Annotated in this window: 73 protein-coding genes, 1 tRNA gene, 2 pseudogenes and 1 riboswitch; of the genes and pseudogenes, 52 read left to right on the top strand and 24 right to left on the bottom strand. The window is 72.5% G+C overall.

All coding sequences use genetic code 11. The features are described from left to right. Nucleotides 1-444 precede the first annotated feature (444 nt). Nucleotides 445-972, bottom strand: a pseudogene (locus AB0B01_RS15670) (hypothetical protein); the annotation flags it as partial. Nucleotides 973-1,191: 219 nt separating this feature from the next. On the opposite strand from AB0B01_RS15670, the gene AB0B01_RS15675 reads away from it, so the two are divergent. Further along, entirely contained in the window at nt 1,192-2,463 is a 1,272-nt protein-coding gene (locus AB0B01_RS15675) for a sensor histidine kinase (protein ID WP_361718208.1), read from the top strand. Nucleotides 2,464-2,507: 44 nt separating this feature from the next. On the opposite strand, the gene AB0B01_RS15680 is transcribed toward AB0B01_RS15675, so the two are convergent. Then, nucleotides 2,508-3,020: an SUKH-3 domain-containing protein gene (locus tag AB0B01_RS15680; RefSeq protein ID WP_361718211.1), complete on the bottom strand. Its 513-nt coding sequence runs from the start codon at nt 3,018-3,020 to the stop codon at nt 2,508-2,510. An 11-nt stretch (nt 3,021-3,031) separates the two neighbouring features. Then, a complete protein-coding gene (locus AB0B01_RS15685) occupies nt 3,032-3,580 on the bottom strand; it encodes a YwqJ-related putative deaminase (protein ID WP_361718214.1) in 549 nt (182 codons plus the stop codon). 229 nt (nt 3,581-3,809) lie between these two features. On the opposite strand from AB0B01_RS15685, the gene AB0B01_RS15690 reads away from it, so the two are divergent. The 3 genes from AB0B01_RS15690 (at nt 3,810) to AB0B01_RS15700 (ending at nt 8,478) form a co-directional block, all read left to right on the top strand. Continuing rightward, complete coding sequence (locus tag AB0B01_RS15690; RefSeq protein ID WP_361718216.1) at nt 3,810-4,823, top strand: SMI1/KNR4 family protein; 1,014 nt, start codon at nt 3,810-3,812, stop codon at nt 4,821-4,823. A 7-nt stretch (nt 4,824-4,830) separates the two neighbouring features. Continuing rightward, on the top strand, nt 4,831-7,443 hold the full coding sequence (locus AB0B01_RS15695) for an SUKH-4 family immunity protein (RefSeq protein ID WP_361718218.1): 2,613 nt from the start codon (nt 4,831-4,833) through the stop codon (nt 7,441-7,443). Nucleotides 7,444-7,599: 156 nt separating this feature from the next. Then, entirely contained in the window at nt 7,600-8,478 is an 879-nt protein-coding gene (locus AB0B01_RS15700; RefSeq protein WP_361718221.1) for a cellulose-binding protein, read from the top strand. A gap of 52 nt (nt 8,479-8,530) precedes the next feature. On the opposite strand, the gene AB0B01_RS15705 is transcribed toward AB0B01_RS15700, so the two are convergent. From AB0B01_RS15705 to AB0B01_RS15715, 3 genes are read right to left on the bottom strand one after another with little or no spacing between them, the layout of a single operon-like run. Further along, a complete protein-coding gene (locus tag AB0B01_RS15705) occupies nt 8,531-9,412 on the bottom strand; it encodes a hypothetical protein (protein ID WP_361718224.1) in 882 nt (293 codons plus the stop codon). 38 nt (nt 9,413-9,450) lie between these two features. After that, nucleotides 9,451-10,080, bottom strand: a complete 630-nt coding sequence (locus tag AB0B01_RS15710; RefSeq protein WP_361718227.1) for a hypothetical protein — start codon at nt 10,078-10,080, stop codon at nt 9,451-9,453. A 41-nt stretch (nt 10,081-10,121) separates the two neighbouring features. Further along, a complete protein-coding gene (locus tag AB0B01_RS15715) occupies nt 10,122-11,798 on the bottom strand; it encodes an MFS transporter (protein WP_361718230.1) in 1,677 nt (558 codons plus the stop codon). 270 nt (nt 11,799-12,068) lie between these two features. On the opposite strand from AB0B01_RS15715, the gene AB0B01_RS15720 reads away from it, so the two are divergent. From AB0B01_RS15720 to mfd, 3 genes are all read left to right on the top strand, one after another. Next, on the top strand, nt 12,069-12,857 hold the full coding sequence (locus AB0B01_RS15720) for an ABC transporter ATP-binding protein (RefSeq protein ID WP_361718233.1): 789 nt from the start codon (nt 12,069-12,071) through the stop codon (nt 12,855-12,857). A gap of 56 nt (nt 12,858-12,913) precedes the next feature. Continuing rightward, the gene (locus AB0B01_RS15725; RefSeq protein ID WP_361718387.1) at nt 12,914-15,439 is read left to right on the top strand and encodes an FtsX-like permease family protein; all 2,526 of its coding nucleotides are present in this window, start codon (nt 12,914-12,916) and stop codon (nt 15,437-15,439) included. Between the two features lie 178 nt (nt 15,440-15,617). Beyond that, nucleotides 15,618-19,148 (top strand): transcription-repair coupling factor, encoded by a 3,531-nt coding sequence (gene mfd, locus AB0B01_RS15730; RefSeq protein ID WP_361718236.1) that lies wholly within the window; start codon nt 15,618-15,620, stop codon nt 19,146-19,148. A gap of 101 nt (nt 19,149-19,249) precedes the next feature. On the opposite strand, the gene AB0B01_RS15735 is transcribed toward mfd, so the two are convergent. After that, entirely contained in the window at nt 19,250-19,432 is a 183-nt protein-coding gene (locus tag AB0B01_RS15735) for an antitoxin (protein WP_361718239.1), read from the bottom strand. A 207-nt stretch (nt 19,433-19,639) separates the two neighbouring features. Between AB0B01_RS15735 and AB0B01_RS15740 the strand changes: the two genes are divergently transcribed. After that, entirely contained in the window at nt 19,640-20,254 is a 615-nt protein-coding gene (locus tag AB0B01_RS15740) for a hypothetical protein (RefSeq protein ID WP_361718242.1), read from the top strand. After that, nucleotides 20,251-21,762 (top strand): serine/threonine-protein kinase, encoded by a 1,512-nt coding sequence (locus tag AB0B01_RS15745; protein ID WP_361718245.1) that lies wholly within the window; start codon nt 20,251-20,253, stop codon nt 21,760-21,762. Before AB0B01_RS15740 ends, AB0B01_RS15745 begins: the two co-directional genes overlap by 4 nt. Before the next feature lie 79 nt (nt 21,763-21,841). Here AB0B01_RS15745 and AB0B01_RS15750 read toward each other — a convergent pair whose 3' ends face one another. Further along, nucleotides 21,842-22,900 (bottom strand): YfhO family protein, encoded by a 1,059-nt coding sequence (locus AB0B01_RS15750; RefSeq protein WP_361718248.1) that lies wholly within the window; start codon nt 22,898-22,900, stop codon nt 21,842-21,844. A 192-nt stretch (nt 22,901-23,092) separates the two neighbouring features. Here AB0B01_RS15750 and AB0B01_RS15755 point away from each other — a divergent pair, with 192 nt between their 5' ends. The 11 genes from AB0B01_RS15755 (at nt 23,093) to AB0B01_RS15805 (ending at nt 35,494) form a co-directional block, all read left to right on the top strand. Next, nucleotides 23,093-23,719, top strand: a complete 627-nt coding sequence (locus AB0B01_RS15755; RefSeq protein ID WP_361718251.1) for a SurA N-terminal domain-containing protein — start codon at nt 23,093-23,095, stop codon at nt 23,717-23,719. Nucleotides 23,720-23,747: 28 nt separating this feature from the next. Continuing rightward, the gene (locus AB0B01_RS15760; protein ID WP_361718254.1) at nt 23,748-24,734 is read left to right on the top strand and encodes a nucleoside triphosphate pyrophosphohydrolase; all 987 of its coding nucleotides are present in this window, start codon (nt 23,748-23,750) and stop codon (nt 24,732-24,734) included. Between the two features lie 30 nt (nt 24,735-24,764). Next, complete coding sequence (locus AB0B01_RS15765; RefSeq protein WP_361718257.1) at nt 24,765-26,057, top strand: cytochrome P450; 1,293 nt, start codon at nt 24,765-24,767, stop codon at nt 26,055-26,057. Nucleotides 26,058-26,159: 102 nt separating this feature from the next. Next, complete coding sequence (locus tag AB0B01_RS15770) at nt 26,160-27,185, top strand: transglycosylase family protein (protein WP_361718260.1); 1,026 nt, start codon at nt 26,160-26,162, stop codon at nt 27,183-27,185. A gap of 282 nt (nt 27,186-27,467) precedes the next feature. Next, nucleotides 27,468-27,636: riboswitch (cyclic di-AMP (ydaO/yuaA leader) on the top strand. A 2-nt stretch (nt 27,637-27,638) separates the two neighbouring features. Beyond that, nucleotides 27,639-28,334 carry a transglycosylase family protein gene (locus tag AB0B01_RS15775; RefSeq protein ID WP_361718262.1) on the top strand — a complete coding sequence of 232 codons (696 nt, stop codon included), beginning with the start codon at nt 27,639-27,641 and terminating at the stop codon, nt 28,332-28,334. Between the two features lie 255 nt (nt 28,335-28,589). Next, the gene (gene eno, locus AB0B01_RS15780) at nt 28,590-29,876 is read left to right on the top strand and encodes a phosphopyruvate hydratase (protein WP_361718265.1); all 1,287 of its coding nucleotides are present in this window, start codon (nt 28,590-28,592) and stop codon (nt 29,874-29,876) included. Nucleotides 29,877-29,966: 90 nt separating this feature from the next. Further along, nucleotides 29,967-30,455 (top strand): septum formation initiator family protein, encoded by a 489-nt coding sequence (locus AB0B01_RS15785; protein ID WP_361718268.1) that lies wholly within the window; start codon nt 29,967-29,969, stop codon nt 30,453-30,455. A gap of 104 nt (nt 30,456-30,559) precedes the next feature. Further along, nucleotides 30,560-31,135: a DUF501 domain-containing protein gene (locus AB0B01_RS15790; RefSeq protein WP_361718270.1), complete on the top strand. Its 576-nt coding sequence runs from the start codon at nt 30,560-30,562 to the stop codon at nt 31,133-31,135. Beyond that, nucleotides 31,132-32,085 (top strand): Ppx/GppA phosphatase family protein, encoded by a 954-nt coding sequence (locus AB0B01_RS15795; RefSeq protein WP_361718273.1) that lies wholly within the window; start codon nt 31,132-31,134, stop codon nt 32,083-32,085. Before AB0B01_RS15790 ends, AB0B01_RS15795 begins: the two co-directional genes overlap by 4 nt. Before the next feature lie 474 nt (nt 32,086-32,559). Beyond that, nucleotides 32,560-33,945, top strand: coding sequence for an NAD(P)/FAD-dependent oxidoreductase (locus AB0B01_RS15800; RefSeq protein ID WP_356851348.1), 1,386 nt, complete (start codon nt 32,560-32,562; stop codon nt 33,943-33,945). A 217-nt stretch (nt 33,946-34,162) separates the two neighbouring features. Then, nucleotides 34,163-35,494 (top strand): cyclopropane-fatty-acyl-phospholipid synthase family protein, encoded by a 1,332-nt coding sequence (locus AB0B01_RS15805; RefSeq protein ID WP_361718275.1) that lies wholly within the window; start codon nt 34,163-34,165, stop codon nt 35,492-35,494. A gap of 78 nt (nt 35,495-35,572) precedes the next feature. Here the strand turns inward: AB0B01_RS15805 and AB0B01_RS15810 are convergent, their stop codons facing one another. Continuing rightward, nucleotides 35,573-38,122, bottom strand: a complete 2,550-nt coding sequence (locus AB0B01_RS15810) for an FtsX-like permease family protein (RefSeq protein WP_361718277.1) — start codon at nt 38,120-38,122, stop codon at nt 35,573-35,575. Between the two features lie 69 nt (nt 38,123-38,191). Continuing rightward, a complete protein-coding gene (locus tag AB0B01_RS15815) occupies nt 38,192-38,956 on the bottom strand; it encodes an ABC transporter ATP-binding protein (protein ID WP_361718390.1) in 765 nt (254 codons plus the stop codon). 436 nt (nt 38,957-39,392) lie between these two features. Here AB0B01_RS15815 and AB0B01_RS15820 point away from each other — a divergent pair. Both AB0B01_RS15820 and AB0B01_RS15825 read left to right on the top strand, forming a co-directional pair. Continuing rightward, nucleotides 39,393-39,474, top strand: a tRNA-Leu gene (locus AB0B01_RS15820). 136 nt (nt 39,475-39,610) lie between these two features. Next, nucleotides 39,611-40,459, top strand: a complete 849-nt coding sequence (locus AB0B01_RS15825) for a Bax inhibitor-1/YccA family protein (RefSeq protein WP_361718280.1) — start codon at nt 39,611-39,613, stop codon at nt 40,457-40,459. Between the two features lie 136 nt (nt 40,460-40,595). Here the strand turns inward: AB0B01_RS15825 and AB0B01_RS15830 are convergent. Then, nucleotides 40,596-40,825: pseudogene (locus AB0B01_RS15830) on the bottom strand (DUF4287 domain-containing protein). A 116-nt stretch (nt 40,826-40,941) separates the two neighbouring features. On the opposite strand from AB0B01_RS15830, the gene AB0B01_RS15835 reads away from it, so the two are divergent. Beyond that, nucleotides 40,942-41,301 (top strand): hypothetical protein, encoded by a 360-nt coding sequence (locus AB0B01_RS15835; RefSeq protein ID WP_361718283.1) that lies wholly within the window; start codon nt 40,942-40,944, stop codon nt 41,299-41,301. Here the strand turns inward: AB0B01_RS15835 and AB0B01_RS15840 are convergent. The 3 genes from AB0B01_RS15840 to AB0B01_RS15850 form a co-directional block, all read right to left on the bottom strand. Next, a complete protein-coding gene (locus AB0B01_RS15840) occupies nt 41,285-42,106 on the bottom strand; it encodes a hypothetical protein (RefSeq protein WP_361718393.1) in 822 nt (273 codons plus the stop codon). The two genes, AB0B01_RS15835 and AB0B01_RS15840, sit on opposite strands and share 17 nt — an antisense overlap. Nucleotides 42,107-42,514: 408 nt before the next feature. After that, nucleotides 42,515-43,735, bottom strand: a complete 1,221-nt coding sequence (locus AB0B01_RS15845) for an acetyl-CoA C-acetyltransferase (RefSeq protein ID WP_361718286.1) — start codon at nt 43,733-43,735, stop codon at nt 42,515-42,517. A 157-nt stretch (nt 43,736-43,892) separates the two neighbouring features. Beyond that, a complete protein-coding gene (locus tag AB0B01_RS15850) occupies nt 43,893-44,924 on the bottom strand; it encodes an SGNH/GDSL hydrolase family protein (protein WP_361718289.1) in 1,032 nt (343 codons plus the stop codon). A 134-nt stretch (nt 44,925-45,058) separates the two neighbouring features. On the opposite strand from AB0B01_RS15850, the gene AB0B01_RS15855 reads away from it, so the two are divergent. Then, complete coding sequence (locus tag AB0B01_RS15855) at nt 45,059-46,444, top strand: cystathionine beta-synthase (protein ID WP_361718396.1); 1,386 nt, start codon at nt 45,059-45,061, stop codon at nt 46,442-46,444. A gap of 508 nt (nt 46,445-46,952) precedes the next feature. Continuing rightward, nucleotides 46,953-47,795 carry a MurR/RpiR family transcriptional regulator gene (locus AB0B01_RS15860; protein WP_361718292.1) on the top strand — a complete coding sequence of 281 codons (843 nt, stop codon included), beginning with the start codon at nt 46,953-46,955 and terminating at the stop codon, nt 47,793-47,795. A gap of 334 nt (nt 47,796-48,129) precedes the next feature. Here AB0B01_RS15860 and AB0B01_RS15865 read toward each other — a convergent pair whose 3' ends face one another. Next, nucleotides 48,130-49,473 carry a diaminopimelate decarboxylase gene (locus AB0B01_RS15865; protein WP_361718295.1) on the bottom strand — a complete coding sequence of 448 codons (1,344 nt, stop codon included), beginning with the start codon at nt 49,471-49,473 and terminating at the stop codon, nt 48,130-48,132. 104 nt (nt 49,474-49,577) lie between these two features. Between AB0B01_RS15865 and hutU the strand changes: the two genes are divergently transcribed. The 8 genes from hutU (at nt 49,578) to AB0B01_RS15905 (ending at nt 59,213) form a co-directional block, all read left to right on the top strand. After that, complete coding sequence (gene hutU, locus AB0B01_RS15870) at nt 49,578-51,242, top strand: urocanate hydratase (protein WP_361718298.1); 1,665 nt, start codon at nt 49,578-49,580, stop codon at nt 51,240-51,242. Between the two features lie 38 nt (nt 51,243-51,280). After that, nucleotides 51,281-52,471: an allantoate amidohydrolase gene (locus AB0B01_RS15875; protein ID WP_361718399.1), complete on the top strand. Its 1,191-nt coding sequence runs from the start codon at nt 51,281-51,283 to the stop codon at nt 52,469-52,471. Continuing rightward, the gene (locus tag AB0B01_RS15880) at nt 52,462-53,811 is read left to right on the top strand and encodes a formimidoylglutamate deiminase (protein WP_361718301.1); all 1,350 of its coding nucleotides are present in this window, start codon (nt 52,462-52,464) and stop codon (nt 53,809-53,811) included. The genes AB0B01_RS15875 and AB0B01_RS15880 overlap by 10 nt, the downstream gene beginning before the upstream one ends. A gap of 20 nt (nt 53,812-53,831) precedes the next feature. After that, nucleotides 53,832-55,010 (top strand): imidazolonepropionase, encoded by a 1,179-nt coding sequence (gene hutI / locus AB0B01_RS15885; RefSeq protein WP_361718303.1) that lies wholly within the window; start codon nt 53,832-53,834, stop codon nt 55,008-55,010. A gap of 126 nt (nt 55,011-55,136) precedes the next feature. Next, on the top strand, nt 55,137-55,820 hold the full coding sequence (locus AB0B01_RS15890; protein ID WP_361718306.1) for an LPXTG cell wall anchor domain-containing protein: 684 nt from the start codon (nt 55,137-55,139) through the stop codon (nt 55,818-55,820). Nucleotides 55,821-55,837: 17 nt separating this feature from the next. Beyond that, on the top strand, nt 55,838-56,815 hold the full coding sequence (locus AB0B01_RS15895) for a hypothetical protein (RefSeq protein WP_361718309.1): 978 nt from the start codon (nt 55,838-55,840) through the stop codon (nt 56,813-56,815). Next, on the top strand, nt 56,812-57,888 hold the full coding sequence (locus tag AB0B01_RS15900; RefSeq protein ID WP_361718312.1) for a hypothetical protein: 1,077 nt from the start codon (nt 56,812-56,814) through the stop codon (nt 57,886-57,888). Before AB0B01_RS15895 ends, AB0B01_RS15900 begins: the two co-directional genes overlap by 4 nt. Next, complete coding sequence (locus AB0B01_RS15905; RefSeq protein ID WP_361718315.1) at nt 57,885-59,213, top strand: hypothetical protein; 1,329 nt, start codon at nt 57,885-57,887, stop codon at nt 59,211-59,213. The genes AB0B01_RS15900 and AB0B01_RS15905 overlap by 4 nt, the downstream gene beginning before the upstream one ends. 91 nt (nt 59,214-59,304) lie before the next feature. Here the strand turns inward: AB0B01_RS15905 and AB0B01_RS15910 are convergent, their stop codons facing one another. Then, nucleotides 59,305-60,822, bottom strand: coding sequence for an oligopeptide:H+ symporter (locus AB0B01_RS15910; protein ID WP_361718318.1), 1,518 nt, complete (start codon nt 60,820-60,822; stop codon nt 59,305-59,307). A 493-nt stretch (nt 60,823-61,315) separates the two neighbouring features. On the opposite strand from AB0B01_RS15910, the gene AB0B01_RS15915 reads away from it, so the two are divergent. Both AB0B01_RS15915 and AB0B01_RS15920 read left to right on the top strand, forming a co-directional pair. Further along, nucleotides 61,316-61,993, top strand: coding sequence for a response regulator transcription factor (locus AB0B01_RS15915; protein WP_125816630.1), 678 nt, complete (start codon nt 61,316-61,318; stop codon nt 61,991-61,993). Nucleotides 61,994-62,042: 49 nt separating this feature from the next. Further along, entirely contained in the window at nt 62,043-63,308 is a 1,266-nt protein-coding gene (locus tag AB0B01_RS15920; protein WP_361718321.1) for an ATP-binding protein, read from the top strand. 12 nt (nt 63,309-63,320) lie between these two features. On the opposite strand, the gene AB0B01_RS15925 is transcribed toward AB0B01_RS15920, so the two are convergent. Next, nucleotides 63,321-63,848, bottom strand: coding sequence for a GtrA family protein (locus tag AB0B01_RS15925; RefSeq protein ID WP_361718324.1), 528 nt, complete (start codon nt 63,846-63,848; stop codon nt 63,321-63,323). Nucleotides 63,849-64,062: 214 nt separating this feature from the next. On the opposite strand from AB0B01_RS15925, the gene AB0B01_RS15930 reads away from it, so the two are divergent. From AB0B01_RS15930 to AB0B01_RS15945, 4 genes are all read left to right on the top strand, one after another. Continuing rightward, entirely contained in the window at nt 64,063-65,202 is a 1,140-nt protein-coding gene (locus tag AB0B01_RS15930; RefSeq protein WP_361718327.1) for a 5-(carboxyamino)imidazole ribonucleotide synthase, read from the top strand. Further along, nucleotides 65,199-65,735: a 5-(carboxyamino)imidazole ribonucleotide mutase gene (gene purE, locus AB0B01_RS15935; RefSeq protein ID WP_361718330.1), complete on the top strand. Its 537-nt coding sequence runs from the start codon at nt 65,199-65,201 to the stop codon at nt 65,733-65,735. Before AB0B01_RS15930 ends, purE begins: the two co-directional genes overlap by 4 nt. Before the next feature lie 53 nt (nt 65,736-65,788). Continuing rightward, the gene (locus tag AB0B01_RS15940) at nt 65,789-66,961 is read left to right on the top strand and encodes a dipeptidase (protein ID WP_361718402.1); all 1,173 of its coding nucleotides are present in this window, start codon (nt 65,789-65,791) and stop codon (nt 66,959-66,961) included. A 147-nt stretch (nt 66,962-67,108) separates the two neighbouring features. After that, the gene (locus tag AB0B01_RS15945) at nt 67,109-68,197 is read left to right on the top strand and encodes a membrane dipeptidase (RefSeq protein ID WP_361718333.1); all 1,089 of its coding nucleotides are present in this window, start codon (nt 67,109-67,111) and stop codon (nt 68,195-68,197) included. Nucleotides 68,198-68,262: 65 nt separating this feature from the next. Here the strand turns inward: AB0B01_RS15945 and AB0B01_RS15950 are convergent, their stop codons facing one another. Beyond that, nucleotides 68,263-69,606 carry a UDP-glucose/GDP-mannose dehydrogenase family protein gene (locus AB0B01_RS15950; protein WP_361718336.1) on the bottom strand — a complete coding sequence of 448 codons (1,344 nt, stop codon included), beginning with the start codon at nt 69,604-69,606 and terminating at the stop codon, nt 68,263-68,265. 194 nt (nt 69,607-69,800) lie between these two features. On the opposite strand from AB0B01_RS15950, the gene AB0B01_RS15955 reads away from it, so the two are divergent. Together AB0B01_RS15955 and AB0B01_RS15960 are read left to right on the top strand one after the other, a co-directional pair. Next, nucleotides 69,801-70,958: an acyl-CoA dehydrogenase family protein gene (locus tag AB0B01_RS15955; RefSeq protein ID WP_361718339.1), complete on the top strand. Its 1,158-nt coding sequence runs from the start codon at nt 69,801-69,803 to the stop codon at nt 70,956-70,958. A 112-nt stretch (nt 70,959-71,070) separates the two neighbouring features. Then, nucleotides 71,071-72,153 carry an NDP-sugar synthase gene (locus AB0B01_RS15960; protein ID WP_361718405.1) on the top strand — a complete coding sequence of 361 codons (1,083 nt, stop codon included), beginning with the start codon at nt 71,071-71,073 and terminating at the stop codon, nt 72,151-72,153. 59 nt (nt 72,154-72,212) lie between these two features. On the opposite strand, the gene AB0B01_RS15965 is transcribed toward AB0B01_RS15960, so the two are convergent. Beyond that, complete coding sequence (locus AB0B01_RS15965; protein ID WP_361718342.1) at nt 72,213-73,697, bottom strand: peptidoglycan recognition protein; 1,485 nt, start codon at nt 73,695-73,697, stop codon at nt 72,213-72,215. Here AB0B01_RS15965 and AB0B01_RS15970 point away from each other — a divergent pair. The 5 genes from AB0B01_RS15970 (at nt 73,696) to AB0B01_RS15990 (ending at nt 79,865) form a co-directional block, all read left to right on the top strand. Then, nucleotides 73,696-73,851, top strand: coding sequence for a hypothetical protein (locus tag AB0B01_RS15970; protein ID WP_361718345.1), 156 nt, complete (start codon nt 73,696-73,698; stop codon nt 73,849-73,851). The two genes, AB0B01_RS15965 and AB0B01_RS15970, sit on opposite strands and share 2 nt — an antisense overlap. After that, nucleotides 73,838-74,590, top strand: coding sequence for a TIGR03089 family protein (locus AB0B01_RS15975; RefSeq protein ID WP_361718348.1), 753 nt, complete (start codon nt 73,838-73,840; stop codon nt 74,588-74,590). Before AB0B01_RS15970 ends, AB0B01_RS15975 begins: the two co-directional genes overlap by 14 nt. Nucleotides 74,591-74,823: 233 nt before the next feature. Next, nucleotides 74,824-76,050: an LCP family protein gene (locus AB0B01_RS15980; RefSeq protein ID WP_361718351.1), complete on the top strand. Its 1,227-nt coding sequence runs from the start codon at nt 74,824-74,826 to the stop codon at nt 76,048-76,050. A 235-nt stretch (nt 76,051-76,285) separates the two neighbouring features. Beyond that, entirely contained in the window at nt 76,286-78,028 is a 1,743-nt protein-coding gene (locus tag AB0B01_RS15985; RefSeq protein WP_361718354.1) for an LCP family protein, read from the top strand. Nucleotides 78,029-78,179: 151 nt separating this feature from the next. Next, a complete protein-coding gene (locus AB0B01_RS15990) occupies nt 78,180-79,865 on the top strand; it encodes an LCP family protein (RefSeq protein ID WP_361718357.1) in 1,686 nt (561 codons plus the stop codon). 69 nt (nt 79,866-79,934) lie between these two features. Here the strand turns inward: AB0B01_RS15990 and AB0B01_RS15995 are convergent, their stop codons facing one another. Further along, complete coding sequence (locus AB0B01_RS15995) at nt 79,935-80,975, bottom strand: glycosyltransferase family 2 protein (RefSeq protein ID WP_361718360.1); 1,041 nt, start codon at nt 80,973-80,975, stop codon at nt 79,935-79,937. A gap of 174 nt (nt 80,976-81,149) precedes the next feature. Here AB0B01_RS15995 and AB0B01_RS16000 point away from each other — a divergent pair, with 174 nt between their 5' ends. After that, on the top strand, nt 81,150-82,661 hold the full coding sequence (locus tag AB0B01_RS16000) for an LCP family protein (RefSeq protein ID WP_361718363.1): 1,512 nt from the start codon (nt 81,150-81,152) through the stop codon (nt 82,659-82,661). Between the two features lie 6 nt (nt 82,662-82,667). Here AB0B01_RS16000 and AB0B01_RS16005 read toward each other — a convergent pair whose 3' ends face one another. Continuing rightward, the gene (locus AB0B01_RS16005) at nt 82,668-83,219 is read right to left on the bottom strand and encodes an acyl-CoA thioesterase (protein ID WP_356853454.1); all 552 of its coding nucleotides are present in this window, start codon (nt 83,217-83,219) and stop codon (nt 82,668-82,670) included. A gap of 132 nt (nt 83,220-83,351) precedes the next feature. Between AB0B01_RS16005 and AB0B01_RS16010 the strand changes: the two genes are divergently transcribed. After that, nucleotides 83,352-84,716 carry an LCP family protein gene (locus AB0B01_RS16010; RefSeq protein ID WP_361718366.1) on the top strand — a complete coding sequence of 455 codons (1,365 nt, stop codon included), beginning with the start codon at nt 83,352-83,354 and terminating at the stop codon, nt 84,714-84,716. 63 nt (nt 84,717-84,779) lie between these two features. Then, nucleotides 84,780-85,772: a DNA-3-methyladenine glycosylase 2 family protein gene (locus AB0B01_RS16015; RefSeq protein ID WP_361718369.1), complete on the top strand. Its 993-nt coding sequence runs from the start codon at nt 84,780-84,782 to the stop codon at nt 85,770-85,772. A gap of 229 nt (nt 85,773-86,001) precedes the next feature. Here AB0B01_RS16015 and AB0B01_RS16020 read toward each other — a convergent pair whose 3' ends face one another. The 3 genes from AB0B01_RS16020 to AB0B01_RS16030 form a co-directional block, all read right to left on the bottom strand. After that, entirely contained in the window at nt 86,002-87,306 is a 1,305-nt protein-coding gene (locus AB0B01_RS16020; RefSeq protein WP_361718372.1) for a coenzyme F420-0:L-glutamate ligase, read from the bottom strand. Then, nucleotides 87,303-88,262: a 2-phospho-L-lactate transferase gene (gene cofD, locus AB0B01_RS16025; RefSeq protein ID WP_361718375.1), complete on the bottom strand. Its 960-nt coding sequence runs from the start codon at nt 88,260-88,262 to the stop codon at nt 87,303-87,305. The genes AB0B01_RS16020 and cofD overlap by 4 nt, the downstream gene beginning before the upstream one ends. 112 nt (nt 88,263-88,374) lie before the next feature. Further along, nucleotides 88,375-88,869: a cysteine dioxygenase family protein gene (locus tag AB0B01_RS16030; RefSeq protein WP_361718378.1), complete on the bottom strand. Its 495-nt coding sequence runs from the start codon at nt 88,867-88,869 to the stop codon at nt 88,375-88,377. A 642-nt stretch (nt 88,870-89,511) separates the two neighbouring features. Here AB0B01_RS16030 and AB0B01_RS16035 point away from each other — a divergent pair. From AB0B01_RS16035 to AB0B01_RS16045, 3 genes are all read left to right on the top strand, one after another. Then, a complete protein-coding gene (locus AB0B01_RS16035; protein WP_003983763.1) occupies nt 89,512-89,775 on the top strand; it encodes a WhiB family transcriptional regulator in 264 nt (87 codons plus the stop codon). 249 nt (nt 89,776-90,024) lie between these two features. Next, nucleotides 90,025-93,642, top strand: coding sequence for a glycosyltransferase (locus AB0B01_RS16040; protein ID WP_361718381.1), 3,618 nt, complete (start codon nt 90,025-90,027; stop codon nt 93,640-93,642). Next, nucleotides 93,639-95,117, top strand: a complete 1,479-nt coding sequence (locus tag AB0B01_RS16045) for a DUF5719 family protein (protein ID WP_361718384.1) — start codon at nt 93,639-93,641, stop codon at nt 95,115-95,117. Before AB0B01_RS16040 ends, AB0B01_RS16045 begins: the two co-directional genes overlap by 4 nt. Nucleotides 95,118-95,245: the final 128 nt, after the last annotated feature.

Genomic DNA, 95,245 nt, shown 5'->3' on the forward strand with positions numbered 1-95,245 from the left:
GCCAGGTCGGAGCGTTTGACGGTCTCGCGGGAGGCCGCGCAGGGCAGTGGGGTGGAGTCGATCAGCCGCAGGTCGTCGTGCCAGGTGGGCACCTGCCGGGCCAGGGCCTCGATCACGTGGCTGATCAGCGGTCCGGCCGCGTTCAGGCGCTTGTTGTAGGCCGACTGCTGGGGCAGGTAGCGGAACAGGTGCCCCAGCCGGGCGTGGGCGAAGCGGATCCAGTGCCGGGCCGAGGGAAAGCCGAGGAGAACCTGGGCCGGCCAGGCACAGAAGTTCGGCGTCCGTCAGTTTCGGAGGTCGCCCGATCCGGCGACAAGGCGCCACGTGGTCGTCGATGAACACGTACAGTGCCGCCAGAAGGGCGTCCAGGTTTGTCTTCACACACTGACCAACGGGCGCCCTTCGCCATGGTCGCGACCAGCACAGACATCGGACTCATTCATCTAGCAGGTCCAACCAGGCCAGGAATACCTGGATCACGTCCGGATCGCTGTTGACGAAGGTCACGTACTCCCGGCGTTCGTACGTCTTGTCCTTGGTCCCCTCGGCCCAGTAAAGGGCAACCCCCGCCATGAACAGTTCCCGGTCCGACAGGGAGCCGATCTCGGCTGCGGCCTCCTGTTTGGTGCGCTGCCGCTCTTCGTCGCGTGCCTTGAGAGTCCGTTCCCAGCCGCGCTTGGCGATGGCGGAGGCCTCTTCGGGGGTGCGCTGTCGTTCCGGTTTCGGGAGGTCGCGGACCCAGAGGGAGATCGAGCTCTTCGAGCAGCCGAGCTCGACCTGGATCTGGTCGTAGGTCATGCCCTGGAGGCGGAGCTCGCGGGCCTTCGCGCGGAGGTCGTCCTTCGCGCGAAGGCGCTTCGTCCATTCAGGGGCCGGTTCGCCCTCCAGGAGGCGGTTGAGGATGTCGTTGTTGTGGACGTGCAGGCGGTCGCGGATCTGGCGGCGGCTGAGGCCCTCGCGGCGCAGGGTCACCGTCTGCTCGCGGAGGCTGTCGAAGGTCGCGGTTCCGGTGCGGAGGCCGCCGGTGCTCGTCGCAGGGGCGACCTCGGCTGTCGGTCATGGCCTCACTGTCGTCCGGAATGTGGGATTCAGGTCTCGCATGCCGGCTTATTCATTCGTACGTGCGATTACCGGGGGTTTGCCGGAATTCCGGTCGCCTCCGTGGTGGGGGCGCTGGCTACGCTGGACGGCATGACCTATACGGGGGATGAGCGGGGCGGGGCCGGGCGGGACGGGCCTTGGTGGTGGGAGCGGCGGCGGGGAGCCGTGCTCGATGTGGGGCTTGGCGGGGTGTCCGCCGTGGAGTGTGCCGTCGAGGGGGTCGGCTTCGCCCACGAGGCTTCGGTGCCCGTGGCCGTGGGGGTGCTGTTCGGGGTCGTGGTGGGGGCCGTGCTCGTGCTGCGGCGGCGCTGGCCGATCGCCGTGGTGTTGGTCGGGATCGCCGTGTCTCCGGCCGCGATGGGGTTCCTGCTGGGGGTGGTCGGGCTGTACACGCTCGCCGCCTGCGAGGTGCCCCGGCGGATCACCGCGACGCTGACCGCGATGTCGCTGGCGGCCACCTTCGTGGTGATGTACGTCAGGACCATCGGTGACGAGGGCGTGACGCGGACCGTCGTGATCTGGCTGTCCGTGTTCGTGGCGGTGGCGCTGACGGTGCCGCCGGTGCTGCTCGGCCTCTACATAGGGGCGCGGCGCCGGCTGATGGAGAGCTTGCAGGAGCGGGCGGTGTCGCTGGAGCGGGAGTTGTCGCTGCTCGCGGACCGGGCCGAGGAGCGGGCGGAGTGGGCGCGTACGGAGGAGCGCACGCGGATCGCGCGGGAGATGCACGACGTGGTGGCGCACCGGGTGTCGCTGATGGTGGTGCACGCGGCGGCGTTGCAGGCGGTGGCGTTGAAGGATCCGGAGAAGGCCGTGAGGAACGCCGCGCTGGTGGGGGACATGGGTCGGCAGGCGTTGACGGAGTTGCGCGAGATGTTGGGGGTGCTGCGGGCGGTGGAGTCGCCGAAGTCGGTTGCGGCGGTTGCGGCGGTGGCTCCGGTGGCTGCCCCGGCTGCTGCTGCGTTCGACGAGGGGCCCGGGCCCTCGCTGGCGGAGCTGGAGGCGCTGGTGGAGCAGTCGCGGGCGGCGGGGATGGTCGTGGAGCTGGAGGTGCGGGGTTCGGGGGCGTCGTATGCGGCGGAGGTGGAGCAGACGGCGTACCGGGTGGTGCAGGAGGCGTTGACCAACTGCCACAAGCACGCGCCGGGTGCGCGGGTCGCCGTACGGCTGGCGCACCGGGAGGGTGAGGTGGCGATGCAGGTGGAGAACGGGCCGTGTGACGGTCAGGCGGTGGTGCCGGCGCTGCCGAGCGGGGGGAACGGCCTGGTGGGGATGCGGGAGCGGGTCCTGAAGCTGGGCGGGGTGTTCGTGTCGGGGCCGACGGATGCGGGCGGGTTCCGGGTGTCGGCGGTGTTGCCGGTGTAGGCGCGGGGCCGGGGGCCGGGGGGTGGGACCCCGGCCGGTGGCGGTCAGTGCGCCGTGGTGAGGCGGGCCGGCTGGAGGCCGGTGAGGAGGAGGGTGAGGGCTTCGTCGACGCCTGCGCCGAGGTACCAGTCGCCGGTGTGGTCGATGCCGTAGACGCGGCCTTCGCGGTCGATGGCGAGGTGGGAGGCTCCGTCGGAGTCGGCGCCGAGGGGGCAGAGCTCGGTGGAGAGGGCCCGGCCGAGGTCGGCGAAGGTGCGGGCCAGGTGGAGGCCGGTGAGGGGGTCCAGGCGCACGGGGACCGGTGCTATCTGGCGGCCGGGGCCGGGGGCGGCAACGGTGAGGCCGCCGAATTCGGCCCAGGCCTCGACGGCGGCGGGGAAGACGGTGTGCCGGTGTCCGGCGGGGGTGGTGTGGTCCCGGAGGGCGTCGGCCCAGTATTCGGCCTGCTTGATGTCCCAGCGGCCGGGCTCCCAGCCGGCGGTGCGCAGGGCGGTGTCCACGGGGGTGGGGAAGCGGGTGGCCGAGGAGCGGTCGTAGGAGGCGGAGGAGGTGGTCATGGTGGTGTGGGTCAGGCCTTCTGTGAGGCGGGGGTGAGGTCGACGGCGCGTACGCCGAAGTGGGCGAGGAGGGCTTCGCAGGAGCGGCAGGGTGGTGCGTAGCTGCCGTGGAGGGGGTCTCCGTCCTCGCGGATGCGGCGGGCGGTGATCTTGGCGTGTTTGAGGGAGCGGCGGGCTTCGCTCGCGGTCAGGGGTTTGCGGGAGGCGCGCTTGCTGCGGGCGCCTTCGACGGCGGCGAGGTGGCGGGAGAGCAGGATCGCTTCGGGGCACCGGCCGGTGAAACGTTCGCGCTGGTTGCTGGTGAGGGTGTCGAGGAAGTCCTGGACGAGGTGGTGGAGTGCCGGTGGCTGGTCGGCTTTGCCGGCGGTGCCGGTGAGGGTTTCGCCGCGTACGGAGAGTGCGGCGGCGATGGTGGGGAGGATGCCGTCGCGGCGGAAGCGCAGGACGGGTACGGCGGCTCGGCCGTCGGTGCTGCTCCAGCGCAGGCGCGGGTCGCCGCCGTGGCTGCCGTTCTGGCCGTCGGTCTGTGCGTGTTCTGTGCGGGTCGCCGTGTTCTGCATGGTCGCTCTTCCCTCCCGTGGCGGCGGTGATGGCCGCTGTCGCGCACGCCCCCGTGCTGCGGGGACAGACTGTCAAATGTCCTCTGTCGTGTGGAAGCGGGGTCGAATATTCGTATCAATTCGGATGTTCCTGGCCCTTGTGGGGGTGGGTGGCGTACGGGCGCGGGGTGCTCTTGCCGGAACACATAGGCTGTGGTGAACCAGCCAGATCCAGCAGGGGGCTACCGCCATGACGACAGGTCGGCTCGGGCAGCAGGCCGCGCCACCCAACGCCGCGTATTCGGGGCAGGTCGTGCATTTCCCGGACCCGGTCCGGGCCGCTCGGCATCCCCAGGGCGTGCGGATGGACGGGAACGGACATCCGGACTTCTCTCCGTACGCGCGCGCGGCGGTGGAGATCGCCGAGCCGCCGGAGGGCTTCGGCGTGGACGAGCTGCGGCTGACGGACTTCGTGTCGGCGAATGCGGCGATGCGGGCCTCGGGGCATGCGCTGTGGGACACGGTCGGTGCGGTGGCGACGCCGCACGGCTGGACGTGGCACCACGTGGCGGGGACGCGGCGGATGGAGCTGGTCCCGGTCGAGGTGAAGGCGCTGCTGCGGCACCACGCGGGTCTGGCGACGGCGCCGGTGGACCACGAGAGGCGTGGGACGCGGGCGTTGCAGGAGGTGCGCCCGGTGCACCTGGGGCTGCCGAAGACGGTGGTGTCGGTGTCCGAGGAGCAGGTGCAGGGGGTCGAGGAGGATCTCGGCTACCGGCTGCCGGAGGCGTACCGCTCGTTCCTGAAGGCGGCGGGCGGTTGTGCGCCGGTGGGTGTGGGGCTGGACGTGGACCTGGGTGTGCTGGTGGACCAGCCGTTCTTCACGGTGCGTGAGGAGGCGGCGGTCAATGACCTGGTGTACGTCAACAAGTGTCTGCGCGACCACCTGACGAAGGACTACCTGTGCGTGGCCTTCGCGCAGGGCGGTCTGCTCGCGGTGAAGGTGAAGGGCGAGGGCATCGGGTCGGTGTGGTTCTCGCCGTACGACGACGCGCGTGACCGGGACGGCTGGTCGGTGCAGGAGCGCGTGGAGCGGTTGTTGCTGCCGTGCGGTGCCGATTTCGATGCCTTCCTCGAAAGGTTGGCGGGGAATCCGCCGGAGTTGGAGACGGTGGCCGGTCTGATGGTGGACGGCGGATTCGCACGCTCGGTTCCAGTGGCGGGGTCGGCGTCGGCTTCGGCTCAGGCTCCGGTGGAGGGGTGACGGCGTGATGGTGACGTTTGCGCAGGCGCAGGAGCGCGCCGAGGAGTGGATCAACGGGGCCGTGGCGCCGTATCAGCACCGGGAGGTGCGGGTGCGGGAGTTCGGCCTCGGGTTCGTGGTGTGGGCGGAGGACCGTGCGGCGGGTCCGGTGTCGGGTGGCGGCCGCCAGCGGCTGGTGATCGCGCGGGACAGCGGCGAGGTGACGCTGTGGCCGGGGTTGCCGGTGGGTGAGGTGATCCGCCGGTACGAGGAGGAGTACGGGGCTGCGGCTGCGCCGGCTGCGGAGCCGTCGGTGCCGACGCCGCGGATCGACTCGGAGCAGACGTCGTTCATGCTGAGTCCGCCGGAGTGGTTGCAGGAGGCGGCGGACCGGGCGGGGATTGCCCCGGCGGCTCCCGCTCCCGCTCCGGCTCCGGCTCCGCCGGTGGATGCGGCTGCGGCTTCGGTTCCGGCCGGGGACGCGGGTGCTCCTGTGGCGGCTGCGGCCGAGGGGGCTGCGGCTGCCGCTGCCGCTGCTCCTGCGCCTTCTCCTGGTCCCGCGGCTGCCGAGGGGGCTGCGGCCGCCGGGCCGGAGGCCGCGGATGCTCCGGCCGCGCCGGAGTCGATCGACGCCGTGCCGCTTCGGCGCGAGGTGCCGTACGAGCCGACCGCCAATGACGGGGTGCCGGTCGGGGCCACGCCGTGGGCGGGGACCGATGTGAACTCCGGCGCCGACGACGCCGCTTCCGTGCCGCTGCCCGCGACGGTGTTCGCGCCGCCGTTGTCCGGTTCGGACCTGGACGACGTGCCGGCGCCGCCCGCGGGGGCCTCGGAGGCGAAGACGACGCTGATGGCGGGGGGCAGCCGGCTCCCGAGGACGGCGGTGGCGCCCGCGCTGGACCTCGGCGCGGCGGATGCGAGTGCCCTTGCGGACGCTCCGACGAGCAAGGCCCGTGTCTCCCGGCCGGGCGAGCCGCCCGTGGCGCCGCCGGCGCCGCCCGCGGCCCAGCCGGCCGCTCCCGCCGGTCCGCCCGGGGGCGGGCTGGACCATGCGGCGACGATGTTGGCGGGTCCGGCCGTGGTGGGTCAGCCGCCCGCGCCTCCCGGCCCGCCCGCGCCTCCCGGCCCGCCCGCGCCTCCCGGCCCGCCCGCGCCTCCCGGCCCGCCCGGGGCTCCGGGTGCGCCCGGTGCTTCGCGTGGTGGTCAGACGCCTGCGCCTCCCGGTCCGCCGGGGGCTCCCGGTTCGCTGGGGCAGGGGCTGGACCATGCGGCGACGATGCTGGCGGGTCCGGCCGTGGTGGGTCAGCCGCCCGCGCCTCCGGGGCCGCCCGGTGCGCCCGGCGCTTCTCGTGGTGGTCAGACGCCTGCGCCTCCCGGCCCGCCGGGGGCTCCCGGTACGCCGGGGCAGGGGCTGGACCATGCCGCGACCATGCTGGCGGGTCCGGCCGTGGTGGGTCAGCCGCCCACGCCTCCCGGCCCGCCCGGGGCTCCGGGTGCGCCTGGTGCTCCCGGTGTTCCGGGTGCTCCCGGGCAGGGGCTGGACCATGCCGCGACGATGCTGGCCGGTCCGGCCGTCGTGGGCGGGCCGCCCGCGCCTCCCGGCCCGCCCGGCCAGCCGCAGCCGCAGCCGGGTCCGGCGCCGCAGGCTCCCGTACCCCCGGGTGTGCCCACCGTCGGCCCGGGCTACCAGGCCGTCCTGCGCTACCGCGCTCCCGACGGCTCCGAGCAGCAGCTCATCCGCCGCTCGGCGCCCGGTACCCCGCACCCCGAGTGGCAGATCCTGCACGAGCTGCGCGCGATGAACGTGCCGCCGCAGCAGGTGCTGGAGCTGCACACCGAGCTGGCCTCCTGCGAGCTGCCCGGGGGCTACTGCGCCCGGATGATCCGGGAGACGTGGCCGCAGGTCCGGATCACGAGCGTGGCCCCGTACGGGCAGGACCACGCGGGCCGTCAGGCCGGCATGCGCCATCTGCTGACGCACCAGGGCGAGTTGCACCAGGTGGCGGACGGTCCGGCGCGGCCCGCGCCGGTACGGGCACCGCTGCCGCAGGTGCCGTTGCAGCCGGCGATCCCGTTGGAGGCGATCGCGCAGGAGCTGGTGGGGGCGTTCGGTCCGCAGGGCGTGTTCCGCTTCGACCAGCGGGCCGTGTCGCGCCAGGGTGTGCCGGAGATCGTGGCGCAGACGCTGGTGTGGTCGGGTCTGCCGGTGGACTTCGGGCCGTTCTTCTGGGCGCAGGCGGTGCCGGGCCAGCCGGTGCCGACGCTGGCGGAGCTGGCGGCGCAGCGTCAGGTGCAGCCGGCTTCGGACGCGGGTTCGTACCTCGTGGTCGGAAGTGACTTCGGCAAGGCGCTGTGTGTGCAGTACGGGACGGCGCACATCGTCGCGGTGCCGGTGGAGGGCGGTCCGGGCGGGGCGCCGGTGCCTCCGCAGTTCGTGAATTCGAGCCTGCCGCAGTTCGCGCGGTCGCTGGCGATGCTGGGTCACATGTGGCGGCTCAGGCAGCATCTGACGCCGGAGCAGGCCGGGCGCTGGACCGTCGATTTCCAGGCGAATCTGGCGGGGCTCGACAGTGCGGCGCTGGCGTCGCCGGAGAGCTGGTGGTCGGTGCTGCTGGAGCAGATGTGGGACGGATTGCTCTGATCCGGTGACCCGGTCCGGCGATCGGGTGATCAGGTGATCGTTTGAATGGCCGGGTGGGGACCCCTCGTGCGGGGTCCCGGCCCGGCCATTCCGGCTTCTGGGAGCAAATGGCGCATCCTTGACAGGGATCCCCCCCGCGAGAGAGGCGCTTCCAGGATGAGTGCACCCTTCACGACCGTGCGCGGCCGCGGCTACCGGACGGACCAGGTCGAGCGGTATCTCGCGCGCCTGTCGGGGAGTCGGGACGAGGCGTGGGAGCGCGCGGCGCGGCTGACGGTGCTGGCGCGGCAGATGGAGGCGGAGGCGGAGCGGCTGCGGGAGGCGGTCGCGCAGCTGGCGCCGCACGGGCAGACGTACGACGAGCTGGGCGAGCGTGCGCGGCGGATCCTGCTGCTGGTGGAGGAGGAGGCGGACTGCGTGCGCGGGGACGCGCGGGCGGATGCGGCGGAGACGCGGAGCGCGGCCGAGGCGCATGCGGAGCGGGTGGCGGAGCTGGCGCGGCAGGACGCGGAGGCGGTGCGGGAGCAGACGGAGGTCCGGGCGCGGCAGGGGCTGGCGCGGGCGGAGCGGGAGGCGGAGGCCCTGCGGGCGGAGGCGCGGGAGGAAGCGGCCGCGTGGCGGGGGGAGGCGGCTGCGGGGCTGGCGGAGATGCGGCGGCGGGTGGAGGCGCTGCTGGCGGAGCGCGAGCAGGAGCAGGAGGCGCGGTGGGAGGCGTCGGAGCGGGAGCTGGCTGCGCGGGAGGCGGAGTTGCTGGCGCGGCATGCGGAGTGGGAGCGGTTGGCGCAGGGGAGGCTGGCGGAGGCGCGGCGGGGGTACGCGGAGGTGGAGGAGCTGGCGCGGCACGGGCAGGAGGATGCGGAGGCGCTGGCCGCTGAGGTGCTGGCGGGGGCGCGGGTGGAGGCGGAGCGGGTGGGGCGGGAGACGGAGCGGATCCTGCGGGAGCATGCGGAGGCGCAGGAGGAGATGCGGGCGCACATGAGCCATGTCCGGTCCAGCCTGGCGGCCTTGACGGGGCGGGCTCCGGCGGAGGGCTAGGGCGGGTTTCTGCGGGTCCCGTGCAAGCCCGCTTCCGGGTGGGGAGTGCTCGTCAGGCGGCGCCTTCATGGGTGGTTGCTGTTGCCAGGGGGGCCGGGGTCGGGGTCGGGGTCGGGTCGGTCGGGTAGGGGGAGGGGTCGCTGCGCAGGCCGCGGGAGGTGACCGTCACCGTGAAGGCGGCCGGGGCGGCGGGCGGCAGGGGGGCGGTCAGGGTGCAGGCGGTCGGGTCGAACTGCGTCGGCAGGGGCGTTGCGTCGACCTCCACGCGGGCCTCGGGGCCGAAGCCGCCGCCCTCGACCCGTACGGCGCCGTCCGCGACGGTGACCCGGGTGATCACCGGGTTGGCCCGGGTGGCCATCTTGTTCACCAGGTAGGCCCCCGCCGGTGCGCCCGTCAGGGCCCAGATCTCCTCGGGCAGGCGGGGCAGTCCGGCGCCGACGTCCGTGAGGAAGAACAGCACCACGTAGAGCATGGTGACCGCGCTGAGCGCCACGTACTGGAGGTCCACCAGGTCCGTGCGTCCGCTGTCGTTCGCGATGAGCTCGCGCAGGGGCCGGTGTCCCTGCGGGGTGGGCTTGGGGGCGGGTTTGGCCAGGCTGCCGTTTTCCAGGCGGGTGCCGACCACTGCCTTCGCCGCGATCAGGGCGACGTAGGGGCCGCCGAGCAGGGGCAGGTAGACCGTGGTCAGGGTGGACAGCGGGCCGTGGCCTCCGTTGCCGTGGAAGTAGGTGATGCCGCCGCCTGCCGTGAGGCCGTACGCGAGGATCGCGAGCAGCAGCCAGACGAGGATCACCGTCCAGGCCAGGGCCAGGGCGGTGGAGGTGGACAGGCGGCCGTCGCGGCCGGTGACGGGGCCGGGGTGCCGGCGCAGCTGCCAGCCGATCGGGCCGGCCAGTGCGGCCAGTAACAGCAGTGCGAAGAGTGCGGAAGCCATGTCGTCCCCCCGGTACGGTTGCTGATCCGGCCTCAGGTCTACTCGGTTGGCCCGGGCCATGACAAGCCGGACCTCAGTCGCCGCTTGATCGCCGTGACGGCTGCCTTTGGGTCGTCGGCGTGGCAGCGGACCGTGTGGACCTCCGTGCGTCTGCCCAGGAGGCTGACGGCGGTGACCGGTTGACTGAGTTCGATGGTGAGCGAGGTCTGCGACGCGACGGCCACCTCCAGGACGCCGTCCTCGGTCTTCTTCCCGTCCGGGAACCGGAGGTCGTAGCGGACGGACTCGATCCGTTCCGCGGGTATCCACAGGTCGAGCCCCGCCCCGCGCCGCACCCGCAGTCCGCCGGGCCCCAGGACGTGGGGGCGGGTGACGGCCGCGGCGTGCAGCCCCAGGACCAGGCACACCGTGTAGAGGTCGAGGACCAGCATGACCAGGTGGGCGACCGGATACGCGGCGAGCATGAAGGACACCCCGACGGTCTCGACCGCGAAGACGAAGACCAGTCCGTACGAGGTCGGCGCCTGGGCGCGTGCGTAGCCGAGGGCGGTGTCGGCGGGGCCGACCCCGTGCCTGCGCCGGGCCGCCCACAGGCCGAGGCTCCTCATCCAGCGGCCCTCGTGGGCCAGTAACTGCCGTGCTTGTGCGGCTCGTTCGCCGATCGCCATGGCTCCAGTGAAACAGAGGCCCGTGTTGCGCCCGGGGCCGTTCAGTCCTGGGGGAGGACCGGGAAGCGGCGGGGGGCTACCAGGAGGAGGGTCAGGAGGGCTGCGAGGGCGGCGGCCGTGGCACCGAGGAAGATGTGGTCGACGGCGCTGGCCAGGGCCGCGCGCAGGTAGTCGGCGGCGGCCCCCGGGAGTTGTCCGGGCTGGGCGAGGGCCTTGGACACGTCGTCCAGGTGCTCCGGCAGCCCCGGCATGGGGGCGTGGGCCAGCCGGGAGGCGAGGGTGGCGTTGGCGACGGCTCCGAGCAGGGCGGCTCCGACGCTCTGGCCGACCTGCCGGCAGAAGAGCACCGAGGCCGTCGTCGTGCCGCGCTCCGCCCAGCCGACGGTGGACTGGACCCCCACGATCAGCGGCAGCTGGAACACGCCGAGGGCGGCGCCCAGCGCGAGCATGATCAGTGCGGGCTGCCAGGGCCGGGCGGGGTAGGGCAGGAGGGTGAAGGAGAACAGGATCGCGGTGGCCAGGGCCATTCCGGCGGCCGCGGTGTTGCGGAAGCCGATGCGCCGGTAGACGTGCTGGCTGAGGGCGGCTGACAGGGGCCAGCTGAGGGTCATGGTGAAGGTGACGAGCCCGGCGGTGAAGGGGCTGAGGCCGAGTACGGATTGGGCGTAGGTCGGCATGAACACCATGGGGGCGACCATCAGTACGCCGAGCGCGCCCAGGGCCAGGTTCACGGCGGCGATGGTGCGCCGGCGCCAGACCCAGCCGGGCAGGATCGGTTCCGCGGCCCGGCGTTCGATGCGCAGGGTCACGGCGGCCAGCACGGTGCTCGCGCCCAGCAGGGCGAGGGAGGGCGCGGACAGCCAGGGCCAGGCGACTCCGCCCTGCACCAGGGCGAAGAGCAGCAGTCCGCCGCAGGCGAAGACGCCGAGCGCCCCTGCCCAGTCGACGGGGCCCCGGCGTCCGGGGGAGCGTACGGGTTCCACGAGGTGGCGGCTGATCATCCACAGGGCCAGGCCGCCGAGCGGCAGGTTGATCAGGAAGATCCAGCGCCAGTCGCCGTAGGCGGCGAGCAGGCCGCCGAGTGCCGGGCCGGCGACGGCGGAGGTGGCCCAGACCGAGGACATCCTGGCCTGGATCCTGGGGCGGTCCTTGAGCGGGTAGAGGTCGGCGGCCAGTGTCTGCACGGTGCCCTGGAGGGCGCCGCCGCCCAGGCCCTGCACGATGCGGAAGGCGATGAGTGCGGCCATGTTCCAGGCGAGGGCGCACAGGAGGGAGCCGAGGACGAAGAGGGCGACGCCGAAGAGCAGGACGGGCTTGCGGCCGAAGGTGTCGGACAGCTTGCCGTAGACGGGCAGGGTGACGGTGACGGCGAGCAGGTAGCCGGCGAAGAGCCAGGAGAAGACGGAGAATCCGCCGAGGTCGCCGACGACTTGGGGAACGACGGTGGAGACGGCGGAGCTGTCGAGGGCGGGCAGGGCCATGGCGAGCATGAGGGCGGCCACCAGGGCGGTGCGGGGCCTGGCGCCGGTGCCGGCCGGGTCCGCCGCCTCTTTCGCCGCGCCCGCCGCGCCCGCCGCGCCCGCCGCGCCCGCCGCGCCCGCCGCGCCCGCCGCGGCTGCCGTTCCCGTAGGGGTCGCGGCCGGGTTCCCGGGTATGCCCGCGGGTGCGTCGTCGGGGCTCTCGCCTGCGGCTTCGCTCGTGCTCTCCTCCGTACCCACCAAGATCCCTTCACTGTGCACGGACCTGCGGGTGACACCTTCTCACCATGGCGTTTGAGGCGGTATCCCCTGCCCATCCCTCAGTACGGATCCCCCGGAGGGTGGAGAACCCCTAGGGGGTGCTCCTCACAAGGGCCCAGGGCTCATTCGTCCCGGCGGAGGAGGAGACCGGCCCGGCGAGGTTCTTAACTGGTGCATACGAGCCGGGGTGGGGTCGCTCCTCCCGGGCGGCTACGCATCGAAGCTACGCATCGAACGAGGAGACAGACCGTGACAACGGCTATGACCGAAACCAGGCACGGGGGTACTGGAGGGCATGCAGCCGTCGCGGCCCGGGCGCGGAAGGTCGTCAAGGCCTATGGCGCCGGCGAGACGCGCGTCGTCGCCCTCGACGAGGTGGACGTGGACATCATGCGGGGCCAGTTCACCGCGATCATGGGTCCTTCGGGCTCCGGCAAGTCCACGCTGATGCACTGCCTCGCCGGCCTCGACACCGTGACCAGCGGCCAGATCCATCTGGACGACACCGAGATCACGGGGCTCAAGGACAAGAAGCTGACGCAGCTGCGCCGCGACCGGATCGGGTTCATCTTCCAGGCCTTCAACCTGCTGCCGACGCTGAACGCCCTGGAGAACATCACGCTCCCCATGGACATAGCGGGCCGCAAGCCCGATGCGCAGTGGCTGGACCGGGTCGTGGAGACCGTCGGTCTCGCGGGCCGCCTCAAGCACCGCCCGACCGAGCTGTCCGGCGGCCAGCAGCAGCGCGTGGCCGTCGCCCGCGCTCTCGCGGCCCGCCCGCAGATCATCTTCGGGGACGAGCCGACCGGAAACCTGGACTCCCGTGCGGGTGCGGAGATCCTCGGCTTCCTGCGCCGCTCGGTGGACGAGCTCGGCCAGACCATCGTGATGGTGACGCACGACCCGGTGGCCGCCTCGTACGCGGACCGCGTCGTGTTCCTCGCCGACGGCCGGATCGTGGACCAGATGTACGGGCCGACCGCCGACCAGGTCCTGGACCGTATGAAGGACTTCGACGCGCGCGGGCGGACCTCGTGAGTGCGAATACCGTCCTGAAGACCTCACGGCGCAACTTCCTCGCCCACAAGGGGCGCATGGCCCTTTCGGCGGTCGCCGTCCTGCTCTCCGTCGCCTTCGTCTGCGGCACCCTGGTGTTCACGGACACCATGAACACCACCTTCGACAAGCTGTTCGCCGTCACCAACTCCGATGTCACCGTCAGCCCGAAGGCGGCCGAGGCGGGCGAGGAGAGCCCGAACCGCGGCAGGCCCGAGGTGCTGCCGGCCGCGGCGGTCGAGCAGGTGAAGAAGGCCGAGGGCGTGAAGGCCGCCGAGGGCGGCGTCGTCTCGATGTCCGTCACGGTCGTCAACTCCAAGAACGAGAACGTGGGCTCGACCACCGGTGCCCCGACCATCGCGGGCAACTGGAGCGACAACGAGCTCAAGTCCATGAAGATCACCTCGGGTCAGGCCCCGCGCGGCCCCACCGAGGTGATGGTCGACGCCGACACGGCGAAGAAGCACCACCTGAAGCTGGGCGACGAGCTGCGCACCATCGCCATCACGGGCGACGTCCGCGCGAAGATCAGCGGTATCGCCACCTTCACGGTGACCAACCCGGGTGCGGCCGTCGTCTACTTCGACACCGCCACCGCGCAGGAGAAGCTGCTGGGCGACCGTGCGGCGTACACCCACATCAACGTCAACGCCAAGGAAGGGGTCGGCGACGAGCAGCTCAAGCGCAACATCGCCGCCGCCGTCGGCGCGGGCACGTACAAGCTGCAGACGGCGAAGGAAGCCGCGGACGCGAACCGCAAGGACGTCGGCTCCTTCCTGAACGTCATGAAGTACGTGATGCTCGGCTTCGCCGGGATCGCCTTCCTCGTCGGCATCTTCCTGATCTTCAACACCTTCTCGATGCTGGTGGCGCAGCGCACCCGGGAGATCGGGCTGATGCGCGCCATCGGCGCCGACCGCGGCCAGATCCTGAAGTCCGTCGTGGTCGAGGCCGTGCTGCTGGGCATCGTCGGCTCGGTGCTGGGTGTCGCCGCCGGTGTGGGCCTGGCGGTGGGCCTGATGAAGCTGATGGGCCAGGTGGGCATGCACCTGTCCACCGACGACCTGACGGTCGCCTGGACCACGCCGGTCATCGGCCTGGTCCTCGGGATCCTGGTCACCGTCGTCTCGGCCTTCATCCCCGCCCGCCGGGCCGGGAAGGTCTCTCCGATGGCCGCCCTGCGCGACGCCGGCACCCCCGGCGACAAGAAGGCCGGCCGGATCCGGGCCGTCCTCGGCCTGGTCCTCACCGGCATCGGCGGCGCGGGCCTGTCCCTCGCCGCGGGCGCCGACAAGGCCGCCACCGGTTCGCTGTGGCTGGCGCTCGGCGTGCTGTTCAGCCTCATCGGCTTCATCGTCGTCGGCCCGCTGCTGGCCGCCGGCGTGGTCCGGGTGCTCTCCGGCGTGGTGCTGCGGCCCTTCGGGTCGGTCGGCCGGCTCGCCGAGCGCAACGCCCTGCGCAACCCGCGCCGCACCGGGGCCACCGCCGCGGCGCTGATGATCGGACTGGCGCTGGTCGCCTGCCTGTCGGTGGTCGGCTCCTCGATGGTGGCCTCGGCCACCGACGAGCTCGACAAGTCGGTCGGCGCCGACTACATCGTCCAGTCCCAGACCGGCCAGCCGGTCATGCCGCAGGCCGAGCAGGCCCTGCGCGCGACGAAGGACCTCGACCACGTCACGGCGTACCGCGAGGTGGAGGCGAAGATCACCGCCCCCGACGGCTCCGCCGAGGACACCCCCCTGAGCGCCACGGACCCCACGTACGCGAAGGACGTCCGGCGCAAGATGGTGGCCGGCGAGCACGCGGCGGCGTACGGCAAGGGCGCCATGTCGGTCGGCTCGCTCTACGCGGACCAGCACCACGTCAAGGTCGGCGACGAGATGACCGTCGCCTTCAAGGGCGGTGCCACCGCCAAGCTGAAGGTCGCCGCGATCACCTCCGACGAGGGCAACCTCGACAAGGGCGTGAAGTACATCAGCACCGCGACCGCCGAGGAGTTCGTGCCGGCCGACCGGATGCCGCGGCCGTTCATGCTGCTGGGCAAGGCCGCCGACGGGAAGGGCGACGCGGCGTACGGGGCCGTCAAGGCCGCGCTCGCGGAGTACCCCCAGTACAAGGTGCTCAACCAGACCGACTACAAGAAGGCGCTCAAGGACCAGGTCGGCCAGCTGCTGAACATGGTCTACGGCCTCCTCGGCCTGGCGATCATCGTCGCGGTCCTGGGCGTGGTGAACACCCTCGCCCTCTCGGTGGTCGAGCGGACCCGTGAGATCGGCCTGATGCGCGCCATCGGCCTCTCCCGCCGCCAGCTGCGCCGCATGATCCGCCTGGAGTCGGTGGTCATCGCCCTCTTCGGCGCCCTCCTCGGCCTCGGGCTGGGCATGGGCTGGGGTGCGACCGCGCAGCAGCTGTTGGCCCTGCAGGGTCTGAAGGTGCTGGAGATCCCGTGGTCGACGATCATCGGCGTCTTCATCGGGTCGGCGTTCGTCGGACTGTTCGCCGCGCTGGTCCCGGCCTTCCGGGCAGGGCGGATGAACGTACTGAACGCGATCGCGAGCGAGTAGCCGCGGTCGTCACGGGGGAGCACACCGGCCCCGGTCCAGCCCGTGCGGGCGGACCGGGGCCGGTGTCGTCCGTATCCCGGGGGCGGCCCGCACCGCTGCGTCGTAGGGTGGGAACCCCCGGCCCGCGTGCGTGTCGGGTCCTTCGCGTTGCCCCTTCACCGGATGGAAAGCCTCCTTCATGAGCCTGCACGGACTGCTCGACGCCGTCACCCGGGACCCGGCCCTCGCCGAGGCGGTCACCGCGGCCGGGGACGGCAACCGCATGCACGTGGACCTCGTCGGCCCGCCGGCCGCGCGTCCCCTGGCCATCGCCGCGCTGGCCGCGCGGACCGAGCGGACCGTCCTCGCGGTCACCGCGACCGGCCGGGAGGCCGAGGACCTCGCCGCCGCCCTCAGGTCGTTCCTGCCCCCGGACCAGGTGGCGGAGTTCCCGTCCTGGGAGACGCTGCCCCACGAGCGGCTCTCGCCGCGCAGCGACACCGTGGGCCGCCGGCTCGCCGTCCTGCGCCGGCTCACGCACCCCAGCAAGGACGATCCGGCGGCCGGTCCCGTCTCCGTGGTGGTCGCGCCCATCCGCTCGGTGCTCCAGCCGCAGGTCAAGGGGCTGGGCGACCTGGTGCCGGTGAGTCTGCGCCGCGGCGAGAGCGCCGATCTGGGCGAGGTCACCGAGGCGCTGGCCGCGGCCGCGTACGCCAGGGTGGAGCTGGTGGAGAAGCGCGGGGAGTTCGCCGTGCGCGGCGGCATCCTCGACGTGTTCCCGCCCACCGAGGAGCACCCGCTGCGCATCGAGTTCTGGGGCGACGAGGTCGAGGAGATCCGGTACTTCAAGGTGGCCGACCAGCGGTCCTTGGAGATCGCCGACCACGGTCTGTGGGCCCCGCCGTGCCGGGAACTGCTGCTGACCGACGGGGTACGGGAGCGTGCGGCGGCCCTCGCCGAAGCGCACCCCGAGCTCGGCGAGCTGCTGAACAAGATCGCCGAGGGGATCGCGGTGGAGGGCATGGAGTCCCTCGCCCCGGTGCTGGTCGACGACATGGAACTGCTCATCGACGTGCTGCCCGCCGGGTCGATGGCCGTGGTGTGCGACCCGGAGCGGGTGCGGACCCGGGCCGCCGACCTGGTCGCCACCTCGCAGGAGTTCCTGATGGCCTCCTGGGCCGCGACCGCGGGCGGCGGGCAGGCCCCGATCGACGTGGGCGCGGCCTCGCTGCGCGGGATCGCGGACGTCCGCGAGCGGGCCCGCGAGCTCGGCATGATGTGGTGGTCGGTCTCTCCCTTCGCCGCCGACGAGCAGCTCGGCGGGGACACGCTGAAGCTGGGGATGCACGCCCCCGAGGCGTACCGCGGCGACACGGCCCGCGCGCTCGCCGACACCAAGGGGTGGATCGCCGACGGCTGGCACACCGTCTACCTCACCGAGGGCCACGGCCCGGCCGCCCGTACCGTCGAGGTGCTGGGCGGGGAGGGCATCGCGGCCCGGCTGGAGGTCGACCTGCCCGCGCTGGAGCCGGGCCTGGTCCACGTGGCGTGCGGCTCCCTCGACACCGGCTTCGTCGACCCGGCCCTGCGCCTGGCCGTCCTCACCGAGACGGACCTGACGGGGCAGCGCACCGCCAGCAAGGACCTGGGCCGGATGCCGACCCGGCGCCGCAAGTCCGTCGACCCGCTGACCCTGGAGGTCGGCGACTACATCGTCCACGAGCAGCACGGCGTGGGCCGCTACATCGAGATGGTGCAGCGCACGGTGCAGGGCGCCACCCGCGAGTACCTCCTCGTCGAGTACGCCCCCGCCAAGCGCGGCCAGCCCGGCGACCGGCTGTACATCCCCACCGACCAGCTGGAGCAGGTCACCAAGTACGTGGGCGGCGAGGCCCCGACCCTGCACCGGCTCGGCGGCGCCGACTGGACGAAGACCAAGGCGCGGGCGAAGAAGGCCGTCAAGGAGATCGCCGCCGACCTGATCAAGCTGTACAGCGCGCGGATGGCGGCCCCCGGCCACACCTTCGGCCCGGACACCCCCTGGCAGCGCGAGCTGGAGGACGCCTTCCCGTACGCGGAGACCCCCGACCAGCTCACCACCATCGCCGAGGTCAAGGAGGACATGGAGAAGTCCGTCCCCATGGACCGGCTGGTCTGCGGCGACGTCGGCTACGGCAAGACCGAGATCGCGGTGCGTGCGGCGTTCAAGGCGGTCCAGGACGGCAAGCAGGTCGCCGTCCTCGTCCCCACGACGCTGCTGGTCCAGCAGCACTTCGGGACCTTCTCCGAGCGCTACAGCCAGTTCCCGGTGAACGTGAAGGCGCTCTCCCGCTTCCAGTCCGACATCGAGTCGAAGGCCACCCTGGAGGGGCTGCGCGAGGGCTCGGTGGACGTGGTGATCGGTACGCACCGCCTCTTCTCCCAGGAGACGAAGTTCAAGGACCTGGGCCTGGTCATCGTCGACGAGGAGCAGCGCTTCGGCGTCGAGCACAAGGAGCAGCTGAAGAAGCTGCGCGCCAACGTGGACGTGCTCACGATGTCCGCGACCCCGATCCCGCGCACGCTGGAGATGGCGGTGACCGGCATCCGCGAGATGTCGACGATCACCACCCCGCCGGAGGAGCGCCACCCGGTGCTGACCTTCGTCGGCCCGTACGAGGAGAAGCAGATCGGCGCGGCCATCCGCCGGGAACTCCTGCGCGAGGGCCAGTGCTTCTACATCCACAACCGCGTCGAGTCCATCGACCGGGCGGCGGCCAGGCTGCGCGAGATCGTCCCCGAGGCGCGGATCGCGACCGCGCACGGGCAGATGTCCGAACAGGCCCTGGAGCAGGTCGTGGTGGACTTCTGGGAGAAGAAGTTCGACGTGCTCGTCTCGACCACGATCGTCGAGTCCGGCATCGACATCTCCAACGCCAACACCCTCATCGTGGAGCGCGGCGACAACTTCGGCCTCTCCCAGCTGCACCAGCTGCGCGGCCGCGTGGGCCGCGGCCGCGAGCGCGGGTACGCGTACTTCCTCTACCCGCCGGAGAAGCCGCTGACCGAGACCGCGCACGAGCGGCTCGCGACGATCGCCCAGCACACCGAGATGGGCGCCGGCATGTACGTGGCGATGAAGGACCTGGAGATCCGCGGCGCGGGCAACCTGCTCGGCGGCGAGCAGTCCGGCCACATCGCGGGCGTCGGCTTCGACCTCTACATCCGCATGGTCGGCGAGGCGGTGGCCGACTACCGGGCCGCCGTCGAGGGCGGTGAGCAGGAGGAGCCGCCGCTGGAGGTCAAGATCGAGCTGCCGGTCGACGCGCACGTCCCGCACGACTACGCGCCGGGCGAGCGGCTGCGCCTGCAGGCGTACCGGTCCATCGCGTCGGCGAACTCCGAGGCCGACATCAAGGCCGTGCGCGAGGAGCTCACCGACCGCTACGGCAAGCTGCCCGAGCCGGTGGAGAACCTGCTGCTGGTGGCGGGGCTGCGGATGCTGGCCCGCGCGTGCGGGGTCGGCGACATCACCCTCCAGGGGCCGAACATCCGCTTCGGGCCGGTGGAGTTGCGTGAATCGCAGGAGCTGCGGCTGAAGCGGCTCTACCCGGGGGCGGTGCTCAAGCCCGCCACCTCGCAGGTGCTGATCCCGCGCCCGAAGACCGCGAAGGTGGGCGGGAAGCCGCTGGTCGGCCGGGAACTGCTGGCCTGGACGGGGGAGTTCCTCACCACGATCCTCGGGTCGTGACGGGTCGTGACCGCGCTCCGCGCGTCGTGACCCGCCCCCGGCCGTGACCGCGGCGGGGACCGGTGTCCACCGGTTCCCGCCGCGGCCGTCGCATGCCGGGGCTACCTGTCGGGGTCGTCGTCGACCCCCATGCGCCGCTCCATCTGCTGCTGGCCCTGGTCGACCTGGTCGGTGTACTTGTCACCGGTCCGCCGGTTGACCTGCCGCTCGGCGGCGTCGGACGCCTGCTTCGCCTGCTTGCCGTGGCCCTGCAGCATTTCCTTGGCCTTGTCGAAGATCCCCATACGAGGGCTCCCTTCCGTATCCCTTTTGGGACGGTACGCGTGTTTGGCGGAGCCCGCTCGCCGAGCCGGGCGGGCCCTGCTCCGGCCGCCGGGCCGCGCGGCAGGTGGCGACCCTGCAACGGTTGGGCGGATCCCCTCACTGGCGGCCGGAAACGCTGTATACGCTCAGTCCCGAAGTTTCGTCGACACGGCCCGTCAGGAGCAGCAATGCACGGCCCCGGCATCCCGCCGCAGCAAGGCCCCCAGCCCAGCACCGGGGGCGTGGTGGCACTGCGCGTGCTGTTCGCCCTGCTGCCCGTCCTGAGCTGCGGCTTCCTGGCCTGGGGCACGATGCTGCGGCTCGCGGTCGTCACCCGCAAGTCCCGGGACTGGGGGCTGCTGGCGGCCAGCGGCGTGCTCACCGTCTTCTGGATCGCGCTCATCAACGCCGACAAGACGCCCGACACCAGTGGCTGGCAGAGCGACACGGGGGCGCTGGGCACGATCCTCACCGGCTTCGCGGTCTGCGTGTACTTCCTCATCGCCGACATCCGCCACCACGACGTTGCCGCAGCTGCCCGGACCGCGCCCTGGTACCCGCCGCGCCCGGCCCCGTACGTACCGCCGCAGCAGCAGAACACCACCCCGGCCGCCTACGCCTACCCGCCGACCCCGCAGCAGCAGGCCCCGGCCCCCGCTCCTGCCGCTCCGGCCACCCCGCCGCGGATCGGGCAGGTCCGCGCCGAACTCGACGAGCTCAGCGAACTCTTGCGCAAGCAGACCCCGCCGAGGAACCCCGACCCGAGCCAGCCGCGCAACGAGGGTGAGGGCACGGCCCGGTGACCGAGGACCACCGGATCATCGGCGAGCGCTACCGGCTGGCCGCCCTCCTGGGCCAGGGCGGCATGGGGCAGGTCTGGACGGCGTACGACCAGCGCCTGGACCGCCGCGTCGCCGTCAAACTGCTGCGCCCCGACAAGGTCGCAGGGCCCGGCTCGGTCGCCGACGAGCTGCGCAGCCGCTTCGTCCGCGAATGCCGGGTCACCGCGCAGGTGGACCACCCCGGCCTGGTCACCGTCCACGACGCGGGCAGTGACGGCGACGAGCTCTTCCTCGTCATGGGCTACGTCGAGGGCACCGACCTCGCCGACCACCTCGCGCAGCACGACCCGTACCCGTGGCCGTGGGCGGTCGCCGTGGTCGCGCAGCTGTGCGCGGTGCTGTCGGCCGTGCACGCGGTGCCGATCGTGCACCGCGACCTGAAGCCGCGCAACGTCATGGTCCGGCCCGACGGCACCGTCCTGGTCCTGGACCTCGGTGTCGCCTCGGTGATGGACACCGACACCACCCGCCTCACGAGCACCGGTTCACCGATCGGCAGCCCGGCGTACATGGCGCCCGAGCAGGCGATGGGCGGCGCGGTGGGCCCGTACACCGACCTGTACGCGCTCGGCGTGCTGCTCTACGAACTCCTCAGCGGCAACGTGCCCTTCGCCGGGTCCACCGCGCTCGGCGTCCTCCACCGCCACCTGTACGAACCGCCGGTCCCGGTGCGCCGCCTGCGCCCCGAGGTCCCCCACCAGCTGGAGGCGGTCCTCCTCCACCTGCTGGCCAAGGACCCCCAGGACCGGCCGTCCTCCGCGCAGCAGGTCTACGAGGCCCTCGCACCGCTGCTGCCCAAGCAGGGCTCCCCGGCCGGCCCGCTCGACCCGACCCGGCCCTTCCTGCGCCCGCACGCCCCCTGGCCGGACCGCGCCGCCACCGTCCCGCCGCAGCCCACCGCCGCCCCCGCGGTCCCGCCCCGGCCGGACATCCCGGCCGCGGTGGACGAGGCCCGCAGCCTGCTGGACCAGGGCCGCCTGACCCAGGCCGTGGACATCCTCGGCGGGATCCTCCCGGCCGCGGCCGACGAGCACGGCGAGCACTCCCCGGTGGTCCGCTCGCTGCGCAAGCAGTACGCGGCCACGCTGATGGACGACGGCCAGTACCGCCGCGCCCTGCCCGAACTGCGCCGCCTCGCCGACGAGTTCCCGGCGGGCGACCCGCAGGCGCTGCGCTTCCGCTACGACGCGGCGCAGTGCCTGGAACAGCTCGGAGAGCCGGCCGCCGCCCTGGCCGAATACCGCTCCCTGCTGCCCCTGTTCGAGAACCACTACGCCAACCCGGACCCCGGCCTGCCCCTGGAGGTCCGCCGCCGGATCGCGCACCTGCTGCTCTCGCTGGGCGACCGCCCGGCGGCCCACGACACCCTGGCCCGCCTCCTCTTCGACGCGGACCGCGTCCACGGCCCGGCCCACCCCTTCTCCACGGAGGTCCGCCGCACCCTCCAATGGCTCGGCCAGGTCCGCTGACCCCTGCCGGCTCGGGCGCCTGGTGGGGCGAGGGCCGGCCCCGGCGGCTCCGCCCCCCTGAGCAGGCGCCGGTCGTACCTCACGGGCGTGATCCGCTCAGCGCCGGGCCGCCCGGGCCGGCAGTCGTGCGCCGGCCGGGGCCGACAGGACCGCCGTGCCCGTGGTGCCGGCCGGGACGGTGGCCCGGATGCCCGAGGAGCCGACCCGCAGGCCGGTCGGTGCGGTGGACCGCAGGGTGGTGACCGCCGCCGCCGGCCGGGCCCCGTCCAGGCAGGACAGCTCCCAGCGGGCCGGCTCGGGCGCGTCGAAGACCAGCGGGGAGGAGTCGCCCCGCCGAGACGCCGAGCGGCTGGAGCGCCGCCCGGTTGCGCGGGGCGTTGCCGTTCAGCCGGAAGGCGGGGCCGCCGGCGAGGCGGGCCGTCGCGTTGTACTCCGGCGCCCACAGGTAGGCCCGGGTGCCCGCGCGGCACACACCGGGCGCCACGGGATCCTCGTAGACCGCGCGCCCAACAGGAGTTCCTGGTTGCCGAAGGGCGACGGACCGAAGACGGGCGCGGTCCCCGGCGGGCGGAGCGTGAGCAGCGGCGGGACCTCGGCGCGGGCGATGGTGCCGTCCGGCTCCAGGCGGGCGCCGTCGGCGTCCACTGGAGGAGAGCAGCACGGCCGCCGTCAGCCCCGTCCACCACAGCCGGGTCCGCACCGGCACCGCGCGGTGGAGCGGCAGCGCCGCGACCAGCAGCAGCGTCCCGGTCCCCACGAACAGGGCCGGGGAGGAGAAGGAGTACGTGGCGGGCAGCAGCCGCGCGAGCAGGTCCGGCCACGGCACCGGCTCGAACTGCCGGGTCCAGCCCGGGAAGGAAGCGCCGAGCAGCCCCGCCGCCCACCACGGTCCGCGGCGGTGCGTGCGCAGCAGCCAGGCCGTGGCCGCCGCCGCGACGGCCGTCTTCAGCACCGTGACGACGTACACCGCAAGGTCGGTGTCCGTGCGCGGGAACACCCCGACGAGCAGGGCGAACGGGCTGGTGAGGTAGGTGCCGAGATCGGGGAGGAAGCTCGTGCCGTAACCGGACTGCGTCAGGGCGGCGAGCGCCGAGCCCGACAGGCTCCGGCGGCGCGGCGAGCGGTGCGGTGTCGACATGGTGGGCCGACCTTGGCAGCACCGGTGGACCGAGGGGTGGCCGCGGGACGGCGCGGACACCAACACCCGCGTACCCCGACACCCCCGGAATCGTTGGTCGAACCAGTGGCTCGGATCACCCTGACTGCATACCATCGATCACCGCACGGCCCTTGTGCACCGACGCACAATCTCCCGGCCCTGGAGGCTCCTTTGCACCGTCGCACAGCGCTCTCCGTCTCCGCCGCCCTGCTCGTGGCGGCTCCCCTGCTGTCCGCCTGCTCGGGCCAGGCCCGTCCCGGCACCGCGGCCGTCGTCGGCGGCGAGCGGATCACCACTGCCGCACTCCAGGCCCAGGTCAACGACGTCCGCGCGGCGCAGAACCGTTCCGGGGCGGCCGCCGCCCAGCTCATCCAGTCCACGCCGGGCCTGGAGCGGATCAAGCTCAACAAGATGATCCAGACCGAGGTCCTGGAGCGCGCGGCGAAGGACGCCGGCGTGAGCGTCAGCGCCAAGGAGGTCGGCGACTTCCGCAAGGCCCAGCTGGAGCAGGCGGGCGACGCCGGCAGGCTGGAGCAGGCCGCCCTCCAGCAGGCCAGCCTCGCGCCCGGCCAGCTCGACGCGGACGCCCGCTTCAAGCTGCTGCGCGACAAGCTGTTCGACCACTACGGCAGCCAGGACAAGGCCGTCGTGCAGCTCGCGGCCGCCGCGAAGGCGCTGCACATCGAGGTCAACCCGCGCTACGGCGTCTGGGACCCGCAGCAGATCGTGCTCGGCGACCAGGACACCCCCTGGATCGTCCAGCGGACCCGGCCCGAGCAGCCCCCCGCCGGAGCCTGAGCCGCCGCCGCGGAGGTAGGTTCGGAGGGTGAACCACGACGCCCCCTCGGAACCCGCCGAGCCCACCGGCCGCATCGTCCTGCTGACCACCAGCCACCGGGTCGCGCCGGGCCTGCTGTCCTGGCCGGCCTGGCAGACCCTGCACGCCGCGGACCGGGTGCTGTGCGCCGACCCGGACCACCCGCAGCTGCCGTACCTGCGCGAGGCGGGCATCGGCGTCGAGCAGGAGAGCCCCGATGCGCAGAGCCTGGTCGAGGCCTGCGCCGGCGGGCGCACCGTCGTGGTCCTGCCGAGCGGCGAGGGCGACCGGCGGCTCACCGACGGACTGGCCCGGCTCGCCGGCTCCGGCCGGGTCGCCATGCCCGACCTGGAACTGCTGCCCGGCTCCTACGACCTGCCCGGCGCCCGCCTCCTCGACCTGGTCCAGGTGATGGACCGGGTTCGCCGGGAGTGCCCCTGGACCTCGGCCCAGACCCACCAGGGGCTCGCGAAGTACGCCATGGAGGAGGCGTACGAACTGGTGGAGGCCATCGAGGCCGGCGACCGCGAGGAACTGCGCGAGGAGCTCGGGGACGTGCTGCTCCAGGTGGTCTTCCACGCGCGCATCGCCCAGGAGGACCCGCAGGAGCCGTTCTCCATCGACGACGTGGCCGGGAGCCTCGTCGAGAAGCTGATCCACCGCCATCCGCACGTCTTCGGGGACGCCGAGGCGCTGACCGCGGACGACGTCCGTGCGCACTGGCAGCGCACCAAGGCCGTCGAGAAGCAGCGGGAGTCCGTCACCGACGGGATCCCGCTGGGCCAGCCGGGCCTGGCGCTCGCCGCCAAGCTCTCCGGCCGGGTCCGCGCGGGCGGGGTGCCCGTGGAGCTGCCCCGCGGCGAGGGCATCGGCTACGAGCTGCTGGCCCTGGCGGCGCGGGCGGAGGCCGAGGGCATCGACCCGGAGACGGCGCTGCGCGCGGCGGCCCGGACCTACCGCGCCGCGATCCGCGCCGCCGAGGGGCTCACGGCGTAGGGCCCGGGCGGCGCGGGATACCGTCGGGGCGTGCACGAGCCGAACTCCGCAGCCTCCGAAGACCGCACTCCTCTCCAGGGCCCCACCCTGTTCGACTGGGAGTTCGCGACCGACCCCTACCCCGCGTACGCCTGGCTGCGCGAGCACTCCCCGGTGCACCGCACCAAGCTCCCCAGCGGGGTCGAGGCCTGGCTGGTCACCCGGTACGCCGATGCCCGCCAGGCCCTGGCCGACCAGCGGCTCAGCAAGAACCCGGTGCACCACGCGGAGCCGCCGCACGCCAAGGGCAAGACCGGGATCCCGGGGGAGCGCAAGGCGGAGCTGATGACGCATCTGCTCAACATCGACCCGCCGGACCACACCCGGTTGCGGCGGCTGGTGTCGAAGGCGTTCACCCCGCGCCGCGTCGCCGAGTTCACGCCGCGCGTGCAGGAGCTGACCGACCACCTCATCGACCGGATCGTGGAAAAGGCAGGTGCGGACGGCAGGGGCGAGGCGGACCTGATCCACGAGTTCGCCTTCCCGCTGCCCATCTACGCCATCTGCGAGATGCTCGGCGTCCCGCGCGAGGACCAGGACGACTTCCGCGACTGGGCCGGGATGATGATCCGCCACGGCGGCGGGCCGCGCGGCGGGGTCGCCCGCTCCGTGAAGCAGATGCGCACCTACCTCGGCGAACTCATCCACCGCAAAAGGGATGATCTGGGCTATGACCTCATCTCGGACCTGATCCGGGCGAGCGACCACGGCGACCACCTGACCGAGGTCGAGGCCACCGCCATGGCCTTCATCCTCCTCTTCGCCGGGTTCGAAACCACCGTTAATTTGATCGGAAACGGGCTGCATGCCCTTTTCGTGAACCCGGACCAGCGCACGCGGCTGCAGGCCTCGCTCGCCGCCGGGGAGCGGTCCCTGCTGGAGACCGGCGTGGAGGAGCTGCTGCGCTACGACGGCCCCGTGGAGCTGGCCACCTGGCGGTTCGCCACCGAGCCGCTGACCCTCGGCGGGCAGGAGATCGCGGCCGGCGACCCGGTGCTGGTCGTCCTCGCGGCCGCCGACCGGGACCCCGAGCGGTTCGCCGATCCGGACACCCTGGACCTCTCCCGGAGTGACAACCAGCACCTCGGCTACGGGCACGGCATCCACTACTGCCTGGGGGCTCCGCTCGCGCGACTCGAAGGACAGACCGCGCTTGCGACTTTGCTCACGCGTCTGCCAGATCTGGAACTCGCCGTTCCGCCAACGGAGCTGCGCTGGCGCGGCGGACTGATCATGCGTGGCCTGCGCACTCTCCCCGTCCGCTTCACAGCCAGGAACGAGTGAACGCCACCTGACCGCGAGTCAGTTTCCGACCGAACTTGTGACAATCGTGAGAAGGCCGCTAGGTTCTGCCGTTACCCAGCCGTTATGCGAAAGGTGCAGCTCATGCGTTCCGGGAACGGCCGCCACAGACGCCCCCGCCAGGTACCCGCGATTGTCGTCACCGCCGGAGTCACCGGCTCCGCGTTGGCCCTGCCCCTGCTCGCCGCCACCGGCGCGAGCGCGGCGGACGCCTCCACGTGGGACAAGGTCGCAGAGTGCGAGAGTGGCGGCTCCTGGAGCGCCGACTCCGGCAGCGGTGCCTACGGCGGACTCCAGTTCACCCAGGAGCAGTGGAACAACGCGGGCGGCCTCACCTACGCTGCGCGGCCCGACCTCGCCAGCCGTTCCCAGCAGATCGCCGTCGCCGAACGGGTGCTGGCCTCCCAGGGCCCCGAAGCCTGGCAGCTGTGCGCCGCCGGGGCCGGGCTGACCCAGCAGTCGCCCGCCGCCGCGGTGGACCCGGGTACGCCCGGCACCCACGGGCCGATCGCCCCCACGCCCTCCCGCCCGGACGACGCCGTCCCGGCCGGCGGTTCCGGCGCGCCCGCCACGGACTTCGGGGCGCCGACCCCGACCCCGGACCCCTCGTTCACGCTCCCCGCGGCGCCGCTCGCGCCCTCCAGCGGACTGCCCGTCATGCCGGCGCCGGACGACCCCACCACGATCCCGGTGTTCCCGGGCGACCCGACGACGAGCCCCGTGGTCCCCGCGCCGACGGCCCCGACGCTGCCGTCCGACCCGACGAGCCCCGCGCCCCCGACCGACCCGGCGAGCCCCACGCTGCCCGCCCCGGTCGACCCGAGCGCCCCTGCGGCACCCGGCGCCCCGGGCGCCTCCACCGACCCGGCGGGCACCGGAGATGCCTCCGCCACCGGCAAGCACCGTGGTGCCCCCGCTCAGGAGACCCCGGCCGCTCCTGATGCCGCGTCGGAGCCCACGTACACGGTCAAGTCGGGCGACAGCCTGGCGACCATCGCGGATGCCAAGGGAGTCAAGGGCGGGTGGAGCGCGCTCTACCAGGCCAATGAGCAGGTCATCGGCGAGGACGCCAACCTGATCAAGCCCGGCCAGAATCTGGATCTAAGTTAGCAATAAGGGCAGTTCGGGCGCCCGGAAGGCGCTGAATGTCGGTTATCGGCAAGTGAGACATGCGTCTCTTCCGGTCAACTGGTGTGTCACGCCCTGCGCCTTCCGCAAACCCCGTCCTCACCTGCGCAAACACCCGTAAGAGGGGCGCAAGTAGGGGCCGTTTCTCCCCGATGCCGCGCGTTGAACATCGGGGAGGGACCTGTCTACCTTCTGAACCGCCCGCCATCGCGGGCCCCTTCGACCGCATCGCCGAATCCTGCCGGCGGACGGGGGGAACAGTCGTCGCGTCAAGCGCCGAAGGCAGGAGCGGGGGACCCAAGGTAGGTGCCGGGCCCGGCCATTGAGAGATGGTCAGGGAACGGCTTGGGGTGAAGCCGCGCGCCAGTCGCGCGGCCGGGCAACATCGGCCCGAACCCGACAGCTCACCTCGTAGGCGTCGGTGAGGAGAACTCCATGCTGCTTTCCGGCAAGGGCAAGCACCGCCGCGCCTCCAAGGCCGCACGCATCGTCACGCTCGCCGGCGTCGCCGGCGTCGCCGTCGCGGCACCCCTGATGGCAGCCGGCTCGGCCAGTGCCGCGACCGCCTCCGAGTGGGACCGCGTCGCGCAGTGCGAGTCCGGCGGCAACTGGGCCATCAACACGGGCAACGGCTACTACGGCGGCCTGCAGTTCTCGTCCTCCACCTGGGCCGCGTACGGCGGCAAGGCGTACGCCGCGCAGGCAAACCAGGCCTCCAAGGCGCAGCAGATAGCCATCGCCGAGAAGGTCCTCAAGGGTCAGGGCAAGGGTGCCTGGCCGTCCTGCGGCGTCGGCCTGTCGAACTCTTCCTACACCGGTGGTGGGACCGACACCCCGAAGAAGACGGAGCAGAAGACCCAGCCGCAGAAGACCCAGCCGCAGAAGACGCAGCCGAAGAAGACCGAGCCGAAGCGCGCCGAGGCGCCGACCACCCGCTCCGAGCGCTCCGAGGCCCCGGCCGCCGCTCCGGCCGGCACCGGCTCGTACGAGGTCAAGGCCGGCGACACCCTCAGCACCATCGCCGAGGCCAACGGCGTCAAGGGCGGCTGGGAGAAGCTCTTCGAGCTGAACAAGGAGACGGTCAAGGACGCCGACCTGATCTTCCCGGGGCAGAAGCTGAAGCTCAGCTGACCCCCGCACGCACTCCCCGCCGCCCGGCGCGTCTCCGCACGCGCCGGGCGGCGGCACGTGCAGGTCGTGATCAAGGCCGTGATCAAGGCCGTGATCAGGGTCCCTATGTCCCGGAAGCGGGGTATTCGGGCCCTTTTTCGTCCCAGGAGCCGGGCGGTCGGGCGGCCCAGTGCCCGGAGCCGGTTAGGCTCTAGTCGGCAGGGCCGTCCCGCGGCCTCCCGCCACCGCACATCCAGCGTCACATCCCAGAAGGAGATGCTCGTGCCGTCCATCGACGTCGTCGTAGCCCGGGAAATCCTGGACTCCCGAGGCAACCCCACGGTCGAGGTCGAGGTGGGCCTCGACGATGGCAGCACCGGCCGTGCTGCAGTTCCGTCCGGCGCCTCCACCGGTGCCTTCGAGGCCATCGAGCTCCGCGACGGTGACCCCAACCGCTACATGGGCAAGGGTGTCGAGAAGGCCGTCCTCGCGGTCATCGAGCAGATCGGCCCGGAGCTCGTCGGCTACGACGCCACCGAGCAGCGTCTGATCGACCAGGCCATGTTCGACCTGGACGCCACCGACAACAAGGGCTCGCTCGGCGCCAACGCCATCCTCGGCGTCTCCCTCGCCGTCGCGCACGCCGCGTCCGAGGCCTCCGACCTCCCCCTCTTCCGCTACCTCGGCGGCCCGAACGCGCACCTGCTGCCCGTTCCGATGATGAACATCCTCAACGGTGGGTCGCACGCCGACTCCAACGTGGACATCCAGGAGTTCATGATCGCCCCGATCGGCGCGGAGTCCTTCTCCGAGGCACTGCGCTGGGGCGCGGAGGTCTACCACACCCTCAAGAAGGTCCTCCACACCAAGGGCCTCTCCACCGGCCTGGGCGACGAGGGCGGCTTCGCCCCGAACCTGGAGTCCAACCGCGCCGCGCTCGACCTCATCGTCGAGGCCATCAAGCAGGCCGGCTACACCCCGGGCAAGGACATCGCGCTGGCGCTCGACGTCGCCGCGTCCGAGTTCTACAAGGACGGCAAGTACGAGTTCGAGGGCCAGTCCCGCTCGGCCGCCGAGATGACCGAGTACTACGAGGAGCTCGTCGCGGCGTACCCGCTCGTCTCCATCGAGGACCCGCTGTTCGAGGACGACTGGGCCGGCTGGAAGACCGTCACCGACCGCCTCGGCTCCAAGGTCCAGATCGTCGGCGACGACCTGTTCGTCACCAACCCGGAGCGCCTGGCCCGCGGTATCGAGGAGGGCTCCGCGAACGCCCTGCTCGTGAAGGTGAACCAGATCGGTTCGCTGACCGAGACCCTCGACGCCGTCGAGATGGCCCAGCGCAACGGCTTCAAGTGCATGATGTCGCACCGCTCCGGCGAGACCGAGGACGTCACCATCGCCGACCTCGCCGTCGCCGTGAACTGCGGCCAGATCAAGACCGGCGCCCCGGCCCGCTCGGACCGCGTCGCCAAGTACAACCAGCTGCTGCGCATCGAGGAGATCCTCGACGACGCCGCCGTGTACGCGGGCCGCAGCGCGTTCCCGCGCTTCAAGGGCTAATCGCGCCCTCGCCTCCGTACGTCCCCGCACTCGGTCCCGTACCGTGTGCGGGGACGTATTGCGTAGTGCGTGCACAGGGGAGGCGGGACCATGGCCGGGAACCGGGATCGGTTCTCCACCTTCTCCACCGCGACCAGGCTCAAGCAGCTCGGCGAGCGGACCGCCGCGCACGTCTACCGCTCGCAGAGCCGCCGTCAGGTCCGCCGCAGCCGGCTGACCGGCAGGGCCGCGCTCCTGGTGCTCGTCCTCTGTACGCTGGTCGTGGCCCTCGCGTATCCGATGCGCCAGTACGTCTCCCAGCGCTCGGAGATCGCGGAGCAGCGGCGGGCGGCCGAAGCGGCGAGCCGGCGCCTCGAACGCCTCCGCGACGAGAAGGCCCGCTGGCAGGACAACGCGTACGCGGAGCAGCAGGCGCGCAAACACCTGCACTTCGTCCGCCCGGGCGAGATCAGCTACATCATGACCGACCCCGGGGCCGAGGCCGCCGAGCGGCACCGCAGCGGACAGGCCGGCTCCGACCGGCCCTGGTACTCGAACGTCTGGGACGGCGTCGACAAGGCGGACCACCCCGGAGACTGAGCGGCGGCGAGCCGTCCGGGCCGTACCAGGCAGTAGTAACAGGCCAGCAGTACCAGCGAGCAGTACCAGCACCCATCCACGAGAACGAAGAGACTTCCTCCGGCATGCAGACGCCCCCGCCCCAGACCGACCGGACCGAGCCGACCGACACGGACATCGAGGCGTTCGAGCAGCAGCTCGGCCGCCCGCCGCGCGGGCTGCGCGCCATCGCCCACCGCTGCCCGTGCGGCCAGCCGGACGTGGTGGAGACCGCCCCGCGGCTGCCCGACGGCACGCCCTTCCCCACGCTGTACTACCTGACGTGCCCGCGCGCGGCCTCCGCGATCGGCACGCTGGAGGCCAACGGCGTGATGAAGGAGATGCAGGCCCGGCTCGCCGAGGACCCCGAGCTCGCCGCCGCCTACCGGGCCGCGCACGAGGACTACATCCGGCGCCGTGACGCCATCGAGGTGCTCCAGGGCTTCCCGAGCGCCGGCGGGATGCCGGACCGGGTGAAGTGCCTGCACGTGCTGGTGGGCCACTCGCTGGCCGCCGGCCCCGGGGTGAACCCGTTCGGCGACGAGGCCCTGGCCATGCTGCCGGAGTGGTGGGCCAAGGGCGCCTGCGTCACCCCGTGTGCGGAAAAGACCGAGGGCGCGCAGGACGAGGCGCGGACGGCCGGGACGGAGGCGGGCGCGTGACCCGGGTCGCGGGCATCGACTGCGGTACGAACTCCATCCGCCTGCTCGTCGCGGACTGCGACACGGCGACCGGCGAGCTGGTCGAGCTGGACCGGCGGATGACGATCGTCCGCCTCGGCCAGGGCGTGGACAAGACGGGCCGGCTGGCCCCCGAGGCCCTGGAGCGCACCTTCGCGGCCTGCCGCGACTACGCGGCGGTCGTCAAGGAGCTCGGCGCCGAGCGGCTGCGCTTCGTGGCCACCTCCGCCTCCCGCGACGCCGAGAACCGGGACGAGTTCGTCCGGGGGGTGCTGGACATCCTGGGCGTCGAGCCCGAGGTGATCTCCGGTGACCAGGAGGCGGAGTTCTCCTTCGTCGGCGCCACCAAGGAGCTGACGGGCGCCGTCCACATGGACAAGCCGTTCCTGGTGGTGGACATCGGCGGCGGCTCGACCGAGTTCGTGGTCGGCGAGGAGCACGTACGGGCGGCCCGCTCCGTGGACATGGGCTGCGTACGGATGACCGAGCGCCACCTGGTGGTGGACGGGGCGGTGAGCGACCCGCCGAGCGCGGAGCAGATCGCCGCCATACGGGCCGACATCGAGGCGGCCCTGGACCTGGCCGAGCAGACGGTGCCGCTGCGCGAGGCCCGCACGCTGGTGGGCCTGGCGGGCTCGGTGACCACGGTCGCGGGGATCGCGCTCGGGCTGCCGGAGTACGTCTCCTCGGCCATCCACCACTCCCGGATCCCGTACGAGACGGTCCGCGAGATCAGTGAGCGGATGCTGACCACCACGCACGCCGAGCGGGCCGCGATCCCGGTCATGCACCCCGGCCGGGTCGACGTGATCGGCGCGGGCGCGCTGATCCTCCTGGCGATCATGGAGCGGATCGGGGCCTCGGAGGTCGTGGTCTCCGAACACGACATCCTCGACGGCATCGCCTGGGACGCGGCCCTCGCCGACGGCTGACCCCGCCGCACCCCCTGCACGGCCCCGGGCCGACCGGAACACCCCGTTCCGGTCGGCCCGTTCGCGTGGGGCGGGGGCTCCCCGGGTGGCGCGAAACCGCCCTCCGGAGGGGTGTGCGGGGCCGCCTGCCGAGAAAGTTCGTGAAGTTCTTCACAAGGAAAAGAAGCCTGCGGGGGCGTCCGAAGGCACTTTCGGGGGGTTCCCGGGGGTCGTAGGCGTGTTTTGGACGGGCGCTTGTGCGAACCGCGGAGCTCGGCGCGGTCGGCCGGTAGATATCCACGAACCCGGTGGTCTACTCCGGTTGAGCGCCTGGAGGCCAGTTCAGGACGGGTGAACAACGAATCCCGTTACACCGTGGTTCCCCCTCGGCGCCATGACCTCCGTCACGTGGGCCGCGCAGTGTAGCAGAGGCCTCGGCACACCTTGTGAAGGGGCTCACGAGCGTCACCCCTGAGGGTGCTGGATACTCGTTCCATGAGCACCACGGAGCGTCCCAGGATCCTCGTTGTAGGAGGTGGGTACGTAGGCCTGTACGCAGCCAAGCGCATCATGAAGAAGATGCGTTACGGCGAGGCGACCGTCACGGTCGTCGACCCGCGCTCGTACATGACCTACCAGCCCTTCCTCCCCGAAGTGGCCGCAGGCAGCATCTCGCCTCGGCACGTCGTCGTCCCGCTGCGACGCGTGTTGCCCAAGGCTGAGGTTCTCACCGGCCGGGTCACCAGCATCGACCAGGACCGCAAGGTCGCCGTCGTCACGCCGCTCGTCGGCGAGGCGTACGAGCTGCCCTTCGACTACCTGGTGATCGCGCTCGGCGCCGTCTCCCGCACCTTCCCGATCCCCGGCCTCGCCGAACAGGGCATCGGCATGAAGGGCGTCGAAGAGGGCATCGGCCTGCGCAACCACGTCCTTGAGCAGCTGGACAAGGCCGAGTCCACGACGGACGAGAACGTCCGCCGCAAGGCCCTCACCTTCGTCTTCGTGGGCGGCGGCTTCGCCGGCGCGGAGACCATCGGCGAGGTCGAGGACATGGCCCGCGACGCCGCCAAGTACTACGCCACGATCAAGCGCGAGGACATGCGCTTCATCCTGGTCGACGCGGCGGACAAGATCCTTCCCGAGGTCGGGCCCAAGCTCGGCACCTGGGGCAAGGAGCACCTTGAGTCCCGCGGCATCGAGATCTACCTCAACACCTCGATGGACTCCTGCGTGGACGGCCACGTGGTGCTGAAGAACGGCCTTGAGGTCGACTCCAACACCATCGTGTGGACCGCGGGCGTCAAGCCCAACCCGGCCCTGGCCCGCTACGGCCTGCCGCTGGGCCCGCGCGGCCACGTGGACACCGCCCCCACCCTCCAGGTCCAGGGCACCGACTACATCTGGGCCGCCGGCGACAACGCCCAGGTCCCGGACGTCGCCGCCCGCAAGGCCGGCGTCGAGAACGCCTGGTGCCCGCCGAACGCCCAGCACGCGCTGCGCCAGGCCAAGGTCCTCGGCGACAACGTCATCTCGGGCATGCGTGGCTTCCCGCAGACCGAGTACGAGCACTCCAACAAGGGTGCGGTGGCGGGTCTCGGCCTCCACAAGGGCGTCGCGATGATCGTCATGGGCAAGATGAAGATCAAGCTCAAGGGCCGGCTCGCCTGGTACATGCACCGTGGCTACCACGGCATGGCCATGCCGACCTGGAACCGCAAGATCCGCGTCTTCGCCGACTGGACCCTCGCCATGTTCCTCAAGCGCGAGGTCGTCTCCCTCGGCGCCCTCGAAACCCCGCGCGAGGAGTTCTACGAGGCCGCCAAGCCGGCGCCGGCTCCGGCCGCCGCCGCGGCACCGGCCCAGAAGGCCAAGGCCTCCTGACCCGCCGGTAGTACCCCTGTACGTCCCCGAAGGGGCCGCCCGCCATCCGTGGTGCGGGCGGCCCCTTCGGCGTGCCGTCGACGTGCCGTGCGCGTGCCGTGGACGCGCCGTCGGGGTGTCTTCGCCGCGCCACCGGGTGCCTCGGCGCGCCGTCCCGGCTTATCCGGCGCCGGAATTGGGTAGGCCGTTCGGTCGGATCATTCAGGAGGTGCCTTCGATGACCGACGCCGCGCCGCGGCTGGCCGCACTCGCCGAGACCCTGCTGGGCGCCCCCCTGCCCGTCCGCATCCGAGCCTGGGACGGCAGCGAGGCCGGACCGCCCGGCGGCCCCGTCCTGGTCATCGCCCGCCGGCGGGCCCTGCGCCGCATCCTGTGGAAGCCCGGCGAACTGGGGCTCGCCCGCGCCTGGGTCGCCGGGGAGGTGACCGTCGACGGCGACCTGTTCGAGCTGCTGGGCCGGGTCGCGGGCCTGCTCTGGGAGCGGGAACCCGCCGCCGTGCGCCGCACGCACCTGCCGGAGCGGGCCGCCGGCGCCGCCCGGACCGCCGCCCTGCTGCGCGACCCGGACGCGCGGGCCGCCGTACGGGAGCTGGTCACGCTGGCCCGGCCCTGGAGCCCGCCCGCACCGCCGCCCGAGGAGGCCTCCCGCCGCGGCGGACCGGCGCACAGCAAGAACCGCGACCGGCAGGCGATCAGCCACCACTACGACGTGGGCAACGAGTTCTACGAGCGGGTCCTCGGCCCGTCCATGGTGTACTCCTGCGCCTACTGGAGCCCCGGCTCCACCCTGGAGCGGGCCCAGCGCGACAAGCTCGACCTGGTCTGCCGCAAGCTGGGCCTGCGCCCCGGCGAACGGCTCCTGGACGTGGGCTGCGGCTGGGGCTCCATGGCCCTGCACGCCGCCCGGGAGTACGACGTCCACGTCACCGGCATCACGCTCTCGCGCGAACAGGCCGTCTACGCCCGCAAGCGGATCGCGGAGGAGGGGCTCGCGGACCGGGTCGACATCCGCGTCCAGGACTACCGGGACGTCAAGGACGGGCCGTACGACGCGATTTCGTCCATCGGCATGGCCGAGCACGTCGGCGCCGAGCGGTACCGCGGATACGCCCGCACCCTCCACGCCCTGCTGCCGCCCGGCGGCCGGCTGCTGAACCACCAGATCGCGCGAAGGCCCGAGCCGGACGAGGAGGCGTACCGGATGGACGAGTTCATCGACGCCTACGTCTTCCCGGACGGCGAACTCTCCCCGCTCGGCAGCACGGTGGGCGAGCTGGAACGGGCCGGCTTCGAGGTCCGGGACGTGGAGGCGCTGCGCGAGCACTACGGGCTGACCCTGCGGGCCTGGGTGGCGCGGCTTGAGCGGCACTGGGACGAGTGCGTCCGGCTGACCTCGCCCGGCCGGGCCCGGGTCTGGCGGCTGTACATGGCGGCCTCGGCGCTGGGCTTCGAGCGGGGCCGCCTCGGGGTCAACCAGGTCCTCGCGGTGCGGCCCTCCGGGGCGGGGGAGTCCGGGCTGCCGCTGCGGCTGCGCACCTGGGGCGCGTAGGCCCCGTACGGCACCGCGGACAGCGGGAGGGCCCCGGGGCGGCTGCCCCGGGGCCCTCCGTGTCCGAGCGGACGGCGACTACTCGGTCTTGATGGCCGTCAGCATGTTCAGCTTGGCGGCGCTGCGCGCCGGCCACATGGCCGCCAGGACGCCCACCACACCGGCGAGCAGCAGGAAGATGCCGATCCGGTCCCACGGGAGGACCAGCGCGTAGCCGGGCACCGACTTCGCCAGGGTGGAGCCGACCGCCCAGGCGAGGAAGACGCCGACGGCGATGCCGAGGACCGCGCCGAAGAGGGAGATGACCACGGCCTCCAGGCGGATCATGTTCTTGACCCGGCTGCGGTCGAGGCCGATCGCCCGCAGCATGCCGATCTCCTGGGTCCGCTCGAAGACGGACATCGCAAGGGTGTTGACGACGCCGAGCACCGAGATGATCAGCGCCATGCCGAGCAGGCCGTACATGATGTTCAGCGCCAGGTTGACGACGCCGCCCATCTCGTTGCGCATGTCCTGCTGGGTGGCCAGGGAGATCGCCGGGTTGTTGCCGAGGGCGTCGAGGACGGCCTTCTCGGCGGCCTTCGACTCGCCGCCGGTGGTGTTGACGTACACCTCGGGGATGTACGGGGTCTCTGAGTGGGCGCTGAGGATCCTGTCGTCCAGGACGTACGGGGACAGCAGGCCGTCGAGGTCCTTGTAGACCGCGCCCACCTTGAGCGAACCCTTCTCGCCGTCGTCGTACATGACCTGGAGGGTCGAGCCGACCGAGAGCCCGTTCTTCGTCGCGGTCTTCTCCGCGACCGCGACCTCGCCCTTGCCGAGGCTCGCGAGCGAGCCGCCGACCACGTCGATGTTGAGGATCTCGCCGATGGTGGCCGGGTTGACACCGGAGGCGGCCCGGAAGTCCTCGCCGATCTTGAGCGAGCCGGCGGTCTGCGGGGAGACCGCCTTGATGCCCTTGGCCTTGGCCAGGGTCTCGGCGACGGACTTGTCCAGGCTGCCGCCGCCCATGGCCATGGAGACCTTGTAGTCGGCCTTGATCTTGTCGGTGCTCATCCGGTCGACGGCCTTGCCCATGGTGATGCCCAGCACGGACAGGCTGGTGACCAGGGTCAGGCCGATGGCCAGGGACGCGGCGGTGACGGCGGTGCGGCGCGGGTTGCGCACGGCGTTCTGCGCGGCCAGCTTGCCCGGGACGCCGAAGACCTTCTGCAGCAGCGGCCGGACGGCGGCGATCATCGGCCGGGAGAGCAGCGGGAGCACCACGATCAGGCCGACGAGCAGGAAGAAGGCTCCGCCGGCGATGGCGTAGCGGCCGTCGGTGCCGCCGGTGGAGACCCCGGTCAGGACCAGGGCGATGCCGAGCAGGCCGAGGACGCTGCCGGTGATGTTGCGCAGGACCAGGGACTTCGCGGTGGCCGGGAGGTGGGCGCTGCCCATGGCGGCGACCGGGGGGATCCGGCCGGTGCGCCAGGCGGGGAACACCGCGGCGACCATGGTGACGAACACGCCGATGACGAGGGCCGTGACGATCGTGGCCGGGGAGATGACGAGCCCGCCGGCGGGGATCTTCGCGCCGAGCGAGTCCATGACGGAGCGCATCCCGACCGCCAGGCCGACACCGGTGACCAGGCCGATGGTGGAGGAGGTCAGGCCGACGACCACGGACTCGGCCATGACCGAGTTGACGACCTGGCCGCGCTTGGCGCCGACCGCGCGCAGCAGGGCCAGCTCCTTGGTGCGCTGGGCGACCAGCATGGTGAAGGTGTTGTAGATCAGGAAGACGCCGACGAAGAGCGCGATGCCGGCGAAGGCGAGCAGCATGTTGCTCATGTTGCCCATCTCCTTCTTGATCGCCTTGGCCTGGTCGGCGGCCAGCTGGGCACCGGTCTGGGCCTTGCTGTTCTTGTCGAGCAGCGGCTGGATGCCGGTCAGCAGCTGGTCGGCGGAGACGCCCTGCTTGGCGCCCACGAGGAGCTCGTTGTAGAAGCCGGGCTGGAGGTACAGCTTCTGGGCGGTGGCGGTGTCGAAGAGGACGAGGCTGCCGCCCGCGTTGACCTGGCCGTCCTCGGTGGTGAAGACGCCGGTGAGGGTGTACTCCTTCACCGGGCCGTTGGTGGCCACGCGGACCTTGTCGCCGACCTTGTACGCGCCCTTGTCCGCGGTCGCCCGGTCGAGGGCGATCTGGTCGGCGGTGGCGGGGCCGGAGCCTGCGGTGAACTGGTAGCGGGGGTCCTTGCCGGCGCTGACCGGGGCGAAGTTGGCGCCCTGGTTGGCCCAGCCGTTGCCGATCAGCTTGCCGTTCTCGTCGCCGACGCCGGCGAAGCCGGAGACCCGGCCGCTGACGGTGTCGACGCCGCCCACGGCCTTGACCTTGTCGAGGGTCTGCTGGCTGATGCCGGGCTCGCCCTCGGGGCGGCCCTCGCCGTCGCGGGTCTTGCCGTACGAGGTGACGGAGACGGCGACGCCGTCGTAGCTCTTGGCGGACTGGCCCGAGAGAGCCTTGCCGAGGGTGTCGGTGAAGACGAGGGTGCCGGAGACGAAGGCGACGCCGAGTGTGACGGCGAGCACCGTCATCAGCAGCCTGGCCTTGTGCGCGAGGACGTTGCGCAGGGCGGTACGGAACATGGTGGAGGCGTCCAGGATGTCGTGGGCTCGAAGTTCGGAGGTCGGCGGAGGGCGGCCGGAGCCGGCGCCTCAGCTGGTGCGGCCCTTGGCGTCGAAGGCCTTCATGCGGTCGAGCACCCCGTCGGCGGTGGGCCGGAGCATCTCGTCGACGATCCGGCCGTCGGCGAGGAAGATGACGCGGTCGGCATAGGAGGCGGCGACCGGGTCGTGGGTGACCATGACGACGGTCTGGCCGAGCTCGCGGACGGAGTTGCGCAGGAAGCCGAGGACTTCGGCGCCGGAGCGGGAGTCCAGGTTTCCGGTCGGCTCGTCACCGAAGATGATCTCGGGCCGGGAGGCCAGGGCGCGGGCCACGGCCACACGCTGCTGCTGGCCGCCGGAGAGCTGGGTGGGCCGGTGCGAGAGGCGCTCGGAGAGGCCGACCATGCCGATCACGGTGTCCAGCCACTGCTTGTCGGGCTTGCGGCCCGCGATGTCCATCGGCAGGGTGATGTTCTCCAGGGCGGTCAGGGTCGGCAGCAGGTTGAAGGCCTGGAAGATGAAGCCGATCTTGTCCCGGCGCAGCTGGGTCAGCTGCTTGTCCTTGAGCGAGCCGAGCTCGGTGTCGCCGATGCGCACGGAGCCGGCGGAGAAGGTGTCCAGGCCGGCGACGCAGTGCATCAGCGTGGACTTGCCGGAGCCCGAGGGCCCCATGATCGCGGTGAACTGACCCTGGCCGAAGTCCACGGAGACGTTGGCGAGGGCGACCACCTGGGTTTCGCCCTGGCCGTACACCTTGGAGAGTCCGGTGGCCCGGGCGGCCACGGCCTGGGCGGTGTGGGGGGCGTAGTTCATGGTGGTCACGGAAGGGACTCCTCGGGCTTGACCTTGCTGCGGTCTGCGGATCGGCACGACCCTTCCATCGTCTCCGCGGCCACCGGGCCGCGGATCAGCCGCGGTGCCCGTTCCCTGGCCCACTGGAGTCTGACCGCCGCGGCGCCCGCCTCCTCCTCTGGTATGACGGCCGGGCAGAGAAGCTCAGGGCAGGAGGGTGGCCCGGGGTGGCGTGGAGGGTGGCGGGCGGGGTGGCGCGAGCCATCGAAATCCCGTCATTCCCGTACGAGGGGTGATCGTCGCCCGTAAGGGGCCGACCGTGCGTTCTCGGGTCTGACGGCCCCTCAAGCGCCAATAAAATCAGACAACATCGGATAGAGGGCCCACTGGCGACCAGGGCTTTCCGGATAGGCTCGGCGCAGCGTCCAGTGCTTTTTCACGGGAGCCGCCACGCCCTGCCCGGATGGTGGAATGCAGACACGGCGAGCTTAAACCTCGCTGGCCTTTAGGCCGTGCCGGTTCAAGTCCGGCTCCGGGCACTCCCGAAGTCCCCTGCGTTATCCCCTGCGCTTTGCCGCGCCTTCTCCTAAGATCCTCCTCCAGCAGTAGGGTGCTTTCTTTGCGAACGCATTACTCTTGATGCAAGGCCGCGCCCGGTGGCCATGGAGGAGTGAGATGAGGAGCAGCAACCCGGTCTTCTCGCGACGGGGGTTCAGCCGCGACAGCGGCGGCTACGCGGGCTTTGACGCGCAGTCGCAGCAGGCCGGGACCAACCCGTACGCGACGAATCCTTACGCCGCCGACCCGGTCACCGGCATGCCGCAGGCTCCGGCCCGCACCGGCGCCATGACCATCGACGACGTCGTGAGCCGTACGGCCATGACGCTCGGCACCGTCATCCTGACGGCGACGATCGCCTGGATCGCCCTGCCCGTCGACCCGGCGAACGTGAACAAGTCGTACGGCATCGCCGTCGGCGCCGCGCTCGTCGCGATGGTCCTCGCGCTCGTCCAGACCTTCAAGCGCAAGGCCTCCCCGCCGATCATCCTGGCCTACGCGGCCTTCGAGGGCTTCTTCCTCGGCGTGATCAGCTCGGCCACCAGCACCTACCTCGGCGCCGGCGTGGTCATCCAGGCCGTGCTCGGCACGATGTGCACCTTCGCCGCGGTGCTGTTCGCGTACAAGATGCGCTGGATCCGCGTCACCCGCCGCTTCTACGGCTTCGTGATGGCCGCCGCCCTGGGCTTCATGCTGCTCATGGTGGCGAACCTGCTGTTCTCCGTCTTCGCGGGCGGTGACGGCCTCGGCTTCCGCAGCGGCGGCCTCGGCATCCTCTTCGGCGTCATCGGCGTCGTCCTCGGTGCCTGCTTCCTCGCCCTGGACTTCAAGCAGGTCGAGGACGGCGTGACGTACGGCGCCCCGCGCGAGGAGGCCTGGCTGGCGGCCTTCGGCCTCACCCTGACCCTGGTGTGGATCTACCTGGAGCTGCTGCGCCTGTTCCAGATCCTCTCCGGCGACGACTAGTCGTCCCCCCGGTCGCCCCGCGGCCGGCCGGACGCGGCAAGGGGAAGGCCCCGCGAGCACACCGCTCGCGGGGCCTTCCCGCGTCTTGGAGGAGTAGGGGTCGGGGGCAGGGATCGGGGGCGGGGCAGGAGAGGGCTCAGCCGAACTTGCGGGCGGCCCTGCGCAGGTCGTACTCGTGGATGATCGCCTTGGCCTGGCCGTACGAGAGCTCGTGCGCCCCGCGCAGCCAGCTGACCTTCTCCTCGAAGCGGACGAGGGAGGGGCCGTCGTCCACGGTGCGGAGCCAGTCGGAGATTTCACGACCGGTGGTCCGGGGGATTCTGTCGATCATGTTGCGGTGGTCTGCTCGGAGAACTCTACGGACATGGGCGCCTCCGGAGGTATCGCCGTGCTGTTGGCCTCACGGCTGTTCTCTTCACGCCACCGTGCCGGAGAGTTTGCCCGTTGGCAATGGTGCCGGGGCGGCGCGTAAGGTCGGCCGGGTGCTTGATACTTCGCCGCTGGCCGCCGCCGTGGAACGTTTCGCCGACCGGCTGCGGGCCATGCCGCAGAGCCGCCTCCGGCAGGGCGCCGCCGCAACGGCGCTGGAGCTGGCCAGAGAGCTCTCCGTACGCGCCCAGCGGCTGGAGGAAGCCGAGGCGGGACGGGGGGCGGCTCCGGCGCGGGAGATGCCGGACGCGGGGCTCTTCGTCGTGGGCGACCAGGTGGCGGTGGCGGGACTGGACCTCGTCGAGGCGCTGGCCGCCGCCGGGGCGCACCCGGACAGCACGACGGCCCCGTCCGAGATGCTGGACGAGGCCGTGCGGCTGGTGGAGCAGGCGGAGCTCAGAGCGACGCGATGACGCGGTCCGCGAGGATGTAGACGTTGTCGTCCGGGTCCTGGCCGTCCCCGCAGGAGAAGGTCAGCGCGTAGGCGCCGGAGATGCCGGAGCCGCCGAGCAGGACCGGGGCGGTGCCCGAACGCAGGGCCTCGGCCAGGCGCTCCGCCGTCTCCCGGTGGCCCGGGGTCATGCAGAGCGTCGTGCCGTCGGTGAAGACGTACACGTCCAGGGTGCCCAGCGGGCCCGGGCGGACGTCCGCGAGGGCCGTACGGGCCTCCGCGAGCTCCTCCAGACGGCTGACCGTGCGCTCGTGGTCGGCGCCGGGGGCCGAGGGCTGGACCGGTACGAAGTCCGGGTGCGAGGGGTGGCGACGGCGGGCGGCGGCCAACTCGGCGGAGTCCTCGGCGTAACCGGGCTGCTCGTCCCCGACCTCCTCGCCGAGCACCTGCTCCAGGCCGACCAGGTCGGCCTGCCGGGGCAGGAAGACGGCGGGGCCGTCCTCACCCAGACCGGGCAGGCCGCCCAGCAGGGACGGCGCATCGGCGGCGTCACGAGCCTCCTGGGCGGCCCAGAACGCCCGCGCCTCGGCGAGCTCGCGCTCGCGCTCCTCGGCGAGGGCCTCGGCGACGGCGGCCCGTATCTCGGCGGCGGGGGACTCCACGGCGCTGCGGGCATGCGGGACGGACGCACCGCGCGGGTGGGCCGGCGTCGCGGCCAGCTCTCCGCGCAGGGCCGTGACCTGCTTGCGTAGACCGTGGACGGCGTGCAGCGCAGCAGCGCCCACGGCCGCGGCGGCGGCCGTGGTCAGCAGCAGGGCAAGAGACATGGCGCTCACTGACTAACTCCTGGTTGGTTCGGTCCCCCGACTTCCTACATCAGAGTGTCCTCACCTGGGAATGGCGTGCAGTGCATTACGTCACGAATTGGACAGGTCTTTGGTCACACCGCCGCCCCGCGGACCGCTCTGACCTGGAGGAATGGCAAACCCCCAGGACGTAGGTCACATCCTGGGGGAAATTCGGTCACAGGTCGGCCGCGAAGGGGTTGAACGGGGGGCCCGGCGGCGCCTGGGATCCGCCCGGATCCCGGCGCCACGGCCGCTCCGGCTCAGCTCAGCCGCTCGATTCTTCGGTCGCGCTGAGCTTCGCCACCGCTGCGGGCAGGTGCCGCCCTTCCCCACGCGGCGGAGCCGCATGTCGGTGCGGTCAGGGCGACCCCTACCCTCCGCTCCGGCTCAGCTCAGCCGCTCGATGACCATGGCCATGCCCTGGCCGCCGCCCACGCACATCGTCTCCAGGCCGAACTGCTTGTCGTGGAACTGGAGGCTGTTGATCAGGGTGCCGGTGATGCGGGCGCCGGTCATGCCGAAGGGGTGGCCGACGGCGATGGCGCCGCCGTTGACGTTCAGCTTCTCCAGCGGGATCTCCAGGTCCCGGTAGGAGGGGATGACCTGCGCGGCGAACGCCTCGTTGATCTCGAACAGGTCGATGTCGCCGACGGTCAGACCGGCGCGCTTGAGCGCCTGCTTGGACGCCTCGACCGGGCCGAGGCCCATGATCTCGGGGGAGAGGCCGGTCACGCCGGTGGAGACGATCCGGGCCAGCGGGGTCAGGCCGAGCTCGCGCGCCTTGGTGTCGCTCATGATCACCAGCGCCGCGGCGCCGTCGTTGAGCGGGCAGCAGTTGGCCGCCGTGACCATGCCGTCGGGGCGGAAGACCGGCTTGAGCCCCTGCACGCCCTCCAGGGTGACGCCGGCGCGCGGGCCGTCGTCGGTGGAGACGACCGTGCCGTCCGGGGTGGTGACCGGGGTGATCTCGCGGGCCCAGAAGCCGTTCTTGATGGCCTCCTCGGCCAGGTTCTGGGAGCGGACGCCGAACTCGTCCATGTCCTGGCGGGTCACGCCCTTGAGTCGGGCCAGGTTCTCGGCGGTCTGGCCCATCGCGATGTACGCGTCCGGGATCAGGCCGTCCTCGCGCGGGTCGTGCCAGGACGAGCCCTCGCTCTGGGCGACGGCGGCCGTACGGGCCTCCGCCTCCGCGAAGAGCGGGTTGTGGGTGTCCGGCAGGCCGTCCGAGGAGCCCTTCGCGAACCGGGAGACGGTCTCGACGCCCGCGGAGATGAAGACGTCGCCCTCGCCCGCCTTGATGGCGTGCAGCGCCATCCGGGACGTCTGCAGCGACGAGGAGCAGTAACGGGTGATCGTGGTGCCCGGCAGGAAGTCCATGCCCATCTGCACGGCCACGATGCGGGCCAGGTTGTGGCCCTGCTCGCCGCCCGGCAGGCCGCAGCCCAGCATCAGGTCGTCGATGTCGCGCGGGTCCAGCTCGGGAACCTTGGCGAGCGCGGCCTGGATGATCGTCGCGGTCAGGTCGTCCGGGCGGACGTCCTTGAGCGACCCCTTGCCGGCGCGCCCGATGGGAGAGCGGGCGGTGGAAACGATGACGGCTTCGGGCATCGGGGCTCCAAGGGTGTGTCGTGCGGCTCGTTGCGGGACCGCAAGCGAAGTTACCGGCCCGTACGGTCGAGGTCACCGCCTTCCCCGTGTGATGCCGGTCGCTCCGCGGGCTGTTCGGGTACCTACCCCGCCAGGGAAGCCCCACCCGACGCGCCCGTCAGGTGCCCGCGACCTGGGTGCCCGGCAGCTCCGCCGACGGCTCGGCGGGTGCCAGGTCCTCCGCCGCGACCCGGCGCCGGCGCCGGTGCTTGAGCAGGGCCCACGGGCCGCGGGCCTGCGTGACCTCCGTACCGGCCTGGCCCGCCGCCGCGGACGCGGCCTTGGCCACCGGGAGCATGTCCTCGTTCCGCGCCACCTCCAGGCGGTCCGACTCCGGCCACAGGGAGAGGGCCGCGCACAAGGTCGGCAGGACGGCCATGGCGGCGGTCGCGTACCCCTCCGCCGAGGGGTGGTAGGAGTCGGGGCCGAACATCTCGCGCGGGTTCGCCGCGAATTCGGGGCCGAGCAGGTCCCCCATGGAGACCGTACGGGCACCCAGGGCGACGACCCCTATGGTCTGGGCGGCGGCCAGCTGCCGCGAGACCCGCCGGGCCAACCACCGCAGCGGCTGGTAGACCGGCTCGATCGTGCCCAGGTCCGGGCAGGTGCCGACCACGACCTCGGTGCCCGCGAGCCGCAGCCGGCGTACCGCCGAGGTGAGGTGGCGCACCGACTGGGTCGGCGGCATCCGGCGGGTCACGTCGTTCGCGCCGATCATGATCACGCACACGTCCGGCGCCGGACGCCCGTCGTCCAGCAGCACCCCCGTCTGCCGGTCCAGGTCGTCCGACATGGCCCCGGACTGGGCCACGTTCCGCAGCTCCACCGGCCGCTCGGCCACCGCCGCCAGCCCCGAGGCCAGCAGGGCCCCCGGGGTCTGCCCGGCCCGGCGGACGCCGAGCCCGGCGGCCGTGGAGTCGCCCATCATGGCCAGCCGCAGCGGGCCCGGGCCCGGCTCCGGCCCGGCGAACTCGCTCCCGTACAGCCCGTCCGCCCGCGGTGGGTCGGGGAGCCCCGTCCCGACCGTCCGTTTGGCAAACTGGAGCTCAGCCAGTACCAGCCCCACCGCCGCGGCTCCGACCAGCCCGAGCCCGCCTCCGCCGTATGCCGCCCCCGCCGCGATCCGGCGGGCGGTCCTCGCCCTGGACACCCTTGGAGCCTCCTCGCTTCCTGCCCGGCCCTGTTGACCTACCTGCCCCGTACTGCCCGTCGGCCAATCCCTTTCCGCTTACTCTGGCCGTGCCTCCCGGAGAACCCGTGGAGTCCCCTCCCCTGGAGAACATGGTGCAATTCCACGACTCGATGATCAGCCTCGTCGGCAACACCCCGCTGGTGAAGCTCAACCGTGTGACCGAAGGCCTGCAGGCCACCGTCCTTGCCAAGGTCGAGTACTTCAATCCCGGCGGATCCGTGAAGGACCGGATCGCCGTCCGGATGATCGAGGCCGCCGAGCAGAGCGGTGCCCTCAAGCCCGGTGGCACCATCGTGGAGCCCACCAGCGGCAACACCGGTGTAGGACTCGCCATCGTGGCCCAGCAGAAGGGCTACAAGTGCATCTTCGTCTGCCCTGACAAGGTCTCCCTCGACAAGATCAACGTACTGCGCGCCTACGGCGCCGAGGTCGTGGTCTGCCCGACGGCCGTCGACCCCGAGCACCCGGACTCGTACTACAACGTGTCCGACCGCCTCGTCCGCGAGACGCCGGGCGCATGGAAGCCCGACCAGTACAGCAACCCGAACAACCCCCGTTCGCACTACGAGACCACCGGTCCCGAGCTGTGGGAGCAGACGGACGGGAAGATCACCCACTTCGTGGCGGGCGTCGGCACCGGCGGCACCATCTCCGGCACCGGCAACTACCTGAAGGAGGTGTCCGGCGGCAAGGTCAAGGTCATCGGCGCCGACCCCGAAGGCTCGGTCTACTCCGGCGGCTCCGGCCGCCCGTACCTGGTCGAGGGCGTCGGCGAGGACTTCTGGCCGACCGCCTACGACCCGAACGTGACCGACGAGATCATCGCGGTGTCCGACAAGGACTCCTTCCAGATGACCCGCCGGCTCGCCAAGGAGGAGGGCCTCCTCGTCGGCGGCTCCTGCGGCATGGCGGTCGTCGCCGCGCTGAAGGCGGCCGAGGGCCTCGGCCCGGACGACGTCGTCGTCGTCCTGCTGCCGGACAGCGGCCGCGGCTACATGAGCAAGATCTTCAGCGACGAGTGGATGGCCGGGCACGGCTTCCTGGAGGAGGCGGGCCCCTCGGCGCGCATCGGGGACGTGCTCGCGGACAAGGAGGGCGGCATCCCGTCCCTGGTCCACATGCACCCCGAGGAGACGGTGGGCGAGGCCATCGAGGTGCTGCGCGAGTACGGCGTCTCGCAGATGCCGATCGTCAAGCCCGGCGCCGGCCACCCCGACGTCATGGCTGCCGAGGTCATCGGCTCGGTCGTCGAGAAGGAGCTCCTCGCCGCGCTGTTCGCGCAGCGGGCGTCGCTGACCGACCCGCTGGAGAAGCACATGAGCTCGCCGCTGCCGCAGGTGGGCTCCGGTGAGCCGGTGTCCGAGCTGATGGCCGTGCTGGGCGAGGCGGACGCGGCGATCGTGCTGGTCGAGGGCAAGCCGACCGGTGTGGTGAGCCGCCAGGACCTGCTGGCGTTCCTGGCCAAGGGTTCGAAGTAGGCCGTTGCCGTGGCGCTGGCCGCGCGGAAGCCGGCCGCTGCCGTCGACGCAGGACGTTGCCGTTGCCGTTCCGTCGACGCAGGACGTCGCGTCCGGGGGCCCGTTGCGCAAACGGTACGGGCCGGACATGTGACGGCAGCACCGGCTTAACACGGCTCCGGCACAGTGGTGGTCGTCGGCAGGGGCGTCAGTGCCCCGGCCGGCACCACGAAACGGCGTTGGCGTACCTCCGGAGCGGCTCCCGGACCGCGTGAACGCCACGGACGCGGACGGCCCTGACCCGGCCCGTGTCCTGCGCGGGGACCACCGTCGTCCCGCCCCTCGCCTGCGTGAGGGTGCGGTGGTCCCCGCGCACATCTTTTTTTGGTGCACCAGCGTGATGACCGCCCACCCGAAGCGCTCCGGTGTTTTGGGCCGCGTCTCGCTGAGCGGTCTGCCGCTTGCCGTCTTGTATAGCCGCATGCAGAGTGCTCCGTGACTGAATAATCACGGGGACGGAGGGGTCGGGATGAGTGACAGCCCGGCAGCGCGGCTGCAGCAGCTGTTCGAGGGGCACCGGCTGACGCCCACCCAGCGGCGGATCGCCCACTGCATGGTGCGCGGGGCGGCGGACGTGCCGTTCCTGTCGAGCGTGGAGCTCGCCGACCTGGCGGGGGTGAGTCAGCCCTCGGTGACCCGGTTCGCGGTGGCGCTCGGCTTCGACGGATACCCGGCGCTGCGCCGGCACCTGCGTGAGGTGGCTCCGGCGGAGCGGGCCGAGGCGGTGCGGGAGGACACGTACAACGAGTACCAGCAGGCGGTGCAGGGGGAGATCGAGAACCTGCGGCAGCTGTCCGTCATGCTCGCCGATCCGGCCCCGGTCGAGGAGGCGGGCCGGCTGCTCGCCGGCTCCACCCCGCTGCCGGTGCTCGGCCTGCGGGCGGCGTCCTCGCAGGCGCGGGGCTTCGCGTACTTCGCCGCCAAGGTGCATCCGGACGTACGGCTCCTCGACGAGGGCGGCTCGATGCTGGCCGACCGCATCGACGGGGCGGTGGGGGCGGGGGCGTCGGCCCTGCTGTGCTTCGCCCTGCCGAGGCATCCGCGGGAGGTGGTGGACGCGCTGGAGCAGGCGCGGGGCGCGGGGCTGACGGTGGTGACGGTGGCCGACTCGGCGTTCGCGCCGGTGGCGCGGTACTCGGACCTGCTGATCCCGGCTCCGGTGGGTACGGGGCTGGCCTTTGACACGGCGTGCGCGCCGATGCTGCTGGGGCGGGTGCTGCTGGAGGCGATGGCGGATGCGCTGCCGGAGGCGCAGGCCCGCCTGGAGGCTTTCGACACCAGGGCGGCCAGCCGGGGGCTGTTCGTGGAGTGACGGCGCTGGTGCCCTGCGGGGCGGTTCCCTGCGGGGCGGTTTGCCGCGGGTGGCTCGGTGCGGGTGGGGGCGGTGTCTGCCAGGCGGTTCCTCGTGGGGCGGTGGTTGCGGGGGCCGGTGTCGGGCGGGGGGTGGGGTGTCGTCCGGGGCTCATGATTTATGGCGCCTGTTCCGGGTGGCATCGAACCCCGGATCCCGCGCCAACAAATCACGTTCCACGCCCCGGACAACACCCCACCCCCCACCCGCCCCCGGCCTGCTGTCCCCCTGTGGCCAGGCCCGGCTGCATCCCCGGCCTGCTGTTCCCCTGTAGCCATCCCCGGCTGCGCTCCTGTTAGAGCAGGGCGTTCGGGTGGGTGGCGCCGGCTTCCGTCAGGAGGTCGGAGAGGGACTGCGCAGGGCGGGCCAGGGTGAAGCGGACCTCGGGGGTCGTGGTGAAGCCGTGGACCGGCGGGCGCGGGAGGCTGTTGTAGCCGTAGTGGGCGGTGAAGAAGTACGCCCCGGTGTCCGGGACGGCGATCAGGTCGCCCGCGGCCAGCTCCGGCAACTCCCTGGCCGTGGCCAGCAGGTCCCCGGCGAAGCATGCGGGGCCGGCGATGTCCTGGGCGACGGGCGGGCCCGTCTTCGGGGTGCCCTTCGCGTCATACGGCAGGATCCGCAGCGGCCACGCCGCCGGCGCGTACACCGTCCGGGTGGCCAGCTGGACCCCCGCGTGGGTGAGGGCGATGGGGCGGCCGCCCGTGGTCTTCGTGTACTCGACCCGCGCCAGCACCAGCCCGTGCTTGGCCAGCAGCGAGCGCCCGAACTCCGTCACCAGCCCGTACGAGCCGTCGAACAGCGCCGGGACGGCCTCCTGCAGGGCGGCGACGTACTGCGCGTACGTCGGGTTCTCCTCGTCGGAGGCGAAGTTCACGGGGAGGCCGCCCCCGATGTCGAGCGTGTCGACCTGCCGGCGGCCGGCCGCCTCGTTGATCTCCTCGGCCAGGGCGTGCAGCTCCCGCACGCCTTCCGCGATCAGCGGGAGCGGGACTCCCTGGGAGCCGGAATGGGTGTGCAGCCTGGTCAGCCAGGGCCGGTCCACGAAGGCCCGTACGAGCCATTCCCGGGCGCCCGGGTCCCGTAGGGCGATGCCGAACTTCGACGTGGCCGTCGCCGTGGACAGGGCGTCGATCGCGCCGGCGCCCGTCTGGGGGTTGACCCTGACGCCGACCGGGCCGGCGGGGCGCCGGCTCAGCATCGTGTCCAGGCGCTCCAGCTCCTGCCGGCTGTCGGCGTTGACCGCCACCCCCAGCGCCAGTGCCTCGCGCAGTTCGGCCGTGGTCTTGGCCGGGGAATCCAGTACGGTCCGCTGCGCACTCACCCCCGCCGCCCGGGCCAGCGCCAGCTCGCCGGGGCTCGCGACCTCGCAGCCGAGGCCGGCGTCGGCGAGCAGCCGCAGCACCGGGACCAGCGGTGCCGCCTTGACCGCGAAGGCGTGCAGGACCGGGGTGCCGGGCGCCAGGGCTGCCGCGAAGGCGCTGGTCAGGGCTGCTGCGGAGGCCCGGATCCCATCCGTGTCCAGCAGGCACACCAGGGGCGGTGAGCTCTCCGTCCCGCCGACGAGCCCCTGCTCGACGGCGGCCCGCACGACCCGGTCGCGGCGTGCCGCCCCGTCCTCACCCTGCGTTCGCCGATGCATGTCTGCCAGCCAATCATCCGGCGCGGCGGCCCGCAGCTGTTGACTGAATCTATTCAGACCGCGAGGATATGAATGGATTGACCAACACCGGAGGAGGCACCGCCATGTCAGGACCCCGCCCCGTACGGGCCGCGCGAGGCACCGAGCTCAGCACCCTGGGATGGCAGCAGGAGGCCGCCCTGCGGATGCTGCAGAACAACCTCGACCCCGAGGTCGCCGAGCACCCCGACAAGCTCGTCGTCTACGGCGGCACCGGCAAGGCGGCGCGCGACTGGCGCTCCTTCGACGCGATGGTCCGCACCCTGCAGACCCTCAAGCAGGACGAGACGATGCTCGTCCAGTCCGGCCGTCCCGTCGGCGTGATGCAGACGCACGAGTGGGCCCCCCGCGTCCTGCTCGCCAACTCCAACCTGGTCGGCGACTGGGCCAACTGGGAGGAGTTCCGGCGACTGGAGCAGCTGGGTCTGACCATGTACGGCCAGATGACCGCCGGTTCGTGGATCTACATCGGCACGCAGGGCATCCTGCAGGGCACGTACGAGACCTTCGCCGCGGTCGCCGCCAAGAAGTTCAACGGCACCCTCGCCGGCACCATCACCCTGACCGCCGGCCTCGGCGGCATGGGCGGCGCCCAGCCGCTCGCGGTGACGATGAACGACGGCGTCGCGATCTGCATCGACGTCGACCCGCGCGCCATCGAGCGCCGGATCGAGCACCGCTACCTGGACGTGAAGGCCGACAACCTCCGGCACGCCCTGCAGCTGGCCGTCGAGGCGCGCGACGCCCGCAAGCCGCTCTCCATCGGCCTGCTCGGCAACGCGGCCGAACTCCTCCCGCAGATGCTCGCGGAAGGCGCCCCGATCGACATCGTGACCGACCAGACCTCCGCGCACGACCCCCTGTCGTACCTGCCGGTCGGCGTCGACTTCGAGGACATGGCCTCCTACGCGGCCAAGGACCCGGCCGGCTTCACCACGCGGGCCCGCGAGTCCATGGCCCAGCACGTCGAGGCCATGGTCGGCTTCATGGACGCCGGCGCCGAGGTCTTCGACTACGGCAACTCCATCCGCGGTGAGGCCCAGCTCGCCGGCTACGACCGCGCCTTCGCGTTCCCCGGCTTCGTCCCGGCCTACATCCGACCGCTGTTCTGCGAGGGCAAGGGCCCCTTCCGCTGGGCGGCCCTGTCCGGCGAGGCCTCGGACATCGCCAAGACGGACAAGGCGATGCTGGAGCTCTTCCCGGAGAACGAGTCCCTGCACCGCTGGATCAAGATGGCCGGCGAGCGCGTCCACTTCCAGGGCCTGCCCGCGCGGATCTGCTGGCTCGGCTACGGCGAGCGCGACAAGGCCGGCGAGCGTTTCAACGACATGGTCGCGAGCGGCGAGCTCGCCGCCCCGCTGGCCATCGGCCGCGACCACCTCGACTGCGGCTCCGTCGCCTCGCCGTACCGCGAGACGGAGGCCATGCTCGACGGCTCGGACGCCATCGCCGACTGGCCGCTGCTCAACGCCATGGTCAACGTCGCCTCCGGCGCCTCGTGGGTGTCCCTGCACCACGGCGGCGGCGTCGGCATGGGCCGCTCCATCCACGCGGGCCAGGTCACCGTGGCCGACGGCACCCCGCTGGCGGGCGAGAAGATCCGCCGCGTCCTGACCAACGACCCCGGCATGGGCGTCATCCGCCACGTCGACGCCGGCTACGACATCGCCGAGTCGGTGGCGGACGAGCGCGGCGTCCGCGTCCCCATGCGCGAGGGTGACCCGGCGTGATCCAGGACGCCCCCGCGGCCGGGGCCTCGTTCCACACCATGTGGGACGAGCTGGCCCCCGTCGGCCGCCACCCGGACTCCGGCGGCTACCGCCGCTACGCCTGGAGCGGTGCCGACGCCGACTGCCGTACCTGGTTCCAGGAGCAGGCCGAGGCCCGCGGCCTGCTGTACGAGACGGACCGCAACGGCAACCAGTGGGCCTGGCTCGGCGACCCGCTCGCCGGGGACGCCGTGGTCACCGGATCGCACCTGGACTCCGTCCCCGACGGCGGCGCCTTCGACGGCCCGCTCGGCGTGGTGTCCTCCTTCGCGGCCCTGGACGAACTCCGCGGCCGGGGCGCCCGCTTCACCAGGCCGCTGGCCATCACCAACTTCGGTGACGAGGAAGGCGCCCGCTTCGGGCTCGCCTGCGTCGGCTCCCGGCTCGCCGCCGGGCAGCTGACCAAGGAGAAGGCGTACGAGCTGCGCGACGCCGACGGGATCAGCCTCCCGCAGGCCATGGAGGCCGCCGGGTACGACCCCGCCGCCATCGGGGCCGACCCGGAGCGCCTCGCCCGCATCGGCGCCTTCGTCGAGCTCCACGTCGAGCAGGGCCGGGCCCTGGACCTGTCCGGGGACCGGGTCGGCATCGCCTCCGCGATCTGGCCGCACGGACGCTGGCGGTTCGACTTCCACGGCGAGGCCAACCACGCCGGCACCACCCGCCTGGTGGACCGCCGCGACCCGATGCTCACGTACGCGGCGACCGTGCTCGCGGCCCGTACGGAGGCCGCCCTCGCCGGGGCCGTCGCCACCTTCGGGAAGGTCTCCGTCGAGCCCAACGGGGTCAACGCGATCCCCTCCCTGGTCCGCGGCTGGCTGGACTCGCGGGCCGCCGACCAGGCCACCCTGGACACCGTGGTCACCGCCGTCGAGAAGGCCGCCCGCGAGCGGGCCGACCAGGACGGCATCGACCTGTCCGTCGTCCGGGAGTCCTTCACCCCGGTCGTCGAGTTCGGGCACGCCCTGCGCGACGAGCTGAACCGGATCCTCGGCGGCGCCGTCCCCGTCCTCGGCACCGGGGCGGGACACGACGCCGGAATCCTCTCCGCAGCCGTCCCGACGGCGATGCTGTTCGTACGCAACCCCACCGGCGTCTCCCACTCCCCGCGGGAGTTCGCCACCGAGGACGACTGCGTGGCGGGCGTCCTCGCCCTCGCCGACGCACTGGAGGGCCTGGCGTGCCGCTGACCGCGCACAAGACGTACTGGCTGGAGCACGCCTGGCTCGGCACCCATGTCGAGCCGGGCGTCGCCCTGGAGGTGGGCGGCGACGGGCGGATCGCCGCCCTGCGCACCGGCGCCGAAACCCCGCCGCCCGGTGCCGAAGTCCTGCGCGGGCTCACCCTTCCCGGCCTCGCCAACGCGCACAGCCACGCCTTCCACCGGGCGCTGCGCTCCCTCGTGCAGATCGGCTCCGGCACCTTCTGGACCTGGCGCGAGTTCATGTACCAGGTCGCCCAGAACCTCACCCCGGAGCGCTATTTCGCGCTGGCCCGCGCGGTGTACGCGGAGATGGCGCTGGCCGGCGTCACGAACGTCGGCGAGTTCCACTACGTCCACCACGCGCCCGGCGGCGCCCCCTACGCCGACCCGAACGCCATGGGCGAGGCCCTGATCGAGGCCGCCGCCGAGGCGGGCATCCGGATCACCCTCCTCGACACCGCCTACCTGTCCGCGGGCTTCGGCGAGGCGCCCAACGCGCACCAGCGGCGGTTCAGCGACGGCACCGCCGAGGCCTGGGCCGAGCGGGTCTCGGCCCTCAAACCCCGCGAGCACGCCCTGATCGGCGCGGCCGTCCACTCCGTGCGCGCCGTGCCGGCGGGCGAGCTGGCCACGGTCGCCCGCTGGGCCGAGGAGCGGCAGGCCCCCCTGCACGTCCACCTCTCGGAGCAGACCGCCGAGAACGAGGCCTGCCTGGCGGCCCACGGCCGGACCCCGACCCAGCTGCTCGCCGACCACGGAGTGCTCGGACCGCGCACCACCGGCGTCCACAACACGCACCTGACGGACACCGACATCGGTCTCCTCGGTGCCAGCGCCACCGGCACCTGCATGTGCCCCACCACCGAACGCGACCTCGCCGACGGCATCGGCCCGGCCGGCCGGCTCCAGCGGGCCGGCAGCCCGCTCTCCCTCGGCAGCGACAGCCACGCGGTGATCGACCTGCTGGAGGAGGCCCGCGCGATGGAGCTGAACGAGCGCCTGCGCAGCCGGACCCGGGGCCACTGGACGGCGAACGCCCTGCTCACGGCGGCCACAGCGGACGGGCACGCGGCCCTCGGCCGACCCGACGCGGGCCGCCTGGAGCCGGGCGCGCTCGCGGACTTCACCACCATCGCCCTGGACTCCGTACGCACGGCCGGTCCGCTGCCGCGGCTGGGCGCCGAGACCGCGGTCTTCGCGGCCTCCGCAGCGGACGTCCGCCACACTGTGGTCGGCGGTCGCCACATCGTCCGGGACGGCCACCACACCCTCGTCGGTGACGTGGCGTCGGCCCTGTCCGCATCCATCGCGGCCGTCCGCGGCTGACGTCGCCCGAGAGGAACCCCGTGACCACCACCGTCATCACCAACATCGGCAGCCTCGTCACCAACGATCCCGCCGCGGGCGACGGCAGCCCCCTCGGCCTGATCGAGAACGCGGCGGTCGTCATCGACGGCGAGACCGTCGCCTGGGTCGGCGAGAGCGCCTACGCCCCGGCCGCGGACTCGGCCTTCGACGCGCACGGCCGGGCCGTGATCCCGGGCTTCGTCGACTCCCACTCGCACCTGGTCTTCGCCGGCGACCGCACCGCCGAGTTCAACGCCCGGATGTCGGGCCGCAGCTACACCGCCGGCGGTATCCGCACCACCGTCGCCGCCACCCGCGCCGCCACCGACGCCGAGCTGGAGGCGAACCTGGTGCGCCACCTCGACGAGGCCCGCCGCCAGGGCACCACCACCTTCGAGACGAAGTCGGGCTACGGGCTGACCGTCGCCGACGAGGCCCGCGCCCTGCGCATCGCGGCCGCGCACACCGAGGAGGTCACCTACCTCGGCGCGCACATCGTCTCCCCCGACTACGCCGACGACCCCGCCGGCTACGTCGACCTCGTGACCGGCGCCATGCTCGCCGCCTGCGCCCCGTACGCCCGCTGGGTGGACGTCTTCTGCGAGAAGGGCGCCTTCGACGGCGACCAGGCCCGCGCGATCCTCACGGCGGGCGCCGCCGCGGGCCTGATCCCGCGGGTCCACGCCAACCAGCTCACCCAGGGCCCGGGCGTGCAGCTCGCGGTGGAGCTCGAAGCGGCCTCCGCCGACCACTGCACGCACCTCACCGACGCCGACGTGGACGCCCTGGCGCAGGCCGCGGGCACCACGGTCGCGACCCTGCTGCCCGGCGCCGAGTTCTCCACCCGCGCCCAGTGGCCCGACGCGCGCCGGCTCCTCGACGCGGGCGTCACCGTCGCCCTGTCCACGGACTGCAACCCGGGCTCCTCCTACACGAGTTCCATGCCGTTCTGTATCGCGCTCGCGGTCCGGGACATGGGCATGACCCCCGACGAGGCCCTGTGGTCCGCCACCGCGGGCGGTGCCCGCGCCCTGCGGCGCACCGACATCGGCACGCTCACCCCCGGCGCCCGCGCCGACCTCGCCCTGCTGGAGGCCCCCAGCCACGTCCACCTGGCCTACCGGCCGGGCGTCCCGCTCGTCTCGGCGGTCTGGCAGAAGGGCGTCCGAGCGGCCTGATCCGGGCCCGTCCCCTCCCGCCTGATCCCGCATGTCCTTTGTCTTCCCTCCGTAAGGTCCCGGGCGTACCTTGAGCCACCGATCTGATGTGCCGTCAGTAATTTGTGGCCCGAGGGGAAGACGAAGGTGCCCAACCGGAAACGCTCCACCGCGCTTGCGCTGGCGTCCGCGCTGGCCGGATCGGCGGTACTGCTGACCGCCCCCGCAGCCCATGCCGACGTCGTCGACGTCGCCTACGACTGCAAGACCCCCATCGGCGACAAGTCGGCGGTCTCGCCCATCGACATCAAGGCCGTCAAGGAGGGCGACGGGTACAAGCTGACGATGTCCTTCCAGAAGGGCGTCTCGTCCAGCCCCGTCGAGCTCGGCAAGGGCGCGATGAGCCCCAGCGCCGTCGTCCTCACCGGCGGCGCGGAGAAGGTGTCCGTGCCGGTCTCGGGGCCGCCCAACCCCGAGGCCGTGCCCGCCAACACGCCCATCAAGATCACCGATCTCTCGGGCACCTACACCCCGAAGAAGAGCGGCAAGGTCACCTTCACCGCGGGCGTGCTCACCATCAAGGCCCTGGGCACCACCACCACCTGCACCCCCGGCAACAGCCCCAAGCCCTCCCTGGAACTCGACGTCACGGCGGCGGCCGGTGCCAAGGACACCACCGGATCCGGCGGCGCCACCACGGGCGACACCCTGCCCCAGACCGGGCCCGCCGACTCCGCCCTCGCCCTCGGCACCCTCGGCGGCACCGTGCTGCTCACCGGCGCCGCCGGCATGCTCTGGCTGACCCGGCGCGGCCGGCGGGCCCGGTCCTGAACGGAGCGCCCCCGGCCATGCCCGCGCCCTGCGCCCGTACGCACCTCGCCCGCCTCCTGATCCTGTTCCTGCTCACCGCGGTGGCGGCCGCGCCCGCAGGTCCCGCCGCGGCCGACGAGCCCGGCTGGACCGCCGCCCCCGCGGCGGGCACCACCGGCGCGGCCCGCCCGTACTTCTACCTGGCGGGCGCCGCCGGCACCGTGCTGGAGGACCGGGTGGCCCTGTCCAACACCACCGACCACGAGCTCACCCTCACCCTGCGCGGAGCCGACGCCTACAACGAGGCGGACGGCGCCCTCGCGGTGCGCCCCACCGGGCAGTCGACCGGCGCCGGTTCCTGGATCAGCTTCGGCGCGGCCACCACCGTACGGATCCCGCCCGGGACCCGCGCCGTGGTCCCCTTCACCGTCACCCTGCCGCCCGCCTCCCCGCCCGGCGACCACCCCGCCGCCGTGGTCGTCACCGAAGCGGGCCGCGAGGCAGGGGTACGGGTACACCTGCGGGTCGGCGGCCCGACGCTGGCCGCCCTCACCGTCGAGGGCGTCTCCGTACGCGGCCGGGGCGCCGGGGCGCAGGTCGCGTACACCCTCGTCAACCGCGGCAACGTGGTCCTCGCCCCGCAGCTCTCGATCCGCGCCGAGGGCCTCTTCGGCGAGGTCCCCGGCCGCAGCGCCCGCGCCGTCCCGGTGGAACTGCTCCCCGGCCGGCGGGTGCGGCTGACCGAGCCGTGGCCCGGGGCGCCGGTCCTCGACGGCGTGGACCTCACCCTCACCGTCACCGCCCCCGGCGCGGCCCCGGCCACGGCCACCGCCTCGGCGTGGTTCGCGCCCTGGGGGATCGCCGCGCGGGCCGGGGCCGGGCTGCTCGCCCTCGCCGGGCTCGCCCTGGCCGCGCTGCTCCTCGTACGCCGCCGGCGCACCCGCCGGGAGCAGCCGGTGGCACCGGCCCGGGAGGAACGGACACCGGAACACGAGCTGACGGGAGCAACCACGTGACCGGCAGGCTCAGGGCCCGGCTCGCGGCAGGGCTGGCGGTGTGCCTCCTGGCGCTGGCCGGGGGAGTCTGGAACGCGGGCCCGGCCGGCGCGGCCGAGGACAAGCCGGGCGTCGCGCTCTCGCTCCAGGAGGCCGCGAAGGGCACCGAACTCACCGTCACGGGCAGCGGGTGGCACGCCAGAACGCTGGTGATGGTGCTGCTCTGCGGCCAGAACATGATCGGCGGCACGAACAGCTGCGCCAACGCCGACGGGACCGCCGTCTCGGCCGGCGCCGACGGCCGCTTCACCGCCCGGCTGCCCGTGGTGGCCCCGCCCAAGCCCTGCCCGTGCGTCGTGAACGTCACCTCCGTGGGCGGGGACCAGTCCACCGTCGCCGTACCCCTGAAGATCACCGACCATCCGGTGGCCGAGCTGCCCGCCGAGTCCGGCACCGCCCGCCTCGCGATGCTCACCGGGGTCCGCCTCAAGGGCGAGGACGGCGTGCTGACCTGGTTCGGCGCCCCGCCGACACGGAAATTCACAGTCACCGTCGGCAATCTCGGCTCCGCCCCCGTCAAAGACCCCGTCTTCCAGCTCGGCACGGCCCACGGGGTGTTCGCGCCGCAGTGGGACGAGGTCCGGTGGAAGGGCACGATCCCGCCGGGCGGCAAGGCGGAGGTCCGGCTCGACGTCAGCCTGTCCGCGGGCGCCCACGGCGACTACACGGTCTCCCTCAAGTACGGGGACACGGTCGTCGCCACGCAGCCGTGGGGCGTGGACCGCCCGTACGGGGTCCTGCTGTTCTGGGGCCTGCTCCTGCTGGTGGTGCCGGCCGCGGTCTTCCGTACCGGCATGGCCGTCGTCGACCGGGTCCGGCCGCGCACCGCAGGCACGGGCGGACGCCACCGGGCCGAGGCGGCAGCCGGTGCCGGGGGCGGCGCCGGGGAGACCGGGGCCGGGGAGACCGGCGCGGATCCCGAGACCCCCACGGCGGTCCTGCCGTGGTTCACACCCCATCCCTCTCAGTCACCACCGTCACCACAGGCGTCCGCACCGTCTGAGAACACCCCGACGACGAAGGGACATTCGTGAAAACCCAACGGAGGGTGAGCGCGGCCGCGGTCGCGCTGCTGTTCGGCGGCGCGGGCATCCTGCTGGCGGCAAGCCCCGCCCAGGCGGCCGACGTCTCGTACAAGGTGGAATGCATCCCGCCGGCGGGCGGCGGCGGCCCGGTCCAGGGGACGAACACCGTCTCCATCACCGCGCCCGCCACCGCGAAGGTCGGCGACGAGGTCGAGGTGGTCTGGAAGACCGTCAAACCGGCCTCGAACAACACCGATCTCATGGACCTGGGCAAGGACACCGTCAAGCCGACCGGCTTCGTCCAGTTGGGCGGGGCGCTCGGCGGGGAGGCGAAGCTGGAGGGCGAGCGCAAGAACCCGCCCATCCCGAAGAAGGCACCCATGGTCATGTCCGACATGAAGGGCAAGATCAAGCTCACCAAGGCCGGGGACGTCACGATCACGCCCGGCAAGTACGACGTGGACTTCAGCGGGTTCGTCACGCACTGCTCGCCGAAGGAGACGGCCGCGGTCGGGGCCACCATCAAGGTCACCGAGGGCGGCGGCTCCACGTCCGGGGGCGGTACGTCGGGCGGCTCCACCACCGGCGGCTCCACCACCGGCGGCAGCACCTCCGGCGGCTCCACCTCGGGCGGTTCCTCCTCCGGCGGCAGCACCTCCTCGGGCGGCAGCACCTCCGGCTCCACCACCGGCGGGGGTGGCGGCCAGACCGACTTCCCCGGCAAGCCCGTCGAGGTCGCCTTCGACTGCGGCGCGGTCGTCCCCGGCGGCATCAAGACCCCGGTCACGATCAACGCCAAGAAGAACGGCGGCGGCTACGACCTGACCGTCAAGACCGCCAAGGGCGCCATGGCCAGCCCCATGGCCCTGCCGGCCGGGGCCCTGAAGCCCTCGATGAACATCAAGCTCGGCGGCGCCGACACCGGCACGGTCAAGGTCACGGGCCCGGCCAACGCCGAGCCGATCCCCGACAAGGCCCCGGTCAGCCTGAGCGACATGACCGGCACCTACACGCCCGGCAAGACCGGCAAGGTGACGCTGAGCCCGGACCAGCTGACCATCGACGTCACCATGGCCCCGGGGTCCACGCCCATCAACGTCCCCTGCAAGGCCGTCAGCAGCGGCGTATCGCTGGAGCTGGACACCACTGCCCAGCCCGGCGGCTCCGGCTCGCCCTCGACCACCGGCTCCACCTCCTCCTCGGGCGGTCTCGCCGAGACCGGCGGCGAAGAGGGCGGCATCAAGGCCCTGGCCCTGGTCGCGGGCACGGTGATCCTGCTCGGCGGCGCCGTCTTCACCTTCACCCCCTGGCGCCGCCTGCGCGGCACGCGCTGAGCCAGCGGCAGCGGGAACGGCGGCGGGAACGACGAAGCGGCCCGGCACACCAGGGGTGTGCCGGGCCGCTTCACGCGCCGAGGGGCCTGCGTCAGTGGACGTCGCCCATCAGGGCCTGGACCTTCTTGCGGTAGGCGTACACCGCGAAGCCGGCCAGGGCCGCGGCGGCCGCCTGCAGGGCGATCACACCCAGACCGTTCAGGTCCACCCCGCCGATGGACAGGAGGCTGGTGATGCAGTCGCCGGCGGTGACCGCGAGGAACCAGACACCCATCATCTGGGAGGCGTACTTCTGCGGGGCCATCTTCGTGGTGACCGAGAGGCCGACCGGGGAGACGCACAGCTCACCGATGGTCTGGATCATGTAGATCGAGACGAGCCACATCGGGGAGACCTTGGCGTCGCCGCCCGCCATGTTCATCGGGACGATGAAGACGAAGAACGAGGCACCGATCAGGACCAGGCCCATCGCGAACTTCACGATGGTGTTCGGCTCCTGGTTCTTACGGGCCAGCCACACCCACAGCCAGGCGAAGACCGGGGCCAGCGCCATCACGAACAGCGGGTTCAGCGACTGGTACCAGGTGGCCGAGAAGCCGAGGCCGAAGACGGTGTCGGCGGTCTTGTCGTCGGCGAACAGGGAGAGCGTGGAGCCACCCTGGTCGTAGATCATCCAGAAGACTGCGGCGGCGATGAAGAACCAGATGTAGGCCGTCATCTTCGACTGCTCGGTCGAGGACAGGTCCTTGTCGCGCTTGATGCGCACCAGCACGGCGATCGGGATGATCAGACCGGCCAGGGTCAGCGGGACCAGCGCCCAGTTCAGCGTGTAGGCACCGAGGGCCACCACGGCGCCGTAGAAGACGGCGATACCGGCGACCGCGAGGGCGACCTTGGTGAGGACGGCCTTGCGCTCCTGCGGCGTCAGCGGGTTCGGGACCTCGCTGCTCTTCGGGCTCAGGTGCTTGGTGCCGAGCAGGAACTGGGTCAGGCCCAGGGCCATGCCGGCGGCGGCGAGGGCGAAGCCCAGGTGCCAGTTGTGCTCCTTGCCGACCGTGCCGACGACGAGCGGGGCGACGAAGGCACCGAGGTTGATGCCGATGTAGAAGAGCGTGAAGCCGCCGTCACGGCGCGGGTCCTCGGGACCGTCGTACAGGTGGCCGACCATCGTGGAGATGTTGGCCTTCAGCAGACCGGAGCCCGCCGCGACGAGGATCAGACCGACGAAGAACATCGCCTGGCCCGGCAGGGCCAGCGACAGGTGGCCGGCCATGATCACGAAGCCGGCGATGGCGACCGTCTTGCGGGCACCCCAGACGCGGTCACCGAACCAGCCGCCCGGCATGGCCATCAGGTAGACCATCGAGACGTACACGGAGTAGATCGCCGTGGTGGTGGCCGCGGTCATCGCCAGACCGCCGCCCTGGCTTCCCGTCGCGGCGTCGGCGCCGCCCGAGACCAGGTAGTACACGAGGAGTGCACGCATGCCGTAGTAGGAGAAGCGCTCCCACATCTCGGTCATGAACAGAGTGGCCAGGCCACGGGGGTGGCCGAAGAAGGTCTTCTCGGAGGCCGGAGCCGCCGTGTCCCTCGTCAGGCTGGAAGCCATGGTCGATCCTTGCTTGCTCGGGACGCCTCGCTTCGTGAGCGGAACAGCGCCCGGTGGGGGGTTGGCCGGCACCGGCGACGGGCGACCCACCCCACGCCCTGGGGTCCGTCGCCGCCTGTACGGCGGAGACGAGGGAGCATCCGTAACCGGGATCCACGCTTCATCGCACACCTCGCGCGCGAAGCCCGGCCCACAGGTCATTCACTGTCATCAAGCCCGGCCACGTCAGTCCGCGGACTGGCCGGACCGGTCAGGACAGAAAGAGAGACCCTCGGCGCGCTTTTCGGCACAAAGGTCTCAGAGGTAGTGCATCAGGCGTCTCGCCACCATACGACACGACACGGCGGCATATGAAAGGACTTGAGACATGGATCACAGGCCTTTCGGGAACCGTTTGGTCACATTCGAAGGCCGCCCCTTGCCATAAGACCAGATCGGCAGGGGTGTGCACGCACGACCCTGCTTTCAGCCGCTGCGGACTACCATCACCCACATGACGCGTGTACTGCTCGCCGAGGACGACGCATCCATCTCGGAACCCCTGGCCCGCGCCCTGCGCCGGGAGGGGTACGAGGTCGAGGTCCGGGAGGACGGCCCCACCGCCCTGGACGCCGGACTGCAGGGCGGCGTCGACCTCGTCGTCCTGGATCTGGGCCTGCCGGGCATGGACGGCCTGGAGGTCGCCCGACGGCTGCGCGCCGAGGGCCACGGCTTCCCGATCCTGGTCCTCACCGCCCGCGCGGACGAGGTCGACACCGTCGTCGGCCTGGACGCGGGCGCCGACGACTACGTGACCAAGCCCTTCCGCCTCGCCGAACTGCTGGCCCGCGTACGGGCCCTGCTGCGGCGCGGCGCCAACGAGGCCAGCCAGGCCCCCGCCACCCACGGCGTACGGATCGACGTCGAGTCGCACCGCGCCTGGATGGGGGAGGAGGAGCTCCAGCTCACCGCCAAGGAGTTCGACCTGCTGCGGGTCCTGGTGCGCGACGCCGGCCGGGTCGTCACGCGCGACCAGCTGATGCGCGAGGTGTGGGACACCACCTGGTGGTCCTCCACCAAGACCCTCGACATGCACATCTCCTGGCTCCGCAAGAAGCTGGGCGACGACGCCGCCAACCCCCGCTACATCGCGACCGTCCGCGGCGTCGGCTTCCGCTTCGAGAAGAGCTAGTGCCACCAGCGTCCGAGTGGACCCGAGCAAAAATGAGCACCACTGAGCCATGCGCCGCCGCCTGATCCAGTCCACGCTCGCCGTGGTGCTCGTCGTGATCGCCGTCTTCGGGGTCTCCCTCGTCATCGTGGAGACCCGGACGATCACCAGCAGCGCCCAGGACCGCATCGAGTCCGAGGCGCTGCGCCTCGTCGGCAGCGTCGAGGCGGACGTCCTGGAGCGCAAGCCGATCGACGCCCAGGCCCTCGCCGAGCAGCTCGACGCGGGCCGCTACGCCCGCATCACCGTCCCTGGCCGGCCGGCCGTGGAGGTCGGCGAACGGATCCCCGACAGCGTCATCCGGGGCACCGCGAAGGGCGAGCAGGGCGAGACCGTCGTCGTCGAGGCCTCCCGCTCCACCGTGACCAAAGAGGTGGGGCGGACCCTCGCCGTGGTCGGCGCGGTGGCCCTGCTCGCGGTGGTGGCGGCCGTCCTGCTGGCCGTACGGCAGGCCAACCGGCTGGCCTCCCCCCTGACCGACCTCGCCGAGACCGCCGAGCGGCTGGGTTCCGGCGACCCGCGGCCCCGGCACAAGCGGTACGGGGTGCCCGAGTTGGACCGGGTCGCCGACGTACTGGACTCCAGCGCGGAGCGGATCGCCCGGATGCTGACCGCCGAGCGGCGCCTGGCCGCGGACGCCTCGCACCAGCTGCGGACCCCCCTCACCGCCCTGTCGATGCGGCTGGAGGAGATCACGGTCACCGAGGACCTGGCGACCGTACGGGACGAGGCGAGCATCGCCCTGACCCAGGTGGAACGGCTCACCGATGTGGTCGAGCGGCTGCTCACGAACTCCCGGGACCCGCGGACGGGCTCCGCGGTCCCCTTCGACCTGGACGAGGTCGTCAAACAGCAGGTGGAGGAGTGGCGGCCCGCCTACCGCAGCGCGGGCCGGGCCATCGTGCGCTCCGGCAAGACCGGCATCCGGGCCGTCGCCACCCCGGGCGCGGTCTCGCAGGTGCTGGCGACCCTGGTGGAGAACGCGCTCATGCACGGAGGCGGCACCGTCGCCCTGCGCACGCGGGTGATCGGCAACCAGGCCGTACTGGAGGTCACCGACGAGGGGCCGGGAGTCCCGCCCGACCTCGGCAACCGGATCTTCGAGCGGGCCATCAGCGGCCGCAACTCCACCGGCATCGGCCTCGCCGTGGCCCGGGACCTCGCGGAGGCCGACGGGGGGCGCCTGGAGCTGCTGCAGACACAGCCTCCGGTGTTCGCGCTGTTCCTGAGCCGGACCGCGCCGGATCGGCCGGAGCCGGAGGAGACGGTCCGCTGAGGCCGGACGGCCCTACTTGCCCGCGGGCTCCGGGGCGAGCGCGGGCTCCGCGGAGAGCGCGGAGTCCTGGTGCCCCGCGACCGCGGCGGCGGCCTCCGGCGCGGGCAGCGCCTTGAAGACCCAGGTCCGGTACGACCAGAAGCGGAAGACGGTGGCCGTGCCGATGCCGACGAACTTGCAGATGTTGGTGGCGAGCGGGCCGTCCCAGCCGAAGCCGTAGGTGGCCGTGTAGAGCACGCCGTTCTCGATGACCAGGCCGATCACGCTGAAGGCCACGAACAGCGGCAGCTCGCGGGAGCTGCCGGAGTGGGCGCGGTCACGGTAGGTGAAGTACCGGAACCCGATGTAGTTGGTGATGATGGCCACGACGGTGGCTATGACGCTCGCCCGCACCACCTGCAGGTCGGTGGTGTGCCGGATCAGGTTGAAGACACCCAGGTTGACCAGCACGCCCAGGCCGCCGACCGCCCCGAACTTGGCGACCTCCCGTACGAGACCGCGTACCCGTTCGAGGGCGGATCCCTGCTCCGGCGCGCTCATGTGATGGATCAGTCCCGTCGTCGGCGCCCCCCGGGCCGGGGGGCGTCTCGTCTGTCTCGGTCAGCCACCCATGCTAAGTGTCGCCCCGGCGGGCCGTCCGTGCCTTCGCACACCGTGCGACGCAGGGCACACCGGAGGATGAGACGAGCCACATCGGCGAGTACGGGCCAGGGTCCGGTCCGGATGGCGGAATACCGGCGGATACTCTGGAGGGGTGACGTTCCCGGTAGTCGGCATGGTCGGCGGCGGACAGCTCGCCCGCATGACCCACGAGGCGGGTATCCCCCTCGGCATCAGATTCAAGCTCCTCAGTGACACCCCACAGGACTCGGCGGCCCAGGTCGTGAACGACGTCGTCATCGGCGACTATCGCGACCTGGAAACGCTGCGCGCCTTCGCGCGCGGCTGCGACGTGATCACCTTCGATCACGAGCACGTACCCACCGAACACCTGCGGGCCCTGGAAGCGGACGGCATCCCCGTCCGCCCGGGGCCCGACGCCTTGGTGCACGCCCAGGACAAGGGGGTGATGCGCGCCAAGCTCGACGAGATCGGCGCGCCCAGCCCCCGCCACCGGATCGTGAGCGATCCGGCGGACGCGGCCGCCTTCGCGGAAGAGGTGGGCGGCTTCCCCGTCATCCTCAAGACCGTGCGCGGCGGCTACGACGGCAAGGGCGTGTGGTTCGTGCGGTCCGCGGAGGACGCGCAGGCCCCCTTCAAGGCGGGCGTCCCGGTCCTGGCGGAGGAGAAGGTCGATTTCGTCCGCGAGCTCGCGGCCAACATCGTCCGCTCCCCGCACGGCCAGGCCGTGGCCTACCCCGTGGTGGAGTCCATCCAGGTCGACGGCGTGTGCGACACGGTGATCGCCCCCGCCCCGAACCTCTCGGAAGCCCTCGCGGGCGAGGCCCAGGCCCTCGCCCTGCGCATCGCCCAGGAGCTCGGCGTGACCGGGCACCTGGCCGTGGAGCTGTTCGAGACCGCCGACGGGCGGATCCTGGTCAACGAACTGGCGATGCGCCCGCACAACAGCGGCCACTGGACCCAGGACGGTGCCGTCACCTCCCAGTTCGCCAACCACGTCCGCGCGGTCCTGGACCTCCCCCTGGGCGACCCGCGCCCCCGGGCCCGCTGGACGGTCATGGCGAACGTGCTCGGCGGGGACTACCCCGACATGTACGCGGCGTACCTGCACTGCATGGCCCACGACCCGCAGCTGAAGATCCACATGTACGGCAAGGACGTGAAACACGGCCGCAAGGTCGGCCACGTCAACACCTACGGCGACGACCTGGACGATGTGCTGGAGCGCGCACGTCACGCTGCCGGCTACCTCAGAGGAACGATCACCGAATGAGCACCGCTACCGCAGGTCCCGTCGTCGGCATCGTCATGGGCTCGGACTCCGACTGGCCCGTCATGGAGGCCGCGGCCCAGGCGCTGGACGAGTTCGAGGTCTCCTACGAGGTCGACGTGGTCTCCGCGCACCGGATGCCGCGCGAGATGGTCGCGTACGGGGAGCAGGCAGCCGACCGCGGCCTGAAGGCGATCATCGCGGGCGCGGGCGGGGCGGCCCACCTGCCCGGCATGCTGGCCTCCGTGACGCCCCTGCCGGTCATCGGCGTCCCGGTGCCGCTGAAGTACCTCGACGGCATGGACTCGCTGCTGTCGATCGTCCAGATGCCCGCGGGGGTTCCCGTGGCCACCGTCTCGGTGGCCGGGGCGCGCAACGCCGGACTGCTGGCCGTACGGATGCTGGCCGCCCACGACCCGGAGCTGCTGGGCCGGATGCGGGACTTCCAGCAGGAGCTGAACGACCAGGCCACCGAGAAGGGCAAGCGGCTGCGCGCGAAGGTGGCGGGCGCGGAGTCCTTCGGATTCGGCAAGTGAGCGCGGCCGGCGAGGCCGGGGCGGGACCGGCGGGGGCGGGCGCGGCCGGGTGGCTGGCCGAGGCCCGCGAGCTGCTCGCCGAGCACCCGGTCGTCGACGGGCACAACGACCTGCCGTGGGCGCTGCGCCAGCAGGTGCGCTACGACCTCGACCGGCGTGACATCGCCGCCGACCAGTCCGTCCACCTGCACACCGACATCCCCCGGCTGCGCGCCGGCGGGGTCGGCGCGCAGTTCTGGTCGGTCTACGTGCGCGCCGACTACGCCGGTGACGAGGCGGTCAGCGCCACCCTGGAGCAGATCGACGCCGTCGCCCAGCTGATCGGGCGTTACCCGGCGGACCTCGCCCGGGCGCTGACGGCGGACGACATGGAAGCGGCCCGCACGGCCGGCCGGATCGCCTCGCTGATGGGCGCCGAGGGCGGCCACTCCATCAACAACTCGCTGGCCACCCTGCGCGCCCTGCACCGGCTGGGTGTGCGGTACATGACGCTGACGCACAACGACACGATCGACTGGGCGGATTCGGCGACCGACGAGCCGCGGCACGGCGGTCTGAGCGACTTCGGCCGCGAGGTCGTCCGCGAGATGAACCGCATCGGCATGCTCGTCGACCTCTCGCACGTCGCGGAGACGACGATGCGGGACGCGATCGCCGTCTCCGCGGCGCCGGTGATCTTCTCCCACTCGTCGGCCCGGGCGGTCTGCGACCACCCGCGCAACGTGCCGGACGAGGTCCTGGCGCAGCTGCCCGCCAACGGCGGGGTGGTGATGGCCACCTTCGTGCCCAAGTTCATCCTCCCGGCGGCGGTCGAGTGGACCCTCGCCGCGGACGAGAACCTGCGGGCGCACGGATTCCACCCGCTGGACACCACGGCCGAGGCGATGGCCCTGCACCGGGCCTTCGAGGCCGAGCACCCGCGCCCGGTGGCGACGGCCGCCACGGTGGCCGACCACCTGGACCACATGCGGGAGGTGGCCGGCGTCGACCACATCGGCATCGGCGGGGACTACGACGGCACCGCCTTCACCCCGGCCGGGCTGGACGACGTGGCCGGATACCCGAACCTGATCGCGGAGCTCCTCGACCGCGGCTGGTCCCGGGCGGACCTGGCCAAGCTGACGTGGTCCAACGCCGTACGGGTGCTGCGCGACGCCGAAGCGGTGGCGCGCGGGCTCTCCGCGACGCGGGGGCCGTCGAACGCCGTGCTGCAGCCGGTCAGGTAGCGGGCCGCGGTACCGCCCGGCGGCTGGGCCATGGGGTGTGACCTGCAGGTTCACCCGAACGCCCCATCCGCCGGGCGGCCCGGCCGCTGCGCGTGTCACCGTGGCAGAACCCCTCTCCCTGCTGCCGCCGAGACCGGAGCGAACGCCATGGCCGACCTGCAGGATGAACCGAACGCCGGGAACACGGCCTACACCGCCGACCCGGCCCCCCTCGGCTCCGTCGGAGCCGAAGACGTGCCCGCCGACGCGGCGGCCGGCGCCCTGGAACGAGCCGTCGAGCTGCTGGCCGTCCATCCCGTGGCGGACGGGCACAACACCCTGGTGTGGACGCTGCACCAGAGCCCGTACCACGACATCGACACCCCGGACGCGGGGGTCGACACCGACATCCCGCGGCTGCGGGCCGGCGGGGTGGGCGCCCAGTTCTGGTCCCTGATGCTGCCGCGGGAGGCGGCGTCCCCGGACCAGGTGGTGTCCGAGACCCTCGAACAGATCGACGGGGCGCTGGCGCTGATGCGCCGCTATCCCGACAGCCTGTGCTTCTCACTGACCGCGAACGACATGGCCGATGCCCGCAACCGGGGGCGGATCGCCTCGTTCCTGGGCCCGGTGCCGGGCCGTACGCTGACCGATTCGCTGGGCGCGCTGCGCGCCTTCCACGCCCTGGGCGTACGGATCCTCGCGCCGGCCGGAGCGCCCTGGGCGCGGGACGAGCTGACGGCCTTCGGCCACGAGGTCGTCAAGGAGATGAACCGGCTGGCGATGCTGGTGGACCTGACCGGCTGCAGCCCGACGGTGGCCTGCCAGCTGACCGGGGCCTCCAAGGCGCCGGTGATCGTCTCGCACACCGCGGCCGCCGCGCTGAACCCCCACCCGGGGAACGTGACCGACGAGGTGCTGCTCGCGCTGCGGGAGGCGGGCGGACTGGCGATGGTCACCTTCGACGCCGCGCAGACCGGAGACAGCCTGCACGCCGTGGCCGACCACGTGGACCACGTACGGGCCGTGGCGGGCCCGCACTGCGTGGGCCTGGGCGCCACCTTCGGCAGCGAGCCGGGCGTCCCGCGCCCGACGGGCCTGACCGACCCCTCGGGCTATCCGCGGCTGATCGCGGAACTCCTCGAACGGGGCTGGCCGGAGACCGACCTGGCCCTGCTCACCTGGGGCAACGCCCAACGGGTCCTGCGCGACGCGGAATTCACGGCCCGCGCAGCCCAGTACCGCAAGACCCCGTAGCGCCCTTTCGACGCACGGACTCCGTCCGTCGGGGCCGGGTCGGCGGGTTCCAGCGCGGGGGCGGTTCAGGCGCGGGGGCGGCCCATCGCGCGGTAGGTCCAGTCGGCCGCGCGCCAGGTTTCCGGGTCCAGGGCGTTGCGGCCGTCGAGGATGAGGCGGTCGGTGACGACGGAGCCGAGCTCGACCGGGTCGAGGGTGCGGAACTCCCGCCACTCCGTGAGGTGCAGGACCACGTCCGCGCCCCGGGCCGCCTCCAGGGCCGAGTCGGCGTAGCCGAGCGTCGGGAAGACGCGGCGGGCGTTGTCCATGCCCTTCGGGTCGTAGACGGTGACCTGGCCGCCCTGGAGGTGGATCTGCCCGGCCACGTTCAGTGCGGGGGAGTCGCGGACGTCGTCCGAGTCCGGCTTGAAGGTGGCGCCCAGCACCGCGACCCGCTTGCCGAGGAAGGCGCCGCCGACGGCTTCCCGGGCCAGTTCCACCATGTGCCCGCGGCGGCGCATGTTGATGGAGTCGACCTCCCGCAGGAAGGTCAGGGCCTGGTCCGCGCCGAGCTCGCCGGCGCGCGCCATGAAGGCCCGGATGTCCTTGGGCAGGCAGCCGCCTCCGAAGCCGATCCCGGCGCGCAGGAACTTCGCGCCGATCCGCTCGTCGTAGCCGATGGCCTCGGCCAGCTTGACCACGTCGCCGCCGGCCGCCTCGCAGACCTCCGCCATCGCGTTGATGAAGGAGATCTTCGTGGCCAGGAAGGAATTGGCCGCCGTCTTGACCAGCTCGGCCGTCGGGAAGTCGGTCACCACCAGCGGGGTGCCCTCCGACATCGGCGTCTCGTACACCTCCCGCAGCAGCTTCTCGCCGCGGTCGCCCTGGACTCCGATCACGATCCGGTCCGGGTGCAGGGTGTCCTGCACCGCGAAGCCCTCCCGCAGGAACTCCGGGTTCCACGCCAGCTCCACGTCCGCGCCCGCCGGGGCGAGCTGCGCCAGCTTCGCCGCGAGCCGCTCCGCGGAGCCGACCGGCACGGTCGACTTGCCGACCACCAGGACCGGCCGGGTCAGGTGCGGGGCGAGCGACTCGATGGCGGAGTCGACGTACGACATGTCGCAGGCGTACTCGCCGTGCTTCTGCGGGGTGTTCACACAGACGAAGTGGACGTCGCCGAAGGCGCCGACCTCCTCCCACGACCGGGTGAACCGCAGCCGCCCCGAGGACCCGGGCAGCCCCGCGACGTGCGCGGCGAGCAGCTCCTCCAGCCCCGGCTCGTACATCGGCACCCGGCCCGCGGCCAGCATCTCGATCTTCTCCGGCACCACGTCCAGCCCGAGGACCTCGAAGCCCAGCTCCGCCATCGCCGCGGCATGCGTGGCGCCGAGGTAGCCGGTGCCGATCACAGTGATCTTGAGGGGGGCCATGGGTGCTCCAGAGGTGCGGGGCCGTCTGCGGCAACCGAGCATAGTCGCGCCCGTCGCAGGGGACGCTCACAGGAGCGCCACCGCTGTCATGCAGCTCACGTGCCCCGTACATATCGCTGCGCGGACGCCGGACACTAAGATTTGGGTTACTTAACGGTAGTTAGCACATGGTTCACCTTGGGGAGTGAGAGATCTTGGCGGGTTCTGCCGACTTCGACCTGTACCGCCCGGCCGAGGAGCACGACATGCTCCGAGAGTCCGTCCGCTCGCTCGCCGAGGCGAAGATCCTCCCGTTCGCGGCCGCGGTCGACGAGGAATCCCGCTTCCCGCAGGAGGCCCTGGACGCCCTGGTCGCCAACGACCTGCACGCCGTGCACGTCCCGGAGACCTACGGCGGCGCGGGCGCCGACGCCCTCGCCACCGTGATCGTGATCGAGGAGGTGGCCCGCGTGTGCGCCTCCTCCTCCCTGATCCCGGCCGTGAACAAGCTCGGCTCCCTCCCGGTGATCCTCTCCGGCTCCGAGGAGCTCAAGGCCAAGTACCTCGGCCCGCTGGCCAAGGGCGACGCGATGTTCTCGTACGCGCTCTCCGAGCCCGACGCGGGCTCCGACGCCGCGGGCATGAAGACCCGCGCCGTGCGCGACGGGGACTTCTGGGTCCTCAACGGCGTCAAGCGCTGGATCACCAACGCGGGCGTCTCCGAGTACTACACCGTCATGGCCGTCACCGACCCGGAGAAGCGCTCCAAGGGCATCAGCGCCTTCGTCGTCGAGAAGGGCGACGAGGGTGTCTCCTTCGGCGCCCCGGAGAAGAAGCTCGGCATCAAGGGCTCCCCGACCCGCGAGGTCTACCTCGACAACGTGCGCATCCCCGCCGACCGCATGATCGGCGCCGAGGGCACCGGCTTCGCCACCGCGATGAAGACCCTCGACCACACCCGCATCACCATCGCCGCCCAGGCGCTCGGCATCGCGCAGGGCGCCCTGGACTACGCCAAGGGCTACGTCCAGGAGCGCAAGCAGTTCGGCAAGCCGATCGGCGACTTCCAGGGCGTGCAGTTCATGCTCGCGGACATGGCCATGAAGATCGAGGCCGCCCGCCAGCTGACGTACGCGGCCGCCGCCAAGTCCGAGCGCGTCGACGGCGACCTGACCTTCTTCGGCGCCGCCGCCAAGTGCTTCGCCTCCGACGTGGCCATGGAGGTCACCACGGACGCGGTCCAGCTGCTCGGCGGATACGGCTACACCCGTGACTACCCGGTCGAGCGCATGATGCGCGACGCCAAGATCACGCAGATCTACGAGGGCACGAACCAGGTCCAGCGCATCGTCATGGCGCGCAACCTGCCGTAGCGGCACCGTCGGCCGGGGGCGGCGGCGTGATTCCGCCGCCCCCGGGCTGCGAGGCCCCCCGGATGGGCTAACTTTGGACCTTCGGACTCCCGAACCGGGTGGGGAGAGGCAAATTTTGGAAGCGATCCTGCTGGTCGGGGGGCAGGGGACGCGTCTGCGCCCCGTCACGGTCAACACCCCGAAGCCGATGGTGCGCGCGGCCGGCGTGCCCTTCCTCGCCCACCAGATAGCGCGGGCGGCGGCAGCCGGCGTCACCCACATCGTGATGGCCACCTGCTACCTCGCCGAGGTCTTCGAGCCCTACTTCGGCGACGGGTCCGCGTTCGGCGTCAGCCTCGAATACGTCGTCGAGGACGAGCCGCTCGGCACCGGCGGCGCCATCCGCAACGCGGCGCAGCGCCTGACCGGCGGCCCCGACTCCCCGGTCCTCGTCTTCAACGGCGACATCCTCACCGGCCTGGACATCGCCGGCCTCGTCGACTCCCACCGGGCCGCCGCCGCGGACGTCTCCCTGCACCTGGTGCAGGTCGAGGACCCGCGCGCCTTCGGCTTGGTGCCCACCGACCCGGACGGGCGGGTGCTGGCCTTCACGGAGAAGCCGCAAACGCCCGAGGAGATCATCACCGACCAGGTCAACGCCGGCTGCTACGTCTTCCGCCGCAGCGTGATCGACTCGATCCCGGCGGGCCGCCCCGTCTCGGTCGAGCGCGAGACCTTCCCCGGGCTGCTCGCCTCCGGCGCGAAACTGCACGGCGTCACCGAGAACACGTACTGGCTGGACCTCGGCAAGCCCGAGTCCTTCGTCCAGGCCTCCGCCGACCTGGTGCGCGGCGTCGTCGCCTCCCCGGCCGTCCCCGGCCCGCGCGGAGAGGCACTGGTCCTGCCCGGCGCGAGTGTCGCGCCCGGGGCCGAGCTCTCCGGGGGCACCGTCGTGGGCGCGGGCGCCCGGATCGGGGCGGGTGCCGTGGTGCACGGCTCGATCGTGCTCGACGACGCGGTCATCGGAGCGGACACCCGGGTCCGGGCGAGCCTGATCGGTGTCGCCGCCTCGGTGGGCGCGCGTACGGTCCTGGAGGGGGCGGTCGTCGGCGACCGCGCCGTCGTGGGGTCGGACAACGAGCTGCGCGGAGGAGCCCGCGTGTGGTGCGAGGCCGAGCTGCCGTCCGCGGCGGTGCGCTTCTCCTCCGACCGCTGAACCGCGAGGGCCCCGGAGGATCTCCCCGGGGCCGTTCGGCCTGATCCCGAAGACAGCCCCTACGGGCGGCCCTGGAGCTTGGCCGAGGAGACGCGGGTCGGGGGCAGCTGCCCGTACAGGAGGCGGCCGGGGCATTCCGTGGCGAAGCCGTCGCGGTGCCCCGAGATGACGTTCATCTTGACGTTGGTGCCCTTCGCGAAGCGGTTGCCGCCGCCCGACTTGAGGGTGGTCTTGGCGCGCGGGTCGCGGTTGAAAAGGCCCAGCTTCCACGCCGTCAGGCGGGCCACCGCACTCACCGCGGCCGCCGGCGGGGTGGTGCTCGTGTACGTGCCGAGCACCGCGATGCCCATGCTGTCCGTGTTGAACCCCATGGTGTGCGCCCCGAGGACCGCCTTCGCGACGCCGCCCGCCCGGCCCTCGTAGACGGTTCCGCACTTGTCGACGGCGAAGTTGTAGCCGATGTCGCGCCAGCCGCTGCTGACGACGTGGTACCTGTACAGGCTGCGGAGCACCGCCGGGGCGTCCTTGCAGGCGTAGTTGTTGCCGGAGGCGGTGTGGTGCACGAAGGCCGCCTTGACGGTGTTCGTGTAGACGAAGCCCTTCTCGCGCAGGTTCTCGTCGGCGCCCCAGCCCTTGCGGGTGATGATCCTCGGCCGCGGGCCGATGTAGGGGCGGGAGGCCGCGGTGAGTTCGCCGTCGCTCGCCAGGATCGCGTCGGCGGTGGAGTCGGCCTTGTCGAGGGCGGTGATCTCGGTCGCGCCGAGCGGGGCCAGGGGGACGTTGGCGGAGGAAGCCTCCGCCATCTCCATGGTCATGCCCGGCAGGGTCACCACGTCGCCCTTGTCGTCGCCCTCGGGGTCGTCGACCGCATCCACCGCATCCACCGCATCCACCGCGCCGGCCGGGCCGGTCGCGCCGTCGGGGTCGTCCGCGCCGTTCTTGGCGTCGACCACCGTCACCGGGTCCGTCGCGCCCGGGTCGACCAGTTCGATGCGCATGCCCGACGGGAGCCGGTGCGCGGCGGAGGCGCGCAGGCCGGGCGCCGCGGGTTCGGCCTGGACGCGGACCTCCACGGCGTCGGAGTCGCCCACCCACAGGGGGGCGGTGCTGCCGCGGACCCGGCCGGAGCCGCGCTCGGCGGCGTCCGGGTCGGCGGCGTGCTCGCCGTTGTGGGTCTCCAGGTCCTGCCAGTCGGACCAGGTCCCCGTCGCCGCGGAACGGGTGCGGACCTGGACGCGGCCGGACAGCTCGGTGCCCGCGTCGTCCCAGACCACGCCGACCAGCGAGAACCTCTTGACCTCGTGCGGGGTGAGGCCCCGGGTCTCGGGCAGCCGTGGCGAGGCGCTCATGCCGGGTACGCCGGGAGACCGGTCGGCCGAGGGCCCCAGGGGGACGAGCGGCAGCGACTGGGTCGACCCCGCGGGGGTTACCAGGGAGGCTGCGGACGGGGACGCGGCGGCCTGGGCCGGAGTGGCGAGCGAGAGCGGCAGGGCCAGTGCGGCCGCGGTCGCGACGGCGATCGAGGAAGCAAGGAATCCACGCATGGAAGAGATGCTGTGCACGCACACCCCGGGCCGCCATTCGAGAACTGACGGCCCGTCCGGTCAGCGGGCCCCCGCGCTCGCCCGTACGGAGCAGTCGCCGACGGCCGTACGGGGGGAGGGCGCCGCGTACGCTGGGCCGGGTGAACGCCACTGACCGCACCCCTGCCGACCTGCTGCGATCCGCGCTCGCCGCCGATCCGGGCCGCCCGCTCGTCACCTTCTACGACGACGCCACGGGCGAGCGCGTCGAATTGTCCGTCGCCACCTTCGCCAATTGGGTGGCCAAGACCGCCAATCTGCTCCAGGGCGACCTGGGCGCCGGGCCCGGTGACCGGCTCGCCCTGCTGCTGCCCGCGCACTGGCAGAGCGCCGTGTGGCTGCTCGCCTGCGCCTCGGTCGGGGTGGTCGCCGAGGTGGGCGGCGACCCGGCCGACGCCGACCTCGTGGTGAGCGGGCCCGACACCCTGGAGGAGGCCGCGGCCTGCTCCGGCGAGCGGATCGCGCTCGCGCTGCGTCCGCTGGGCGGGCGGTTCCCGCAGCCGCCCGCCGGGTTCGCGGACTACGCGGTGGAGGTGCCCGGACAGGGCGACCGGTTCGCTCCCTTCGTCCCCGTCGACCCGGACGGCCCGGGGCTCGTCGTCGGCGGTGAGGAGCTCTCGTACGCACGGATCGTCGAGCGGGCCCGTGAGGACGCGGCGGAGCTCGGCCTGGGCGAGGGCTCCCGACTGCTGTCGGGGCTCGGCTACGACTCCTGGGAGGGACTGTCGGCGGGCCTGTACGCGGCCCTCGCAGCGGGCGGGTCGGTCGTGCTGTGCCGGAACCTGGACCGGCTGTCGGCGGACGGCCTGGCCCAGCGGACCGAGAGCGAGCGGGCCACCCACACGGCCCGGTAGCCCCCGGGCCGCCCCGCCCCTGCCGGCGCCGGGCCCGTCACGCTGCGTTGCCCCTCGTCACCCACTTCGCCCAGCCGCGAACTCGGGCGATTTGTCACCCGTACGGCCCTTGACCGGGCCCTGCCCCCGGGCCGCCGCGGCACCCCGGGGGCAGGATCGGCACAGGTCGTGCGTACACCCGTACGGCCCGCAGGTCACCACACAGCCACGAGCGGTGAGGGGACGGTAAGCGAGTGACGGACAGCGCAGGCATACCCGGCAGTACCGGCGCCGCCGGAGGCTCCCCGGAGCCCCCGCGCAGCCGCCGGCGCCGACTGCTGCGCTGGATCGGGCTCGCCATGGTCCTGCTGGTGCTGGGCGGGACGGCCGCGGGCTGGTGGATCTACTCCAAGCTCGACGGGAACATCACCCAGGACACCTCCGCGGCGGCCGAGCTGGAGCGCTACGAGCGGGAGCGCCCGACGCGCCTGGCGGGCGGCTCGCAGAACATCCTGCTGATCGGCTCGGACTCGCGCTCCGGCAAGGAGAACGCCCGCTACGGGCAGGACCAGGGCACCCAGCGCTCGGACACCGCGATCCTGCTGCACCTGCCGGCCGACCGGAAGAGCGCGACGGCGGTCTCGATACCCCGGGACCTGATGACGCGGATCCCGAGCTGCCTGACACCGGGCGGCAGCCGCACCTCCGAGCAGCTCGCGCAGTTCAACTGGGCGTTCCAGTGGGGCGGGGCCGCCTGCACGATCCGTACGGTGGAGAAGCTCACCGGGATCCGGATCGACCACCACATGGTGGTGGACTTCGGCGGCTTCAAGAAGATGGTCGAGGCGGTCGGCGGGGTGGAGGTCTGCCTCAAGCAGCCGATGAACGACCCCGAGGCCCGGCTGAAGCTCCCGGCCGGCCGGCAGACCCTGCACGGTGAGCAGGCCCTCGGCTTCGTCCGCGCCCGCTACAGCCTGGGCAACGGCAGCGACACCGACCGGATGGCGCGCCAGCAGCAGTTCCTCGGCTCGCTGGTCAAGAAGGTGCAGAGCAGCGGGGTGCTGCTGAACCCGGCGCGGCTGTACCCGCTGCTGGACGCCGCGACCTCCTCGGTGACCACCGACCCGGGGCTGGCCTCGCTGCGGGACCTGTACGAGCTGGCCCGCGGCATCCGGGGGATCCCCACCGGTCAGGTGAGGTTCCTGACCGTGCCCCGGAGGCCGTACGCGGCCAACCCGAACCGGGACGAACTCATACAGCCCGCGGCGACCCGGCTGTTCGAGCAACTGCGGGCGGACCGGCCGCTGACGGTGACCCCGCCGAAGGCGGCGGCGCCGCAGCCGACCGGAACCGGCCGGAAGCCGGGCGCCCCGCAGGGCGCCCGCGACGGGGCGAGCCCCTCCCCGTCGGGAACCGGTACGGCCCCCGCACCCGTCCCCACCTTCACCGGAACCACCGCCGACGCGGCCGACTGCCGGTAAAGCAATCGCCAAACGCGGCCCCCGAACCAGCCCCGAACCAAGAGGCTTGGGAGTTTTGCCCCGTTATAAGGGGAGTGGAATTTGTCACCAGCATGGTTTGGAGCAGACCGGGGCGGATAAGGTGAGCGATCCGGTGCCCCGGCCAGCAAAGAGGCCGTGCACCAGCAGCCGGATCGTTGACCGGGCGCCTTGGGGGAGGCGCGTCGCGAGGCACCGACGGAGGATTCGAGCAACCGTGGATGCGCAAAGCCGTGGGCGGGCAGACGAGATCGACCCCGCAGACCAGTGGGTACTCAACCCCCGCACCGGCAACTACGAACTGCGACTGGACCGCTCCGCTGCGCAGCAGCAGCCCCCCGTCGCTGCTCCCCGCAGACCCTCCTCGGCCCGCCCCGGCGCGCCGGCCGGCCCCAAGCCCTCCTCGCCCTCGCCGTCCCCCGCGGTCCCCGGGCCGCGCCGCGGCGACGGCCCGCCCGGGCGGCGCACCGGCCGCAAGGGCGGCGGCGGAGGCGGGCGCCGCAAGAGGATCCTGGTCATCACCGGCGGCACCCTCGCCTTCCTGCTGGTCGCGGGTTCGGTGGGCGCGTACCTCTACTACGACCACCTGAACAACAACCTCAACGTCACGGACGTCGGGGACGCGGGCACGGGCGGGTTCAAGAAGGACCAGCCCATCAACATCCTGGTCATCGGCACCGACAAGCGCAGCGGCGCGGGCAACGAGGGCTACGGGGACGCGGAGAGCGTCGGCCACGCCGACACCACGATCCTGTTCCACGTCGCCAAGGACCGCACCAACGCGACCGCCCTGTCGATCCCGCGCGACCTGATCACGAACGTCCCGGCCTGCCCGACGAAGCAGCCGGACGGTTCGACGAAGACCGTCCCGGCCACCAAGGGCACCCGCTTCAACACGAGCCTCGGCCAGGAGGGCCGCGACCCGGGCTGCACGATGCGCACGGTCAAGGAGCTCACCGGGATCACGGTCGACCACTTCATGATGGTCGATTTCAACGCGGTGAAGGTGCTGAGCACGGCGGTCGGCGGTGTGCCCGTGTGCCTCGCCAAGCCCGTCGACGACAAGGACTCCAAGCTGAAGCTGGACGCGGGCGAGCACCGGCTCCAGGGCGAGGACGCCCTGGCCTTCGTCCGGACCCGGCACGCCCTCGGGACCGGGAGCGACCTCGACCGCATCAAGACCCAGCAGCAGTTCCTGAGTTCGATGATGCGCGAGATGAAGTCGAAGGAAACGCTGACCAGTCCGAAGAAGTTCTTCTCCCTCGCCGAGGCGGCCACCAAGTCGCTGACCGTGGACTCGGGGATAGGGTCCATCGACAAGCTCACCAATCTGGCGGGCGAGTTGAAGGACATGAACCTGAAGAACGTCACCTTCACCACCCTGCCGGTGCTCGACAACCCGGCCGAGCCCCCGGGCAAGAAGGCGACCGTCGTCGTCCAGACGGCGCTGGCCGACCCGCTCCTGCAGATGATCCGCAGCGACGTCTCGCTCACCGAGGTCGAGCAGAAGGAGCAGGCCGCCAAGGACGCGGCCGACGCCGCGACCAAGGCCAAGCAGGACGCCCTCCTGCAGGGTGAGCGCGCCGCCGCCAAGGACGTACGGGTGGACATCTTCAACGGAGGCGGTCCCGGCGGCTCCGCCTCCACGACCCTGACCTGGCTGCAGAACAGCAAGGGCGTGACCAGGGCCAGCAACCTCGGCAACGCGCCCGCCAAGGTCGACGCGACCCAGCTGGAGTACGCGCCCAACCAGGCCGACCAGGCGCGGGCGTTGGCGGACATGATGGGCCTGCCGGCCTCGGCGCTGAAGATGGGCTCGGCGGACGCCGCGCCCAAGACCCCGATGAAGCTCACGCTCGGCGCGGACTTCAAGGGGGCGGGGATCTCGCTGACGGCGCCGCAGAAGGCGCCGGAGGACATCCAGCGGGTCGAGGCGGACAAGGCGGTCTGCGCCAAGTAGGCGGAGCACGCTGGACGGCCGGGCCCGCCCGGCCGTCCTGGCGAGCCCGAGAACGAGTACGGCGATCGACGGCCGGCCGACCACCGGCCGGTCACCGACCTGTGCCGGTACGACCGGCACACAAGAGCAGAGTGATCTTGAGGGGGGACGCGTGAGGCACAGCAGCGTGCGGGGGGAGGGGGCGCCCGCCCAGACCGCCGGTGGAACATCCGGCGGTGGCGCGGAGGCGCCGGGAGCCGTTCCCCCACCGCGGAACGGCGGGGGCCGCGGCGCCACGCCGCCCCGGCGGGGACGGCGGCGCATACTGCGCTGGGTCGCCTCCGTCCTGGCGTTCCTCATACTCGGGACGGCGGCGGCCGGCTACCTCTACTACCGCCACCTCAACGGCAGCATCAAGACGGACCCGCTGAACCTCGGCGAGAACAAGCTGGGCGGCTCCAAGCCCAACGCCTTCGGGCAGACCCCGCTGAACATCCTCCTCATCGGCTCCGACGCCCGTGACGACGCGGCCAACCAGGCCCTCGGCGGGGCCAAGGACACCTTCGACGGCCCGCCGCTCGCGGACGTGCAGATGCTGCTGCACCTGTCGGCGGACCGCAGCAACATGTCGGTCGTCTCGATGCCGCGCGACACGATGCTGATGATGCCGAAGTGCACCGAGCCGAACGGCAAGGTCCACCCGGCCAGCAGTCGCCTCGTCCAGACCAACGAGTCCCTCAGCCGCGGCGGCCCGGGCTGCACCGTCGCCGCCTGGCAGGAACTGACCAAGATCCCGATCGATCACTTCATGATGATCGACTTCAAGGGTGTGGTGACGATGGCGGACGCCATCGGCGGCGTACCGGTCTGCGTCCAGCAGAACGTGGAGTCGCGCACCAAGGACGGCAAGGGATCCGGTCTGAAGCTGTTGGCCGGCGAGAACGTCATCCAGGGCGAGCAGGCCCTCCAGTGGCTGCGCACCCGTTACGGCTTCGAGGACGGCACCGACCTCGGCCGCACCCACGCCCAGCACATGTACATGAACTCCATGGCCCGCGAGTTCCGCAAGAACGCCAAGCTCAGCAACCCGGTGAAGCTCAACAGCCTGGCGCAGGCGGCCATCAAGGCCATGGTCGTGGACCCCGGCCTGAACAAGATCGACAAGCTGTACGACCTCAGTATGGAGCTCAAGAAGGTCCCCACCGGGCGGATCACGATGACCACCATGCCGTGGGTGTACAGCACCCGGGAGGAGGGCCGGGTCGAGCCCAAGCCGGGCGAGGCCGAGGACGTGTTCCGGATGGTCCGCGAGGACATCGCGCTCGACGGCAAGGGGTCCGGGAACCCGGCCGCCACCCCCTCGGCACCGCTCGCCTCGGGTTCTCCGGCGGCGCCGTCGCCTTCCACCGCCCCGTCCCAGCCCGCCGCCATCCCGGCCGCGCCCCCCGCGAAGGTCGCGGTCACGGTGCGCAACGCCACCGGCGGCAAGGACGGCAGCCAGGCCAGGGTCAAGGCCCGGGCCGACACGGTCGCCTCGCTGCTGGCCGCCAAGGGCTACACGAAGGCGACCGCCAGCGCCCAGGCCGCCGCTGAGGACACCACCGTGATCCGCTTCTCCGCTCCGGGCCAGGCGGCCGACGCGACGGCCCTGGCCACCGCCCTCGGCCTGCCGGCGAGCTCCGTGGAGAAGTCCGACGACGTCACCGGCATCACCCTGTTCGTGGGCAAGGACTGGCGGACGGGCGACGCACCGACCCCGCCGCCGCCCGCCCCGACCAAGGCCCCCGACTCCGCGCGCCCGCTCAACGGGGACAACGACAAGGAGTGCATGGCGATCCAGCCGGGCTTCACCTGGTAGGGCCGCGAGCAGAACGCGAAGGGGCCCGGTGGTGCTGTCGGACGACAGCACCACCGGGCCCCTTCCGGGTCACGGCAGCCGGGGCTGGACCTCGGTGGTGTCGCGGAGCACGGCCGGGCGGCGGCTCGCGATGACCTTGTCCGCAAGAGCGCGCGGGCTGGTCAGGAACCCGAAGCCCCAGGACATGTGCATGGTCGCCATGGCCACCGGGATCTGCGCGCGGGACTTGAGCGAGAGCCCCTTGCCCGCCGGGACGGAGCCGAGGCCGATCGCCGCGAGGTAGCCCGCCGGGATCACGAACGCCCACGGGGTCACGGTCGCGCCGACCACCACACCGGCTGCGATCGCGCAGACGGCGGCCGGAGAGGCGAGGTAGCGCAGGTTGATCGAGCCCGAGTGGTAGCGCGCGACCACGTGGCGCCAGCGCCCGTAGTCCTTGTACTGCTTGGCGAGCGCCCGTACGGAGGGCCTCGGGCGGTACTGGACCTTCAGCTCGGGCGAGAACCAGATGAGCCCGCCGGCCTCGCGGATGCGGAAGTTCAGCTCCCAGTCCTGGGCGCGGATGAACTCCTCGTTGTAGCCGCCCGCCCGCTCCAGCGCCTCGCGGCGGAACACCCCCAGGTAGACGGTGTCGGCCGGGCCCGCCTTGCCGCCCGTGTGGAACGCGGCGTTGCCGACTCCCAGCCGGGAGGTCATCGCGGCGGCGACGGCCTCCTCCCAGGCGTTCTCGCCCTCGGCGTGCATGATGCCGCCGACGTTCTGCGCGCCGGTCTCCTCCAGGAGGCGGACCGCGGTGGCGATGTAGTTCGGCGAGAGCATGCCGTGACCGTCGACGCGTACCACGATCGGGTGTCGCGAGGCCTTGATGGCGGCGTTGAGGGCGGCCGGGGTACGGCCGGAGGGGTTCGGAACGGTGACGACGCGGGGGTCCTCGCGTACGAGCTCGGCGGCGATCTCGTCGGTGCGGTCCGTGGACGGCCCCAGCGCGATCACCACCTCCATCTCACCTGCGTACTCCTGTCCGAGGATGTGACGGACGGAGTCACGCAGGTGGCGCTCCTCGTTGAGCACCGGCATGATCACCGAGACTGCGGGCTGCTGGGCGGGCATGTGGTCCTTCACGGTCGGGTATCGGTGTCACGTTACCGCGTACGGGGGAAACGGGTGCGCGCCGCCTGATCGGTCGGGACAGACGCTGATCGTATGGGCCTACTGTTCTGACGATCTGCCTTATATGCCCGGGTCGCCCCTTTCGGCCCCTGCTGCCTCGCGGAGGTGTCCCCCGTGCCCCAGCCGCACCGACCCACCCGAACCGCCAGGCCCCCGCAGCCGCCCCGTGCGCGCCGCGGCGGTGCCCCGGCCCGGCGCCGGGGCACCGGGCCCCGGTGGGGGGTACGGCTCGCGGGCGGGCTCGCGGTGCTGGTGCTGGGCTCCGGTGCCGTCGGCCACGCCGTGATGACCGGAGTGGACACCGGGATCGAGCGGGTGGACCCCTTCAAGGACATGAAGAACCGCCCGGAGGCGGGGCACGGGCTGAACATCCTGCTGGTCGGCACCGACGGCCGCGACAAGATCACCCAGCGGGACAAGCGCGAGTACCGCCTCGGCGGCGACCCCTGCCACTGCACCGACACCGTGATGCTCGTACACCTGTCCGCCGACCGCGAGCGGGCCAGCGTGGTCAGCCTGCCCCGCGACAGCTACGCGCAGCTGCCCGCCCACCGCGACGACTCGACCGGGCAGCAGCACGGACCCCACCCGGTGAAGCTGAACGCCGCCTATGCGGAGGGCGGCCCGCAGCTCACCGTCCGCACCGTCGAGAGCATGACCCGGGTCAAGATCGACCACTACCTGGAGGTCGACTTCACCAGCTTCATGAAGACGGTCGACGCCCTGGGCGGCGTGGAGATCTGCACCGCCAAGACCCTCCGCGACGAGAAGACCGGCCTGGACCTGCTGCCCGGAACGCACCGGCTGCGCGGCGGAGAGGCCCTGCAGTACGTCCGCTCGCGCCACGTGGACGGCGCCGCGGACCTCGGCCGGATGCAGCGCCAGCAGCGGTTCCTCGCCGCACTGGTCAAACAGGCCACCGGCAGCGGGGTGCTGCTGAACCCGGTGAAGTTCAAGGAGGTCAGCTCCACCCTGCTGAGCTCCGTCCGGGCCGACCGGGGCTTCGGCTCGGAGCAGATGCTCGCCCTGGGGCAGGCCATGCGCGAGTTCAGCCCCTCCTCCTCGGAGTTCGCCTCGGTGCCGGTCGGCGACCCCTCCTACCCGGTCAAGGGCATCGGCTCCACCGTCAAATGGGACGAGCCGAAGGCCGCGAAGCTCTTCCAGGCCCTGCGCGACGACCAGCCCCTCGCACCGCCCCGCCCGCCCCGCCCGACACGCACGTCCGCTCCGGGCCGGCCCTCTGCGCCCCCCGCGGTGCCGGTGGACGTCCCCCCACAGCAGATCAGGGTGCGGGTGGAGAACGGCACCCGGATCGACGGGCTGGGCGGCCGCGTGGACGCCGCGCTGCGCGGCACCGGCTTCGACACCACCGGCGCCCCGGGCAACGGCGCCGGACGCAACGTGAAGCGCACGGTGATCGCGTACGACCCGCGCTGGGACCGCTCCGCCCGTACGGTGTCCACCGCCCTGCCCGGCAGCGAGCTGCGGCCGGTGCGCGGCCAGGGGCGTACGGTGCTGGTGATCGCCGGCGCGGACTACAAGAAGGTGGTGCCGGTCCGGCCGGAGGACCCGTCCGAGGGGCCGTTCGGCGTGGTCAGCGGGGACCAGGTCGTCTGCGGCGGCTGAGCAGGCTCAGTCGTCGTCGAAGCCCTGGGCCGCCCGCTCCTCGCGCAGGGCCATGATCGCCCGGCGCCGGGCCAGCCGGTGGGTGCGGCGGATCTGCGCCTCCTGGTTGCGCCGTCGGTCCTGGTCGCTCTCGGGGAGCACGGGCGGGACCGTACGCGGCTTGCCCTCGGAGTCCACGGCGGTGAAGACGAGGTAGGCGCTGCCGACCTGGGTGGCCGGGGTCGACTCGTTCCAGCGCTCGGCGAGGACCCGTACGCCGATCTCCATGGAGGAGCGGCCGGTCCAGTTGCACTGGGCCTTCACGTGGACCAGGTCTCCGACGCGGACCGGGGCCAGGAAGGCCATCTCGTCCATGGACGCCGTCACGGCCGGGCCGCCCGAGTGGCGCCCGGCGACGGCTCCGGCCGCGTCGTCCACCAGCTTCATGATCACGCCGCCGTGCACCGTGCCGAGGAGGTTGGTGTCGTTGGCCGTCATGATGTGGCTGAGGGTGGTCCGTGAGGCGGAGACCGGCTTGCCCTGCGGGTCCTGCGCCGGTTCGCCCGGTATCTCTGTCATACGGCCACCTTAAAGGCCCGTCTTCCGGATCATGCCCGGAAGCCGTCGCGGATGCATCAGCTGTGCAACAGCACCGATACGAAGCCCTCCCGGACTGTCCTGCACCTCACGCGACCGGGCATCCTAGGCCGCATGAGTGAGTGGCCAGAAGGGCGCGGCGACGCCCGCGACGACGGGTACGGGCGCGCCAGCGCACAGGCGCAGCCGGATGGCGCGCGCCGGATGCCGCACGTCCGGCGCCGGCAGCAGGGGCTGCCGCAGCAGCAGCCCCAGCGGCCCGCGCAGCCGCAGCAGCCCCCCGCCCGGCCGGGCCGCCCGCCCGCGTACGGGGTGCCGCCGCAGCACGCCCAGGGCCACGACTCGTACGAGGGCGGCTACGACAGCGGGTACAACACCGGCCAGGTCTACGGCGCCCCCCAGCGGCCCGGCGGCCCGGGAGGGCCGGGCGGGCCCCGCAGGCCGGGCGGTCCCGGCGGTCCCGGCTCCAGCGGGGACCCGCTCCACGTCGTGGCGCACGTCGACTGGCGCAGGCGGATCAAGATCGGATCGATCGTGCTCGTCTCGGCGCTGCTGGCGACCGGTATCGGCACCTACTTCTGGGCCGACTCCAAGGTGCGTCGCGAGGTCGACCTCTCCAAGGTCATCGAGCGCCCGAAGGAAGGCGACTGCACGACGTACCTCATCGTCGGCTCCGACAGCCGCGAGGGCATGTCCGACGAGGAGAAGAAGAAGCTCCACACCGGCTCCGCCGAGGGCAAGCGCACCGACTCGATGATGATCCTGGCGTCCTGCTCCAGCGGGAACACCATGGTCTCCCTGCCGCGCGACTCCGACGTGGAGATCCCCTCGTTCGTCGGCTCCGAATCGGGCAAGAAGTACGCCGGCACGGGCAAGCACACCAAGCTCAACGCGGCCTACGCGGACGACGGCCCCGAGCTGCTCGTGCGCACCGTGGAGTTCAACACGGGCCTGCGCATCGACCACTACGCGGAGATCGGCTTCGCCGGCTTCGCCAACATCGTGGACGCGCTCGGCGGCGTGGACATGAACATCGAGAAGGGCTTCAAGGACGAGAAGTCGGGCGCCGACTTCAAGGCGGGCCAGCAGACCCTCAACGGCGAGCAGGCCCTGGCCTTCGTACGGACCCGGTACGCCTTCGCCGAGTCCGACCTCGCCCGGACGAAGAACCAGCAGAAGTTCCTGTCGACGCTGGCGAGCCAGGCGGCGACGCCGGGCACGATCCTCAACCCGTTCAAGCTCTACCCGGTCCTGGGCGCGGGCCTGGACACGCTGATCGTGGACAAGGACATGTCCCTATGGGACATGGGCGAGATGTTCTTCGCGATGAAGGGCATCAGCGGCGGCGAGGGCGTCTCGATGAACATGCCCATCGCGGGCGAACGGGGCGGCAACCTCCTGTGGGACAAGCCCAAGATGCAGCAGCTGGTCAAGCAGATCCAGAACGACGAGAAGGTGACGGTCACCGGCAACCGCTGACCGTCACCGGCGGCACCCGCTGACCGGCACGGGGCCCTCCCCCGGGAGGGCTACGCTCAGGGGGTGGCCGGCCGATACGAACCCCTCACCCGCGCCGCCGTACGCGGCGGGCGGACCCGCGTGCCCGCGGGCAGCGGACAGCGCGCGGAAGGCGCGGCGCGGGAGCGGGCGTGGACGCCCGCGGGCCCCGTGGACCTCGGCCTGATCCTCGGCCCGCTCAGACGCGGCCCGCACGATCCCACCTTCCGCACCACCCCCGACGGGTCGGTCTGGAAGACCAGCCGGACACCCGACGGCCCCGCCACCCTCCGCGTCACCTGCCACGCCGGCACCGTCCACGCCGAAGCCTGGGGGCCCGGAGCCGACTGGATCCTCGACGGGCTGCCGCGGCTGCTCGGCGACGGCGACGACCCGGCCGCGTTCGTCCCCCGCCACCGCCTCGTCCACGCCAGCCACCGCCGCCGCCCCGGCCTGCGCCTGACCAGAACCGGCCTGGTCCTGGAAACCCTGATCCCGACCATCCTGGAGCAGAAGGTCACCGCCGACGAGGCGTACCGGGCCTGGCGCCGGCTCGTACGCCAGTACGGGGAGCCCGCGCCCGGCCCGCAGGACATGTCCGTCGTGCCCGACGCCCGGACCTGGGCCATGATCCCGTCCTGGGACTGGCACCGGGCAGGCGTCGACATGAAGCGCTCCGCCACCATCGTCCGCGCCGCCCGCGTCGCCGGCCGGCTCGAAGAAGCCGCCGCCATGGAACTCCCGGCCGCGGTACGCAGACTGGAGGCCGTCCCCGGAATCGGCCCCTGGACCTCCGCCGAGACCCTCCAGCGCAGCAACGGCGCACCCGACGCCGTCACCACCGGCGACCTCCACCTGCCCGGCATCATCGGCTACGCCCTCGCCGGCAACCGCGACGCCGACGACGCCGCCATGCTGGAGCTCCTCGCCCCCTACGCCGGGCAACGCCACCGCGCCGCCCGGCTGATCCTGCTCGCGGGACGCATCCCACCCCGCCGCCACCCGAAAATGCCGAAGACGGACATCGGCCTGCTCTGAACATCCCTTTTTTCGGGCTCGGTTCGCCTCCGGGGCGCTGGTGCCGGCTCCAGGAGGGCGTACGTCCTCGAAACCGCTCGTTCCTCACGGTTTCTCCGGGCGCTCGCCCTCCTTCGCCGGCGCGCCCCTTCGGCTCACTCGCCGGGGGTAGACGTCGGGCGGAGGGGAATAGCCGTCGGGACGGGCCGATGGCGCACGCGCCCGCCGCCGGCGGGCCCCGGTCGGGGGATCAGCGGGTCTCGATGAACTCCTCCGCAGAGCGCACCGGCCGCTCCCGCGGAGGGGCGGCGGCGTGGCCCACGGCCACCGCGCCCATCGGGTCCCAGTGCTCCGGCAGCCCCAGCACCTTGCGCACCACGTCCCGGCAGAACATCGTCGAGGACACCCACGCCGAGCCCAGCCGCTCACCGGCCAGCGCGACCAGGAAATTCTGCACGCCCGCGCCCATCGCGACCACGAACATCTCCCGCTCCGCCGCGTCCCGACGGGCGTGCCCGTAGTCGTGCGCCCCGTCCATCACCATGCAGGGGACGACCAGGTACGGGGCGTCCCGCAGGACATCGCCCCGCCGCAGCCGCTTCTCGATGGACTCCGGGGACTTCCCGTCGCGCCGCAGGTCCTCGATCCAGGCCTCGCGCATCGTGTCGACCAGCTCCCGCCGCGCCGCCGCCGACTCCAGCAGCACGAACCGCCACGGCGTCGTGTGGTGCGGCGCCGGAGCCGTCACCGCCGCCGCAACCGCCCGCCGGACCGCGCCCGGGTCCACCGGCTCCGCCGTGAAGGCCCGTACCGTACGGCGCAGGCTCACGGCCTCCCGTACCGCCTCCGAGGTCCCGAGTCGGAACATGTCGTCGGCCGCGGAACGCACCAGATCCGCCGCCGTGGAGCCCTCGCCGCGCACGTGGTCCAGCCCGCGCACCACCGCCACCGGCAGCCCGGCGGCCTTGCCCTTGACGAGGTCGCCGGCCGCGGCGAGCTCGTCGGCGGTCGCGACCACCGTCGAGCTCAGCGGATTGCCGTGGGTGTCGGTACCGCCGCGCAGGTCGTCCAGGACCCGTACGCCGCTCGCGCCGATCGCCACGTCGGTGAGCCCGGCGCGCCAGGGCCGCCCGAAGGTGTCCGTCACGATCACCCCCAGGTCCACACCGAGCCGCTCGCGCAGCCCCGCGCGCAGGGCGGCGGCGGAGGCGTCGGGGTCCTCGGGCAGCAGCAGGACCGTGCCCGGCTCGGTGTTGGAGGCGTCGACGCCCGCGGCCGCCATCACCAGCCCCTGCCGGTTCTCGACGATCCGCAGCGGCCCCCGGCGGGCGACCACGCGGACCGTCTCCGCGTCGATCGCCTCCTCGCGGGAATCGGCGTGGACGATCCGGCCCTCCGCCTTGGACACGATCTTCGAGGTGACCAGCAGGACGTCCCCGTCCCGCAGATCGGGTGCCGCGTCCGCGATCAGCCCGGCGAGGTCGTCGCCGGGCCGGACCTCGGGTAGGCCCGGCAGCGCCCGCACCTCGTACGAGGGCACGTGCCCGGCGCTCACCGGGAGGCCTCGGCCAGGTCCAGCGCGGCCCGCGCCATCTCGGCCGTCGCGGCCGCATCGGTCATCATCAGCGGCACGGCACGGCAGGCGATCCCGGCGGCCTCCACCTCGGCGACGGCAGCGGCGTCGGTCGTGTCGACGAGCCAGCCGTCGAGCAGTCCGCCGCCGTAGTGCAGGGCGACGGCCGCGGCGGTGGACTCGACGCCGACGGCGGCGAGCACTTTGTCGGCCATGCCGCGCACGGGCGCGCCCCCGACGATGGGGGAGAGTCCGACCACGGGCGCCGCCGCGGCGGCCACCGCCTCCCTGATGCCCGGCACGGCGAGGATGGTGCCCACCGAGACCACCGGGTTGGACGGCGGGAAGACGATCACATCGGCTGCGGTGATCGCCTCCAGCACCCCGGGCGCGGGCTTGGCCTGCTCGGCGCCGACGGGTACGACGGCCTCTGCGTCGAGCGAGGCGCGCAGCTTGACCCAGTACTCCTGGAAGTGGACGACCCGGCGTTCGCCGGTGGCGGGGTCGGTCACGGCCACGTGGGTCTCGACGCGGTCGTCGGACATGGGCAGCAGCCGCACCCCGGGCTGCCAGCGGTCGCAGAGCGCCTCGGTGACGGCGCTCAGCGGGTAGCCGGCGCCGAGCATCTGCGTGCGGACGATGTGGGTCGCGAAGTCGCGGTCGCCGAGCCCGAACCAGGTGGGTCCGACCCCGTACGCCGCGAGTTCCTCCTTGACGGTGAAGGACTCGTCGGTGCGGCCCCAGCCCTGGTCCTCGTTGATGCCACCGCCGAGGGTGTACATCACCGTGTCCAGATCGGGGCACACCTTGAGCCCGAACAGGTGAATGTCGTCACCGGTGTTGCCGATGACCGTGATGTCCGCGTCGGGAACCGCCGACTTGAGTCCGCGGAGGAAACGGGCGCCGCCGATGCCGCCGGCCAGAACAACAATGCGCATGCAGACAGTCTGTCAGCCGCAGGCTGCCGAGGGGCGGTGGTCGGGCGACGGGCGGGACTGTCAGCCGCAGGCTGTCCGCCGAGGGGCGGTGGTCGGGCGACGGGCGGGGCCGTCAGGCCGGTACGGACTCCCGCCGGGCCGGGGAGCAGCTGTGCATCGGCATCTCGGTCAGGCCGGGGAAGTACACGTGCAGGCTGACCGCCCCGTCGAGCGCGTCGTTGACGACCTCGTGGGCGTAGCCGGGGGCGAAGACGCGCTGGGCGCCGGCTGCGAGCGTGAGCGGCCCGCGCGGGCCGTGCTCGGTGAGCTCGCCTTCGAGGACGGTCAGCACGCCGGAGGAGGCCCCGTGGTCGTGCAGGCCGCTGCCCTGGCCGGGGACCCAGCTCAGCAGCCAGACCTCGTATCCGGGGCCGGTGCGCAGCCGGTGGTACCAGCGGGTGGTGGCGTCGTAGCGGACCAGGTGCTGCCAGCTCGCGCGGTCCTCGGCGATGGAGCGGGCGAGGCCGGCGAACTCGGCGACGGTGGCCGGGTGTTCGCGGGCGGGCTGCAGGAGGTGCTGGACGGAGAGGATGTCGCCGGCGATCTGGAGGTCGCTGTCGTTGTTCATCGTGGGGGAGTCCTCGACGGATGTCAGTCGTGCTGGCGGTCGCTGTGGGGGTGGCCGGAGCTCAGGGGAGCCGAAGCTCCGAAGGCATCAACAGCTGCAACAGCAACAGCGAACCTGGGCAGCGCACAGGAACCCACGAATGGGGGTCCGGGTGGCGGCTGCGGTCACTGACATGGAGACAAGGAGAGCGGGTCCGAGGTCGGACTGTCAACCCAATGTCCGGTTTGGCGCAAAAGTTTCATCTGATCTGGTTGCCCTGCGGGGAGAAAGGTTTGTGCAACGCGGGCCCGGGCACAAGGCGCTGCACGTCGCACCGTTCGCACCATCCAAACCCGACGCGCCCTCTCGTGATCGGACTGTGATCTGCGCCGCTTCTTTGGCTTGATCGCAACCGCGCCGCCGAGTGGCACGTCGATTGCGGGTGAACCCGGGCGCAGTGGGACACCCGCGGCATGTGTCACGATTTTTGGCGATATGAACACTTTCTGTATAGGCTTGGTTCCGCAGAGTGAATAAGGGGCCCAATAGCAGATCTCGGCTTGACTGCGCCGGAGCACCGCACTTGTAATTTCACTCGTGTCGTTACGTAGCAATGAGTAACGGCAACACCACGGGGACGCACAGACAGAGCGAGGGGCGCACATGACCGAGCTGTTTCAGGAACTGCTGGTCGAGGAGGCGGACGAAGAGCTCGGATGGCAGGAGCGCGCTCTGTGCGCCCAGACCGACCCCGAGTCCTTCTTTCCCGAGAAGGGCGGCTCCACCCGCGAGGCCAAGAAGGTCTGCCTCGCCTGCGAGGTCCGCTCCGAATGCCTTGAGTACGCCCTCGCCAACGACGAGCGTTTCGGCATCTGGGGCGGCCTGTCCGAGCGCGAGCGCCGACGCCTGAAAAAGGCCGCGGTCTGACATCCCACGACATATCGCCCGGCCGCGCCGGCGGTACGACGAGCCAACTCCACAAGCACGGCAAACGGTCCGCCTCCTGCACCTTCCCCGCTGGAGGCGGACCGCTGTGTTCCCAGCCGTTAGTGTGGGGCGCTGTCCAGCAGCCTCCGGGGGCACACCACCCCCGGAACTCCCCCGGACTTCGTCCGGGGGTACCCCCACCCCCGGACCGCGCCCGGGGAGGAGCCAGGCCGGAGGGCCAGTAGAGCGATGTCCCTGCACAGCCAGTCGACGGCCTCCTACCAGGCCGGCGCCACACCCGAGTTCCCCCGGCACGTCGTCACCGCCGTCCTCGTCGCCCACGACGGCGCCCGCTGGCTGCCCAGGACACTCGCCGGGCTCCTCGGCCAGGAACGCCCCGCGCAGAACCACATCGCAGCCGACACCGGCAGCGCCGACGAATCCGCGCGCCTGCTCGGCGAGGCCCTCGGCGAGGACCGCGTCCTCCACCTCGCCCGCCGCACCGGATTCGGCACCGCGGTGGACGAGGCCGCCCGCAGCGCGGGCGTCCTGACCCCCGAGGACCTCCCGTACCTCAAGCGCCCCAGCGGCTGGGACCCCGTCAGCCGCACCTGGCGCGACGACGCCTACGACCTCCCCGAACTGCCCCACGGCGAACCCGTCCAGTGGCTCTGGCTGCTCCACGACGACAGCGCACCCGAACCCGACGCCCTCACCGAACTGCTGCGCGTCGCCGAGGAAAACCCCGACGCCGCCGTCATCGGCCCCAAACTGCGCGGCTGGTACGACAAGAAGCAGCTCCTCGAAGCAGGCGTCACCATCGCCCGCAGCGGCCGCCGCTGGACCGGCCTCGACCGCCGCGAACAGGACCAGGGCCAGCACGACCAGGTCCGCCCCGTCCTCTCCGTCTCCAGCGCCGGCATGCTCGTACGCCGCGACGTGTACGACGCCCTCGGCGGCTTCGACCGCCGCCTGCCCCTCATGCGCGACGACGTCGACCTGTGCTGGCGCGCCCAGAGCGCCGGACACACCGTCCTCGTCGCCCCCGACGCCGTCATGCGCCACGCCGAGGCCGCCGCCCGCGAACGCCGCACCGTCGACTGCGCGGGACGTACGAGCGCCAGCCCGCACCGCGTCGACAAGACCGGCGCCGTCTACACCGTGCTCGTCAACAGCTCCGGCCCCGCCCTGCCCTACGTCCTGCTGCGCCTCGTCCTCGGCACCGTCCTGCGGACCCTGGCCTACCTCGTCGGCAAGGCCCCCGGCCAGGCCGTCGACGAGTTCACCGGCCTCCTCGCCGCCCTGCTGCGCCCCGGCCGCATCCTCGGCGCCCGCCGCAGACGCGGCCGCCCCGCCGTCCCCGCGAAGGAACTGCGCCCCCTCTTCCCGCCGCCCGGCGCCACCCTGCGCGCCAACGCCGAACAACTCGCCGGGTACTTCGGCGCCGACCGCGACACCGACACCCACGCCGTCGGCCGCCACGGCGGGGCCGTCGAGTCCGGCCCCGGCGGGGACGACGCCGACTACCTGGAGATCGAACAGTTCGCCCGCCTCAAGCGGATCGCCCGCAACCCGGCGCCCGTCCTGTTCGCCGTCCTCCTGCTGGTCTCCGTCATCGCCTGCCGCGCCCTGCTCGGCGGCGGCTCCCTGATGGGCGGCGCCCTGCTGCCCGCCCCCGACAGCGGACTCGACCTCTGGCGCGGCTACACCGACGACTGGCAGCCCGTCGGCACCGGCTCCACCGCCGGAGCGCCCCCCTACCTCGCCGTCCTCGGCGCCTTCTCCACGGTGCTGTTCGGCTCCACCCAGGCCGCCCTGACCCTGCTGCTGGTCTGCTCGGTCCCGCTCGCCGGACTGACCGCCTACTTCGCCTCCCGGCCGCTGGTCGAGTCCCGGCTGCTGCGCGCCTGGGCCGCCGTCGCGTACGCCTTCCTGCCCGCCGTCACCGGGGCCCTCGCCGGCGGCCGCCTCGGCACCGCCGTCCTCGCGATCCTGCTCCCCCTCATCGCCCGCTCCGCCGTCGCCGCCTTCGCCCTCACCGGAGCCGACGGCGGCCGCGGCAGCCGGCGCGCCGTGTGGACGTACATCCTCCTGCTGACCCTGGCCACCGCCTTCACCCCCGTCGTCTGGCCGCTCGCCGCCGTCCTCGGGACGGCAGCGCTCGTACTGCGCCGCGCCGAGTGGAAGACGTACGGCCTGCGGCTGCTCGCCGTACTCACCGTCCCGCTCCTCGTCCTCGCCCCCTGGTCGCTGAGCCTGCTCACCCACCCCGGCCGGCTCCTCCAAGAGGCCGGCCTGCGCTACGGGACCGGCTCGGCCACCGCCCTCGACCTGCTCGGCATCAGCCCCGGGGGCCCCCGCGCCACCGCCGGAGTCCTGCTCGGCGGCGTCGTCCTCGCCGCACTCGCCGCCCTGCTGCGCACCGAGCGGCAGTTCGCCGTCCGCACCGCCTGGGCCACCGCCCTGGCCGCCCTGCTCCTCGCGGCCCTCACCAACCGCACCGGTTGGGCCGGCCCCGCCACCCTGGTGTACGGCCTCGCCCTGCTGGCCGCGGCCGTCCTCGGCGCCGACGGGGCAAAGGAGCGGGTCGCCGCCAGCAACTTCGGCTGGCGCCAGCCGCTCGCCGCCCTGATCGCCCTCGCCGCCGCCGCGGGCCCGCTGCTCGCCGCCGCCGGCTGGATGATCAGCGGCGCGAACGGACCGCTGGAGCGGCGCGACCCCGTACAGGTGCCCGCCTTCGTCGCCGAGGAGAGCGGAACCCGCGACCAGGCCCGCACTCTCGTCCTCGGCGCAGCCTCGCCCGCCGTCGTCTCCTACACCCTGGTCCGCGGCTCCGGCGGCCGCCTCGGCGACGCCGAACTCGCCGCCGAGACAGGCAGCAGCCCGCAGCTCGACAAGGTGGTGTCCAGTCTCGTCGCCGGATCCGGAGCCGACCAGAGCGACCAGCTCAGCGGTTTCGCCATCCGCTACATCCTGGTCCGCGACGGCGCCCCGCCGCAGATGCACAAGGTCCTCGACGCCACTCCCGGCCTCAGCCGGATGAGCCAGCTCGACGGCAGCGCCCTGTGGCGGGTGGACCGCCAGGTCGTCCGCGCCGCCATCGTCTCCGGCAAGCCGGGCGAGGCCCCCATCCCGGTCGCCTCGGGCCCCGTCGAGGCCCACACCAAGATCCCGGCGGGCGAGGCGGGCCGGGTGCTGCGCATCGCCGACCGCGCCGCCCCCGGCTGGCAGGCCACCCTCGACGGCAAGCCCCTCAAGCCCAAGACGCTGGACGGTTGGGCGCAGGGCTTCGAACTGCCCGCCGCCGGAGGCCGCCTCGACCTCGTCCACGAGGACGCCCTCACCCGGACCGCCTGGCACTGGACGCAGGGCCTGCTCGCGCTGGTGCTGCTGGTGATGGCCCTGCCGGGCCGCCGCGCCCGGCTCGACGACGACCTGCCGGAGGAGGAGGCCGAGGTCGCCGCCGAGCGGTCCGCCGCCCCGGGCGAGGCCGCCGGGGAGGGCCGCCGGGCCCGCAGGCTCCGTGCGGAGGCCGAGTCCGCGCAGGCCGGGGCCGCCGCGGCGGCGGAGCCGGAGGGCGCGGTCGCCGACCCGTACGCGCAGATCCCGGCGCAGCCGGCGTACGGGGAGGAGACGTACGCGTACCCCTCGTACGGCGACCAGGGCTACGGCTGGGAGCAGCCCCAGCAGCCCCAGCAGCCCCAGCAGCCGCCGTACACCGTCCCGGAGCAGTACCCGTACCCGCAGCAGGACCAGGACCCGCAGCAGCCGTACGGGCAGCCCGGGCAGCAGCAGTACCCGTACCCGTACTCGTACGACACCTACGGACAGCACGACCCGCGTCCGGACGGGAGCCCCCAGCAGTGAAGCGCGCACCCCTGACGCTGGCGGCGGTGGCCGCGGCCCTGGCCGCCGTCACCGGCATCGCCCACCTCGCCGCCCCGGCCGCGCCCGCCGCCGACGCCAAGACGGCAGCGGCGGCCCGGATGCCGGTGGAGCGGTCCGCGCTCGTGTGCCCGGCGCCCAGCTCCTCGGACATCGCGGAGACCACGTACACCTCGATCACTCCCGGCACGGCGGGCGCGGGCGGCAAGGGCACCGCCCGGCTGCTCGGCGCGACCAAGGAGGCCAAGCCGGTCCTGGAGCTCAAGGAACGCGGCAAGCCGGCCGGGGCCGCCGCCTCTGGTGCCGAGGCGCCCGCGCTGACCGGCACGGCCGACGGGATCCTCGCGCCCGGCTGGACCGCCCAGCAGACCACGAAGGTCTCGGTCGGGCGGGCGCGCGGCGTGCTCGGCCTGGGCTGCACCGCGCCGGGCACCGACTTCTGGTTCCCGGGAGCGAGCACCGCCAAGGGGCGCGAGGACTACGTGCACCTCACCAACCCGGACGACACCGCGGCCGTGATCGACATCAAGATGTTCGGCCCGGACGGGGTGGTCAAGACCGAGCCGGGCACCAGCGAGAACATCCGGATCGACCCCAAGTCCAGCAAGTCCGTCTCCCTGGCCTCCCTGGCGCCCGGCGCCCAGTTGGCCGACCTCACCGCGCATGTGACGACCCGCGCGGGCCGGGTCGGCGCCTCGGTGCAGGTCGGCGAGGAGGGGGTCGGGGCCGACTGGCTGCCGGCTTCCGTGGACCCGGCGGGCTCCCTGGTGCTGCCCGGGATCCCGGCGGACGCCACCTCCGTACGGCTGGTCGCCTTCGTGCCCGGCGAGGAGGACGCGGACCTGGGCATCAAGTTGGCCGGGCCGAACGGCTCGATCACCCCGGCCGGCAACGAGCAGCTGCACGTCAAGGCGGGCATGACGGCGAGCCTGGACCTCAAGGACGTCACCCGCGGCGAGCCCGGCTCGCTGCTGCTGGCCCCGGCGGCCGGGAAGAAGGCCGTGCCGGCGGTGGCCGCCGTCCGCGTGGTCCGCGGCAGCGGCGCCAAGCAGGAGCTCGGCTTCGTCCCCGCGACGGCGCCGGTCGGGACGCGGGCCACGGTCGCCGACAACCGGGCCGACGAGAACGCGACGGTGCTGTCGCTGACGGCGGCCGGCGGAGCCGACGCGAAGGTGAAGGTGACGGCGTCGGCGGCCACGGAGGCCGGTGAGGCGGCGGTCAAGGAGCTCACCGTCAAGGCGGGGACGACGCAGGTGCTGTCCCTGGCCCCGGCCGGAGCCAAGGGCGTGTACGCGCTCACGGTCGAGACGGTCTCCGGCGGCCCGCTCTACGCGGCCCGCACGCTCACGCTGCCGCACGAGGGCATCCCGATGTTCACGGTCCAGCCGCTGTCCGACGACCACGCGATGGTGTCGGTCCCCAAGGCCGCCCAGGACCTCACGGTCCTGACGCAGTAGCCTGGCGGTCGCGGACCCCGCCGCGGCCCGGACCCCGGTCCTGGCCGGGGCCGGGGGCCACCGTGGGCCGCGGCCACCCCACCAGCTACCCCGCCAGCGCCACCACCATCACGGGCACCCCCACGCCC

Origin of the sequence: Streptomyces sp. NPDC044571 (assembly GCF_040647115.1) — a bacterium.
Lineage (GTDB): Bacteria > Actinomycetota > Actinomycetes > Streptomycetales > Streptomycetaceae > Streptomyces.

Bases quoted from the DNA above. Each gene is read 5' to 3' on its own strand.
- AB0B01_RS15675 (WP_361718208.1), top strand. From the start codon at position 1,192: ATGACCTATACGGGGGATGAGCGGGGCGGGGCCGGGCGGGACGGGCCT.
- AB0B01_RS15680 (WP_361718211.1), bottom strand. From the start codon at position 3,020: ATGACCACCTCCTCCGCCTCCTACGACCGCTCCTCGGCCACCCGCTTC.
- AB0B01_RS15685 (WP_361718214.1), bottom strand. From the start codon at position 3,580: ATGCAGAACACGGCGACCCGCACAGAACACGCACAGACCGACGGCCAG.
- AB0B01_RS15690 (WP_361718216.1), top strand. From the start codon at position 3,810: ATGACGACAGGTCGGCTCGGGCAGCAGGCCGCGCCACCCAACGCCGCG.
- AB0B01_RS15695 (WP_361718218.1), top strand. From the start codon at position 4,831: ATGGTGACGTTTGCGCAGGCGCAGGAGCGCGCCGAGGAGTGGATCAAC.
- AB0B01_RS15700 (WP_361718221.1), top strand. From the start codon at position 7,600: ATGAGTGCACCCTTCACGACCGTGCGCGGCCGCGGCTACCGGACGGAC.
- AB0B01_RS15705 (WP_361718224.1), bottom strand. From the start codon at position 9,412: ATGGCTTCCGCACTCTTCGCACTGCTGTTACTGGCCGCACTGGCCGGC.
- AB0B01_RS15710 (WP_361718227.1), bottom strand. From the start codon at position 10,080: ATGGCGATCGGCGAACGAGCCGCACAAGCACGGCAGTTACTGGCCCAC.
- AB0B01_RS15725 (WP_361718387.1), top strand. From the start codon at position 12,914: ATGGCCCTTTCGGCGGTCGCCGTCCTGCTCTCCGTCGCCTTCGTCTGC.
- mfd (WP_361718236.1), top strand. From the start codon at position 15,618: ATGAGCCTGCACGGACTGCTCGACGCCGTCACCCGGGACCCGGCCCTC.
- AB0B01_RS15735 (WP_361718239.1), bottom strand. From the start codon at position 19,432: ATGGGGATCTTCGACAAGGCCAAGGAAATGCTGCAGGGCCACGGCAAG.
- AB0B01_RS15740 (WP_361718242.1), top strand. From the start codon at position 19,640: ATGCACGGCCCCGGCATCCCGCCGCAGCAAGGCCCCCAGCCCAGCACC.
- AB0B01_RS15750 (WP_361718248.1), bottom strand. From the start codon at position 22,900: ATGTCGACACCGCACCGCTCGCCGCGCCGCCGGAGCCTGTCGGGCTCG.
- AB0B01_RS15770 (WP_361718260.1), top strand. From the start codon at position 26,160: ATGCGTTCCGGGAACGGCCGCCACAGACGCCCCCGCCAGGTACCCGCG.
- AB0B01_RS15775 (WP_361718262.1), top strand. From the start codon at position 27,639: ATGCTGCTTTCCGGCAAGGGCAAGCACCGCCGCGCCTCCAAGGCCGCA.
- eno (WP_361718265.1), top strand. From the start codon at position 28,590: ATGCTCGTGCCGTCCATCGACGTCGTCGTAGCCCGGGAAATCCTGGAC.
- AB0B01_RS15785 (WP_361718268.1), top strand. From the start codon at position 29,967: ATGGCCGGGAACCGGGATCGGTTCTCCACCTTCTCCACCGCGACCAGG.
- AB0B01_RS15790 (WP_361718270.1), top strand. From the start codon at position 30,560: ATGCAGACGCCCCCGCCCCAGACCGACCGGACCGAGCCGACCGACACG.
- AB0B01_RS15800 (WP_356851348.1), top strand. From the start codon at position 32,560: ATGAGCACCACGGAGCGTCCCAGGATCCTCGTTGTAGGAGGTGGGTAC.
- AB0B01_RS15805 (WP_361718275.1), top strand. From the start codon at position 34,163: ATGACCGACGCCGCGCCGCGGCTGGCCGCACTCGCCGAGACCCTGCTG.
- AB0B01_RS15810 (WP_361718277.1), bottom strand. From the start codon at position 38,122: ATGTTCCGTACCGCCCTGCGCAACGTCCTCGCGCACAAGGCCAGGCTG.
- AB0B01_RS15815 (WP_361718390.1), bottom strand. From the start codon at position 38,956: ATGAACTACGCCCCCCACACCGCCCAGGCCGTGGCCGCCCGGGCCACC.
- AB0B01_RS15825 (WP_361718280.1), top strand. From the start codon at position 39,611: ATGAGGAGCAGCAACCCGGTCTTCTCGCGACGGGGGTTCAGCCGCGAC.
- AB0B01_RS15840 (WP_361718393.1), bottom strand. From the start codon at position 42,106: ATGTCTCTTGCCCTGCTGCTGACCACGGCCGCCGCCGCGGCCGTGGGC.
- AB0B01_RS15845 (WP_361718286.1), bottom strand. From the start codon at position 43,735: ATGCCCGAAGCCGTCATCGTTTCCACCGCCCGCTCTCCCATCGGGCGC.
- AB0B01_RS15860 (WP_361718292.1), top strand. From the start codon at position 46,953: ATGAGTGACAGCCCGGCAGCGCGGCTGCAGCAGCTGTTCGAGGGGCAC.
- AB0B01_RS15865 (WP_361718295.1), bottom strand. From the start codon at position 49,473: ATGCATCGGCGAACGCAGGGTGAGGACGGGGCGGCACGCCGCGACCGG.
- hutU (WP_361718298.1), top strand. From the start codon at position 49,578: ATGTCAGGACCCCGCCCCGTACGGGCCGCGCGAGGCACCGAGCTCAGC.
- AB0B01_RS15875 (WP_361718399.1), top strand. From the start codon at position 51,281: ATGTGGGACGAGCTGGCCCCCGTCGGCCGCCACCCGGACTCCGGCGGC.
- AB0B01_RS15895 (WP_361718309.1), top strand. From the start codon at position 55,838: ATGCCCGCGCCCTGCGCCCGTACGCACCTCGCCCGCCTCCTGATCCTG.
- AB0B01_RS15910 (WP_361718318.1), bottom strand. From the start codon at position 60,822: ATGGCTTCCAGCCTGACGAGGGACACGGCGGCTCCGGCCTCCGAGAAG.
- AB0B01_RS15915 (WP_125816630.1), top strand. From the start codon at position 61,316: ATGACGCGTGTACTGCTCGCCGAGGACGACGCATCCATCTCGGAACCC.
- AB0B01_RS15920 (WP_361718321.1), top strand. From the start codon at position 62,043: ATGCGCCGCCGCCTGATCCAGTCCACGCTCGCCGTGGTGCTCGTCGTG.
- AB0B01_RS15925 (WP_361718324.1), bottom strand. From the start codon at position 63,848: ATGAGCGCGCCGGAGCAGGGATCCGCCCTCGAACGGGTACGCGGTCTC.
- purE (WP_361718330.1), top strand. From the start codon at position 65,199: ATGAGCACCGCTACCGCAGGTCCCGTCGTCGGCATCGTCATGGGCTCG.
- AB0B01_RS15945 (WP_361718333.1), top strand. From the start codon at position 67,109: ATGGCCGACCTGCAGGATGAACCGAACGCCGGGAACACGGCCTACACC.
- AB0B01_RS15950 (WP_361718336.1), bottom strand. From the start codon at position 69,606: ATGGCCCCCCTCAAGATCACTGTGATCGGCACCGGCTACCTCGGCGCC.
- AB0B01_RS15970 (WP_361718345.1), top strand. From the start codon at position 73,696: ATGGAAGAGATGCTGTGCACGCACACCCCGGGCCGCCATTCGAGAACT.
- AB0B01_RS15965 (WP_361718342.1), bottom strand. From the start codon at position 73,697: ATGCGTGGATTCCTTGCTTCCTCGATCGCCGTCGCGACCGCGGCCGCA.
- AB0B01_RS15995 (WP_361718360.1), bottom strand. From the start codon at position 80,975: ATGCCCGCCCAGCAGCCCGCAGTCTCGGTGATCATGCCGGTGCTCAAC.
- AB0B01_RS16005 (WP_356853454.1), bottom strand. From the start codon at position 83,219: ATGACAGAGATACCGGGCGAACCGGCGCAGGACCCGCAGGGCAAGCCG.
- AB0B01_RS16010 (WP_361718366.1), top strand. From the start codon at position 83,352: ATGAGTGAGTGGCCAGAAGGGCGCGGCGACGCCCGCGACGACGGGTAC.
- cofD (WP_361718375.1), bottom strand. From the start codon at position 88,262: ATGCGCATTGTTGTTCTGGCCGGCGGCATCGGCGGCGCCCGTTTCCTC.
- AB0B01_RS16030 (WP_361718378.1), bottom strand. From the start codon at position 88,869: ATGAACAACGACAGCGACCTCCAGATCGCCGGCGACATCCTCTCCGTC.
- AB0B01_RS16035 (WP_003983763.1), top strand. From the start codon at position 89,512: ATGACCGAGCTGTTTCAGGAACTGCTGGTCGAGGAGGCGGACGAAGAG.
- AB0B01_RS16040 (WP_361718381.1), top strand. From the start codon at position 90,025: ATGTCCCTGCACAGCCAGTCGACGGCCTCCTACCAGGCCGGCGCCACA.